Below are 115,343 nucleotides of genomic sequence, written 5' to 3' on the forward strand. Positions count from 1 at the left end.
GGCCGGGGGGCGGGCCGAGGAAGTCGGACGGGGGCCGCAGGATGACCGCGAGGGGGTCGTCGGGTTCGAACTCCGGGCCGTCGTCAAAGCGTGTGGTCAAGGCTTCTCCTCAAGTGGACGCGGAGCAGTTCTCGGGCCGCGTGGAGGTCGGCCTTGATGGTTCCTTCCTTGCGCCCGGTCAGCACGGACACCTCCCGGATCGGCATGTCAGCGTAGTAGTGCAGCAGGATCGGGACGCGCAGTCGCTCCGGCAGCGACTGCACGAGCAGGCGCACCGAGGGGTCGGTCTGTTCGTCGTGGGGGCGGACGGCGGCCTCCGAGGTGGCGCGGCGCATGGCCTTGCGCTCGCGCTCCAGCTTGCGCCAGTGGTCCCGGACGAGGTTCGCAGCGGTCACGTAGAGGAAGCCGCGCGGCTCCTCCACGGACGTCCAGCGGGCCCAGAGCCGGGTGAACGCCTCCGAGGCGACCTCATGGGCCGTCTCGTCGTCGTCGACGAGACGGCGGCACCAGCCGGCCAGGCGTGGGTAGAGGGCGGCGAACAGCTCGGACGCTGCCTTGTCGCGGGACCGTTTCAACGCTCTCCAGGGTCGTGTCGCATGCGTAGGAAATGATGCCGGGCCGCCGGCGTACGTCCCGTCGGCCCGGTGTCCGTCCGGGAGGGTCAGGGGTTCGCGGAGCTGAGCGTGGCGAAGACGATCACGTTGTCGAGGTATCCGTCGCCGGTACGGGGGCCACCGCAGGTGATGAGCCGCAGCTCAGGACGGTCGACGTCCCCGTACACCTCGTCCGCCGGGAAGCGCGACTTGGCGACCGTCCGTACGGCGCCGACGGTGAACTCCGCGGCCGTGCCGTTCTCCAGCCGCGTCACGATCCGGTCGCCGCGGCGCAGCCGCGCGAGGTGACGGAAGACCCCGTCCCCATAGGCGCCGACCGTGACATGACCGAGGATGACCGACGGGCCGACCTGCCCCGGCGTCGGCGAGTGCCGGTACCAGCCCGCCCGGTCGTGCGCCGTGACAGGAGGCACTTGCACTGTGCCGTCCGGCTCCAGCCCCAGCCGTATGACCGGGGTGTCGACCCCGACGGCCGGGATCCGGAGCCTGACCGGGGCCGAACGCCCCAGGGCGTGCACCGCGTTCGCGGAGGCCGGCGACGACGACGGCGGTGGCGTACCGGTGGAGCGTGAGGCCGCCGCCCGGGGGCTCCCGGGTCCGCCGCAGCCGACGAGCAGCGAGGCCGTCGCCGCGGTGGCGAATGCGCGCCTGGAGAGCGGGGTCATGCCCCGGTCGCCCGCCGGCGACGCACGACGAGGACCGCCCCGCCGCCCGCGACGAGCGCCGCGGCGGCGCCCCCGGCGATCAGGCCGCCCTCGGAGCCGGACCCCGAGGACGCGGCCGTCACGCCGGTGTCGGGCGCACCGCTCGGTACGACGGAGACCTGGCTCGGGGCGGGCGCCCGGGTGGGTTCGGCGCTGGGCGCCCGGGTGGGCTCGGCGCTGGCCACCACGCTCGGTTCGGCACTCGGCGCCTCGGTCGGGGCGGCACTCGGCACCTGGGTCGGGGCTGCGGAGGGGACCGGGGACGCCCCGCCGGCGAACGCGGGCACGGCGCCGGCCAGGACGGCGGTGCACGCAAGTGCCAGGACGCTGGGGACAGTTCGGCGCATGGAGTCGCTCTCTCTCGTCGGTCCGCCCGGTACCCGGGGGGACTGTGTTGCGGATCGAGCGGAGAGACGAGGCGGCGCACGGGCAGGTTGTAAAGAGATGGCAAAGCCGTCGGGCGGTTCAGCCGTCCGCGGTCGCCGTCCTGTTCACGGGATCTCCTGTTCGGCCCAGATGACCTTTCCCCCGGCCGTGTACCGGGCACCCCAGCGGTGGGTGAGCTGCGCCACCAGGAAGAGGCCGCGGCCGCCCTCGTCCGTGCTCCGGGCGTGCCTGAGCCGAGGGGCGGTGCTGCTGGCGTCGGCCACCTCGCAGGTCAGCCGGGAGTCGCGGAGCAGGCGCAGCCGTATCGGCGGTGCGGCATGGCGGATCGCGTTGGTGACCAGCTCGCTCACGATGAGCTCGGTCGTCATGGCCAGTTCCCCGAAACCCCAGGCTTCCACCTGGCGAGTCGCCCCGCCGCGGAGGTCACCGACGGCGGCCGGGTCCACGGGCACGTCCCACGAGACGACGTGGTCGGCGCCCAGCGCATGGGTGCGCGCCAGGAGGAGGGCGACGTCGTCGGGTTGCGGCCCGGCCACGAGTCGCTCCACCGCGGACGTGCACAGGGTGTCGAGGTCGGAGCCGGACCGGGACAGCGCCTGGCCGAGCCGGGCCATGCCGGACTCCATGTCGCGGTCCGCCCCCTCGATGAGGCCGTCGGTGTAGAGACCGAGCAGGCTGTTCTCGGCGAGCTCGATCTCGGTGGCCTCGAACCCCATCCCGCCCAGCCCGAGCGGTGGCCCGGCGGGGGGCTCCGGGAAGTGGACCCGCCCGTCGGGCTCGACGACCACGGGGGGCGGATGTCCGGCCCGGGCCATGGCGCAGCGCCTGGTGACCGGATCGTAGACGGCGTACAGACAGGTCGCCCCGAGGAAGGCGGTCGCGCTCCGCCCGGCCGCCTCGTCGCTCCCGTCCTCCTCGCTCAACCGGATTACGAGGTCGTCGAGATGGGCCAGCAGATCGTCGGGGGGCATCTCCATGTCCGCGAGGGTCTGCACCGCGGTGCGCAGCCGGCCCATGGTCGCTGCCGCGCCGATGCCGTGACCGACCACGTCGCCGACGACGAGGCCCACCCGGGCACCGGACAGCGGGATCACATCGAACCAGTCGCCACCGACCCCGCCGGAGGCGTCCGCCGGCAGGTAGGAGGAGGCCACCTCCAGCGCCGTTCCACCGGTCAGGGCCTGGGGCAGCAGACTGTGCTGCAGGGTGACCGCTGCCGTGTGTTCCCGGGTGTAGCGGCGGGCGTTGTCGACGCACAGCGCCGCTCGCGCCACCAGTTCCCGGGCCAGCAGGACGTCGTCGGGCTGGAACGAGACGGGGTTGAGCGACCGTGCGAACGTGGTGAGGCCCAGGGCGGTGTTGCGCGCCCGCATCGGCACGGAGATGAGTGAGTGCAGCCCGAACTCGCGCATGCTCTCGGTCCTGGCGGGCTGTTCGGCGACCCAGAGTTCGTCGGCCGGGTCGAGCACCGGGATGAGGATCGGCTCGCCGTCGACGAGCAGGTCCCCGCCGTACGGCGGGGGGAGGAAGTCCACCCGGTCCCCGACGCGCGCCACGGCTTCCGGGCAGCCCTCCCTCACCGAGCTCATTCCGGCGCGGCGCATCTCCGGCCTGGCGGGGGCCGGGCCCGCGTCGGTGAGCCACGTTCCGTGCCCCTCGGTGCTGAGGACGGATTCCAGGAGGTCGACGATGACGAAGTCCGCGAAGCGGGGCACGGCGAAGTCGGCGAGCTCCTGAGCCGTCCGCATCACGTCCAGGGTCCTGCCGATGCGGGTCCCGGCCTCGTTCACCATCGACACGAGCCGGCGCGCGTTCCACCGCTCGGTGACGTCCTGGACCATGCAGCAGATACCGAAGACGGAGTTGTCGGAGTCCAGCAGTGGGAAGAAGGAGGAGGAGTAGGCATGTTGGCGGCGTCGGTCGGCCCAACTCCATCCGAGGAACTCGTAGTCGGTCACCGGCTCTCCGGTCGCCAGCACCCCACGCATCAGTCCTTCGATGGTCTCCGCCTCCAGCCCCGGCAGCAGCTCGCTCAGCCGTCGCCCGAGCCGCTGCTCACGCGGCACACCGGCGAAGCGTTCCAGCGCGTCGTTCAGCCACATGTAGCGCAGCTGCGGATCCATCACCGCCATGCCGACCGGTGAGCGGGTCAGGAAGCCGTCGAGGACCGACTGGCCGACCGTCCACTGCAGCCTCCGCTCCCACGCCGAGAGCAGAAAGCACTCGTCCGCGCCGATCCGGAAGGACGCGGACACCCGCAGATCGATGTCGATGCCGCTGCCGTCGCGGTGCCGTACGGGGACACGGCCGCTCCACCCCATTCCGGCGCGGCACCGCTCCAGGACGCCCGCCACACGTGCCGGGTCTCCGGGCGCCGCCAGCAGACGTGCGGCGGAGCGGCCGACGACCTCCGGCGCCGGGTGTCCGAGCAGTGCTTCGGCGCCCCGGGTCCAGCCGGACACGACACCGTGTGCGTCGACCACCGCCGCCGCGTCGGTGGACGCATCGAAGAGATCGCGCGGTCCTGCGGACGTGGGCGTGTCGGAACCGTTTCGCGCAGATTCCATTGATCCCGTCCTCCACACGACCATGTTCCTGCTTGTCCGCCCGATCCGCACGGCCCGCCCGATCCGCACGGCCCGCACGATCCGCACGGCCCGCACGGTCCCGCGGCGGGCGGCCGGCGGCGGGCGGCCGGCGAGGGACACGCTCCGTACGCTGGGGCCGTATGAAGGATCTTGGTAGCCAGATCGCGTACTGGAACGGCGCCGGTGCCACGAAGACGTTCACCCACCCGGTGAACCCCAACTGGCTGGCGGGGGTGAGCCGGACCGCCAGGGTCCTCGACTACGGGTGCGGATACGGCCGTGTCATGGCTGAGTTGACGGGACACGGCTTCTCGGACGTGTCCGGGGTGGATCCGTCCTCCGCCCTGATCGCGCGAGGCCGTCGGCTCGGGCCCGACCTGCGCCTCGACGTGCTGACGTCCCCGCCGGCACTGGCCCACGAGGCAGCGGTCTTCGATCTCGTCCTGCTGTTCGCGGTGCTGACCTGCGTGCCCGACGACGACGCTCAGCGGGCACTCGTCACCGAACTGCGCCGCGTGCTGGCACCCGGAGGGCTGCTCTACGTCAGCGACATGGTCCTCCAGGACGACCGGCGCAACCGGGACCGCTACGCCGCCCACGCCGAGAGGTTCGGCACGCCCTACGGAGTGTTCGCCACCGGCGACGGAGCGGTGTGCCGGCACCACGACATCGCCGGCCTGCGCGCCCTCCTGTCGGATTTCGACCCCGTCCACGAGCGCCGGATCGACGTCACCACGATGCATGGTCACCGGTCGACGGCGGTACAGCTGCTGGCCCGCGCACGGTGAGGCTCCACTCCACCGATCTTCTGACCTGGACATGTCGGCACTGCGCCGGTGGGCAAGCGGCGCGGCCCGAGGCAGCATGGGAGTACCCGAGGCAGCATGGAAGTACCGGGAGCCAGAACCCTGGCATGCGGCACTGCCGGCACAGGTCGGCATGGACTGCCGACCGCTCGAGGAGGATCTGGGATGACAGCCGAATCCTTCGAGCCCAGCAGCGACGTGCCGGGCCCCCAGCCGGTGCGGCCCACCGGTCTGCTGGACCTGTTGAGTGTCGCCGCGGTGGTCCTCAACGCCGACGGACGCATCGTCTTCTGGACCCCGCAGGCCGAGGAGCTCTTCGGCTACACCGCGGAAGAGGCCCTGGGCAAGGAGGCGGCGCGCCTGCTGATCCGCCCCGAGCACCTGCAGTCCGTCGCGAGTCTGTTCGCGGAGGTGCTGACGACCGGCCGGAGCTGGGCCGGCACCTTCCCCATCCGGCACAAGGACGGCAGCACCCGCCTGATGGAGTTCCGCAACATGCGGCTGCTGGACGACCTCGGCGAGGTCTACGCCCTCGGCATCGCGGCCGACCATACCCTGCTGCAGCGCGTGGAGACCGACCTGGCCCTGTGCGAGCGGTTGATCAACCAGTCCCCCATCGGCCTGGCCCTCATGGACCCCGACCTGCGCTATCTCCTGGTCAACCCGGCGCTGGAGCGTATCGACGGCATACCCGCCGAGGACCACATCGGCCGCCACATGAGGGAGACCCTGCCCTTCGCCGACGTCGACACCATCGAGTCCGCCCTGCGCCAGGTGCTCACCACCGGCACCCCGCTGCTCGACCAGTACCACGTCGGCAGGCCCCCCTCCGACCCCGACCACGATCACGCCTGGTCACTCTCCTTCTACCGGTTGGAGGACCCCGGGGGACGGATCCTGGGCGCGGCCGCCTCGGTCGTCGACGTCACCGAACGGCACCGCGCGGCCATCGAGGCCGACCGGGCCCGGCGCCGCCTGGCCCTCATCGCCGACGCCTCGACCCGGGTGGGCACCAGCCTGGAGGTGGAGCAGACCGCCCACGAACTGGCCGAGATCGCGATTCCCGAGCTCGCCGACGTGGTCGCGGTCGACATCCTCGACTCCGCCCTGGCGTGCCGCAGCAGCCGTAAACCGGACGAAGGCCCGGAGCTCTTCCGCGCGCTGGCTCTGAAGGCGGCCCGCCCCACCGTGGCACTGCAGGCCGCCGACCGTCCCGGTGACCTCGCCGCCTACGACGGGGACCGTCTCGTCACGCTGTGCGTCCACTCCGGCCGACCGGTCCTGGTGCGTCACGTGGGCGGCGACGATCTACGGCGCATCGCCCGCAACGCCGAAGCCTCCGAGCTCCTGGCCCGAGCCGGCGTCCATTCCTATCTCGCGGTGCCGCTGATCGCCCACGGCGAGGTCCTCGGCGCGCTCGACCTCAAGCGCACCCTCAATCCGATCCCGTTCGACCAGGACGACGTGGTCCTGGCCAGTGAGCTGGCCAGCCGCGCCGCCATGTCCATCGACAACGCCCGCTGGTTCCAGAGCGTGCGCAACACCTCCCTCACCCTCCAGCGCAGCCTGCTGCCGGACCACCCGCCGCACCACACCGGCCTGGAACTGGCCTCCCGCTACCAGCCCGCCCAGTCGACCAGCGAGGTCGGCGGCGACTGGTACGACGTCCTCCCCCTGGCCAACGACAGGACCGCCCTGGTCGTCGGAGACGTCATGGGCAACGGCATCGACGCCGCCGCCACCATGGGCCGGCTGCGCACCGCCACCTGCGCCTACGCGGACCTCGACCTCGCGCCCAGCGAGGTGCTCCAGCACCTGGACAAGATCACCTGCGATCTGGAGCACTACATCGTCACCTGCCTCTACGCCGTGTACGACCCGCACACGAGGCAGTGCCACATCGCCAACGCCGGACACATGCCGCCCGCGCTGGCCGGCCCCGGCCACGCCCCCACACTGCTCGACCTGCCCGCCGGGGCCCCGCTCGGCGTCGGCGGTGTCCCCTTCGAGACCACGACGAGGGATCTCGGCTCCGGCGACCTTCTGGTCCTGTACACCGACGGCCTCGTCGAGACCCGGAACCACCCGATCGACGACCGCCTGAACGTCCTCCTGAGCTTCCTCGACGAGCCGCACCGGCCCCTGGAGGAGACCTGCGACCTTCTGCTGTACGGCCTGCGCAACCCCGAGGACCACGACGACGTCGCCCTCCTCGTCGCCCGGACCCTGTAGGCCCACGCACCCTCAGGAAACGTCGCCGGCCCGTGCGGCCGCCCACAGAGCGATCTGGGTCCGTGAACGCAGGCCCAGCTTGTCGCGGACCTTGTCCAGGTGGGTGGCGACGGTACGAGCCGAAAGACCGAGCCGCTCCGCGACCTGCCGGTTGGTCAGTCCTTCGGCGACGAGTTCGGCCACCATGAACTCCCTGCCCGTGAGCGGGGACCGGTCCGCGAGGAACGCCGTGGCGTCCGTCGCCGTACGGGGGCCGCCGCCTCCCGCGCGAAGGGCGTACGCGACGAGCCGGTCCCCGCGCAGCCCGCGACCGCCGCTGACGGCAGCGTCCCGCGCGGCCGCCGACAGCCGGGTCCGCGCACGAGCCGCCGTCTGCTCCATCCGCCGACGCCACGGGGCCTCCGGCTCGGTGTCCAGCCGACTGCGTGCCTGCACGCTCGCCTCGTACAGCCGCAGGGCCCGCCGCATGTCGCCGCTCTCGGCGGCCACGAGGGCCAGCCCCTCGACGGGGTACAGCGCGTGGAAACTTGCTCCGGGGACGATCCGCAGCACTTCGGCGAACAGCGCCTCGGCACTGTCCAGACGGCCCAGGGCCAGCCGCACGGCGCCGGCGGTGTGCAGGGCGGCCGCGGCCCGGCTCCAGTGCGCGTGTGCCGTCAGGGCCGGCAGACAGCGTTCCATGAGCGCGTCGGCCTCGGCCTCCCCGCCCGCCTGGAGCAGGGCCCAGGCCAGGTGATGGGTGCACCAGGCGGTGTCGTGCGGTCTGTCGAGCGCGGCGACGACGTCCAGGCACTCGCGCAGGTCCGCGACGGCCTCGGCGAATTCACCGCGGCACAGCCGTGCCGCCGCCCTCGCGTCCAGGGCGTTGGCGAGTCCGGCGGGGTGGTCGCGCACACGCTCCAGGCTCACCGCCCGCTCGCCGAGGCGCAGTGCTTGTACCGGGTCGGCCTGCTGACAGGCCACGCGCGCGGCGAGCGCCGACGCCGCGCCGCCGAGCGCAGACCCGTCGGCCTCCCGCAGGAGTCCGTCCAGCAGCGCACGGGCGGCGGACGGCTGCTCCTGCTGGTAGTGCACGCGAGCCAGTTCCAGCGTCAGCCGCATGTGCGCGGCACCGTCGGGACCGGTGGTGCCGGCCAGCGCCGCCGCGAGATTGTCCCGTTCCATGATGAACGGACCGCCGGCCTGGTCGGCGAACACCTCGTCACCGGCGCGGTCCGCGAGACCGCTCAGCCACTTCAGGGCCCGTCGCCGTACGGTGTGCTGCTCACCGGATGCGAGCAGTCGCTCCATGGCGTAGGCGCGGATCGCGCCCAGCTGCCTGAACCGGGCGGGCTGTGTGTCACCCGGCAGACGTACGATCAGTGACTTGGCCTCAAGAGCGCACAGGATGCGCAGGATGTGCCGCGGCGCGATGTCACCGTCGGCGCAGACCGCCTGCGCCGCCGCCGTGCCGAACCCGCCGACGAGCACCGCGAGCCGCCGGAAGACGGCCTGTTCCACCGGATCGAGCAGCCGATGACTCCAGTCGATCGCGGCGGCCAGCCCGTTGTGGCGACGGGGGCCGGTCCGGCTTCCGTCGGTGAGGAGCGACAGCTGGAGCAGCTGGTCGTCGAGTCCCGCGAGGATGTCGGCTGGCGGAAGGGTGCCGACGCGGCGCGCCGCGAGTTCGACGGCGAGCGTCAGACCGTCCAGTCGGCGGCATATCTCGGCGACGGTCGCTCCGTTGGCACGCCGGAGCGTGAATCCGGGCGCACGGCTCGAGGCGCGTTCGACGAACAGCCGGACGGCGTCGGAGCGCAGGAGGGCGGTCGGGTCGTCCCCGGCGTCGGGCGATGGCAGGGACAGCTCGCCGACCCGGAACACGGTCTCTCCGGGTACCCGCAGGGCCTCCCTGCTGGTGGCCAGGATCCGCAGCCGGGGGCAGCCGCTCAGCAGGGTCGCCGCGAGCCGGGCACACGGTTCGGCCAGATGCTCGCAGTTGTCCAGGATCAGCAGGCGGGCGGTGTCCCCGATCGCCCGGACCAGAACATCGGTACCGGATCGCCCCGCCCGTTCGCCCACGGCCAGCGCGGTGGCCACGGACTGCGCGAGCGGGGCGCCGTCGTGCAGCGAGTCGAGTTCGACCAGGTCCACCCACGCGTGGCGCGCGGGCAGACCCTTCGCGAACTCAAGCGCCAGCCGTGTCTTGCCGACGCCGCCGGCGCCGGTCAGCGTGAGCAGGCGCGAGGTCCTCAGCAGGGTGCGCAGGTGCGCGAGTTCCTGCCGCCGCCCCACGAAGGAGTCGAGCGCTCCTGGCAGGGCACGGCCCGGTTCCGGCGTGGCGGCGTCCGGCGCGCCGGGCCGCTGCCTTCCGGAGTCCCCGCGCGCCGAACGCTGTCTGAGCGCCCGCTGTCTGCACGCGTTGGAGCAGTACCGCGCCGGTCGGCCACCGTGCGGTCGCGTGGTCAGTGCGGAACCGCATAACTCACATGTTCGACGCCGGCTCATCCCCGATTCCTGGCCGCGGGTTCCCGCGGCGAAACCATCGGGGCCCACCGGGTCGGCCACCGCTCCTGAGCGCGCGTCAGGGAGTGGCGGCGGGATCGACACCGAGTACGACGGTGCCGGTCACTCCCTTGCCGAGGTCGCTGCCCACCTGAGTGATGGTCAGCAGGGTCGAGGACCCGCCGTTGCGGTAGATGCCGTCCCTCGCGTTGAGCGTGCGGGTGGCGGTGTTGTTCCGGTAGGGGGCCAGGGCGGCGACCTTGGTGTTGTACGTCTCCGGGAAGTAGAGCTGGCCCGTGTGGGAGACGTGGCCGCCGTGGTAGGTGCCATTGGACACGATGCCGCCGGCATGGGTCTTGACGTGGATGTGGAGGGCACGGCCGACGTACCAGCCGGGATAGACGGTGGTGAATTCCGCGACGCCGGCGGAGTCGGTCAGCTGCACGCCCCGCAGGAAGGTGGTGTCAGGGGTGGAGCCGCCGGCGACGTAGCCGGAGTAGACGCCGAGCGCGTCGCAGTGCCAGATGTCGACCGCCGTGTTGGGCAGCGGGAAGCAGGTCGCGATGTCGACGACGGTCACGCGAAGGGTGAGCGGCACGCCTGCCTTGCCCTCGGTGATGTTCTTGCGGACCGTCTCCAGGTTCAGGTAGTAGGGCCCCTCGGTCTGCTCGGGCGTCAGGACGCAGGCGGCGGCCGGGCCGGCGGCGGGCCGGACCGTGGCGTTCCGGTCCGCTGCCGCCGCGCGGACGGCAGGGATCCCGAGGGCGGCCGCACCGAGGGTGGCGCCGCCCAGGGTGGCGATGACGGATCTACGGGTGGCGCCGTTCGCGGCGTCGGCCGCCTCAGGGGCACGCTCCGGCTCCGCGGAGTCGTGGTGGGGGGTGTCAGTCATGTGGTGACGATGACGCGTGCGGCGGTCCATGGGATCGGTCGGACGACCGATGAATCGGCCGCGTTACGAAACCCACCGGGGGTACGGCCTGGTCCATTCGAGCGTTCGGCACGAGGACACGAGCAGTTGATAGGAATATTTACTGACATAGTGCGGCCATGGAGACCACGACCGCCGGCGGCCGAGACGGTGAGCGCCCCCGCCGCGGACTCCGCAGCCGCCGAGCGGCCCTCGCGCTCGCCCTCACCGGTGCCGGCGGGGTTGCCGCTGCCGTCGTCCTCGCCGGCACCCCGCCCCACGGGAACCACCGCTCCCCCGCCCCCGGGCCCTCCGCCGTCACTTCGGGCGAGGCCCCCTCCCCCGGCGCCCGGGGCATCGGCGATCCCCTCGAGCCGCTCGACGGCAACGGCGGATACACGGTGCGCAGCTACGCCCTCGACTTCGACTGGCGGGCGCCCAGGACGCCCTTCGAGGCGAGCGCCACCATCAGCGCCACCGCCACCCAGGCCCTGTCCCGCTTCGACCTCGACTTCGCGGGGAACACGCTGCACACGGTCACCGTGGACGGCACGCCGGCCACCGCCGTGCGCGACGGCGACGAACTCGTCGTCACTCCCGCGAAACCGATCCCCCACGGCGGCGCGTTCACCGTACGGGTCACCTACACCGCCGACCCGACGCAGCAACGGCACCGCGACGACGCGGTCCAGGACTACGGCTGGGTGCCCACGACCGACGGCACCATGCTGTATGCGCAGCCCGACGGCGCCAAGATGATCTTCCCGGCGAACGACCACCCGAGCCAGCGGGCCCGCATCACCTTCGGCATCACCACGCCACCGGGCCTCAGCGGGGTGGCCAACGGACAACTCGTCGAGCGCGTGAGGCAGCCCGACGGACGCACCCGGTGGACGTACGACTCCGAGGAGCCGGTCGCGGCGCAACTGGTCCAGATGGCGATCGGGAAGTTCACCTTCGTCCACAGCACCGGCCCGCACGGACTGGTCGTCCGGGACGTGGTCGCCGACGGCATGGTCGACGGCACCGAGGCGTACCGCTCACTCACCCCCGAGCACCTGGCCTGGCTGGAGCAGCGGCTGGGGCCGTACCCGTTCCGCCGCTACGGCGTGCTGGTCGGCGACACCGACCTGCCGGTGGCGCTGGAGACGCAGTCGCTGTCCGTCGTACCCGGGGAGAGGCTGCTGGGCGACCGGGTCGACGCCGAGCGGGACCTCGTGCACGAACTGACCCACCACTGGACCGGCGACAGCGTCGCCATCCGGCGGTGGTCCGACCTGTGGCTGAGCGAGGGACACGCCCGCTTCTACGAACGTCTCTACTCGGACACGCACGGCGGCCCCGACTTCGAGGACGCCATGCGGGCCGCCTACGAGCAGCACGACCAGTGGCGGCACGACGACGGCGCGCCCGCCGAACCCACCGAGCCGGCCCTGTTCAGGAGCATGCGGTACGACGGCTCGGCACTCGTGCTCTACGCCCTGCGGGAGAAGGTCGGCGAGGAGACCTTCGAGAGGATCGAGCGGGCCTGGGTGACGAGGTACCGGGGCCGGGCCGCCGGGACCCGGGACTTCGTCGCCCTCGCGTCCGAGGTCGCGGGCCGCGACCTGGCCCCGTTCCTGACCCCGTGGCTGTACGGGGCACACACCCCGCCCATGCCGGGGCACCCCGACTGGCAGGTGGACCCCGTCCAGGACTGACCGTCAGGCCGTCCGTGCGGGAGCGCACTTGGTGCCGCCGACCGGGTGGCCTCTGCCGGGTGGCTGGTCCAGGCCGGTGACGCTCGGCGCGACGGGGCGTGCGGGGCACGGAATCGTACAAGGGGTGGCGTCAGGGGCAACTCCCTTGTCCTGGCCGCGTCCTGATTGCGACGAGCCTGGTTGGAGACACCTGCAATGAAGAAACGCTTCGCCCGCCATGTCCCCGGCGTCGTTCGCAGACACCGCCGAATGATCTTCGTGACCGCCTCGGCGGCCCTCATGGCTCCGGTGGTGACTCCGCTGCTGACCGGCTCGCCGGGCGTCGTGACGGCCGACCGGCACCTGGAGAACGACTTCAGCGCCGCCGCGGACGAGTATCGCGTGCCGCGGAGTGTGCTCATGGGCGTGTCCTACATGCAGTCGCGGTGGGACTTCCACGGGGGCGCCCCGAGTGTCGGCGGCGGCTACGGGCCGATGCACCTGGTGGACGCCCGGTTGGCCCAGAGCCCGTTCCCGGAGGCGCCCGAGCGCGGGGGTGCCGTGGCGCTCGCCGGACCGTCCGCGTCGACCGCGCCGAAATCCTCGGGCGGCCGTTCCGAACAGCCGTCCGGCCTGCAGCGGGCCGCCAGTCTCACCGGGACTCCGGAGGGTCGGCTGCGGACGGACGCCGCCGCCAATGTGCGCGGCGGCGCGGCACTCCTCGCGGACACCCAGAAACGGCTCGGCAAACCGCTCAGCGACAACCCGGCGGACTGGTGGGACGCCGTGGCACGCTTCCCCGGGGTGGGCGACACCGCCTCGGCGGCAGCCTTCGCCAACGACGTCTTCGGGGTGATCCTGCGAGGCGCGCACCGCACCACCGACACCGGACAGTCCGTCAACCTCCCCGCCAGCCCGGATCTGCGCCCCCACCCCCTGCGCCAGAAGGACACGGCTCCGGCGAAGGACGTCGAGTGCCCGCCCGAGCTGTCCTGCTCCTGGCTCAGCGCGCCGTACACGGCGATCGACGACGACGCGTACGGCAATCACGACCTGGGCGACCGTCCCACGGACCAGAAGATCGAGTACATCGTCATCCACGACACCGAGGCCTCCCTGCGGTCCATGTTCCAGACCGTGCAGGACCCGACCGAGGCGTCGTGGCACTACTCGGTCCGCTCCAGCGACGGCCACATCACCCAGCACATCAAAACCAAGGACGCGGCCTGGCACTCGGGCAGCCAGTTCGTCAACGCGCGCTCCATCGGCATCGAGCATGAAGGTTTCCTCACTCAGCCCGACGCCTGGTACACGGAGCGGATGTACCAGTCCTCGGCCCGCCTGGTGCGCTATCTGGCCAAGAAGTACGACATCCCGCTCGACCGGCAGCACATCTTCGGCCATGACAACGTGCCGGCCCCGACCGCGGACAGCATCCCCGACATGCACGACGATCCGGGCCCCTTCTGGGACTGGCGGCACTACTTCGACCTCCTCGGCGCGCCCCTGCGTGCCACGGCCGGACCGGACAGCCCCATGGTGACCGTGCTGCCGGACTACCCCACCTACAAGCCGCGGTTCACGGGATGCGCCGGGCACGGTGTGCCGTGTGCGCCGCACGGCTCCAGCGCCGTCCGCCTCCACACCGAACCGGCCGACGACGCCCCGCTGATCCAGGACCCGGGCCGGCGCCCGGACGGTGACGACTCCACCGAGGACGTCAACGACCTGGGTTCGCGGGTCTCCGCCGGCCAGTCCTACGCGGTCGCCGAGCGCCGCGGCGACTGGACCGCGATCTGGTACCTGGGCAAGAAGGCCTGGTTCAAGAACCCGAAGAAGCACCCGACGGCCGTCGGTGCGGCCGGCCGGATGGTGACTCCGAAGGAAGGCCTGAGCGAGATTCCCGTGTTCGGGCGCGCCCTCCCGGAGGAGGGCGCGTACCCGGACGGGATCACGGAGCCGGCCGAGTCGCCGCTGCCGTACACCCTCGACGAGGGGCAGCGGTACGTGACGATGTCCCGCACCACCGGTTCCTACGTCGACAGGTCGACCTTCGAGTACACGCCGAGCCCGGTGGTGAAGGGCCGGGAGATGTACTACGAGATCCAGTTCGGCCACCGGCTCGCCTACGTCCGGGCGAACGACGTGGACGTGGTGGACACGCCGGGCCTGGCGGGCCCGCAAGGACACGCGGCGGACGGTCCTGGGACGTGACGGGCAGCGGACGCGAAGCCGCCCCCGCCCGATCAGAGTGTCGCACGCGGGTCCGACGCCGGGGACTTCGCTCCGGGCAGGGGCCGGACCCCCGCCTGTTTCGCATACTGAGCGGCATGGCCATCTACGACACGCTCGGCACGACGTATGCCCGGACCCGACGGCCTGATCCGAGGATCGCCGCCCAGATCCGCACCGCGCTCGGGAACACGACGGACGTGATCAACGTCGGAGCCGGCACCGGTTCGTACGAACCGCCGCGGACGGTCCTCGCGGTAGAACCCAGCCAGGTCATGATCACGCAGCGGCCGCCGGACTCCGCTCCCGCCGTACAGGCGGTCGCGGAACGGCTCCCGCTGCGCGACGACGCGGCCGACGCCGTCATGGCACTGCTGACCATCCATCACTGGACCGATCCGGCGGCCGGAATCGCCGAGCTGCGCAGGGTCGCCCGCCGCCGGATCGTCGTCCTGACCTGGGATCAGGACGTCTTCCGTGAACGGTTCTGGCTCGTACGGGAGTACCTGCCGGCGGCGGCCGCGCTCGACGACACCCGCGCCATCCCGATCGACCGCCTTGCCGAACTGCTCGGCGGGGCCCGTCAGGAGCCGGTCCCGGTCCCCCACGACTGCTCGGACGGGTTCGGCGCCGCGTACTGGCGCCGCCCCCACGCCTACCTCGACCCTCAGGTGCGGGCGGGAATCTCCATGTTCACCCAGGCCGGCGAGGAGCGGATCGCTCCCGGCCTGCGCCGGCTGGCGGACGACCTGGCGGCCGGCCGCTGGCACACCCGCCACTCCGGCCTCCTCGGCCTCGACACCATCGACGTCGGCTACCGGCTCCTGGTGGCCGACCTCTGACGCCTCGTACGGTCCCGGGAGGCCGGCCGACGCCGGCGGACGGACTCGTTGTCAGTGCCTTCCCCTATGTTTTCGATCAACGAAGGGCGCACCGCCGGGCGGTCGCGCCTGCGGGGTCGTACGCGGGAGGGAACGGTCGTGGCGGAGACGACATATCTGGAGCTGTCCGAGGACGGCGACGGGGCGCACAAGTTCTACGAGGTGACGGTCGACGGGACCACCGTCACCGTGCGCTACGGCCGCATCGGCGCATCGGGGCAGGTGCAGACGTCGTCGTTCGCGACACCGGCCAAGGCACAGGCGGCCGCGGCGAAGAAGATCGACCAGAAGGTCCGCAAGGGGTACGCGGCGGCCGTCCCCGGTCAGCGTGCGCCGCGTTCCGTGACGCGGCGCCAGGTCAGCTCCGCACCGTCGACGGCACGTGTCACGGCGCCGGTGCCGTGGCGCCTGCGCACCGGTTCGGCCGCGTTCGGCATCCATGTCGACGAGGACCGCGTCTGGGTGGGCAACCAGGCCGGCGACGTCCACACCCTGGACCACGACGGCGAGGTGCTGGCCCGTTACCGGCTCCCCGACGGTGTGAAGTGCCTGGTGGCGGACGACTTCTGGATCTACGCGGGGTGCGACGACGGCAGGGTGTACGACCTGTCCTCGAAGCTGCCCTTCGCGGCGTACGAGATCGCGGCGAACGTCGACATCTTCTGGCTGGACATCCATGAAGGAGTGCTCAACGTCTCGGACGAGTCGGGCGGCCTCACCGTGATCGACCACGAGGACGAGCACCAGTGGTCACGGCGGTCCTCCGGCCGCGCGGGCTGGATGGTGCGGGCCGACGAGCGGGCCGTCTACCACGGCCACAGCAGCGGGGTGACGGCCTACGCCCCGGACGGCGGCCGCGAGTTGTGGCACACCGACACGCGCGGCGGTGTGCTGTTCGGCTGGCAGGAGGCCCTTTCGGTGTACGCGGGGACGGGCCGTCACGTGGTGCAGCGCCTGTCGAAGGCGACCGGGCAGGTCGAGGGCGTCTACGCGTGCGACGCCGTGGTGTACTCGTGCGCCACCGCCCCGGGCGGCCGCTACGTCTTCGCCGGGGACAACGCCTCCTCCGTCTACTGCTTCGACGCCTCGGGCACCCGGCTGTGGAAGCTGCGCACGGGCAACGGCTCGGCCCTGTCCATGCAGTACTTCGACGAGCGGCTGTATCTGGTGACCACCGACGGGTCTCTGGTGTGCGTGGACACGTCGGAAGCGGCCATCGCGGCCGCCCGGCAGGGCTCGGTGCCCGTCGCCGTCGACGTGAAGTCGGCCGCCGCCCTGCCCACCTACAACCCGGCGACGTCGGTGTCCGCGCTGGCGACCGTCAGTGCCCCGCCGGCGGGCGGGGTCGTCGTCGAGTGCGTTCAGCAGGCCGGCCGGATGCGGGTCCACGTGGTGTCGGAGGGCTTCGAGCCCGGCTGGAACGTGCAGTTCCCGCGCGAGATACGAGAGCCGGGGGCGCGCTACGTGGTCGACGGCGTGCACGCGGCGGCCGGCGGTTTCTACCGGGTGCGCGGGGAGATACGCCGGGTGCGGTGAGCCGTACGGGTTTCTCCGGGGCCGAGTGGGCCACGGCGCCGACGGCGAACCGTCCGTGCCGATCACGCTGGGACGGTGTCCGCAGGACCGACACCCCGTGATGAAGGAGAAGAGGATGCCGATCGACACGGTTGAACGATTCCTGGCCGCCCTGAGCCCGCGCGCCCGGGACTACGTCCAGCAGCAGCCACACGAGGAGCAGGAAAGGCTCGCGGCGGCCTGGGAGTCGGAGCTCGTGCAGGACACGGACCTCGACACCCTGAGCGAACTGTCTCCCGCCGCCGCCGAGCACGAGGCGGCGGCCCGGGTCCTCAAAGGGCTCTTCGAGTAGGCGACGCCCGACGTCGTGACGGCCCGCGGCTGTACGTTCCAGCCGCGGGCCATCCATGTTCCGCCTGCCGTCACTGGGCGAGCTGCTGGTACATCGACGCCACGTCTCCCGACAGCGCGCCCTTGGCCCAGCGGGTGATGTCGTCGGCGAGCACCTCGTACGCTCCGGACTCGATGCCGTCGAGGGCGGCCGCGGCGATGTCGTGGGGGCTGGACTTCTGCGCGTCGAGGCCGGCCGTCATGTCGGTGTCGACGTACCCCATGTGCAGACCGGTGACGGCGATGCCGCGCGGCTGCAGATCCAGCCGCAGGCTGTTGGTCTGGGACCATATCGCGGCCTTGGAGGCGCTGTACGCGCCGCCGTCGGCGAGCCAGGACAGCACGGAGTGCACGTTGAGGATGTGGCCGCCGCCGTTGCGCTCGATGATCGGCACGAAGGCACGGGTCAGCAGAAGGGGACCGTAGAAGTTGGTCTCGAACTCCCGGCGGATGTCGTCGACGGACGAGGTCAGGAAGCGCGTGCCGGTGGCGACGCCCGCGTTGTTGATCAGGACCGTGACGTCCTGCGCCTGCGCGGCGACGGCGGCCACGGAATCGGGATCGGTGACCTCGAGCGCCAGCGGGGCGGCGTCCGGGTGGGTCACGGTGCGCGGGTCTCGCGCGGTGGCATAGACCTTTTCGGCACCCCGGGCGTACAGCTCGTCCACCAGCGCCCTTCCGACGCCGCGGCTACCGCCGGTGACGAGGACGACGGAGTTCTTGATTGCAGTCATGACACACTCCCAACGAGAAAACCGATCGGTTTCCACTAGGGTAAACCGATCGGTTTCCAGTTTCAACGCGATGCCGGAGACTGCGACCGGCACGACGGCACGAGGGGGCCGTCCACCCGGACGGGGGCCGTCCGCTAGGAAGGGACGAGCGGCAGGTCGTCCGTGTACGCGTTGACCGGCGGGGCGATGGGCTGCAGGTGACGCGCGTCAAGGGCCGCCTCCGCGGAACGCGTGCCGAGCGCGCCCTTGGCGTGCCATGTGCCGGTCACCGCCAGCCAGGTGTTGGCGGCCGGGACCTCCGCCCCGTACACGCGGACCTTGACCGTCTGCGAGTCGGCGGCGCAGCAGGTGAAGATGATCCGGGTCAGATACCAGCCGCCCCCCTGCCCGGCCGGGGTGGCGAAGCCGGTCAGCCGGACGCTGCGGCCCTTGAGAGCGAGCGTGCGGTCCTGCTGGACGCGGGTGGTGAAGTCCGTGAGCGTCATGGGCAGCGGCGAGACCGAGGGCAACGCGTCGAACCGCTTCCGCTGCTCGACCGCCTTGTTGTTGGAGTGCGCCGCGGTGTACGCGCCGAGGGCGGGCGGGGCGTAGAGCAGGAGGCTCAGGGCGGGAAGGAAGAGCAGCCAGGCGATGCGCGGTGCGGTGGAGTGGTCGTGGCCGTGGCCGTGCGCGTGACCGGCGTGTTCGTCGCGTCCCCTGTCCAGCGCCGCGCCCGCGAGGCCCAGCAGCGTGAGCAGCACGCCGGAGGCGATCAGTACCGGGCGCAGGCCTTCCTTGACGTAGCGCAGGTAGAGGTCGGTGAACAGAGCGGCGTGCAGCAGGCCGATGCCGGTGAGCACCAGCAGCAACACCTGGGCATGGCGCTTCACAGCAGCGCGCCTCCGATCAGGATGCCGGCGGCGACCGCCGTCACGGTGGTCGCCGCGGAGAAGCGCCAGGCGAAGGCGCGGCCGAAGGTGCCCGCCTGCAGGGCGATCAGCTTCAGGTCGACCATCGGGCCGACCACCATGAACACCAGCCGCGCGGTCGGTGAGAAGCCGGTGAGCGAGGCCGCGACGAAGGCGTCGGCCTCCGAGCACACCGCCAGGAGGACGGCGAGGGCCGCCAGGAAGAGCACCGAGAGCCAGGGCGAACCGGAGAAGGCGTCGAGGACCGAGCGTGGCACCATGACGTTGAAGGTCGCCGCGGCCATGGCACCGAGCACGAGGAAGCCGCCGGCGTGCAGGAAGTCGTACTGGAAACCGAGCCGGAACTCGGTCCAGCGGTGGTGGCCGTGCTGGTGGCCCGTGTGCCGGGCGGCGGGCCGCAGCCATTCCTCCTTGCCCAGCCAGAGCCACAGCCAGCCCATCACCGCGGCGGTGAGGAGCGAGGCGAGCAGTCGGGCGGCGACCATCGCGGGGTTGCCCGGGAAGGCCACGGCGGTGGCGGTCAGCACGACCGGGTTGATCGCGGGCGCGGAGAGCAGGAAGGCGAAGGCCGCGGCAGGGGTGACGCCCCGGCGGATCAGGCTGTTCGCGACGGGTACGGAGGCGCATTCACACCCCGGCAGGACCGCTCCGGCCACGCCGGCCACCGGAACGGCGAGGGCGGGGCGCCGGGGAAGCACCCTGGTGAACAGGTCGGCCGGCACGAAGGCGTTGATCGCGCCGGACAGCACCGTGCCCAGCAACAGGAACGGCAGCGCCTGGACGGTGATGGCCAGGCAGACGGTGCGCCATGCCTCCACGGCCGGATGGTTCAGCCAGTGGGTTCCGGCGAGCGCGAGCGCCACGGCTGCGGCGCCTGCCGCCGTGGAGATCACGGCGGCGAACGGCCGCGGGAGCAGCCGGCGCCTCGGCGGGCTGACGGGTACGACCGCCACCCCTCCTGCCGTATCAACCAGTTCATCCGCCTTTGGCATTTTTACTCCAAATATCGGATCCGTGGCCGAAGATAGGCGAAGAGGGCGGTCAACGCCGGGCGCACACGCCGCCTGATGCGAAGAGGGGATTCCCGGGGATTCCCACCAGCCGATGACGGAAGGTCAGCCGGTCGCCAGCGACCGCAGTTTGTCCGTGGAACCGTTGAATCTGTCGCGGTCCCCGACCACCTGACCGGTCGAGGTGTACTGCCACATCGTGTACGTCGACCAGCCGGCCGGCAGCGCCCCGACGCTCGACGCGTATCTGGCGACCCAGAGGGGGTTCTTCGCGCCGAAACCGCTGTAGTCGCCGGTGCACTCGTTCCACCAGCTGGTTGCGGTGTAGATCACGGCGTTGCGGCCGGTACGGGTCTTGTACCGGTTCAGGAAGTTCCGGATCCACGTGACCATCTCGCTCGGCGTCATGTCGTAGCAGGAATCGCCGTAGGGGTTCCATTCGATGTCGAGAACGCCCGGCAGCGTGACGCCGTCGCCGCTCCAGGCGCCGCCGTGGTCGACGAAGTAGTCGGCCTGGGAGGCGCCGCCGCTGGAGTCGGGGGTCGCGAAGTGGTACGCGCCGCGGATCATGCCGACGTCGCGCGACCCGCCGTACTGCCGGGAGAAGTAGGGGTTGGTGTAGTAGGTGCCTTCGGTCGCCTTGGTGTAGGCCCATTTGACCCCGTCGCCCCACAGCGTCGGCCAGTCGACGTCGCCCTGGTAGCTCGCGACGTCGACGCCTTCGGTCTGACCGGCGCGCGAGTCGGCGGGCGTTCCGGTTCCGCTATGGCCGTCATGGGTCAGGACTCCCATGCCCATGTAGGCGGAGCCGCGAACCGGCGTGCCGCCGGTCGGCGTGGGAACGGCCGCCGCCGACACGAGCAGGGTCAGAGCGGTGGCCGAGACACCGGCCGCGAGGAGGCGGACACGGCGGGCCCGCAGGGTGATTGCTCTGTGTATGGATCGTCGCACGCACACCATCTGACCCACAGTCGCCCGTTGTCGCACGCCAAGGACCGCCCGAAGAACGCCGATCGAGGACAGAAGGCTCCGTTCGAGTGAGCCGGGCGCCGCAAGAGGTTCCCGCGCTCTTCGCGCGTGGCGAGCCGGAGGGTCAACTCCTCGGGCGGTATGCCGACGCCCGTCGCCCCGACGAGCTCCGAGGGCGCACCCGGGACCCGGAGCAGGGCGTGGTGGCGATGCGTCGCCCTCGTCCGAGAGACGGTTCGGCCCGGACCGCCTCGCCCCAGAGACGGTTCACGGCCGGCCGGTCTTCGGCCGGCAGGCGTCGGAGCACGGTGCCTACGACGAAGCCGAGCCCGTGCGCGTGCCCGCGCGCGTGCGCGTCGAGGAGTTCCGCGGGGGACGGTTCCTGCCCCGGCCGGATCACCGGCCCGTCCCGTGGCCCCGGCGCTGAGCGACATTCCAGTCGGAGGGCAGGTCCGCGTCGCAGAAGACGCAGACGAAATCACCCTCGCGCACCACATTGACCTGCCGGCACGACACACAGCGCCGGAACACCACCTCGTGGGTGAAGCAGGCGGGACGAACGAGCCCGGCCCGGTCCAGGGCATCCGCGACGGCCGGCCACGAGTCGACGTCCGGGCAGTAGCCGGTCGACTGGTTGCTGACCTCGTCGACCGCCCACCGCCCGGCATCCTCCCTGAAGCTCATCTCGCCGGCGCTCAGCACCGCCCTTCCCCCGGCGCAGACGACATGCTCGCTGCGGCGCGGTGCCAGTCGCAGCACGCCCTCGGTGTCGACCACGAAGGTGAACGGTTCGGCCAGTTCACCCGGGCCGCGAGCCGACACCCAGCGAGCGAAGTCCGCCGCGGAGCGGATGCCCTCACCTGCTCCGTCCGGCCGGACCAGACCCTTCAGGTCGGCGGGTCCGACATAGCCGTATCTCCGTACAGGCGCTCCCATGACCGTGTGCAACCCCCGCCCTGCATCGAGGCGCGCGGTCGAATCGCGACCCGAAATACGAGATCCGCGCGGCTTGCCGATCGATCATGCACTGAGCGCGGCGTCGACGCGCACTACTCCGTGCGAGTGGTGCATCCGCCCGGACGGTCGTAGCGTCGATACAGAGCCGATCACCCACGAGCGGGAGCAATGATGGCAAGACCAGCGTTGTACACGGCGATCATGCTCGGGGCGGGCACCTTGTTCACGACGGCGATGACGACGGCCTCCGCCGTCCCGGCGGCGTCCTCGCAGGCCTCACCGTCGGTGACACGCCAGTCCGATCCTGTGCTCGTCAACTGCTTCATGCAGCCGGACGTGCACCCCAAGGACTTCATCCTCGCCTGCGGCGACGGCAACAGCCGCCTGGTGGAGATGCACTGGTCGGACTGGGGTCCCAGTTCCGCTACGGCCGTGGGGGTGAACGTGGTGAACGACTGCAAGCCGTACTGCGCGGCGGGCACGTTCCACGGATTCCCGGTGATCATCCGGCTCGACCGCCCGGAGCCCTGGAAGAAGGACCCGCAGGTGCGGCACTTCACCCGGATGAGCCTCACCTACACCGACACCCGGCCGGACGGATACACCCGGGTCATGACCTACCCCCTGTGGAGCTGACCCCGGATCGGGTGAAGAGCCGCCGATCGCACACGGCGCGGATCGGTCCGGCTTCCGACACCACCCAACGTCTCGCCCCCGGTTCCCGGACATATCAGCACAAAACGTGTGTTATTCAGTCATGCACACACCTTCGCGCCGTACCTTGCTTCGTGCCCCGATCGCGGCCGTCGGCTCGGGAATTCTCGCCGGCTGCTCCGACTCCGGCCCGGAATCGCAGTCCAGACCCGGCCTCGGGTCCGGGGCAATCACGGACAGCAGCGGTTTCGTGCCCAAAGGTCCCAAGGGATATGTGAACCCCTCGGGGCCGGAAGTCCGCGCCGTCGAGCGGAAGCGCGGGTCCGGCCCTGTGCGCACGTACAAGTTCACCGCCGCCCCGGTGACCGTCGACCTGGGCGGACGGAGGGTGAGCACCTGGGGCTACAGCGACACGCTGCCCGGGCCGCTGGTCCGGGTCACCGCCGGGGACGTCCTCAGCCTCACCCTGGCCAACCGCCTGCCGGCCACCACCACCCTCCACTCCCACGGCGTGCGCCTGCGCTGCGACATGGACGGCGTGCCCGACCTGACCCAGCCGGCCATCAAGCCCGGCACGGACTTCGCCTACCGCTTCACCGTCAGCCACCCGGGCACGTACCTGCTGCACTCCCACGTCGGGCTGCAGCCCGACCGCGGCCTTTACGCGCCGCTCATCGTCGACGACCCCAAGGAACCCCTCGCCTACGACAAGGAGTGGCTGATCGTCCTGGACGACTGGGTCGACGGCGTGAACGGATCCACCCCCGACCATGTCCTCTCACAGCTCCTCCCTCCGGGCAAGCACGTGACGATGGAGGGCATGGACATGGCCATGGGTGCCGAACTCGGCCATGCGGGCCCGAGCGGCTCCCCGAGCGGGCACTCCTCGGACAAGCGGTCCGGGCCCTCCCGTGTCCTCCACAACTCCTTCAGCCGCATGCTGAAGAGCGAGGGCGGCAGCGTCGCCTACCCCCACTACCTCGTCAACGGGCGGGTGTCCTCGGCCCCGTCGGTGTTCCAGGCCCGGCCCGGCGACCGCATCCGGCTGCGGATCATCAACGCGGGCTCCGAAACCGCCTTCCGCGTCGCGCTCGGTGGCCACACCATGACCGTCACCCACACCGACGGCTACCCGGTCGAGCACAAGCGCACCGACGCGCTCATCGTCGGCATGGCCGAGCGCTACGACGTCCTCGTCACCGCCAAGGACGGCGTCTTCCCCTTCGTCGCCGTGGCCGAGGGCAAGAACGGCCAGGGACTGGCCCTGCTGCGCACCGGCAAGGGAAGAGCCGTTCCGCCGGCCAATGCCCGACCGGACGAACTCGACGGTGAGTTGGTGCCTGCCCGACGCATGAGACCGCAGGAGTCCGTGGACCTCGGCACACGCGAACCCGACCGCCATCTGTACGTCAGACTCACCGGCGGTATGAAGCGGTACGACTGGGGTTTCGACCACAAGCCCTACTCCGTCACACAGCGCCACCCCGTCCGTCAGGGCGAACGCGTCCGGCTCACCCTCGTCAACGCCACCGACATGTGGCACCCCCTCCACCTGCACGGCCACACCTTCGCCCTCTCCGCCCTCTGGGACGCCGGAGCCCGCAAGGACACCTCGATCGTCCTCCCCCACCGCAAGCTCGTCGTCGACTTCATCGCCGACAACCCCGGCCTCTGGATGCTCCACTGCCACAACCAGTACCACTCGGAAAGCGGCATGATGACGGTCCTCGGCTACCTCACCTGACCGAGCCCGCCTGCCCGGACCGCTGCTCCCCGCCCGGGAGCAGCAGTTCCGCCCGAATCAGCACCCGCACAACTCACGTACACCTCGCAGATCATCACGATGCGGCAGCGACAACGCTTAACCGTGATTGCTCACTTGACTACCTGCGGTCACACACGATTGGCTCCGGCCAGGAGAGTCGCCCGGTCGGCACATATATGCGCCACGGGTTGCGATCCATCCCCCGCATGCTCGGCCGCACAGCGAGGTGCCGCACCCTCATGAACACTCCCCCTCCCCTTCGCACCCGCCGCAGACAGGCGCACGGCATGACGCCGGCCGCGGTGCTGGTCGTCACCTGTCTGCTCATATCCGGCTGTTCCGGCACCGACGGCGCTGGGTCGCAGGCGAGCACCGGCGGGGCGGGCACCGGCCGGATGACGATAGCCCTGGTCAGCCACGGCAATCGCGGTGACGCCTTCTGGGACCTGGTGCGCAAGGGCGCGGAGGCCGCGGCCGCCAAGGACAACGTCGAACTGACATTCGCGAGCGACTCCGACGCCTCCGGACAGGCCGAGCTGGTGCGGGACACGATCCGGGACAAGGTCGACGGCATCGCGGTGACACTGGCCAAGCCGGAGGCGATGAGGGGCCCGATCGCCCAGGCGAAGGCGGCGGGCATTCCCGTGGTCGCCCTCAACTCCGGCATCGACGACTGGAAGTCGGAGGGCGCACTGGAGTACTTCGGCCAGGACGAGAGCGTCGCGGGCCGGGCGGTCGGCGACAAACTGGACGACCTCAGGGCCGAACACACCCTGTGCGTCATCCATGAGCGCGGCAACATCGCCCTGGAGGCGCGCTGCGCGGGGGTGAAGAAGACGTTCGGCGGCCGGACGGACATGCTCTACGTGGACGGCAGCGACATGGACGCGGTGACCGAGTCCATCACGGCCCGGTTGCGGCAGGACCCGAGCATCGACGAAGTCGTCACGCTCGGTGCGCAGTCCGCGCTCGCCGCGGTGAAGTCGGTCGAGCAGGCCGGCAGCAAGGCGCACGTCGCGACCTTCGACCTCAGCAAGGACCTGGTCAAGGCGGTGCGCAGCGGGGACGTGCAGTTCGCCGTGGACCAGCAGCCCTATCTGCAGGGCTATCTCGCCGTGGACTCGTTGTGGCTGTACCGGACCAACGGCAACACCAGCGGCGGCGGCGTGGCTCCCGTGCTCACCGGTCCCGCGTTCGTGACCAGGACGAACGTGGCCGCGGTGGCGAGGTACGCCGCCGACGGCACCCGTTGACCGGGCACGCAGTCACCCCTCGCGCTCGTCGCACACTCCCCCGCCCCGCTGACCGCCCTCTAGGACGACGATGTCTCCACGGACAGGTGCCCGGCGCCGTCTCGGCTCCATACGTCTCTCCCTGATCCTGCTGGCGCTCGTGCCGAGCGTCACCCTCACCGCCATGTGGGGCGTGACGACGACACAGATGTTCTCGGAAGGACTACGGCTGCGGTCCCAGACGCAGTTGAGCAGGTCCACCGGGGCCATGGGCACCGAGGCCACGCTCGCCCTGCAGCAGGAGCGCAGTCTGTCGGCCGTGTGGGTGGCCTCGGAGCACGGCTCCCGGGCCACGCTCGACGCGCAGCGCAAGAAGCTCGACGCGCAGCGGAAGAAGACGGACGAGGCGGTCGCCAAGCTGGTCGACCGGGCGGACGCGATACAGAAGGCACCCTCCCGCGTCAAGGACAGGCTGTACTCGGTCGTCGCCTCGGTGAGCAGCCTGGAGTACTACCGCGGCCAGGTGGACAACCCCATCGACATCACCGCCGCGCAGGCGCTGGACCAGTACACCTCGATCATCGACGACCAGATCCACGGCTTCCAGGAGCTCTCCCAGGTCGACAACGGCGACCTCACCTCGCAGGCCGGTCCGCTCGTCGCTCTGGAACACGCGGCCGAGCTGGTCTCCGAGGAGGACACGCAGCTCACGCTGGCCGGTCCGGCGGGGTACATGGACGAGAAGGCGTGGGCCGAGTTCGCGCAGTTGGTGAACGCCCGCCGCTGGCTCGTGCAGGACCAGATCACCCCCTCGCTCTCCGGCGACGCGAAGCGGCAGACCGAGCGGATCCTGCAGAGCACGGAGTGGCGGACCCTGGAGTCCGTCGAGGACAAGGTGCTCGCGGCCCGCGCGACCATGCGCAAGGACCGCAGGATCGCCCTGCCGGACGTGCAGGAGCAGTGGCGCGCCGCGCTGGTCAAGGTATCCGGGGAATACTCGGCCCTCATCCGGCAGCAGACGACCGATCTGCTCCAGCACAGTGCCGACAACGCGCACGGGCTGCTGGTCACCGCCGCCTCCCTGAGCGTCGGCGGGCTCGTCGCCCTGTTGCTGTGCGTCGGCATGTCCTGGCGCATCACCCGTTCCCTGTCCCGGCGGCTGCGCGGCCTCAGGGTGGCCACCCTCGGCCTGGCCGAGGAGCGGCTGCCCGACGTGGTCGCCCGGCTGGACCGTGGCGAACGGGTCGACGCGGAGCTGGAGACCCCGCCGCTGGACTACGGCGAGGACGAACTCGGCCAGGTGGCCAAGGCGTTCAACACCGCGCAGCGCACGGCCGTGCACACCGCGGTCGAGCTCGCCGACATCCGGCGCGGCTTCCAGAAGGTGATCCTGGGCATCGCTCGGCAGAGCCAGAACCTGGTCAACCTGCAGCTCAGCAAGCTCGACGGGCTGGAACGGCAGCACACGGACCCGGACATCCTCAAAGGCCTGTACGAACTGGACTCGACGGCGAGCCAGTTGCGCCGCTACGAGGAGAACCTCGTCATCATCAGCGGCGAGCGGCCCGGACGCAGCTGGACCGAGCCGGTCGCGCTGATCGACATCCTGCGCAGCGCCGTCGGCGAGGTCGCCGAGTACCAGCGGGTCGACGTGCGCACCGACGAGGAGGTCAGCCTCGCCCCGCCCGCGGTCGCGGACGTGATCCACCTGTTGGCCGAACTCATCGACAACGCGACCGTGTACTCCCCCGCGCCCAGCCCGGTCGAGGTGCGCGCCGCGACGGTGGCCAAGGGTCTGGCCATCGAGGTGGAGGACCGTGGTCTTGGCATGTCCGAGGAGGACTACGCCTCGCTCAACGCCCAGTTGGCGGTGGAGCCGAAGTTCGACGTGGTGGCGCTCGCCGACGACCTGCGGCTCGGCATGTTCGTGATCGCCCGGCTCGCCACCCGGCACGGCATCGCGGTCACGCTGCGCCCGTCGCCGTACGGCGGCACCACCGCGATCGTCCTGGTGCCGCACGAGATCGTCGTACGCGAGGCCCCCGTCCCGCCCGCGCCGAAGGACCCGCACGAGAGGGCCGGCACCACGACGGACGAGAAGGAGACCGAGGCCGCCCCGCCCCTCGCCCAGCGGGCCCGCCCCGCCGAACCGGCCCGGACCGCCGGCGCCCGGCGGCAGCCGCCCCGTTCGGACCGGCCCGGGGGTGGCGGCGGACCCGCCCCGCTGCCGCGCCGTGTGCCGCAGACCAGCCTGGTGCCGGAACTGCGCGAGGAATCCGCGCCGTCCGAGGAGAGCGGTTTCCCCGACGACTTCACCGCGGAACGCGCCGCCTCCTCGCTGGCCGGCTTCCAGCGCGGAACCTTCCGGGCACGTGACGAGGACGCCGATCCGCAGTACGACCAGGCAGAGGCAACCGCACCAAGGGACCCGGAGGTACCCGTCCCCGCCGCAGCCGAGCTCTCGGCTCCGCCCGAGCAGCCGGACCCCCGCTCCTCGACTCCGCCCGCCGACCGTTCATGAAGGACGCCGACATGACCCGCCCCACCCCCGCCACGCACGCCCAGCTCGACCAGCTGCTCACCGGACTCGTCGACCGGGTCGCCGAGGTGAACCACGCCGTCGTCCTGTCCGAGGACGGACTCGTCGTCAGCAAGTCCACCGGGTTCCTGCGTGACGACGCCGAACGCCTGGCGGCGACCGCGTCCGGTCTGATGAGCCTCAGCAAGGGCGTCAGCATGGACTTCCGCGGCGGCCCGGTGCGCCAGGCCCTCATCGAGATGGCCAACAGCTATCTGATCCTGACCGCGGCCGGCCCCGGCGCCCACCTCGTCGTCCTCACCAGCCAGGGCGCGGACGTGGGTGTGGTGGCGTACCAGATGAACATGCTGGTGAAGAAGATCGGCGAGCACCTCAGCGCGGCACCGCGTGCGGGCGTGATCACCGCTGCCGAACGCGGCGACTGAGGTGAGCGGAGGCGACGCGGCGGGCCGTCTGGTACGGCCGTTCACGCTGACCGGCGGACGGACCCGGCCCAGCCGCGCCGACTTCACCCTGATCACGACGGTGACCGCGGTGGATCCGCAGCCCGAGTGGGCCGGCCGGCTGCAGCCCGAGCACGCCCGGATCCTCAGGCAATGCGCGCAGCCGATCGCCGTCGCCGAGCTCGCCGTCCACCTCGACCTGCCCATGAGCGTCGTCGTCATCCTGCTCTGCGACCTGCTGGACGCGGGCCGTATCACCGCCCGCCCGCCGCACCCCGTCTCCCGCGCCGAACCGGACCTGGAGCTGCTGCACAAGGTGCGGGACGGCCTCGGGCGCCTCTGAGACCGACCGAAGACGAAAGGGCACCGCCACGCATGGCCAGCCAGATCCGCCGCACGGGCCCCGGCTCCGCCGCCGGGGCGGTCGCCGCCCCCGACACCGTCAAGATCCTGATCGCGGGGGGATTCGGTGTCGGCAAGACCACGATGGTCGGGTCGGTCAGCGAGATCGTCCCCCTGCGTACCGAGGAACCGCTGACCGCCGCGGGCCTGGACGTCGACGACCTCGAAGGAATCGAGGAGAAACGGTCCACCACGGTGGCCCTGGACTTCGGCCGGATCACCATCGGCAGTGATCTGGTGCTGTACCTCTTCGGCACCCCCGGGCAGCAGCGGTTCTGGTTCATGTGGAACGACCTGGCGGTGGGGGCGCTGGGCGCCGTGGTCCTGGTCGACGTCCGCCGGCCGCGGGCCAGCTTCGCGGCCATCGACTTCTTCGAGCGGCGGGGCATCCCGTTCGTGGTCGGCGTCAACGGCTTCCACGGGCGCCACCCGTACGCGCCCGAGGAGATCCGCGACGCCCTGGCGCTGCCCGAGGACACCCCTGTGCTGCTGTGCGACGCGCGGGAGCGCGAGTCGTCCCGTGACGTGCTGATCGCCCTGATCGACCGGCTGATCGCCTCGGCGGTCCGGGCGGGCGAGCACGGCTGAGGGTCTGCGCCGGCGTGGTGCGGTGTCCGGCCGTACCCGGCCTTGGTCTCCTGCCGCCGGGGTCCGCCCTTACGGAGTGGTGACGTGCCGGGCGCGGTCGTGCCGTCCGGTCGTGTCGCGGGCCTAGCGTGTGGGGCATGCGCGTACTGGTCACCGGCAGTGCCGGATTCATCGGGTCCCAGGTCGTCGAGGCGCTCGCGGCGCGCGGGCACGAGCCCGTGGTGTTCGACGTGCGGACGGACCCGGGCGGCGACGTGCGCGACCCCACGGCGGTCGCCCGCGCCCTGTCCGGCGTCGACGCCGTGTGCCACCAGGCGGCCATGGTCGGCCTGGGCAAGGGGTTCGCCGACGCGGCGGAGTACGTCTCCCGCAACGACCTGGGCACCGCCGTGCTGCTCACCGCCATGGCGGACGCGGGTGTCCGACGCCTCGTCCTGGCCGGGTCGATGGTCGTCTACGGAGAAGGCCACTACGAGTGCGGGCGGCACGGGACCGTACGGCCGGGGCCGCGGGCCGTCGCCGACCTCGACGCGGGGCGCTTCGAGCCGATGTGCCCGGGGTGCGGGCAGGAGCTGACACCCGGGCTGGTCGGCGAGGACGCCCCGGTGGACCCGCGGAACGTGTACGCCACGACCAAGCTCGCGCAGGAGCATCTGGCGGCCGCCTGGGCGCGTTCGACCGGTGCGGCGGCGGTGTCGCTGCGCTACCACAACGTGTACGGGCCGGGGATGCCCCGGGACACCCCTTACGCGGGCGTCGCCTCCTTCTTCCGGTCCGCGCTGGCCCGGGGCGAGGCCCCGCGTGTCTTCGAGGACGGCCGCCAGCGGCGGGACTTCGTGCACGTACGGGACGTGGCGGCGGCCAATGTGGCCGCGCTGGAGGCGGATTCGGCCGCCGGTGCGCTGACCGCGTACAACACGGGCAGCGGGGAGCCGCACACCGTCGGCGAGATGGCACGGGCGCTGGCCGCCGCGCACGGCGGTCCCGAACTCGTCGTCACCGGGGAGTACCGGCTGGGCGACGTACGGCACATCACGGCGGACTCGTCGCGGCTGCGGGCCGAGCTGGGCTGGAAGCCCGAGGTCGGATTCGAGGCCGGGATGCGCGAGTTCGCGCGGGCGGAACTGCGCGGCGGGGAACCGGGCGGGCGGTGACCGTCGCCCCGGGCGTCACCGCTCGGCCGCGGGCAGCGTCACCTCGAACCGGCAGCCGCCGGGGATGTTGCGCACGGCGGCCCGGCCGTGGTGGGCCTCGACGATCCCGCGGACGATGGCGAGGCCCAGGCCCGCCCCGGCAGGCGGCGTGCGCGCGTGCGTTCCGCGCCAGCCGGTGTCGAAGACCCGCGGCAGGTCCTCGTCCGGAATGCCGCCGCAGCCGTCGGACACCGACACCACGACACCGTCGGCGCGGCGTTCGGCGGCCACCGCGACCGTCCCGTCGGCCGGTGTCCGCCGGATCGCGTTGACCAGCAGGTTGCCCAGCACCCGGCTCATCTCCTTGCCGTCCACCTCGACCGGAACGGGTTCGACGCGGTCGCCGACGAGCCGCACCCCGAGTTCGCGGGCGAGCGGGTCGGCTCCCGCGAGGGCGTCGCCCACGAGGTCGTACAGGGACATCCGGGACGGGGACAGGGCCAGGGTGCCGGCGTGGATGCGGGAGAGTTCGAACAGGTCGCCGACCATGTCGTTGAGGCGCTCCACCTCGGCGCGGATCTGCTTCAGGTAGCGGTCCGGGTCGGCGGCCACGCCGTCCTCCAGGGCCTCCGCCATGGCCCGCAGTCCGGCCAGGGGAGTGCGCAGGTCGTGCGAGATCCAGGCGACCAGGTCGCGGCGGGAGGACTCCAGAGCGCGCTCACGGTCGCGGGACTCGGCGAGCCGGGCGCTGGTGGCCGCCAGTTCCCGGCTCAGGGCGGCGAGTTCGGCGGTCGCCGGGGCGTCGGGGGCGGAGAAGTCACCGTCGTCGCCGAAGGAGCGGGCGGCGAGCTGGAGTTCGCGGCTGCGGGCGACGACCCAGCGGCCGAGCAGCAGCGCGGTGGCGAGGGAGACGACGGCCGCCATCGCGACGACCGTGGTCACCACGCTCAGGTCGTGCGCCGACAGGAACATCGCCTCCGCCACGGCCAGGGTGCCGGCGAGCATCGCGAGCACCGCCACGGCCGCCACCACGGTGAGCGACATGGTGAGCGACCGCTTCCGGGTCAGCCGCAGCACGAAGGCCCCGACGAGCCCGGACGCGGCGGCGCCGAGGAACGCGTACAGGACGATGAGGAGGTCGTCGCGCACGGTCAGCTCCCTTCCTGCCCGGTGGCGTCGAAGCGGTAGCCGACGCCCCACACCGTCCGGATGAGGCGGGGCCGGGCCGGATCGTCCTCGACCTTGCCGCGCAACCGGCGGACGTGAACCGTGACCGTGGACAGGTCGCCGAAGTCCCAGCCCCAGACCTCGCGCATGAGGTCCTCGCGGCTGAAGGCCCGGCCGGGGTGACTCAGGAAGAAGGCGAGCAGGTCGAACTCGCGCAGGGTGAGGGCGAGTTCGGCGCCGTTCTTGGTCGCACGGCGGGAGCCGGGGTCGACCCGGAGGCCGGCCGCGCCCGACGGGCTCAGGCCGGCGCCGGGCCGTGTGCGGCGCAGCACCGACTCCACCCTGAGGACCAGTTCCCGGGGGCTGAACGGTTTGGTGACGTAGTCGTCCGCGCCGACCTCCAGGCCCAGGATGCGGTCGTCCTCGTCGCCGCGCGCGGTGAGCATGATCACCGGCACCGGGCCGTGTCCGCGCATCCGGCGGCACACCTCGAGGCCGTCCATCCCGGGCAGCATCAGGTCCAGGACCACCAGGTCCGGCCAGTGTTCGCCGGCCCGGATCAGCGCCGACGGCCCGTCCGGGGCCCGGTCGACGACGTAGCCCGCGCGGTCCAGGTAGCCGGAGACCACCTCGGCGACGGTGGGGTCGTCCTCCACGACCAGGACGCGGGCATCCCCGCCGGGCCGCCGTCCGGCGGTCGTCGGCTCCTCGGATTCGTACGACTGCTGCATGCGTCCAGCCTCGCACCGCGCCCGTGCCCGTGTGGCCCTCGGGGGCAGTCCGGGCCCCGGACGTCCCTGTTTCGTAAGGAGCCGATGACCGATATATCCCGTTCGCGTTCGTAGGGTGAAAGCCGTGACGACCTCTCCCCCATCCCTGGACGTCGACGTTGTCCTGCCCTGCCTGGACGAGGCCGAGGCCCTCCCCTGGGTCCTCGCCCGCGTCCCGCGCGGCTGGCGCGCGCTCGTCGTGGACAACGGCTCCACCGACGGCTCGGCGGACATCGCCCGTGCAATGGGCGCGACCGTGGTGCACGAGCCGCGCCGCGGGTTCGGCGCCGCCTGCCACGCGGGCCTGGCCGCCGCCACCGCGGACATCGTCTGCTTCTGCGATTGCGACGCCTCGCTCGACCCCTCGCTGCTGGCCCCGTTCGTCGGCGAGGTACGCGCCGGCGAGGCCGACCTGGTGCTCGGCCGACGTCGGCCGCAGAACCGGGGCGCCTGGCCGCCGCACGCCCGCGTCGGCAACTTCGCGCTCGCCCGGATACTGCGCCGCCGCACCGGACTGCGGCTGCACGACCTCGGCCCGCTGCGCGCCGCCCGCCGCGAGGCACTGCTCGCCCTCGGCCTGACCGACCGGCGCAGCGGCTACCCGCTCCAGATGGTCGTGCGCGCCGCCGACGCGGGCTGGCGCATCGCGGAACACGACGTGCCGTATCTGCCGCGGGCCGGCGCCTCCAAGGTGACGGGCACCTGGCGCGGCACCTGGCAGACGGTACGGGACATGCGCCGCGTCCTGGCCGAAGCACCAGTCCCGGAGGGAATCCGCCGGTGACCACGCTGCTCGTCATCGCCAAGGAGCCGCGACCGGGCCGGGTCAAGACCCGGCTCACGCCCCCGTTCACCCCCCGGCAGGCGGCGTCGCTCGCCGAGGCGGCCCTCACCGACACCCTGCACACCGTGGCGGCGACCCCCGCCGCCCGGCGCGTCCTCGTCCTCGACGGCACGCCGGGGCCCTGGCTGCCGCCCGGCTTCGACGTCGTACCGCAGTGCGCGGGCGGGCTGGACGAACGACTGGCGGACGCCTTCGCCCGGTGCGCGGGCCCGGCCCTGCTCATCGGCATGGACACACCGCAGGTGACCCCGGATCTGCTCACCGTGGACTTCGCCGGCTGCGACGCGTACTTCGGTCCCGCCGAGGACGGCGGGTTCTGGGCCCTGGGGCTGGCCGAGCCCGACCCCGCACTGCTGCGGGGCGTGCCCATGTCGACGCCGGTGACCGGTGCCGTCCAGCGGGAGCGGCTCGTCGCCGCGGGGCTGCGGGTGTGCGACCTGCCCCGGCTGCGCGACGTCGACACCGCCGCCGACGCGGAGGCCGTCGCCGCCGCGGCTCCGCACGGCCGGTTCGCGGTCCGGCTCGCCCGGCTGAGGGCGGTCACGGGCCGATGAGCACAGCACACGAGATCGCCTCGCCCGACGTCACGGCGCCCGGCATCGCGCGCCCGTGGGCCGACGCCTACTCCGAAGCCGTACGCACCGGCCGGGGCCCCCTCTTCCTGCGACGCGCCGACGGCTGGCTGCTGCCGTTGGAGGTGGAGCGCTGGTGCGCCGAGGCCGACGCGGTCGACCTGGAGGTGCTGGCCCGGTGCGAGGGCCCGGTCCTCGACGTCGGATGCGGGCCCGGGCGGCTGGTGGCGGCACTCGCCGCACGGGGCCGGCGCGCCCTGGGCATCGACGTCAGCGAGGCCGCGGTCGCCCACACCGTGCGCCTCGGCGGCCGGGCGCTGTGCCGTTCCGTCTTCGACCCGCTGCCCGACGAGGGCCGCTGGGGCACGGCCCTGCTCATGGACGGCAACGTCGGCATCGGCGGAGAGCCCCGGACGTTGCTCGCCCGCCTCGGCCAACTCCTCGCGCCGGGCGGTCTGCTGATCGCCGAGACGGTTCCCGCGGACATAGACGAGCGGGTCAGTGTCCAGGTCGTCCGCCTCGGCGGCAGGGGCCCGGCCGACAGCCCGTTCCCCTGGGCGCGGCTCGGCACGCCCGCCCTCCTCCGGCAGGCAAAGGACGCGGGCTGGCGTGCCACCGCTCAGTGGACCTCGGGCGACCGGTCCTTCGTCGCCCTGCTCAGCCGCAGCACCAGCAGCAGGGCCGAACCGCCGAACAGTACGGCGGTGATCAGCAGCCAGCGGGCCAGGAAGCCGTCCGTCGACAGCCCGGCCGCCAACCGGTAGCGGCTGTCCATCCGACCGCTGATCAGCGGGAACCACACCAGGAGCAGCAGCAGGGACAGGGCCGCCGGGACCCGGACGTACATCGCCCGCTCCCGGCGGCCGGTCCCGGCCAGCCCGCGGACGACGGCCCGGTCGGCCGACGCGTACAGCGGCAGCAGCACCAGGTCGTGCAGCAGGGCCGCACCGGCGAACCACAGCACCACGCCGAGCCAGTCACCCGCCAGCAGCCGCACCCCGGCGTATCCGGCGAGCGCGAACGAACAGCCGAGCAGCAGCAGTTGCAGCGGGCTGCCGAGGGCGACAGCGATGGGGATCCGGCGTGTCATCACAGGTCTCCGAAGGTCATCCGGGCCACCCACTTGGTGTTGAGGACACCGGGCGCCGCGGGGACGATGACCCGCGCCGGGTAGCCGTGGTCGGGGGTCAGGTCCTCGCCGTTGGCGTACAGGGCGAGCAGCGAGCGCGGGTCCGCCACCTGGTTGGCGCGCAGGGCGGCCTTGCGGAAGGCGCCGTGGCGCTGGAGGGACTCGACGAACACGTCCGGTGGGTCGCCGTCGTATCCGACGAGGGCCGCGAGGTCTCGCAGCCGCACCCCGCGCCACCACTGGTCGGAGGTCGACCAGCCCTCCACGCAGGCGATGGGCAGCGCGGAGCTGTGCAGGGGCAGCCGGGCGAGCTCGGCGCGGCCCAGCCGCACGGTCCCCGTGCGCCCGGTGACCACCAGGCGCCAGGCGTCGTCGCTCGTGTCCGCCGCGGTGATCCCCGCGTACGCGGCCGTCTTGTTGATCTGGAAGCCGCCGGGACCGCTGCCGGGGTCGGCCCAGCCGTGGGGCGCGAGGAGGGCGGTCGCACGCAGGGGCTGGTCGAAGTTGCGGCCGGCGCTGGTCGCGAACACGATCAGGGATCCGCCGCCGACGAACCAGAGCGCCCCGCGCCGGGAGACGGTGGGCGGATCGGGCCGCGGTGCCACCAGTTCGCCCTCCTCGCGCATCCCGCGCAGGTTCCGTACGGCCGCGGGCAGCTTGAGCACGGTGTGCGCGACGAACGCGGCGAAGAACACCCAGGCGCCGTAGAAGTGCAGGGGGTAGAAGGAGCCGGGGAAGACGTAGTCCAGCTGGATGTTGAGGACGCCCGTGACGAACTCGAACAACGCGCCGCCGACCAGCAGCAGCAAGGAGATCCGCTCCAGGGCGTGGGCGAGGGAACGGGCCGGTGGCAGGGTGAACAGCTTCGGCACGACCGACCACAGCTTGGCCAGCAGGACGGGGATCAGGGTGAGCCCGAGGGTGACGTGGACGCCCTGGGTGAACCGGTAGAGCCAGTGCGGGTTCGTCGGCCAGGAGAACAGGTAGAAGCCGAGGATTCCCTTGTCCGGGGTCGTGTCGTTCACCGGCGACAGGTCCGGGTTGTAGGCGGCGTACGAGATCAGCCCGGTCACGAACAGCACGGTGATGCCGGCCAGCAGGACGACGCCGAGCACGGAGGTGAACCAGGGGCCGCGCACGGAGCTGCGCCAGAAGCCGGGCGAGGTGGGGAGCCGTTGGTCGCGCATGCCCCGACCGTAGGCCGGGACCACCCCCGAAATGGGTCCGCGACCCATGACGAAACGCTGACTTCCGGCCCACGCGCCACCGTCCCGGCCGCCTTTCGGCCTAGCGTTCCGCTGTGACCCGCTCCTTGCTCCGCGACCTCTGCGCCGTCGCGGCCGCCGCCCTGCTCGTCCTGACGGCCGTACTGGTGGGCCGCCACATCCAGGACGCCCATCGCACGCTGTTCGTCCACTGGCCGCCGCTGTTCGCCGACTGGGACCCCCACGTGGGGCCGGGCACCCCGGCCGCCCTGGTGGCGGCTGCGGCCGTGGTCGTGTACGGACCGGGACTCGCCCGGCGCCTGCCGTGGCGGGGGCTGCTCGCGGCGGCCTGGGGGGCGTCCCTCGCCTGGACGTGGTCGCTGGCGCTGGTCGACGGCTGGCACCGGGGCGTCGCGACCCGGCTCACCACGACGAACGAGTATCTCCGGGTCGTCGACCGCTTCCACGACATCCCGGGCACCCTGCGCGACTTCACCCACCACATCCTGGCGCAGTCCCCCGCCCCCTGGCCCGCCCACATCGCGGGCCACCCTCCGGGCGCGACGCTGACCTTCGTGTTCCTGGACCGCGCCGGTCTGCGCGGCGGTGGCTGGGCGGGTGCCTGGTGCATCACCGTCGGCAGCACGGCCTGTGCGGCCGTGCTGCTGACGGTGGGGCTGCTGGCGGGGCAGGGGCTCGCGCGGCGGGCCGCGCCGTTCCTGGTGCTGGCACCGGCCGCGGTGTGGGTCGGGGCGTCCGCCGACGGATACTTCGCGGCGGTGGCCGCGTGGTCCGTCGCGCTGCTCTCGATGGCGGTGGCGGGGCGGGCGGGGGCCGGACGGAGGGCCGCGGCCGCGTTCGGCGCGGGGCTGCTGTTCGGCCTGACCTGCTACCTGTCGTACGGCCTCACGCTCTTCGCGCTGATCGGCGCCGTGGTGGTGCTGCTGGGCCGGGTCCGGGCCCGTGACCTGCTGAGGGGACTGCCTTTCCTGTCGGCCGGTCTCGCCGTGGTCCCGCTCCTGTTCACCCTCGCCGGCTTCCACTGGTGGGAGGGCTACCGGCTGCTGGTCACGCGCTACTACCAAGGAGTCGGCGGCATCCGCCCCTACGGCTACTGGGTCTGGGCGAACCTGGCCTGCACCGTCGTGACCGTCGGATTCGCGACCGCGGCCGGCCTCGGCCGCGCCGGTGCCGCGCTCGTCCGCGACCGCGCCGTCCTCCTCCCCCCGCGGTCCCGGGAGACCGCCGACGGAGCCGCCGACGACGCCCGCCTCGCCCTGCTGGTGCTCAGCGCCCTGACGGCGCTGCTCGTCGCCGACCTGTCCGGCATGAGCAAGGCCGAGACGGAACGCATCTGGCTGCCGTTCGCCCTGTGGCTGCTGCCCGCCTGCGCGCTCCTCTCCCGGCCGCGGGCCTGGCTCGCCGCACAGGCCGTTCTCGCCCTGCTCGTCAACCACCTGTTGCTGACGGGCTGGTGAGGAGGCCGAGCCGTGGACCGACCAGGCGTCGGTCCACGGCGAGTGAACACTCCGGCCCCGCACGCCCTACGGAGTGGAGCAGGCGCCGCCCGCGCACGCCGTGAGCCAACGGTCGAAGTCGTCGTCGTAGCGGGTGCCGATGCCGGAGGCGTACACGTCGTATCCGCCCGCGTAGTCACCGGCCCGGAAGCGGGCGAGCATGCGCTGGATGTCCGCCGGGTGGTTCTCGAACATGTAGCGCGCCGCGAGATAGCCCCACGGATAGGTGCGGATCACGTCGCTGTTGGCGTAGGTGTTCTGGAACAGCGTGCTCAGCCGGTAGGTGTGCCGGCCCGCCTCGGCGACCGCCTGGTCGTCGGTGATGCCGCGGTAGCCGTAGGAGACGTACTCGGCCAGGCCCTCGATCCACCAGACGTCCGGCACCGACGTCTGCTGGGCGAAGTCGCCCTTCATGTCGTCACGGGCGTCGAGGAAGTGCGTGTACTCGTGATTGAGGTTCCATATCCGGGCCGGGAATCCGTCGTCGTAGTTCTTCTGGTACATGATCGAAAGCGGCTGGTTGGCGGGGTCGGCCGGGTCTCCTTCCAGGGTGATGCCGCCGTTGTCCGTGCTGACGCCGTAGATCGCCCCGGCGTAGGTCTGGTAGTCGGCGCGGCCGGCGAAGACGACGAGGTGGACGGTCGACACGTACTGGCCGGGTATGGGTCCGTCGCCCTTGACCAGGTCGTGGAAGTAGGCGTCCTGGCCGAGCACGCTGGCGCAGGCCGCATCGAGGTCGGCGGGGCTGAGCGCCTGGGCGCGGATGGTGTGCGTCGCGTCGCAGGTGTGGGTGATCGGCAGGGCGGCCCTGGTGAGTTGGCCGGGCAGGTCGCAGACGCCGTAGAACGAACAGTTGGGGCGGTCGTAGGAGTCCGCCTGCGTCGCCACCGCGACCCACAGTCCGGCCGTCGGTCCGGTGATCGCGGACGCGTCGAGCAGCTCTCTTGTCAGCGGCCTGGCCAGGGACTGGAGCGCCGGGTGCTCGACGTAACGGGCCACGTTCATACCGGCGTTGGAGTCCAGGTACGCGCGGTCGGTGCCGAGCAGGTCCAGGTGGTCGAGCGCGAACGAGTGGAGGGTGTCGACGATGCCCGGGTCGGCGGCGACCGCGTCGACGTAGGCCGGGTTCCAATTGCCGCGCCACAGCGGCGTGTAGACGTCATTGACGGCCGCGACCATGCTCGGGACGGGGTCGTAGGAGCTGTCGTAGTCGTCGAGCAGCCGCTGGTAGACGTCCAGATAGCGGGCCTGCTGGTCGGCGCTGTCGGTGAGGACGACGACCTCGGCCAGCACGTCGCCGTTGGCCGCGGTCACGTCCCCCGAGTGCCGGCGGGCGAAGAAGGCGTCCAGGCCGGACGTGGTCGCCGCGGTCAGGCGCGGGCCGTACGGGCCCACGTCGGACGGGTGGTTGAACTGCACGTAGTAGCCGGCGCGCAGGAAGAGGACGAGCTGCCACACACGGTCCGTGTTGTCGCCGCGATAGGTACGCGCGGCGCGGGTGAAGGCGTTGGCGACGGTGACCATCTGGGACTGGCGGAAGACAGCGTGCGCGGCTGGACCGGTCACCGCGAACAGGGTGTTGACGCAGTCCGTGGTCGAGGCCCTGACGAGGGCGACGAGCGCGGACCCGGTTCTGCTGCCGAAGTCGGCCGGCGTGCACGAGGCGGCCTTCGTCGTGGCGCGGGGCCGGACCGGGGCGGGCGTCGGTGACACGGGAGGCAGTTGGGCCGGGCTGAGTCGCCAGTCCTGTACGGCGGGACGGTCGGTGGCGCGGGTGGTCGAGCCGGTCGGTGGGGGCGGCGCCGGCGTCCGGGACGCGGTGACGGCGGTGGGGCCGGCCGGGGCCGGGGGTGCCGCGAGTGCCGGCGTCGACAGCAGGCCGGCGAGGGTGACGCAGACGGCGAGAGTGCCGGCCGTGCGTCCGGGCAGCGCGGAGCGGTAGCGCATCTGGGCTCCTCCACGGATGGATGCGCCTCTATGGGGGTGGCGAGGCGTGTGCAGCACTGTGCCAAGGACGCCCCGCCCCAACAATGGCGTGTGACATAGCACATGACACTGCCGGCCCATAACACCCGGCACCGGCTACGTTCCGGCGATGCTCCAGGTTCGCGCGGCCCATGTCCTCAAGTGCGGTGACTGCGCCACGAGTTCCTTGTGCGCGTCGACCGCCGACCGGAACAGCGTCTCCGCCAGCTCCTCGGCCACGGCGCCTCGCCGCCAGGCCAGCACGTAACGGCACCACAGCGGCGTACCGGCCAGCGGTTTGACCAGGACCTGCGGGATCGGCGTCAGGGTCGGCTGGACGAGGGACACGCCGAGCCCATCGGCGATCATGCTCTGCAACTGCAGCCGGTCACCGAGGAACTCGTGCACGGCCACGGGCGTGAAACCGGCGGCCTCGCAGGCCGCGTAGAAGACTCCCGGCCATCCCGCGCCGTCGTCCGGCGTCAGGAACCACGCGTCCTCGGCCAGGTCGGCGAGCGAGACCTGGGCCCGGTGGCGGAGCCGGTGGCCGGACGGAAGGGCGACGAACGTGGGCTCGGTGACGATCCCGCGGTGCGTCACCGCGGCGGAATGCGTCAGCTCCATTCCGGGGTAGTCGGCGGCGATGGCCGCGTCCACCGCGCCCTCCTCCAGGAGCTCGACGATCCGCGAGGAGGCGTACACGCTGTTCACCGAGAGGTCGACGTCCGGCAGCCGGGCCCGGAACCGGGACACCGCTCCCGGCAGGACCGGCGAATTGGTCGCCGCCACCCGCAGGGTCTGCCGTGCCCCCGCGGCACCGGCGGCAGGGCGGCGGCCGATCGCGTCGGCACGGGCGAGGACGTCGCGCGCCTGGGCGACCACCTCGACGCCGTACGGTGTCAGCCGCACCCCGGTCGTCCCGCGTACGAACAGCGGCTCGCCGAAGAAGCGCTCGATCCGCCGGAGCTGGGTGCTGACGGCCGGCTGCGAGTACCCCAGGTCCGCGGCGGCCCGGCCCACGGTCCCCGCGTCGGCTATCGCACACAGCACGCGCAGATGCCGAAGCTCCAGCTCCATCCGCCACTCCTCCGTCCACCGGCGGACAGGAAGCGTTCCATCGCGCCTTCGCCCCCACAAGATAACCGTCCGCCATCGTCTCCCGGCCGCCGGGGGCGACCCGTTTGAATGATGAAAACAGGGTGCCGCTAGCATATGAGCGCTGCCTAGCTCGAAAGAGATTCCTGTGACTGTCAACGACGACTCGTTCACCGACTGGAAGAACCGCGAAGAGATCGCGGAGTCCATGATCCCGATCATTGGAAAGCTGCACAGGGAGCGGGACGTCACGGTCCTGCTGCACAGCCGCTCCCTGGTGAACAAGTCGGTGGTCAGCCTCCTCAAGACCCACCGGTTCGCGCGGCAGATCGACGGCGAGGAGCTCACGGTCACCGAGACGCTGCCGTTCCTGCGGGCTCTCACCACGCTCGACCTCGGGCCGTCCCAGATAGACATCGGCATGCTCGCCGCGACGTACAAGGCCGACGACCGCGGCCTCACGGTGGAGGCGTTCACCGCCGAGGCCGTCGCCGGTGCCACGGGCGCCAACAAGATCGAGCGCGGCGACGGGCGTGACGTCGTCCTCTACGGCTTCGGCCGCATCGGCCGCCTCGTCGCCCGCCTGCTGATCGAGAAGTCCGGCTCCGGCAACGGTCTGCGGCTGCGCGCCATCGTCGTGCGCGGGGGTGGCGGGCGGGCCTCCGAGGACCTGGTGAAGCGCGCCTCGCTGCTGCGCCGCGACTCCATCCACGGCCAGTTCCAGGGCACGATCACCGTCGACGAGGCGAACAGCACGATCGTCGCCAACGGCAACGCGATCAAGGTGATCTACGCCAACGACCCGACCGAGGTCGACTACACGGCGTACGGCATCAAGAACGCCATCCTCATCGACAACACCGGCAAGTGGCGCGACCGCGAGGGCCTGTCGAACCACCTGCGCCCCGGGATCGACAAGGTCGTCCTGACGGCTCCCGGCAAGGGTGACGTGCCCAACATCGTGCACGGCGTCAACCACGACACGATCAAGCCGGACGAGCAGATCCTGTCCTGCGCCTCCTGCACCACCAACGCGATCGTCCCGCCGCTGAAGGCGATGGACGACGAGTTCGGCGTGCTGCGCGGCCACGTGGAGACCGTCCACTCGTTCACCAACGACCAGAACCTGCTGGACAACTACCACAAGGCCGACCGCCGCGGCCGCTCGGCGCCGCTCAACATGGTCATCACCGAGACCGGCGCCGCCTCCGCCGTGGCCAAGGCGCTGCCCGACCTCAAGGCGAAGATCACCGGCAGCTCGATCCGCGTCCCGGTGCCGGACGTCTCGATCGCCATCCTCAACCTGCAGCTCGCGGGCGAGACCACCCGCGAGGAGGTCCTCGACTACCTCCGCGAGGTGTCGCTGACCTCGCCGCTCAAGCGCCAGATCGACTTCACCACCGCCCCCGACGCGGTCTCCAGCGACTTCATCGGCTCGCGCCACGCCTCGATCATCGACGCCGGCGCGACGAAGGTGGAGGGCGACAACGCGATCCTCTACCTCTGGTACGACAACGAGTTCGGCTACTCCTGCCAGGTCGTCCGCGTCGTCCAGCACGTCTCCGGGGTGGAGTACCCGACGTACCCGTCGCCGGCGGTCTGAACAAGACCGGCCTTGAGGACCGGCTTCGCCCGCCGCGGCTCACCACGCGAGGAGAACGGCAGGCCGTGACGTAGTACGGCCCCGCACCGGTCGGGCGGGGCCGTCGTCATGCGATGGGCTCAGGCGCCCGGAAGGACTTCGGCGTCCGGCGCGAGTTGGAGCCCGGCGCGGCGGAGGAACTCGTCCAGCTCGATCGTGCCGCGCAGCGGATCGTCCGGGTCCCCGAATTCGGCGACGCACCCCTCTGTGCCGTCCCAGGTGTCCGGGTCGGGGCTGTCGTAGATCTTCGTGGACGACGGGCTCCGTCACGCCGACTCCTCGCCCGGGCGCGCCGGGTCCGCGCTCAGGTCCCGGCCGGTGCGGCCAATGGCGCCCCAGCTGCGGCGGACGCGCAGAGACCATAAATCAGGTGACCGCCCAGGGCGCCCGTACTACGGTGGTCGTCGTTCAGGTGCGCAGGTTGCGGCTACTTCTCCTGTCAAGAGGGTGACGCGGGTTCGAATCCCGCCGCCGGCCAAGGCCGGTGTCGTCCAGTGGCCGAGGATGCCAACGTTGCCGCCGCCGACTCCGATCTCTGAACACACAGGCACGAGCCGCCCGCCACGGGGGATCCAGGCGGGCGGCTTCGTCATGCTCACCCTCGAGCCTTCTTCCACACCCCCGCGGCCGCCCACCCCAGCAGTGCACTGATCACCAGATCGCCGACGACCGACGGGGTGTCCGCCCCCTTCGAGGCGCTCACCAGGCCTCCGAGGCAGAGGCACCACAGAAACAGGGAGAAGAATCTCCACACGACGTACATTGCGCCCCCCAAGGCGTTTCACAGTGAGGGCGACAGGCTAGATCGTTCGTTCTACCGGCAGTATCCCGGGGTGCGTCGGCCGCCGGCGGTTACGGCGTGCCGGCCGGAGTCCCGGCCGTCCGGTGGAGGTGGGCGTCGATCAGGGCGAAGGTGGCGTCCGGCTGTTCGAGGTGGGGGAGGTGGCCGGCCTTGGGGACGACTTCGAGCCGGCCGTCGGCGAAGGCCGCCGCGTAGGCGGCTCCGTAGGCGGGCGTGACGATGCGATCGCTCTCCCCCCACACCAGCAGGGCGGGCTGCCGGACGCGCTCCAGGCGGCGCAGCAGCTTGGGGTCGTGCATGTAGGGGTCCTCGGAGAGGATGCGCATGGTGGCCATGTTGCCCTGGCGGCGGGCGAGTTCATGGGCGGGGAGGTCGGCCGGGTCCTGGTAGTGGCGGTCCGGGTCGTGCCAGGAGTGCTCGGCGGCGCCTCGGGCGTCAAGGGCGAAGAAGTCGGTGATGGGCTCGGTCTCGACGTGCACGCCGACGGCGTTGACCAGGACGAGGCCGGTGATGATTCCCGCCGTGTCGCGCACGGCCATCTCGGCCGCGATCCAGCCGCCGAGCGAGGAGCCGACCACCAGGACGTCACGCAGTCGACGGTCCTGCAGATGGTGCAGGTAGGCGAAGGCGAGGTCGTCGACGCCGGTGCACCAGACGGGCCGGGGGGTGCCGTCCCAGCCGGGGTGGACGGGCGCGATGACGTGCGCGGTCCGCGAGAGGTGTGCGGCGAGGCCGGCGACGGTGGTCGGGCCTCCGCCGCCGTGCAGGACGAGGACCGGCCTGCCGGTGCCGTCTTCGGTGAAGGTCAGCGGGAAGTCGGCGTACACGTGTGACGTCTTGTTCATGGGCATGGCCCACACAGTAACTAAACTTCCTTATATAAGCTAGCTTAGTTTTCGGTTACACTTGGCTCATGCACGATGACCTGCAAGTTCTCGGCAGGGCCGTGAAACAGGCCCAGTACCGACAGCACCGGGCCCTCGACAGCGCCCTCACGGCCGCCGGAACCACCCTCGCCCAGTGGGACGCGCTGCGCGCGATCGGCCGCACACCCGGAGCATCTGCTCGGGAGCTGGCCGGCGCCACCTTCCAGAGCGAGCAGGCGTTCGGCACGCTCGTCGGCCGGCTGACCGCTCAGGGCCTCGTCGAGCGCCGGCCCGGCCACGGCAGGCGCATCCAGCACCACCTCACCCCCGCGGGCGAGCAGCTCCTGGCCGCCGGGCACGAGGTCGCCGACACCGTGCTCGCCGCCTGTTTCTCCCCCTTGTCCGGGGAGGACCGCGCGACCCTGCTCGGTCTGCTCCGGCGACTCGGCGGAGCAGGAGAAGCAGGAGAAGACGGAGCAGGAGAAGACGGACACGGGTAGCCGGGGAGACACCACGGTCGGCACAACACGTCGTCCCCGGCGCCGCACCACCGGCGCCGGGGACTCCCATGTGTCGCCGCCCTACGAACTGCGTCGCGCAGCAGACGCTAGACGGGCTCTGACGATCCGGTACGTGGGCTGACGCACAACGCCCAGATGACGAAGCCCGAAAAGGCGACCATCACGATCGACCAGACCGGGTAGTACGGCATGGAGAGGAAGTTGGAGATGATGAGGAGCGCGGCGATGGCCACGCCGGCGACGCGGGCCCACGTCGCGGTCGCGAACAGGCCGAGACTGACGATCACGGCGAGCGCGCCCAGTACCAGGTGGGCCCAGCCCCATCCGGTGAGGTCGAACCTGAAGACGTAGTTCCGCGTTGTGAGGAACACGTCGTCCTGGGCGATCCCCATGATGCCGCGGAAGACGTCGAGTACCCCGGCGATCATCAGCATGACGGCCGCGAACGCCGTCAGGCCGACGGCCCATTGCTGCTTGGTCGTACGCGCTTGCGTAGTGCTGCGTGGAGCGGTCATGCCCGTGCCTCGATTCCCTCTCGTTGATGTGCTCAGCGACCGGAGGCGGTGGTAGTGGCGCCACCCCGGCGCTCGGCCGGGCCGTAGTCGCTCAGGACCAGCGCCTTCGCCCTGGTGAATTCCTCGTCCGTGATGTCGCCGCGGGCGCGCATGTCGGACAGCCTGGCCAGCTCGTCGACACCGCTGGGCCGGCCCTCGCCGCCCCCGGCCGTCTCACGGATGTAGGAGTCGAAGGCCTGCTGCTGTGCGCGCGCCTGTGCCATTTCGCGGTCTCCCATGGACCTGCCGCGGGCGATCACGTAGACGAACACGCCCAGGAAGGGCACCAGGACGACGAGCAGAAGCCATCCGGTCTTGCCCCAGCCGCTCAGGGTGTCGTCACGGAAGACGTCGACGACGATCCGGAACAGCAGGATGAACCACAGGATCCACAGGAAGAACCACAGCATCGTCCAGAAGGCACTCAGCAGTGGGTAGTCGTACGCGAGGTACATCTGCGGGCTCATCTGACTCCTCCGTTCCGGGCGCTCGCCCGGCAGCGGTTTCTGCCGTTCTCAGCGTGCCCACGGCAAGGACCGGGGGCTTCACCCGAAGAGGGTGAACGTGTGCGCCGCGGTCTGCTCGCCGGCTCGGTGTGAGGTCCTCGCCCCGTGGAGGCCGCCCCGTCGGGAGTGTGTCCCGGTCCGGGACCCGGCTCCGGGCCGCGCGACTCGGTCATGGCTCCTCCTCACGCGATCGGGCGGGTCGCCCCCGGACCGCCGACGGGGCGGTGTGTGAGGGCCTCACCGGGCCAGAGTGCCGCCTGCCGTCGCCCGCCGGGTCACCCTCGGCGGGTGATCCCGCCGCACCGCTGCGACGATGAGGGAGGGTGAAGAGGCCGCCGGTTTCCGGCCGACCGGGACGAGGAGGTCCGTCGCGATGGAACACGGAGACCGGGGATGAGCGGCCTGGTGCCCGGCCGGAGGCGGGCGTCGCTGATGGCGGCGGTGCGTACCTGTCTGATCACGGTCGCACTCGTCACGGCCTACTACCTGCTTCCGCTGCGCGAACGCGGCACGACCGCCACCTCGGCGCTGCTGCTGGCCGGGGTACTGGCGGTGGCCGTGGTCTTCTCGTGGGAGGCCTGGGCCATCCTGAGCTCGCCCCACCCGCGGCTCAAGGCCGTCGAGGCCCTGGTCGTCACGCTGGCACTGTTTCTGGTGCTCTTCGCCGGCGCCTACTACGTACTGGACGGCACCAGTCCGGACTCCTTCACCGAGCCGCTGACCAAGACGGACGCCCTGTACTTCACGCTGTCCACGTTCACCACCGTCGGCTACGGCGACATCACCGCCGCCTCCCGGGTGGCGCGTGTGACGGTGATGCTCCAGATGACCTGCGGTCTCTTCCTCGCGGGAATCGCCGTGCGGATCCTGACGAGAGCGGTCGAAGTGGGGCTGCTGCGGCGGGACGCACCCCCGCCCGAGCCGGACACCGGGTCGGCGGACCGGGAGGAGCGGCCCTAGCCAGGGCCTGGGCGGATCATGCCGCGCGCACGGGGTCCGGCACGCCCTCCCCCAAGCGCCCGACCGCGCCCTACCGCACCCGAGCAGAGGTACCCCATGCCCCGCTCACCTGCGCCGATCGGATGCCGCTTCCGTCCTGCACCCCGATCCGCCGGACAGGCCCTGGCGGTCACGGCCGCCGGTCCAGCAGCCGGCGCATCTCCACCAGGCGCAGCCCCAGCGACCGACAGCGCGCCAGCAGCCCATAGATGTGGGCCTCGTCGACGACCGGGCCGAACAGGACCGTCTGACCGGCCATCGCCACATGGTCCAGCTCGGGGAAGGCCTTCATCAGCGTCTCCGACAGATGTCCTTCGACGCGGATCTCGTAGCGCATGAGCTGCTCTCCCGCAGGCTGTCCGGGGGGCAGGCGGACCGCGCCCCTGTCTGCGATCGTCCGCCTGGGGGCGGTCCGCTGCCTCACCCGGTTCAGGTGACCCGCCGCCGCCCGGGCCGGAACATGTCCGTCAGTGCTTCAGGGCGAGCTTGAACGAGATGATCAGCAGGCCGAGCAGCAGATTGACCGCCGCGGTGGCGGCCGACTCGGGCCAGGAGGCACCGGCCCGCCGGGCCGCGGCCACCGACCAGCCCACCTGCCCGGCCACGGCCACGGCGAGCGACAGCCAGATCGCGCCCGGCACGTCCAGGCCCAGCAGCCCGCTGACGGCCACGGCGGCGGCCGGCGGTACGGCGGCCTTGACGATGGGCCACTCGGCCCGGCACACGTGTAGGACGGTCCGGCGGTCCAGGGGTTTCCGTGCCAGGTGTTCCCCGAACAGCTCGGCCTGCACATGCGCGAGCCAGAACACCACACCGGTCAGCACGAGCAGCGCCACGAGTTCCACGCGCGGGAACGAGCCCAGGATGCCGGCGCCGGCCACCACGGAGGCCGCGAGCATGGATCCGTAGACGCCTCCGGTGTAGTCGGTGTGCGCCCGGGGCTGCGCGCCGGGCGTCCGCGCTGCGGTGTCTTCGGACGAGGCCATCATGGGTCTCCGGGGGTGGGATGCCGCCTCAGCGGGGCGAGACGAGCCGGACGGGCCGTCCCGTGCCATGCCGTACCGTGCCGCACGGTCACAGCAGTCGCAGTTCGCGCGCCCTGCGCACCGCGTCGCTGCGCCGGTTCACCGCGAGCTTTCGGTACACGCTCTTGAGGTGGGTCTTCACGGTGTTCACCGAGACGTACAGATCGGCCGCGATCTCCTCCGTGGACATCATCTGGGCCAGTCGTTGCAGCACGTCCCGCTCGCGCCCGCTCAGTTCCTCCACGACGAACGGGGCGGGTTCCGCCATGGCCTCGGCCGGCCCGTCGTGCCGTGGACCGTCGGGCGTGAGCCAGCCGCCGGCCAGGCCCTGGAGCGGCGCCGTGCACAGGAGCCGCCGTACGCGGGGTCCCGCTTCGAGGAACGGACGCCGCAGCCGCTCCCGCCGGGCCTCCATGAGTGCCTGCGCGACGAGCCTGCGGGCGGTGGCGGAGTCGCCGTCCTCGTCGGCGGCGTGGGCGCGTGCCAGCGCGGCCCGGACGGTCACCGCGGGACCGGCCCGGCCCTTGGTGCACAGGTGGTCGAGCATCTCGATCGCGGCCTCCCGGTGCCCCGTGGCGAGCTGGACACGGGCCACCTGCACGGCACAGGCCGGCTGGTCGTCGTAGGGCAGCTGATCCAGCACCTCCGCGGCACTGTCCGGCCGCCCCTCGGCCAGGCGGGCGGCGGACGTGATCAGGGCCGTGTGGCCCTCCGCCCACGGGGAGGGAACGTCGGCGAAGACGGCGGGGTCGGCCGCCGCCACGGCGGCCTGCGCGTCGCCCCGGGCCAGCAGCAGTCGTGCCGTCGCGATGGACCGGCCCGCCGCCGTCACGGGGTCCTGGACGTCGGGACTGGCGTCGGCCGCCTCGTCCAGGAAGGCCTGGGCCCGGACCAGTTCGTCACGGTCGACGGCCACGGCGGCCAGGACCAGCCGCCCGATGCCGCAGCCCGAGGGCTGGGGCAGGCCGACCCGGTCGGTCTCCGTCATCGCCGCCAGGGCCTTGCGCTCGGCCCGGCCGGGCCAGCCGTTGAGGTAGTCGATCAGCGCGAGGTGCCCCAGGGACTCCTCCCGCGGCAGCGCCGTGGCGGCTCCGGCGGGGCCGCCGACCACCGTGGTCAGGGCGGCGCGCGCGTCGTCGAAGCGGCCGGCCCACAGGCGTGCCGAGCCCAGGTGCGTCAGCAGCAGGGCGGTGAGCTCGGGGTGCTTTTCCAGGAGGTGCGCGGGAATCGCGTGCCGCAGTTCCTCCGCTGTCTCCACGGCCTTCTCGGCCTTGCGGGGAGAGCCCGTGAGCCGGGCCGCCAGGGCTTCCAGAAGCGCACAGCTCAGCCGGGCGGCCAGGTCGGACCCGTCCGTGGCGAGGTCTTCCTCGGCCCGGCGCAGATGGGCCAGGCCGCGGTCGAGGTCGTGCCGGGACAGGTCGCGAGCGGCACGGACCAGCTCCGCCGCGGGCCCGGTGGTCTCCGGTTCCATCCGTGAGAACAGTTCGGTCAGGTCGTCGCAGCGCAGGCCGGTGAAGAGCTGCCCGATCGCCAGGTCCTCGACGAGGGCGCCCGCGGTGAACTCCCAGTCGCCCGCGGCGGCGCCGTGGACCAGGGTCTCCGGGAGCGAGCCGGAGCCGCGCAGCCACTCGGCGGCCCGTCGGTGGAGTTCGGGTTCCAGACCGGGGGAACGCGCCCGCAGGTGGGCCCGGAGTATCTCGGCGAACAGCGGGTGGAGGCGGTACCAGGTGTGTCCGAGGTGCTCGACGAAGGCGTTCTGGCGGTGCAGTTCGGCCAGGTCGAGCGCCGCGCCCTGGCGGCCGGTGAGGGCCTCGGCCAAGTCCGGGCAGAAACGCTCCAGGACGCTGACGCGCAGCAGGAGGTCCTGGGTCCGGTCCGTCTGCTGTCTGAGCACCTCGGCGAGGAGAAAGTCGGCGACCGCGCTCCGGTCCGCCTCGAACTCCTTCAGGTACGCCTCGGGATCCGGGCTCTCCTGCGCGGCCAGGGCACACAGCCGCAGTCCGGCGGCCCATCCCCGGGTGCGGTCCACGAGGGCGCGCGCGGCCACCACGGGAAGGCTCAGACCGTGCCGCGCCAGCAGGGTGGCCGCCTCCTCGGGCGTGAAGGCCAGCTCGGCGTTGCGGATCTCGGTCATGGCGCCGGCCGCCCGGTAGCGGTGCAGCGGCAGCAGCGGTTCGGTGCGGGTGACGAGGACCAGGCGCATGCCCCGACCCGCGTGGTGCAGGACGAATTCCAGCTGGTCCGCGATCTCCGGGGCGGTCACGTGGTCGTACTCGTCGAGCACCACGATCACGGGCCGCTCCCGGCCGCTGAGCTCGGCGGCGAGCCGTGCCAGCAGCTTGTGGTCCACCAGGCTCGCGTCCGCCGGGCAGCCGACCTCGCCGGACACCGGGACGCCGGCGGCGCGCAGGGACTGCAGCAGGTACGCCCAGAACATCCCGGGGCCCTGGTCCCCGGCGTCGTTGGTGAGCCAGGCGACCGTCTGGTCGAGGCCCGCGGCCCAGTCGGCGACCAGCAGTGTCTTGCCCGCACCGGCCGCACCGTTGACCACCGTCAGCGGCGTCTGCAGTGCCTGGTCGAGATGGGTCGCCAGCCGCTCGCGCCGCAGGAAGGCGGCAGGCACCGTCGGAAGGGCGAACCGCGTCCGCAGAAACGGTTCTCCCAAGGGATCGACGGATGCGTCGTCCGTCGATCCCCCCTCGTTCTCATGGACCGGAGCCACCGCGCTCACCACCCCGTCCGCAGGTAATGGGCAGTGCTTCACCCCCTCATGATCCCAGCTTTCACCCGCATGCGCAGAACACACAGGCCGAGCGGTACGGCCGCCCGGCCCAATTGACCGGTGGCACTCGGGGGAGCAATGTGACGACAGGGGCGTACCAGCACTCGGGAGGCACCGTGACCACCTCAGCGCAGCCTCGCGTGTCGGGTCTGGAGATCCGGTCCATCGACTACGTCCCGCTGGACGAGCGGCACGGCAAGCTCTGGCACCTCGGGCCGCTGTGGTTCATGTCGAACGCGCAGATCGCCACGCTGGCCGTGGGGCTGATCGGCGTCACCGCGGGCGGCAATCTCGTCTGGTCGCTCATCGCGATCGTGGCGGGCACCGTCATCGGCACCTTCTTCATGGCCTTCCACTCGGCCCAGGGCCCGCAGCTGGGCCTGCCCCAGATGATCCAGTCGCGGCCCCAGTTCGGTTACGTCGGGGCGCTGCTGGTGTGGCTGTTCGCGTATGTGCAGTACGCGGGGTTCAACGTCTTCAACACCATCCTCGCCGGTGAGGCCATGCACGCCACGGTGCACGGAGGCGTCAAACCGTGGGTGGCCGTGGTCACGGCGGTCGCGCTGGTCGTCGCGCTGGTGGGCTACGACGTCATCCACCGCGCCGAGCGCGTCCTGACGTACATCTTCCTGGTCGTCTTCGGGATCTTCACCGTGGACGTCCTGGTCAACCTGCACTATCCGCCGGGCTCCTTCGACCTCGGCACCTTCCAGGCGACCCCGTTCCTGGCCCAGTTCGGTGTGGTCGCGGGCTACCAGATCAGCTGGGCCATCTATGTCTCGGACTACTCGCGTTACCTGCCGCCGGACGTGACGGTCCGCAAGACCTTCTACTGGACCTACTTCGGGTCGGCGCTCGGCGGCATCTGGCTGATGGTGCTCGGCGCGCTGCTCGCCGCGTGGGCGGGCAAGGGCTTCGACACGATCAGCTCGATCAACGCGGCGGGCGACAGGGTGTTCAGCGGATTCGGCGCGATCGTGCTGCTGTTCGCCGCCCTGGGACTCGTGTCGGTCACCGCGCTGAACATGTACGGCGGCTCGCTGACGCTCATCAGCGCCATCGACTCGTTCAAGCGGGTCCGGCCCACGCTGACCGTACGGCTGGTGACCCTCGGGCTGACCGCGGCGCTCTCCCTGGTCGGCGCGCTGGCCGCGACGTCCCACTTCCTTGAGAACTTCAACAACTTCCTGCTGCTGGTGCTCTATCTGTTCATCCCGTGGACCGCGGTGAACCTCATGGACTACTACGTAGTGCGCCGGGGCCACTATGCCGTCGCCGAGATCTTCAACCCGCACGGCATCTACGGGCGCTGGGGCTGGCACGGCATCATCGCGTACCTGGTGGGGTTCGCCGTGATGATCCCGTTCTTCTCCGTCGGCACCCTCTATGTCGGGCCCGCCGCCGAGGCGCTGGGCGGAGCCGACATCTCCCTGTTCATCGGGCTGCCGGTCTCCGCGGCGCTGTACTGGCTGCTGACCCGGTCGATCGACGTCGACGCCGAGCAGCGGCTGGCCGAGGCGGAGGCCACGGAGCTGGAACAGGCCGCGCACGAGCACCGCGAACCCTCGCCTTGACTTCGAGCGCACTCCAGGTCCTAACGTCCCGGACGGAACACCACGACGACCAACTGCGCAAGGAAGGGCCGGAACTGAGATGGAACAGCGCACCCTGCGAGACCTCCGGGTATCCGCCATCGGCCTCGGCTGCATGGGCATGTCCGCCTTCTACGGCTCGGCCGATCAGGACGAGGGCATCAAGACCATTCGACGCGCGCTCGAGCTGGGCATCGACTTCCTCGACACCGCGCAGATCTACGGGCCGCTCACCAACGAGACGCTCGTCGGCGAGGCGGTCAAGGGGCATCGCGACGAGTATGTGATCGCCACGAAGTTCAACTACCGGATGGACAACGCCGTTCCCGGCGACATGAGCACGATCGGACCGCAGGACGGCTCCGCCGAGCATGTACGCAGCTCGGTCCACGGCTCGCTCAAGCGGCTCGGAACCGACTACATCGACCTCTACTACCAGCACCGGGTCGACCCGAACGTGCCGATCGAGGAGACCGTCGGCGCGCTCGCGGAGCTGGTCGCGGAGGGCAAGATCCGCCACATCGGTCTGAGCGAGGCCGGGGCGGAGACCATCCGGCGCGCGAACGCCGTCCACCCGATCACCGCGGTACAGACCGAGTACTCGCTGTGGACGCGCGACCCGGAGGCCGAGGTCCTGCCGACGTGCCGGGAACTCGGGATCGGGTTCGTCCCCTACTCCCCGCTGGGCCGCGGTTTCCTCGCGGGCCGCTTCACCTCCCCCGACGAGCTCGACGAGTCGGACTTCCGCCGCACCGGCCCGCGCTTCACCGGCGACAACCTCGAAGCGAACCTCGCGCTCGCGGCCAAGGTGAAGGAGATCGCCGCGGAGAAGGACGTGACACCCGCGCAGCTGGCGATCGCCTGGGTGCTGGCACAGGGTGACGACCTGGTCCCGATCCCGGGCACCAAGCGGCGCACCTACCTGGAGCAGAACGCCGGCGCGGCCGACGTCGAACTGACCAAAGAGGACCTGGCCCGCATCGACGCCGAGCTGCCGCAGGCGGCCGGGGAGCGCTACAACGAGGCCGGGATGAAGACCCTGAACCTCTAGGCCCTGGCACGGCCGACCAGGGGCTGCGTGACATGGCCCGCATCGGCGACGAGCCGGTCGGCCGGTGCGCGCCCTGTCACGCAGCCCCTGGTTTCAGAACGCCGTGGCCTGCGACTCCAGATAGGCCTTCAGGAAGGCGAACTTGGCGTCGCTGTCCGCGGCGGGAACGGGCGCGAAGTGGTCGCCGAGCTCCATCGCCTGCGGTGTGTCCGTGGTGAGGGCGGGCCAGGCGCGCAGGGAGCCCCCGTTGGGGTCGCCGGTGGCCGCGAAGTTCGCCACGTAGGAGGCGGTGGTGTCGGCGAGGTCGTAGTCGTGTGCCGTCCACGGCCGGTCGGTGTTGTAGATGAAACCCAGGAGGTAATACACGTCGGAGCCGTGGAAGGCGCCCGTGGCGGCGGTGCCGATGACGGGGTTGGTGCCGTCGTGGCCGGGCGGGACGTGGGTCCAGTAGTACGTGTGGACCGGGCTGCTGTTGCCCGCCGTGTCCGTGAACTGGCTGCCCCACAGGAAGGTGGAGACGCGCTCCTCGTCGCGGGCGTAGGCGCTGTACTGTACGGCGGCCTCGGCGTCGGAGGTGGCCGGGTACAGGTCGAGGAAGGTGTCCGTCAGGCCGGTCGGGCCGAACTCGGCGGCGGCGTAGGCCCGGTACTCGTCCAGCGTCATGGTGAGGGTGGGCGACGCGCCGTTCTCGTCCTTGCAGTTGCCGGTGAGGACGGGCACGTCGGTCTCGGCGCGGGACTCCATGGCCGCGGTGTACGTGCTCGGCAGTACGTAACCGTCGAGGACGTTTCCGAAGTCGGTCGCGTCGGCGGGCGCGTCCGTGGCGTACGTCCTGGTGACGATCTCGTCCGCGGACAGCGCCCGCAGGTCGGCCAGGGAGGAGGCACCCAGGTAGGACGCGAAGCGGGTGCCGTTGGCCTCGGCCGCGGCCAGCTCGCGGTATCCGCCGGCCGCATGGCCGAGCGAGGGGTCCTTGGTGTACTGCACGCCCGACGACAGCAGCGCACGGTGATAGAGGCCCCGGGCGATCTGAGAGGTCATCAGGATGTTGACGACGGAGGCGCCGTGCGACCAGCCGGCCAGGGTCACCCGGTCCGGGTCGCCGCCGAACGCGGTGATGTTGCGCTGCACCCATTCCAGCGCGGCCACGGTGTCCAGGACACCCCAGTTGCCGGACGCGCCGTGACCGGACTCCGCGCTCAGTTCCGGGTGGGCGAGGTCACCGAGCGCGCCGACGCGGTAGTTGAAGCTCACGAAGACCACGCCCTTGTTGGCCAGCAGCGAGCCGTCGTAGATCTCCTGCCCGGACCACATCGCCGTGTCGTGGCCGCCGTAGACCCACACGAGGACCGGGCGGTGCTCCCGCGCGGAGGTGGCGGCGGTCCAGATGTTGAGGTTGAGGCAGTCCTCGCTCAGTTCGGGTACCTGGTCGTCCGCGATGCCCGTGACCGGCTGCGGGCAGGCGGGGCCCCAGCTGGTCGCCTTACGGGTGCCCTCCCAGGACGGCGCCGGCCGGGGCGGGCGCCAGCGGTTCTCGCCGGCGGTGGAGGCGGCGTACGGGATGCCCTTGTAGACGGTCACGCCTCTCAGCCCGCCGGTGGCGCCGGTCACCGAACCGGACTCCGTCGTCACCGGGTCGGCGGCGGCGCTCGCCGCGGCTCGGCTGTCGGCCGCCAGGGCGGGGGCGGAGTCCAGAGCGCCGAGCAACGCGGCGCCGGTGGCGACACCGGCGGCGCGGGCGAGGAAACCACGGCGGCCGAGTGCCGCGGCGCCGGGACGGTGGGGGACGTCTCGTAAGGTCAAGGGGGTTCCCTGTCGGTGGGGGGGACGGGCTGGCGAGTCGCCTCATGCTGGGCCGAACTCCTGTGCGCGGCAACCGAAACGGCCGGATTCACAGCTTCCGCGCGTGCCGCCGACGGCGGTGCGCAACGCGCCGTTCACAGGAGCATCACGCCCAGGTCCTTCCGCATGCGCGAGGCGGGGCTACCGTCGTCTGTTCGCCCGAACCGACACGAGTGAGGTTTCGATGTCCGCACGACACATCCTCGCCGGCCTGGCCCTGGTGCCGGTGTTCGCGTTCCCGGTGGCCGCCCGGGCGACGACGTCCGGCCCCGCCGGTCACCCTCCGGTGCCGGCCCACAAGGCCCGCTTCGATCTGCAGGCCCATCGGGGCGGCATCGGCATGACCACCGAGGAGTCCCCGGAGGGGTTCGGCAAGGCGATGCGCCTCGGGGTGTCCACGCTGGAACTGGACACCCAGATCACCAAGGACCTGAAAGTCGTCGTCAACCACGACCGGCAGGTCAGCGCGGTGAAGTGCCGTGACACGGCGCCGGTCACACCCGGCGACCCGATGTACCCGTACGTCGGGAAGTACATCAAGGACCTGACGCTGGCCCAGATCAGGACGATGGACTGCGGCTACCAGCAGTTGCCAGGATTCCCCGAGCAGGAGGTCGTCAAGGGGTTCCGGATGGCCGAGCTCAAGGACGTCCTGAACCTGGTGAAGAGCTATCACGCCCGGCAGGTCAAGCTGAACATCGAGACGAAGGTCGAGGCCGGCGCGCCCGAACAGACCGCGCCACGCGAGCTGTTCGTCCGTCGGGTGTACGAGGAGATCCACCGCTCGGGCATCGAGGACCAGGTGACCATCCAGTCCTTCGACTGGGGTGCGCTCAAGGTCATGCACCGGCTCGCGCCCGGATGGCCGCTGGTCGCGCTCACGAACTACGACTTCCTCCAGGTCGGCCGGCCCGGAGCCTCCCCCTGGCTCGGCGGGATCGACGCGGACGACTACGGCGGCGACTTCGTCAGGGCGGCCGCCACGATCCCCGGTGTCACGACCCTCTCCCCCAACTACGGCTTCCCGCAGAACGGCAAGGTCGGCGACCCGGGCTTCCGCTTCTACTCCGACGCCGCCATGGTCGCCGAGGCACACGCCCGGGGCCTCAAGGTCGTCCCCTGGACCTGTGACGACCCGGCCACCGTGGAGGCGCTGATGGACCTGGGCGTCGACGGCATCATCACCGACTACCCCGATCACGTACGGCAGATCATGGCCGACCGGGGCATGCGCCTGCCCAGGCCGTACTACCCGCACGCCCGACCGGGTCAGGGCATCCAGTAAAGCACTCCCTTTATTCGGGATTCCTTGATCCTTACTCGTCCCGCGCTTTTCCCGGTATAGAGTTTCCTCATGACAACGAGCATCCCGCCATCACGCGTCGCCCTGAAGAAAATTACCCCCACCGTATCCGGAGCAATGGGTGCCCTGCACGGTGCCGCCGTGACCGCGGCGCAGGAAGCCAAGGTGGAACCCGAACTGCTGGAGCTCGTGAGAATTCGGGCCTCGCAGATGAACGGGTGCGCGTTCTGCCTGGACATGCACACCAAGGACGCGCGCGCCGCGGGCGAGACCGAGCAGCGGATCTACGCGCTCAACGCCTGGCGTGAGACCCCCTTCTTCTCCGAACGCGAGCGTGCCGCACTGGCATTGACCGAGGCAGTGACCCTGGTGCACGACGGCCATGTGCCGGACGCGGTCTACGCGGAGGCCGCCGAGGTCTTCGACGAGGCACAGGTCGCCGCGCTCATCTGGGCGGCCACGGTCATCAACGCGTACAACCGGATCGCCATTGCGACCCGTATGGTTCCGGGCGCCTATCAGCCCGCCCAGAAGTAAAGAAGAAATCCGCGCACACTCAATCGCGCCGGGCCACGGAAATTCGGGCCCGGCGCGATGTCGTCGGCTCATTCACCGCTTATCGGGAAGCGGCTCCATCATTTCCTCCAGCCACCTTCTCCATTCCGGCGCGCGTGCCGCGGGCCCGGCTGTCATCGACTGTCCCGTCCAGGCGGTGACGGGCCGAATTCCGTGCAGCGCATTTACCACCCACACTTCACGGCCGTCCAGTTCCGCCAGGGTCCGTTCGCGGTGGGCGACGCGGATGCCCGACTGCCGGGCGCGCTCCTGGACGAGCCCGACGGTGACGCCGGGCAGGACGGGCAACTGCGGTGGCGGCAGACACAGAACGTCGTCCTCCCACCACACCAGACTCGCGGTCGCGGACTCCAGCACCAGCCCGGTGGGGGCGACCAGCACGGCCTCGTCCGCCCCGTGCGCGACGGCCCGGGTGCGCAGGCGGGCCAGGGCGGCGAGGTCCGGTCCCTTGCGCCGGGGGATCGTCCGGGGATCGATCTGACCGGTCGCCCAGACCCGCACCTCCGTGCCGAGCGGCGGGGCGTGCCGCAGGAGCAACCTCAACTCATGTGACTCCGAGGCGAGTTCGACCCGGGGAAACCATTCGCCGGAGCGGGGCAGCGCCGCGGTCACGTCCTGCCAGAACTCGATGAGCCGGCGCAGGGGCGGTCCGTCGCAGTCCCCGCAGGACCGCAGGAAGCGTTCGCGGTGGCGTGCGTACCCGCGCATGCGCCCGTCGCGCAGCAGCCAGGAGTCGGCGACCAGCAGTCGTCCGTCGGACGTCGGCGCGGGCGTGAGTCCGCTGCCCGGGTCCCAGGTCGACAAGGACTCGGCGAGGGTCGGTTGTGTCATCCGTGCGCCTTCCTCAGTACTTCCGGCCGGCGACGGCCGGTGCGCCGCCTCGGGGTCCGTAGGGAGCGTGCTCCAGCCATGAGCCGCACCATGGGAGTACGGGCGCGAGGGCCGCGGCGGCGCGCTGTTTCACCCGTACGATCCGGCGTGCGGGCCGCAGATGCTCCAGCGCGGTACCGGCGGCGGCGCTGTTGAACAGTCCGGCCGCCCGGCGGACCTCGGCGAACTCCTCGACGGCGGCGACGGTTCCGGCGGCAGCGGCCGCGGCGGCCGCCGCGGCGTCCGCGATGCCGCTGTTCATGCCCCGCGCCCCGAACGGCGGGAACAGATGCGCCGCCTCACCGACGAGCAGCACCCGTCGGTGCGGGTCGGTGAAGGAGGCCGCCACCTTGCGCAGGAACCGGTACGTGGACACCCACAGGATCCGGTCCTCGTACCCCTCCCCCACGACCGCGGGCAGCCACCGCCGTACGGCCTCCTCGGTGCCGTAGGCCTCGTGCGGGTCGTCGTCGTGGCACTGGAGGTCGAGCTGGAAGCCTCCGGTGAAGGGCACCCGCATGACGCTGCGGCCTCCGGTGCCGGGGTGCTCGTAGTGGAAGACCCGTTCCAGCGGGAGTTCGGCCCCCGGGATGTCGGCGATGTCCACGACGACGTGGAAGCCGTTCCCGTGGCTCCCCTCCAGCGGGATGCCCAGCTCGCGCCGGACGGTGGAGCGGGCCCCGTCGGCGGCGACCACGTGCGTCCCGGTCCAGGTGCGGCCGTCCTCGGCGGTCAGCACGACGCCGGTCGGCATGACCCGTACGCCCGCCACCCGGGCACCCCACTCGAACTCGACCCCCGCCTCCTTGCAGGCGTCGAGCAGGAACCGCTCAGTGTCCACCTGGCGCAGGCTGGTGAAGGGCGGGCGGCCGGTGGGGGCCGGGAAGGTGCGGGAGTACACCTCGCGGCCCCGGTACAGGGTGCGCCTGGTGTGCCAGGTCCGGCCGTAGGAGGTGATCTCGGCGGCCAGTCCCGGGCGCATGCCGTCCAGCAGTCCGAGGGTCTCCCGGTGGACGAACAGGGCGCGGCTGCCCGGCCGTTCACGGCCTTCCGGGTCCGCCTCCAGGAGGACGACCGGGAGGCCGTGGGCACGCAGGCCGAGGGCGGCCGAGAGCCCGACCGGGCCCGCGCCCACGACGACGACCGGGCTCATGCGCGGGCACTCTCGGCCAGCATGCGGGTGATCTCCACCCGCTTCACCTTCCAGGTCGCGGTCATCGGCAGTTCCTCGAACCGCCACTGGCGGGGCTCGGCCATCTCGGGCAGATCGGCGACCGCCTGCCGCCAGCGCTCCGGGTCCAGAGGCCGCTCGCCCCGGACGCTCACCACCGGCACCGGCTCCCGGTCCACTCCGGGCACGATGACGACCTCGCGCAGCTCCTCCAGCCGGGACATGAGCGTGTCCTCGACCTCCAGGTTGCTGTGCACGGCGTCGATCTGGTCGATCTCACGGTCGATCAGGTGCAGTGCGCCCCAGCGGTTCTGGTAGCCCATGTCGCCCATCTGCCACCAGCCGTCGCCGAGTTGGCGCTCGTACTGCTCGCGGGCGCCGAGGTAGGTGAGGATCCGGCCCCTGGTGCGGGCCTCGATCCGGCCCGGTGTGCCGGGCGGCACCCGCCGGCCCGACTCGTCCGCGACACGCACCCGGGTGAAGCCGGGGATGCCGATCCCGACGCGGCGGCCGTCGGCGCGGCCCGCGCCACTCCGGGTGAACCACTGGAAGGCGACCGGGCCCGTCTCGCTCTGTCCGTACAGCTGGATCAGGTACGGCGAGCGGCGCTTCGAGGCGTCGAGCAGCCGTCGTACGGTGCGGGGATGGATCGCGTCGAATGTCGATCCGTACGAGCGGACCCGGGCCAGCGGCGCACCCGGTGCGACCGCCAACTCCTCCCACAGGACGAAGGTGTTGGGGTGGGTCTCAACGATGCCGGGGCGGTGCCGGGCCAGCAGTGGGCCCACCTCCGCCGGGTCCGGGTCGGTGATCAGGACCATTGGGCTGCCGTAGTGCAGCAGGACGCCGAGGAGGTGGTAGAAACGCGAGTGCACGAACGACATGTGCAGCGCCGCGGTCTCGCCTCGCGTCGGCAGGCCCATCGCCTTCTGCGGCACGAGCCGGTTCCACATGGTGTTCGGACAGTGCACGGCGAGCTTGGGCACGCCGGTGGTGCCCGAGCTGTGGGTGATCAGGGAGGGTTCGCGGGGGTGGAGCCGTACGGGCGCGTGCGGCGGGGAGCCCGCGTACTTCTCCAGCGGTACGGCGCCGGGCGCGTCGTCGACGGAGAGGGTCTGCCGGACCAGTTCGGCGAGGGGGACGTCCCGCAACGGTCCCTCCAGCTTGGCCCGGTCGGTGATCAGCCAGGGCCGGTGGAGGCGTTCGAGGAGCCGGCCGACGACCGGTCCCGCGAGGGCGGGCGAGAGCAGCGCGGGGACGGCGCCGATCCGGGAGAGGGCACAGGTCAGCAGGACGATGTCGACGTTGTCCGTCTTGTGGACGACGACTTCCTCGGAGGGTCGTATCCCCGCCTCCCACAGGCGGGCGGACAGCTCGTCGAGGACGTCGGCGAGCACGCTGTAGGTGAGGTCGACGCCGAGTCCGGGGTTGACGTCGAGCGGGCGGTCGAGGGTGACGAAGACCCCGCCGTGCCGGTCTGCCGCCCGGCGGAACATGGGACCGAGGTAGAAGCCGCGGTCGGCGAGCAGGGGCAGCTGCCGGTTCATGTGGCCGTTCCTTTCTGCGGGGTGTTCGGTCCGGTCCGGGTGTGCGGCACCGGTCACCACGCCCCCTGGCGGACGAGGTGGCGGCGGAGCTTTCCGGTGGGGGTGCGGGGCAGTGAGGGGACGAAGCTGACGCTGCGGGGGACCTTGAAGGCGGCGAGCCGGTCGCGGGCCAGACAGATGAGTTCGGCCTCCAGGCCGACGGGGATCGGGGTGACCGGGACGACGAACGCGCGCAGCCTGCTCGCGCCGCGCAGATCGGTGACGGCGGCGACGGCGACCTCCCTGACGGCCGGGTGCGTGCGCAGCAGCGCCTCCACCTCCAGCGGGGAGACCGTGATGCCGCCGACCATCTCCATGTCGTCGGCGCGGCCCAGGTGCCGGTAGGTGCCGTCGGGTTCGCGGCGGGCCCGGTCGCGGGTGGCCAGCCAGCCGCCGACCAGGGTGCGTCCGGTCTCCTCGGGCCGGTTGAGGTAGCCGGGCGTCACCGACGGGCCGCGAACCCACAGTTCGCCCTCTTCGCCGTCCGGTACGGGGTGGCCCGAGCCGTCGCGGAGCTCGACCTCGAAGCCGGGGACCGGGCGGCCGACGGTGCCGGGGTGGTTGTGCAGGAAGCTGTTGGCGCAGTAGGCGTGTCCGGCCTCGGTCGAGCCGATCTGCTCCAGGACGGGCGCGCCGAGCAGTTCGGTGATCCGGCGGCCGAGATCGGCGGGCATGCCCTCGCCCGCGGAGATCGCGGCCCTGACGGACGCGAAGCACGCCTCGTGCCCGTCCGCCCGCTCCGCCAGCAGGGCCGCGTAGGCGGAGGGCACGGAGTAGAGCAGGGTCACCCGGTGCCGGACGACGAGGTCGTCGACGGCTGCGGGGGTCGGGCGGCGGTCGACCAGGACGGCGGAGGAGCCGGAGAAGAGCGGGAAGACGAAGGCGTTGCCGAAGCCGTAGGCGAAGAACAGCTTGGAGACCGAGAGGGTGACGTCGTCCGGGGTGATGCGCAGCAGCCGTCTGCCGATGAGGTCGTGGTACGTGCGGGGGTCGCCGTGGGTGTGCACGACTCCCTTGGGGCGGCCGGTCGTTCCGGACGTGTACTGGATGTACAGCGGGTCGTGGGCGTCGACCTGGTGGGCGGTGGTCATCGGCTCGGCGCCCTGGGTGAGCGCGACGAGCTGGTCGGCGCCGAGGCGCTCGCGGCGCCGGAAGCGGTCGTCCAGGCCCGGGCCGGTCAGGCACAGCGCGGCCTCGGTGTCGTCGGCCATGAACTCCAGTTCGGGCGGTGTGAGTTCGGGGTTGACCAGGACGGCCACGGCACCGAGCCGGGCGGTGGCGAGTAAGGCCGTCACCCAGGCCAGGGAGTCGGGCAGTGCGAGCAGCACCCGGTCACCGGGGCGGACTCCCTGCCCGGCGAGCACGGTGGCCGCGCGGGCCGCGAGGTCGTGCACCTCGCCGTGGGTCCAGGAGCCGTGGCCCTGGTGGAAGGCGGGCCGGCCGGTCCACCCGCGCCGCTCGGCGAGCTCGGCCAGGTGGGCGGCGAGGTTGCCGGGCGCGCCGGTGTCGGCGGGGCTGAGCGTCGGCTGCGGTGTCGTCATCGGGTCGGCTCCTGTTCGGTGGCCGGGACCGAGCTGTGTTCCCGGTGGGCGCGTATCGGCGCGGCGGCCTTCAGCAGCATCTCGTCGTACTCGGCGGCGGGGTCGGAGTCGAGGACGATCGCGCCGCCGGCCCCCAGGTGCATCCGGCCGCCGGTGAACACGGCGGTGCGGATGACGATGTTGAGGTCGGCGCCGCCGCCGCAGCCGAAGTAGCCGAGGGCGCCGGAGTACACGCCGCGGGCCTCGGTCTCCAGCTCGTCGATGATCTCCATGGTGCGCAGCTTGGGCGCGCCGGTCATGGAGCCGCCGGGGAAGCAGGCACGTACGCAGTCCACGGCGGCGGTGCCCTCGCGCAGCCGTCCCTCGACGGTGGAGACCAGCTGGTGCACGGTGGCGTACGTCTCGGTGGCCATGAGCCGCGGGACCCGGACCGATCCCGTCTCGCAGACGCGGCCGAGGTCGTTGCGGAGCAGGTCGACGATCATCAGGTTCTCGGCGCGGGTCTTCTCGTCCGTGGTCAGCTCGTCCCGCAGCCGGTCGTCCTCCTCCGGGGTGGCGCCGCGCGGTGCGGTGCCCTTGATCGGCTTGGTCTGGGCGGTGCCGTCGGGGGTGATCCGCAGGAAGCGCTCGGGCGAGGAGCTCGCCACATCGAGGTCACCGAAGCGCAGGAAGGCCGCGTACGGGGCCGGGTTGACTCGTCGCAGCACCCGGTAGAAGTCGTACGGGTCGTACGGTGCGGGCAGCCGGGCGGAGTTGGTGAGGCAGACCTCGTAGCTGGTGCCCGCCCGGAGTTCGCGTTGGCAGGCCTCGATGTCCGCGAGGTAGGTCGCGCGGTCGCGCACCAGCCACGGCTCCGCGGCCCGGGGGTAGGCCGCGGCCTGTACGGGTGCGGCCGGCCGGTCGGACGTCACGAAGGTGAGCTGGGCGAGGGTCTGGTCGAGCCAGTCCGCGGCCTCGCGCGCGGCCCGCGGGGTGTCCTCGGCGACGCAGACGGCGTAGGTGACCTCCTCCTCGTGGTCCACGACGACCAGGCGGTCGGCGAACAGCCAGCAGGCGTCGGGGGTTCGGGCCTTGTGCCGGTTGGGGGAACCGCAGTCGGCCTTCGTCTCGTAGCCGAAGTAGCCGACGTAGCCGCCGGTGAAGTCGAAGGGCAGTTCACCGGCGTCGACCCGGCGCGTCGCCAACTGCCGCTTCAGGTAGTCGAAGACGCTCGCCCGGACCTTGCGCGGCGGGCGGCCGGGCCGTACGACCTCGCAGACGCCGGAGTCGACGTCGTAGCGCACGAACTCGCTGAGCGGACCGGAGCCGTCTCCCAGGAAGGAGAAGCGGGAGCGGCCCTGCTCGACGAGGGAGCTGTCCAGCCAGAAGGCGCGCGGGGAGTCGGCGTGGAGCCGGGTGAAGGCCGCCTCCGTGTCGACGGCGGTGGCGATGCTGCGGTGGTGCAGCCGGTAGGTGGGGACGACGGACCGGCGGGGGCGGGGGATCGCCGCGGCGGACGGGGTGATCGTGGTGTTCTTCGTACGGGTCCTGCGGGTGCGCTCCGCGGTGAGGTTGCGGAAGTTCATCAGCAGGCGGTGGCCGTGTTCGGTCAGGACGGACTCGGGGTGGAACTGCACGCCCCACAGGGGCCGGGTGCGGTGGCGCAGGCCCATGAGCACCCCGTCCTCGGCCCAGGCGATGGCCTCCAGGGTGTCGGGCAGCGGCTCGGCGACGGCCAGCGAGTGGTAGCGGACGGCGGTGAAGTCCTGCGGGAGCCCGTGGAACAGGCCCTGACCGTCGTGCCGTACGGACGTGAGATACCCGTGCCGGGGCTCCGGCGCGGGCTCGACCCGTGCCCCCTGGCCCAGCGCGATGCCCTGGTGGCCCAGGCAGACGCCGAGCACGGGGACCTGCGCCTCGGCGATCAACCGGGCGGCGATGCCGAAGTCCCGCGGCTCGGCGGGGTGTCCCGGTCCCGGCGACACCACGACGTTGTCGAAGCCGCCCAGGTCGGGCAGTTCGTCGGCGGGGGTGTCGTTGAGGACGACCACCGGCTCCTCGCCGTTCACTTCGGCGATCAGCTGGAAGAGGTTGTACGTGTACGAGTCGTAATTGTCGATGAGCAGGGTCTTCACCCGCTCACCTCCCTTGCGTCGTTCTCGGGCCTAGGCGATCCGGCGTTTGTGCCGTCCACGCAATGCCTGCAGCGGCGGATACAGCCATTTCTTGAAGAAACGCTGAAGTCGCGGCATCAGAATCCAGGTGACGAGGGCCGTCACGCACAGACACAGCACCAGCGTGCGGATCAGCGGGTTGAGGCCGCCGAGATAGGGGAGCACTATCAGATTGAATAGGAGCACCGGCGGGAAAACCGCGCCCATATTGATGAACCACAGTTTCCATTTCGGTGGCAGGCCGGGCGCCGCCGGCGCCGGACTCCGGGCGGTCTGGGCGTCGAACCAGGTCTTGGACCCCTCCATGACCCGGCGCCCGGCCTCCCGCGCCAGTCCCTCGCAGCGGGTCGACCACTGGGCCCACGTGAGGGAGTTTTCCCAGGCCCGGGCCTCGTCCGAGCTGCGGAAGCGGTAGACCATATGCCACTCCGCGTCTCCGTCGACGAGCACGCCACCGCCGAGGAAGCCCGGCTGACCGGCACCCGCGCGCAGCACGGCCCACCCCCAGGAGTGGAAGTCGGCTTCACGGCCGGGCACAACGTGGTACGCGACGGTGACGGTAACGGGATTCCTGCTCACGTCATGGAATACGCACAGCCGTCACAGCACGTTCAAACATTCAACGAGTATTTTTGACTGTCCGGAACACGACCCTTTGACGGGATTATTGCGGCGCATGTCGGACACCGGGTTCGACCACCCGACAAAAGAGAACAGCCCGCCGTCGGAGGGAGCTCAGTCGAGATGCGCGAAGACCACCAGATTCTCGGTGTAATCCCCGGCCGTCCGGTCGTAGTCGCCCGCGCAGGTGATGAGACGTGCCTCGGCCCGGGGCGTGTCGGCGTACACCTGGTGGCTGGGGAAATCGGCCTTGTCGTACGTCGCGACGCTGTCGACCACGAAGGTCGCCGTCCTACCGTCGGTCCGCCGGACGGAGAAGTGGTCACCCGCCTTCAGCTCCTCGAGGCCGGCGAAAACGGCCGCGGACGTGGTCGTGTCGAGGTGCCCCGCGATGATGGCGGTGCCCGCCTCGCCGGGCGAGGCTCCCTGGGCGTACCAGCCGACGAGGTTCACGTCGTCGGCCGGCGGAGGCTGGAGTTGTCCCGACGGGCCCATGGAGAGGGAGGTGAAGGGGGCGTCCACGCCGATCTTCGGGATGAGCAGGCGCGTCGGCAGGGAGCGAGGCAGATGCTTCCCGGCCGGGTGCGCGACGGACGAGGCTCCTCCGGCGACGCCGGACGTCTTTCCATGGCCGCCGAACAGGCTGACGACCAGGATCAGGATCGCGACAACCCACAGGACCAGGCGCCCGCCGGAGCGTGCGCTCGCTTCGGCGGGCACGGGCCCGCCAGGGGGCGCGGACGACGGAGAAGCTGCCATCGGACTCCACCTCACTCGGGCACGGGAGCGCAGCGGTCGGAGGGGAGGCCGGCCGCCGACACAGTGCGTGCGGCGGCGGCCTCGGGCCCCCAGGGCCTGTTGCGAAAGTCCCGCCTGCTCAGGCGGTACTTTCGCGACAGACCCTGGTTCGTCAGACGCGGGTCACGACGCCTGCTCGGCGACGCTTTTGCGACGCAGCGCGTACAGGCCCGCGGCACCGACGGCCACCACGGCCAGCCCACCCGCGGTGACGCCCGGCGTGGCGAGCCCGCCGCCTCCGGTGTGCATGCCGCCGCTGGGCCCGTCGGAGTCGTCGTCCCACGAGTCCTTGTCGCGGCCGTTGCCCGAACCCTTGTCCTGGTCGTTGTCCGAACCCTGGTCGCGGCCACTGTCCGAACCCTTGTCGCGGTATGTCTCGGGGTCGAACTTGCTGTTGCCGCTGTCCGAACTCCCGTCGTCGCTGGTCAGCAGGCTGAGAGCACCGCCACCCGTGTGCATTCCGCCACGCGGCTCGCCGTGGCTGCTGTCGTCGTCCTTGTTCTTGCTGTGAGAATCGCCGTGTTCCTCGCTGGAGGAGGAGTCGTCTTCCTTGCTGTAGGAGGAATCGTCACGGCTTCCGTCGCCTCCCGAGGCATGGGCCCCGGGAGTGGCGATCGCCAGGGCGGCGGCCGCGGCCGCCGAAGCCAGGATCATGCGGGCAGAACGCATCTGGAGTCCTTCCGCCGTGGCCGGGCAGCCGATACTCCATCAGCTGGGATCACCCGGCCTCGACATGAACCACCGTCAGCCAGGGCTTCGGCACGCACCATCCGGACCGCCCAGCCGGGTTACCAACACTCCCCGGCCGGCCCTCTCCGGCCGGGCCCCGAAACACGGGTGGAGCAACGGACTCGGACAGCGGGAACCTTCCGGCCCAGCCACGCGTGGCGACCGGGCTCCCCACGCGGGACCTGGACCGGGCGCGGCGTTTCTACGCCGAGAAGCTCGGCCTGGAGCCCGTCGACGAACGGCCCGGTGGGCTGCCGTACCGGTGCGGAGGCGTGGACTTCGTGCTGTTCCGGTCGACGGGAGCCTCGTCCGGCACGTTCACCGGATGGCGTGGGAGGTCGACGACCTCGAAGCCGTCGTGCCGGAACTCGGGCGGCACGGCGTGGTCTTCGACGAGGTCGACGTGCCGGGCGTGTGGACCCGGAACGGGATCGCCGAGATCGAGGGGAACCACCCGGGCAAGGGCGCACGCGGAGAACGCACGCGGAGTACGCGGTGCCCGTTTCCGGGACAGCGAGGGGAACATGCCGGGCATCGGCCGGCCGGTGCGCCGAGCGGCGCACGCCGGAGTGCTCCATTCGAGTCGCCGTCACCGGTTGCCGGGCGCACGATGAAGACAGGGGCAGTCCGTGCCGCGGGCCGGACGCGAGCCCGCGCGGTCGGCACGAGGAGGCAAGCCATGACCGTCGCCCCTACGCGACGGAGGTCCCGGACACCGGGCGCGCTCCCACCGGGCGGTGTCGAATCGGAGAACCATCCGTGGAAGATACGTCTGGTCGAGCATCCCCAGCGCTTCGAGTCCTCCTTCTTCCGCGCGGCGAAGCGGACCGCACAGCAGATCCTGAGTGACGTGAGCGACGACGACCTGCCCTACGGCCCCCGGCCGACCGTCCCGGAACACTGGGAGATGCACCACGGAGGCAGCCTCTGGGTCAAGGGACAGGGCGGCTGGCGGATGTTCCGCGCCCGGGTCGGCATCGAGTGGAGCATGCAGTTCTGCGCGGAGCCGGTGAAGGTCGACCGGCTCCGGCGGGAGGCGGCCGAACTCGTCGACGCCTTCCCGCTCACCCTGCCCGCGCTGCGGGACCTGGGGTACGAGGAGGCGGAGGACCTGCTGCGCACCCTGGTCAAGGATGCCGACGGCGTCGAGGCGTGGACCGACTCCCTCTTCAACGCGTGCGTGCCGATGAGCCATGGCAACCATCAGGGGATCCTGCCCAAGGTGCCCGGCGAGCACCACTATCCCTGGCCGGTCAAGGGCGCGGACTTCGTCCGGTACGACGACTTCCAGCTGTGGGTGACCCTGCCCGACGGCACGCACGGTGCCGTCGCCCCGGTGGACCGGCGGGGTTCGGGCGACGGGCACGTGCGGCTGGCGTTCGTGCCCGAGGGCAGCGCGGCGGCCGGGTCGCTGGCCGAAGCCCAGGACCGCGGGCTGATGGCGGTCCTGCCGCCCAACAGCTCGGCCGCCCTGCAGGCGTTCTCCTCACAGATCACCCCCGGAAGCCGCACCGCGGCGGGCCCGCAGGCCGGCCCCGGGGCAGGGCGAGGCACCGCACGACGGCACGGGGACCGGCACTCCGCCTAGCACATGAGCCGCCCGGCGCATGAGGGCCCGACGCGTGGGTGTCCGGTGGTCTAGGGTCGCTTTCGTGAGACTACGCCCCCACCAGCGCGAAGCCGTGGACGCGGTGGTACGCGCACTCGAAGCGCCGGCAGGAACGACCCTGCCCCCGCGTGGGCTCAGGACCCAGGTGGTCATGGCGACCGGATCCGGGAAGACCCTCGTGGCGGTCCGCGGCGCCGAGGAGCTGCGGGCGGGCCGGGTGCTGGTGCTGGTGCCCTCGCTGGACCTGCTCGCCCAGACCGAGGCCGCGTGGCGCGCGGGCGGCCGCAGGGGGCCGATGATCGGGGTGTCCTCGCTCCGCGGCGACCAGGCGGTGTTCCCCAACACCACGGACGTGGGCGAGCTGGTCGCCTGGGTGCGCCCCTTCGACAAGGTCACGGTCTTCGCGACGTACGCCTCCCTCGGGCTCGGCACCCTGGAGCGGGCGCACGCGGCCGGCCTGCCGGGCTGGGACCTGATCGTGGTCGACGAGGCGCACCGGACCTCGGGGCGGCTCGGCAAACCGTGGGCGGTCGTGCACGACAACGCCAGGATTCCGTCACTGCGGCGGCTGTACATGACCGCCACGCCGCGACTGTGGCAGCCGGAGGAGGACCAGCCGGCGCAGGGGGTGCCCGGTGAGCTGGTCGCCTCCATGGACGACGATCCGGACGGCCCGTTCGGCGCCCGCTGCCACACCCTGACGCTGTCGGCGGCGATCGACCGGGGGATCTGCGCGCCGTATCAGGTCGTGTGCGTCGATGTCACCGACACACAGGTGCAGGCCGCCCAGCTGCTCGGCGTGGAGGGCCGTACGGACGAGGTGCGGGGGGCCCGGCTCGCCGCGCTGCAGGCCGCGCTGGTGAAGGCGGCCGGCGAGGAGGGGCTGCGGCGCACCCTGGTGTTCCACCACCTCGTACGGGAGGCCGAGGCCTTCGCGGCCGGACTGCCGGCGGTCGCGGCACAGCTGCACGCGGCCGAGCCCGGCCGGTATCCGCAGAGGGTGTGGGCCGACTGGCTGTGCGGCGACCACGCGCCCCAGCACCGGCGCCGCGTGCTCCAGGAGTTCGCACACGTCGGCGGCCCGGGAGCGAAGGCCTTCCTCAGCTCGGTGCGGGTCCTCGGCGAGGGTGTCGACACCAAGCACTGCGACTCGGTGTACTTCGCCGACGTCCGCGGCTCCATGCCCGATCTCGTGCAGGCCGTGGGGCGGGCCCTGCGCATCCGGCCGGGTGAGGGCAAGACGGCCTCGCTGGTGGTGCCGGTGCTGCTCGGACCGGGCGAGACACCCGACAGCATGCTCACCAGCCGCGCGTACGCGGGACTGGCCCGGCTCCTGGAGGCGCTGCGCGCCCATGACGCGCGGATCGTGGAGCGCCTGGCGGAGCCGCAGGCGCCCAGCCACTCCCCCAAGGGCCGCGACCTGGACGGCGCGGGCGAGGAGCACGGCGTCGAAGGGCACCCGGGCGTGAGCGCCTCCGCCAGGGCCCTGCTGAAGTTCTCCACACCGCGGGATCCGGCGCGGCTGGCGACGTTCATCGAGCTGCGGGTGATCAACCCGGAGCACGCGCACTGGCGGCGCGGTGTCGAGGCGGCCGCTCTCTACGCGCGCGTGCACGGCGATCTGCGGGTGCCGTTCACCTTCCGGGTGCCTGGCGGCGAGGACGCCGAGGCAGACGGGTGGCCGGCCTCGCTCGCCGGGTTCCCGCTCGGGCAGTGGATCGCCGACGCCCGCCGCTTCCGCACCCGCGGCACCCTCGACGACGACCGCGCCCGCACGCTCGAGGAACTCGGCATGGTCTGGTCCCACTTCGACCTCGCCTGGGAGGAGGGGCTCACCGCCGCCCGCGGGTGGGCGGCAAGGCACGGGCATCTGCTGGCACCCCACGACGCCACCCACGAGGGGTTCAGGCTCGGCATCTGGCTGAAGAACCAGCGCGCGGCCGCCCGCAGGGCCGCCGAGAGCCAGGAGCGGCCCGACGACGGCACGACGGCGGAACCGGCGGCCGGCGCGCTGTCCGAGGAGCGCCGCGAACAGCTCGACGAGATCGACCCGGCCTGGTGCCCGGCCTGGCCGGTGGAATGGCAACGCCGCTTCCATCTCACCCGGCTCCATCTGGCGGAAGGCGGACGCCTGCCGACCGCCGCGGGCGGGACCGTACGCCAGGGCGAGGACCTCGGCCGGTGGATACGCGCGCAGCGCCTGGGCTGGGACCGGCTGACCGTCGGTCAGCAGTGGCTGTGCGACCACGTCCTGGGGCTCGAACCCGCCGCCGGGGAGGAGCGGCCCGTCCCGCGCGTGTCGCACGCCGACAAATGGGCGGTCAACCTGGAGGCCGCCACGCAGTTCTTCGCGCGCGAGGGCCACCTGAGCGTCCCGCGCAAGCACGTGGAGACCGTCACCGTCACCGTCGGCGGCGGCGAGGGCCGGCAGGTCAGGCTCGGCGCCTGGATCAGCAACCAGCGCAGCCGCGCCGCCGCGCTCACCCCCGAAAGGGTGCGCCAGCTGTCCGACATCGGCATGAGGTGGGCGTAGCGCGGGACCGGCCGATGGGCGGAGGCCGCTCAGGCCATCAGCCCCGCGGCGACCGTCGCGCCCAGTTCCCAGCACGACTCGATGTCGGCCTTGCCGGGCTCGCCGGTGACGGTCACCGCGTCGGCCGTGCGGCGCCAGCCGAGGCCCGTGGTGATCGACTCGATCCCCCGCACCGCGCCCGTGACGTCGTTCCCGCCGTGCACGTAGTAGCCGAACGGCCGGCCCCGGGTCTCGTCCAGGCAGGGGTAGTAGACCTGGTCGAAGAAATGCTTGAGGGCACCCGACATGTAGCCGAGGTTCGCCGGGGTGCCGAGCAGGTAGCCGTCGGCGGCGAGCACGTCGGAGGCGGTCGCGGACAGGGCCGCCCGCCGCACGACCCGTACGCCCTCGATCTCGGGCGTCGTCGCACCGGACACGACGGCCTCCAGCATCGCCTGGCAGTTCGGTGAGGGCGTGTGATGGACGATCAGCAGAGTAGCCACGACCCGAACCTTGCCGTGGTCGCCCTTCCGGCCGCAAACGGCGGTGCCGTCGGAGGTGTCAGGGCTGTGCGGGCATGGTCCAGCAGTCGGAGACGGCGGGCATGCCGGACAGACGTGCGGTCAGCCAGGCGACGGCGGCGCCCTGGTCGGTGAGCAGTGGGCCGAAGTGGTTGAGCAGGGCGCGGCCGGCGTTCGGCAGGACGACTGGCACATAGGTGATGTCGGCGCCCGCCCGGCACCAGTCGACGGCGAGCCGGCGGGCCTGGGCGTGCGGGACGAGGTCGTCGTTGACGCCGGTCGCCACCCGGACCGGGCTCGCGGGCGTGGACGTACCGATCCGCTGTTCCTCCAGGTAGTCCCGGAGTGCGGGTTCGGACTGGATGATGTCGCCGAGCGACCGCCCGTCGTTCGTCCAGGCCGTGCTGTGCACGGAGCCGTACGCGAAGAGCGCGTCGCCGACGCACATGGTGGACAGGTCGGCGAGTGCGGCCATGCCCGCCGCGTTCAGGTGGGCCTCGGCGATCGGCTTGAGGGCCGGGTCGGACTGCAGGAACCCGTTGACCGCCCAGCCGAGCGCGCCGGCCAGGTCGCTTCCGTCGATGGCCCGCGTGACCTCGGTCAGGTCGGCGGGCGGTGCGCCGGAATAGGTGCCGGCGAGGGCGACATCGGGGGCGTAGGCAGGCTGGAGTTCGGCGGCCGCCGCGGTCGCGCCGCCGCCCTGGCTGTAGCCGAACAGGCCCACGCGCGAGGCGGACGTGACCGACGCACCGTCGAGGGCACGGGCGGCGCGAACGGCGTCCAGCACGGCGTGCGCCCCGTCGAGGCGGTTGACGTACGTGTGCAGCCGGTCGGTCGTGCCGAGGCCGACGTAGTCGGTGACCACGACCGCGACGCCCTCGGCCAGGAGCCGGTAGATCGCCAGGTCCTCGTATCCGACCGACACCGTCTCGCCGTTGAGCAGCAGTGGATGCTCCAGGCCCATCGAGGCGGCGCACTGGTCGCCCTGCCCCATCGTGCCGGGCGCCAGCGCGACCAGCGGGCGCGCTCCCCCGGCCGGCCACGCGGCCGCCGGTTCGATGTAGGCGCCGGTCACCGCCACCGGTCGGCCGCCGGAGTCGGTGGACTTGTACATCAGGCGGGTCGCCCGGCCGGGCAGCGGGCCGGGGATGCTCGGCAGGCTCAGTGCGAGCGGGAGGGGTTCGCTGCGGATCAGGGCACCGTCGGCCGTGGGCAGTGTGACGGGCGGGTTGTAGAAGGCCGGGATCGTGACACCCCGGGACACCACCGGGTCCGACCCGGTGTCCGCGGCGGCGGGCACGGTCCGAACGCCGAGGCAGGCGGCGGTCATGGCGACGGCTACGGGCAGCAGGCGAGCGAGGAGGGGCATGGCGGACCTCCTGGGCAGGGGAGGCTGTTGTCTCCGGAGCGGCTGCCAGGACGGTACCGGCGAGACTATTACCGGCGGTAGCACTCGATAGATTACGGTTCAGTAATATGACTGACCGTCAAGCACACGGCGCTGTCGGCACCCTCGGATACTGTGTCCCGTCTGGATCAAGGAGGGGGAGACGGCGTTGCGGATCACGACGGACACCGTGCGGGGCGGACTGGCCCCGGTGCTGTTGCTTGCGGGGATGCTGGCGGGTTGCGCGGAGTCGCCGGAGGACGACGCGAAGGCGCCGGCGACGGCTCAGGCCACAGGAGCGAAGGGCACGGCCGCCAGGAGCGGCGGCACCATCGGGGCCGCCGGCTCGGCCTGTGAACTGCCGGTCACCTTCGCCCTCGCCAAGCGCTGGAAGGCGAAGGCGGTCCACGCCGGCGCGGCCTCCAGCGCTTCGAGCGGCTCCGACGGCGAACTGGCCGGGGACCTCGCCGACGCCCTGCTCCACCAGGGCCCGGTCACGATGGCGTGCGAGATCGACGCCAAGCCCGCCGGGAACATCGGCTTCCTGCGCGTGTGGACGGGGTCCCCGGGTGACGGCGACGCCCGCTCGGTACTGCGGGCCTTCGTGGCCGCCGAGGGCAACACGAGCAAGGAGAAGTACCGCACGTTCAAGGCGGGCGGAGTCTCCGGCGTCGAAGTGGAGTACCTCTACACGAGCAAGCTCCTGGACGAGGTGAAGAAGGAGAGCGCCTTCGCCGTCGCCACCTCGGACGGCACGGTCGTGCTGCACCTCGGCGGAATGGACACGGAGGAGCACGAGGAGATGCTCCCGGCGTACGAACTCGCGAAGCGCACGCTGCGCGTGGCGTGAGCCGGAACAGCGCGGCCGCCGCCGTCCGGGTGCGTGATGGGACACCCGGACAGCGGCGGCCGGCGCTTCGCGGCGGACGTCACACGGAGCGGCGTCCCATACGGCGGAGTACCACGAAGCCCGCGATCACCAGGAGCGCGCCGATGCCCGCGGGCCACAGGTGCGCGCCCGTCTCCGCGAGTCCACCCTGGACCGCCTGCGGTTCGGTCTGCGCGGCGGCGGCCGTCGGATCGTTCGCTCCCGGGGCCGGCGACTGGGCCGCCTCGCCGATCTCGGCGGGCTGCGTCGACTGGCTGTCGGACGCCTGGGCCGAACCACCCTTGCCCGAACCGGCCTTGCCCGAGCCTCCGTTGCCGGAGTGGCCCTTGTCCGAGGTGACGTGGGTGGGTGACGAGGTGGCGTAGACCCTGGGCTTCTCGGTGGCGGGAGCGTCCGTCGAACCGGCGTCCGTCGGCTCGGCGGCCGGCTTGTCGGTGGTCGGTGTGTCGGTGGTCGGCGTGTCGGTGGTCGGTGTGTCGGCCGGGGGCTCCGAGGGCTGCTCGGTCGCCGTGTTGCCGGGCTCGGGCTCGTCACCGGTGCCGGGCTGGGCGGGGCTGGAGGCCGGCGGCTCGCTGGGCTCCTTGCTGGGCTCCTGACCGGGCGCGGGGGCCGCACCGGCGCCGCAGGTCCGGCCGGAGTTGATGCAGTCGACCATCTTGTTCATGAGGTCTTCGTCGAAGACGTTGATGAAGTCGCCGTGGTCCGTGACCGGCTTGTGCAACTGCTCCGGGAAGGAGTCCACGGCGAACAGCGGAACCGTCCGGCCGCCGTCCTGGAGGCTCGGCGCGTCGACGTCGTAGACAATGCGCTGCACCAGCTGCGGAATGGGCTCGAATCCGTTCGGGCAGTTGCCCTCCTTGTCGGCGAACGCCACATGGGTGCGGTGGTTGGCGCTGTCGATGTTCCGACCGTCCCAGCAGCTCTGGAACTTGAACGTGCGGACGACGTCAGTGCCGGACGGGCACAGCGGGTACTTGTCCTTCAGCTGCCGGTCCTCGAACCCGGTGCAGCTCCACGACGCGTTGGCGTTGCCGGGACCGTTGACGAACGCCTTGGCGTCACCGGTGATGATGCGCAGCAGCCGCGGCATGGCCGTGACCTTGCCGCGGGGGTTGCCCACGAACGTCAGCGTGACCTGCTTGGGCGTGACGATCTGACCGGCGTTGCCCTCGGTTCCGCCGCCGGGGGCACCGGCGTCCCGCTCCTGCTTGCCGTTCTGCAGGCGCAGCACGGGCCAGTAGTACGACGACTTGTCGCCCTGGTCCGCACAGCTCGTGTCGCCGTTCGCCAGGTCGTCGTCGCTGGCGAAGGCGTTGTTGGCCTGGTTGCCGACGTAGTCGTGGAAGTGGTGGGCACCGTTGGAGACGCCGGGGGCGACGATCACGTTGTCGGAGTTGAACACACCGTTGGCGTTGACGCCACAGCTGCTGGAGAAGGAGCCGCGGGAGGCGTCGGACTGCGCGGCCGGGGTCTGCGCGTTGGGCTGGACGGAGGTGATGTCCGCGTAGTCCGCGGCCACGGGGCCGTTGCCGGCCTGGCCGCCGTTGCCCTGCCCGGCACCGGACTGGCCCTGGCCGCCGTTGCCCGGGCTCTGGCTCGCGTCGCCGGGGTTCTGGCTCGCGGCGCCCTGGCTCTGGCCGCCGTCACCCTGGTTCTGGTTGCCGGAGGGCTGCAGCGTGCACGCCGCCATGTCGTCCAGCCCCTGCGGGCGGTCGCCCACGCGGTCGATGGCGTCCGCGATGCGATCGATCGTCTCGGACCGCTTGTCCTTCAGCGGGTTCATGATCGTGTCGTCCGAGGACCCGGAGTCCTGCTGCTGGGCCTGCGCCGACTGCTGCAGTTGCTGGTAGGCCGCCGCGATCTGCTGGTCGAGGAGGGCGAGTTGCCGGTCGACGTCGTCCCTGGCCTCGTCCGGCACCGCGGTCAGCCGGCTCCCGACGTCCGGGCAGTCGATCGTCGCCGCTCCCGAAAGGACCCAACCGTTCTGGGCCGGCTGGTCCGAGCCGCTCTCGGTCGCGGAGGCATAGACGTTCGCCGCTATGAGTCCCCCTCCGCCCAACATCAGTGCGACCGCTGCGAAGGTCGCGCGTCGTGCGCCTGTTGGGCGTCTGCGCGTGTTGCGTCCCACGGAAGTACCCCTGCGTCTCGTCGAATCCGGCTCGGCATGGAAATCCCCCATCCCATACGGATCCGGCGGCACAGGTGTTCAAACGCCTCGCGGATTCATCACAACCTCACAGGAAACGGGGGCACCGTGACGGTGCTTCCGCAGGCCACCGGGCCGACCACGCCCGCGACCGTGCGGCAAATGTCCCGGTGACAACACCTCGGCACCGAACCCACAGGCGAATATCACAAATACGTATCGGACATATCGCGCTTCAACCTTCACACGAGGGACACAAGTTGGCTAGGTTGACGACCAGGCTGCACGGCTTCCCCCGACGAACCCCGTCGAACCGCGTGGCCTCCGCCGAGTCCGGGCTCCTTCGAGGCAGCCGGAGCCGGGGACCCAACCGACATTGGGGTGAATCGGCCCGACTGCCCACCAGGGCACGGGCCGTAGGGCACGCCTTCCGGAAACGACCGCCCGAACCCGACAGCTAACTCGGTAGGCGGAGCACGGAAGGAGTACGTCTCCCATGGCGTCGGAGAGCCGCGACGAGGTTCGGCAGCGGATCAGCACCCTTTACGACCAGGCCGAAAACGCCACGGGTAACTACAACGGGACCCGTGCGATGTCGGCGGGGTCGCGAAACCGGGGTGTCCCGCTCCGCAAGAGGGCGGGCACCGATCCCGACCTCGACAACGTGACCCGTCAGTGGTTCGACGCGGCGCGAGCGAAGCTGGGTCCGACCGTTCCCGCCGCACTGCCGGCCGACCGGATGCCGCCGCAGCGCCCGGCCGGAGGTCGTCCCACGGCTCCGACGGGGGGCGGTTTCCCCGGTGGTGAGCGGGAGTCGGCCGATCGGGCCCTTCCGCCGGAACTGGCCGCCTGGGTGGCGGAGCGTGCGGCCGCGGAACTGACCGGCGGCAGGCCCGTCGCCGAGTTGCCCGGCCGCCCGGTGGCGGAGCTGACCGCCCGGCCCATCGCCGCGCTGCCCGCCGTGCCCGAGCCGCGGCGAGAGCTCGAGGCGGCCGCCGCGGCGCTGCTGCCCGCGCCATCGCCCGCGCCCGGCGCGGCGCCGCGCCGGCCCTCGCCCGCGACCTCCAAGGGGCAGAACCAGCGGAAGCTCACCGCGGCCCGCGACCTCCTGTCCCGGTCCGCCGCTCAGCGCGGCACGCCGGTCGCCGCGATCGAGTCCCGGCCGGCGGAGGAATCCTGGTTCCCCGCGCAGCCCCTCGGCTCGACGGGCTCTTTCGCCACCGGCGCCCTGACCGGACAACCGGGCATGGCAGCGGCCACGACCACCCCCGCCACCGCGAACCCGCTCACCGACACCGGAGCCTTCGCCGCACCCGCCCCCGCGGCAAGCCCCTACACCACCGGCACCTTCACCACCGGTGGTCTGACCGCACAACCGGGCATGGCAGCGGCCATGACCACCCCTGCCACGGCGAACCCGCTCACCGACACCGGAGCTTTCGCCGCACCCGCCCCCGCCGCCACAACAAGCCCCTACACCACCGGCACCTTCACCACCGTCGCCCCCGCCGCACAGGTCGGCATGCCCGCCGCCACGGCAAGCCCGTACGCGACCGGCACCTTCACCACCGGTGGTGTCACGGACACCGGCTCCTTCGCCGCCGTCGGTGTGGGCGGTGCGGCGGAGTCCGCGTACGCAGGCAAGGCCATGAAGGCGCTCGCCTTCGCCCGCGCGCAGATCGGCAAGCCCTGCGTCTGGGGCGCGATGGGGCCGGGCTCCTACGACTGCTCCAGTCTCACCCAGGCCGCCTGGCGGGCCGCCGGGGTCGAGCTGCCGCGTACCGCGGCGGAGCAGGCCGGTGCGGGCACCCCTGTCACCACCGCCGACATCCAGGTCGGTGACCTCATCGTCTTCTTCGACAACGCCAGCCACGTCGGCTTCTCCACCGGCAACGGCATGATGATCCACGCACCGGGCCCGGGGGCCTTCATCCGCGAGGAGTCGATCTACGGCGCCGGGGAGACGGCGATCCACCGGGTGATCCGGCCCGCGTGAGGCCCGTGGCCGGGCACCGACAGGCGCCCGGCTCACCCCCGTCGGCCGCGCCGGCTCTCATAGTGGTCCAGGAGGGTCTCCTCGATCGGGCGGTAGGTGAGGCCCAGTTCGCGCACGCTCCTGCTGTTGTCGACCCGGAAGCGGATGCCCAGGTGCTTGCGGATGTAGTCCTGGGTCAGGCCGAAGGCCGGGCCGAGGACGCGTACCGGCCAGTGCGGGAGCGCGGTACGCGGGAGGCGGAGGTCGCGGGGGTACCGGGTGCGGATGACGCGTGACATCTCGTGGAAGGACGTCATGGTCTCGGCCGCGACGATGTAACGCCCCTTCGCCGCCGGGTTCTCCGCGGCCGCTATGTGCGCGTCGGCCACGTCGCGCACGTCCGCCGTCGTGAAGCTGAAGTCCGGGGCGCCGTAGCAGAAGTAGCCCTTGAACAGCTCGTCGAGCAGGAACAGGCTGCCGGACTCGGAAGCCGGGGTGAGCGAAGGGCCCAGGATCAGGCCGGGGTTGACGGAGACCATGCGCCAGCGGTCCTGGGCGGCTTCGGCCTCCCACGCGGCGCGCTCCGCGACGGTCTTGGCGTAGTGGTAGGGGTTGTTCTCCACCGTGCTGGTGGTGTTGAAGTACCGCTCCGAGAGCACCTGGTCGTCCATGCCGAGGACGTCGGCATAGTCGCCGAAGATCGCGCCGACCGTGGACGTGAAGACCAGTGTGCCGACGGTCGGCGTCCGCTCCACGCTCGCCAGGACGCTGCGCGTGCCGAGCAGGGCCGGGTCCACCATGTCCCTTCGGCCGTCCCGGATCTTCTCGGGCATGAAGAACGGCGACGCGACGTGGAAGACGACGGAACATCCCCGCAGCGCCTCGTCGAAGGATCCCTCGGTCAGCAAGTCCGCCTGAAAGAGGGTGAGTTGGCCGGGGAAAGCCTCCTGCATGTCCCAGAGCGGCCGTACTTTCGCCGGGTTCGCCGTGTCGCGGACGGTGGTGTGCACCCGGTAACCCCGCTCCAACAGACGCCGTACGAGATGGCTGCCCACGAACCCGCTGCCGCCGGTCACCGCGACGGTTGTCGCCCCTGTCGCCCCTGTCGCCCCGCGTCCACCCACGCTGTCGCTCCTCGGTTCCGGCCGGAGGTTCGTCCCGGGGCGGAATGATCCCGGCCCCGGGCAAGCGTCGGGCATGTCCACGACCGGTGTCCACCGGCCGGCACCGACCGAGCACCGGCCGAGCACCGACCCCATAGGCATAAGATCGCCTTATGAGGCCATAGACCGGACCCGCGTACTTACTTAGGACTGCCTTAGCTTAGGCTTCCCGTTCGAGTCGCCTGTTTTCGCTCGAAGGGAACCTGATCATGCCGCGCCCCCTGCGGGTAGCCATCGTCGGAGCCGGCCCCGCCGGGATCTACGCCGCCGACGCCCTGCTCAAGTCCGAGGTGGCCGCCGAGCCCGGCGTGTCCATCGACCTCTTCGAGCGGATGCCCGCCCCCTTCGGCCTGATCCGTTACGGCGTGGCTCCCGACCACCCCCGCATCAAGGGCATCATCACGGCCCTGCACCAGGTGCTCGACAAGCCGCAGATCCGCCTGTTCGGCAACGTGGACTACCCCACGGACATCAACCTCGACGATCTGCGCGCCTTCTACGACGCCGTGATCTTCTCCACCGGCGCGACGGCCGACCGCGACCTGTCCATACCCGGCATCGGCCTCGACGGTTCGTACGGCGCCGCGGACTTCGTCTCCTGGTACGACGGTCACCCGGACGTGCCGCGCACCTGGCCGCTGGAGGCCGAGAAGGTCGCGGTGCTCGGCGTCGGCAACGTCGCGCTGGACGTGGCGCGCATCCTGGCCAAGACCGCGGACGAGCTGCTGCCGACCGAGATCCCGCCGAACGTCTACGACGGCCTCAAAGCCAACAAGGCGCTGGAGATCCACGTCTTCGGCCGCCGTGGCCCGGCGCAGGCGAAGTTCAGCCCGATGGAGCTGCGGGAGCTGGACCACTCCCCCAACATCGAGGTCATCGTCGACCCCGAGGACATCGACTACGACGAGGGCTCGATCGAGACGCGGCGCGGCAACAAGCAGGCCGACATGGTCGCCAAGACCCTGGAGAACTGGGCCATCCGCGACGTCGGCGACCGGCCGCACAAGCTGTTCCTGCACTTCTTCGAGTCGCCGGCCGAGGTCCTCGGCGAGGACGGCAAGGTCGTCGGCCTGCGCACCGAGCGCACCGCCCTCGACGGCACCGGCAACGTCAAGGGCACCGGCGAGTTCAAGAACTGGGACGTCACGGCTGTCTACCGCGCCGTCGGCTACCTGTCCGAGAAGCTGCCGAAGCTGCCGTGGGACCTCGACTCGGGCACGGTCCCGGACGAGGGCGGCCGCGTCATCGAGGAGAGCGGCACCCACCTGCAGTCCACGTATGTCACCGGCTGGATCCGGCGCGGCCCGGTCGGTCTGATCGGCCACACCAAGGGTGACGCCAACGAGACGGTGTCCAACCTCCTGGACGACTACACGAGCGGTCGCCTGCACACCCCCGGCTCGCCCGAGCCGGAGGCCGTGGACGCCTTCCTCGCCGAGCGGAACGTGCGCTTCACCACGTGGGAGGGCTGGCACCGCCTGGACGCCGCCGAGAAGGCGCTGGGCGAACCGCAGGGCCGCGAGCGCGTGAAGCTCGTCGAGCGTGAGGACATGCTCCGGGAGAGCGGGGCGTAAGTCCCACGGACCGGGTGTCCGGTGGGGGCCGGTGGCATCGCGCCGCCGGCCCCCGTTCGTTTGTCACTCGCGTACGGCCAGGGCGAACAGCTCGTGCAGCGGCACGGGTGACAGGAGCCGGGTGAACGGGCCTCGGGCGTCCCTGCCCGCCACCCACGCCTGGTGGGCGGCCAGCTTCCGGCCTTCGAGCGGCAGATGCGGCGCGGCCAGGGGCTGCCATTCACCGGGCGCGAACACCGTGCGCCCGGCTCTGGCGCGCCGCCCGGTCTCCACGGCGCCCGCCGCCACCAGCTCCGCCTCGGCGGCCTTGTGGCGGGAGGCCGTCCAGCCGTTCCAGCGACGGACGTTGCGGTCCGTGGGCCGGGCGAGCGCGAGGAGTTGCAGATGGAGCGTGGCGGCGTCGGTACCGACGCCGAGAGTGCGGACCGTCTCGGCCACCAGATCCGGGGCGCTGAGCGCGGGGTTGGACTCGTAGCCGCCCGCGGGCACCGGCGTCTCGACGGCGCGGGCCGCCGTCCGGGCCAGTCCGGTGAGCAGTGCCCGGGTCCGGTCGAAGCTCCACCTCAGCCGGGACAGGTCGAGCCGGTCGCAGAGGGCGAGCGCACGCTCCACCCGCTCCGGTGCGGCCAGTGCGGCCGGGCGCAGGAAGACGTCGCCCGCGGGGACCGCGACGACGAACAGGCCGTCGTCGACGGCCGTGGAGACGTCGGTGACACCGTCGAAGAGCGGCTGCGGGCACGGCAGCACGTCGCCTCCGTACGGCCGGAAGTGCGGGTCCTCGGCGGTGGCCCGGGCCAGGGGACGGTGCCCGCCCAGGTAGAGGAGGGTCCCCGGGTCGTCGAGCCGTGCCCGCAGCCGCTCGTACAGCTTGAGGGCGCCCGTGGCTGCCGGGTCGCCGACGGGCCTCTCGGTCAGCGCCCAGGCTATGACGGTCACTGCCTCGTGGTAGGCGGGCCGCGTGGGGGACACCCAGGCCCCGGCCGTGCCGTCCGGGCCAGCACGGTGCAGGGAGAGGCCACCCGTGCGGTCGCCGACCAGCACGAATCCCGTCTCCCCCGCGGGCTCCCGGCCGGCCGACAGGGCTTGTGCCCAGTCGGTGGGCAGGCCCAGCTCCGTCTCCAGAGCCTCGGCCAGTTCCTCGTCGACGTACGGTGTCGTGCCGAGCAGCCCGGCCCAGACGGCGGCCATGCGTTCCGCGGCCCTGTTCATGCCGTCCGGCGTCCACAGGTCGGCCGGGTCCTCCGGTATGCCCGCGGCGAGGACCGCGCGCCGCCCGGCCGCCCCGAGCCGGTACCAGAAGCTGTCGTACTCCGCTGCCGTGGTCCTGTTCGCCTTGTAGGGCGCTGAGCGCAGCATCTTCTGGTGGTCGTCATGACGCTCCCGGCGCGGGAGGCCGCCCAGGACGAGCGTGGCGATCGGGCGCCGTACTCCGGTGCGCCAGGAGAAGACGGAGACGGCCTCGGGCGTCGGCAGGAGCGGGCCGTGGCGGTCCGTGAGCTCCAGGAGGCGGGGCAGACGGGCGGCGTCGTCGCCGGTGACGGTCTCGCACTCCGCCGCCTCGGCGGGTGCCGGGCCGGCCGCCCGCTGGACGAAGCGGGCGAGGCCTCCGCGCTCGGGGCCGCTCGCCACGGTCCGCCCTTCGGCGCGGCAGGCGGCCAGTTCCGGCACGGGAGCGCGTCCGGTGCGCCAGGTGGTACCGGAGTCGGCGAACGGCTGTGCGCTCCAAGTGGTCAACAAGGCGGACAGCGCGGCGCGTTCGTCGTCCGGCGTGGTCGCGACCGCGGTCCGCCAGGCCACGGCGTCGATCCGGCCCAGAAGCACCTGCCACTCGGCCGGCCGCGAGGGCGGTGCCAGTCGCCGGGTCTCGTCGTCGATCTCGCCCCGCAGATGGCGGCCGTCGGCGGCGATCGCGGTCAGCGTGCCGGGATGCCGTTCGGGGCCGTAGGCCTCGTACGGGCGGAGGTCGGGCAGCAGGCCGGAGAGTGCGGGCGCGAGGACGGTGTCGGGCACGTCGGCGGGAAGGTCGACGACCGGTCCGGCGCGCATGATGGCCACCCGCCGGGACAGGTCCTCGCGTCGCCGCAGTACGCCGGCGGCCAGCCGCACGGCCCGCACCACCCCGTCCAGCACCTGCTGGTCGGTGACTTCGGGCAGGACCCGCGCCGCGTGCGCCCGTACGTCCTCGCCGCGCGGGGCGGCGACGGCCGCGCCCAGGAGCGTGCGCACGGTGTCGGAGCCCACCACGCGCAGGGCCCTGGAGGATGCCTCGTCGCGTGGGGCGAGGAAGTGCCAGAACGCGGGCGGCGGCACCGGGCCGCGGTTCTCGCCGAGGGTGGCGGGGCGGTCCCGGTCGCGCTGCGGGCCGGGGACGAAACCGTGGACCTGCCAGAGCAGCGAGTTGTCCTCGGCGGCGTGGCAGCGGATGGTCTCCTGTCCGACCAGCACCGCCTCCTCTCCGCCCTCAGGCAGCCGGATGACGGCCCAGGGATGCCGTCCCGGCCGTCGGCTGCGGTACCGGGCGGTGCGGCCGTCCACGGACTCCAGCAGGAAGTCGGTCGGCGAGGGGCCCGCATAGGGCGTGCGGTTGAGGACGCGGCATCCGACGAGCCGCCCGGCCCGGCCCAGAAGGGAGTCGGGGGCGCCCTCGGGAAGGGCGGCGAGGGTCTGTCCGTCCTCGAACTCCTCCATGCCGGGCGGGATGTCGCGGTCACGGTGGAAGTCCGGGAGGGTGCGGTCGTCGCCCATGGCTCCCGTCACGGGGTCGTGGCGCGTCCAGTTGCCCCGGGAGTGGAAGACCTCGGCGCTCCAGAGGTGGCGGCCGTCGCTCATCTGGAGTTCGTGGTGGCCGATGCCTTCCCTGCCGCCGGGACGCAGGAGCCGCGTCCCGTCATGGCGTCCGCCGCGGTCCGGGCTCTCGAACTGGAAGCCGAACGCGCCCTGGATGAGGCCGCCGTACGGCCGCAGGCCGATCCTGTCCTCGGGTTCGAACACGTCGTTGGGGCGGTCGCTCCAGAAGGCCAGGTCCCCGAACGACTGACGGTCGCTGGCCGTCCAGCTGACCAGGAACTGTCCGCCGGCGAAGTGGACGGCGTGCGAGGCCGCGTCGTCCGGTACCCGGAAGGTGCACGAGGCGCGGGTGCCCTCGTGGTCGACGGCGACGGCGCGGTGGGTGCCGTAGACGGTGAGGACCGGCCAGGTGCAGGTGACGCGGAGGGTGTCGGCCGCGTCGAACCCCGCCAGGGCCTCCTCCAGGGCGGGCCAGCCCAGTTCCTCCGGGAGCCCGGACCGCAGCGCGCGGGTGAGCGGGCCGGTCAGGTCCAGGGCGGCCAGTGCCTCGTCGATGCCGTCCAGGGCGGTGGCCGTGGGCCGGTCGAGGAGGGCGGCCAGTTCGTTCACGGCCTCGTCGGCCGCGGCGAGGCCGCCGCCGCGCAGTGCGGTGAGCAGGGTTTCGATGCGGGCGTGCACCTCGGCGGCGATGCCGGCGTTCTCCGGCAGCCGGGTGATCGCCGTGCCCGCGCCGCGCAGACCGGCGTGCACGGTGCCTTCGAGGCGCCGGCCTAACACCGGGTCGGCCGCCAGGGCCTTCAGATCGCGGCAGGCCCGGTCGTCCCAGAACTCCAGCCGCACGGAGTCGCCCGGGTCCTCGACGGCGATGCCCTCGGCGAGGCAGGCGTCCAGGAGGTCGGCGTCGAGGCCCGGGTAGCGGTACTGGTCCTCGTGCAGCCGCGCCGGGATGCCCGCTGCCCGGATGCGCGGGGCGAACCGGGTCACGATCTCGAAGAGTTCGGGCGGCATGGGCTGGCGCACCACACCGCCGTACGGCACCTTGCGGTGGGAGTACGCGCGCGTGTACCTGCCGAGCCAGGCGGCGAGCCCGCCCTCCGGAGTGAGGTGACCGGCCTCGGCCGCGTCGACGGCGCCGCAGCGCAGCAGGAGCCGGAGCCAGGCCGCGGCGTCGTTCCTGGTGTCGGGGAACAGGTCCAGCAGCGCGCTGAGCACGTCGGGGTCCCGCGGGTGCGCGGCCAGTGGTGCGGTGGCCGCCTCCAGCAGGGCGTCGGGCACCGCCTTGCCACGGGCGGCGCCCAGCAGGTGCCCCAGGACCCGGGCGTCCTCGTCCGTGTCCAGACCGGCGGCGCGCGCGGACGCCCGCACGCGGCGAGCCAGGTCGGCGGGGAGTTCGCCCGGAGAGGCCGCCCAGGCGGTGAGGACCCGTACGAACTCCTCGTGTGCGTCGGCGGGGGCCAGCCGTCCCGCCAGCCAGCGCTGATGCTCGCTCAGCTCCTTGACGGGCAGGGCTCCGGCGGCCGCGAACAGCATCACATTGGCCCGGCGCCAGTCGCTGTCGACGGGCAGCGCGCGGTCGCGCTCCGCCTTGCGGGCCAGGGTGTACGCCTTCGCGGCCGTGCGGCCCGGGTAGCCGCACAGCCGGTGGGCCACCGTGTCCCAGAACCACGGCAGATGGGCCGGGGGCAGCTCACGGGACCGCCGCTCCAGCCGGTCCAGACAGCGCCCCATCTTCGGATACGCGGACAGCACGGCCGAACGCACCTCGTCGAGCAGCGCGAGCGCGGCTCTCTCCGCGGCCGGGTCGTAGGTCTTGACCCAGTCGGCGTACGTCGTGGACCTGTGGGGCTCCGCGGGCAGAAGGGCGTGAGTGGGCATGCGACCGATCTTGGCACGCACCACTGACAGCCCGTTCCGGCCTGTGGAAAACTCCAACGGGCCTGTCCCGCGGCTCTGTTAACGTCCTGCGGTGTTCTCCCTCAGTGACCCCCCCTTCTTCACCCGCCTGCGCGATGCGCGGCGGGTGCTTGTCGCCGGCGCGGGCGGCGGCTTCGACATCTACGCCGGGCTTCCGCTGGCCCTCGCCCTGCAGGCAGCGGGGAAGGAGGTGCATCTGGCGAATCTGTCCTTCGCCGACCTGTACGGCCTGGACCTGGGCGTGTGGGTGGAGGCGGACGTCGCGGCCGTCCGTCCGGACACCACGCCCCGCGGCGACTACTTCCCCGAGCGGGTGCTCGCCCAGTGGCTGGCGGCGCAGGACCTGCCCTCCACCGTGTACGCGTTTCCCCGCACGGGTGTGGGCCCGCTGCGCGCCGCCTACCGGGCGCTCCTCGCCCACCTGGGCGGCGTCGACGCGGTCGTGCTGGTGGACGGCGGGACCGACATCCTGATGCGCGGCGACGAGCACGGTCTGGGCACGCCGGAGGAGGACATGGCGAGTCTGGCCGCCGTGGGCGGGCTCGACGAGGTCCCGCACCGCCTGGTGGCGTGCCTCGGCTTCGGGGTGGACGCGTATCACGGCGTCAACCACTCGCTGGTCCTGGAGAACCTTGCCGCCCTGGACCGGGACGGCTCCTACCTGGGCGCGTTCTCGCTGCCCAGGGCCAGTCGTGAGGGTGCCCTCTATCTCGACGCGGTGGCCCACGCCCAGCGGTGCACCGCGAGCCACCCCAGCATCGTCAACGGGTCCGTCGCCGCCGCCGTGCGCGGCGACTTCGGCGACGTCCGGTTCACGGAGCGGACCAGGAACAGCGAGCTGTTCGTCAACCCGTTGATGGCCCTGTACTTCTGCGTGGACCTGCCCGGACTGGCCCGCCGCAACCTCTACCTCGACCGCCTGGAGGAGACGGCCCTGATGCGGCAGATCAGTTCGGCCATCGAGGAGTTCCGCGACGAACTGCCCACCCAGCGCCAGCCCCGGGCCTTCCCGCACTGAACCCCCCGGGGCGGCGACGGCCACCCCCGCGAGCGAACAGGGCCCTCCCCTGAGCGGATGGCGGGCGGGCCCCGTTCGCCGGCTCTATTGTCGTGGTCCGGACAGAGCGCCGGGACGAGTGAACGGCGGCCACGTGCGGTGCGGCGCGCGCACCCCGTGTGCGCCGCACGTCTCCCGTGCGCGCCGTGGGCAACCCCGGCGGACGTGCCACGATCGCCGACAGTGATACTGGAGGGCGCACGCCGTCCCCATCCGCAGATTGGCCCATGTCGAACTCCGCCAGCGACCGCCCCATGATCCCCAGCACAGTGTGGCCCGCCCGCGGCCGCCACGTCGGCCCGGCGGCCGAGGAGGTGCTCCGGCGGAACCTGCGCCGGCTCAAGGAGAGCGAGGTCATCGACGACTTCGCCGAACCGCCGGTGACCGAGGACGCTCCCGAGCGGGTCTTCGAGGCGCGCTGGCGGGTGTCCGGCGACGTGACGGTGCGGGCCCGCCTGACGCTCGTCACCCCGCAGGACCGTGCGGAAGGGCAGGAATGGGTGCTCCTGGCCGAGGCCGAGTCCCCCTGGGACGAACGGTGGCCCTCCCCCGCCACGATGTTCTGGCCCGACGAGCCCCGCCAGCCCAGCGAGCCCGACCGGCCTGACCTGCCCGACCGGCCTGACGACGCGGACACCGCCTGGGACCACCATCACGCCGTGACGGGACTGCGCCTGCGGGAGGTCAACCCGCTCCCGTCCGAGGACAAGGACATGCGGCGCGTCATCAGGAGCGCCGCACGCGAGGCCTGGTCCGTCAACGTCGTCGTGCACGAAGCCATGACCCCGGACGAACGCGGCCGGCAGCCGCTGGCGCGCCTGCTGCCGCCGGGCCTGCGACACCGCGTGGTGGAGCTCCGTGCCGCGCCGCAGCAGCTGCGCGCCGTCAACTGGGCGCTGCGTGACCTCGGCGTGTGGGTGCCGCGCGGCGGAGCCGTGATCGTGCCGCCGGATCCGGCCCCGCCCGGCTACGACGGCCCGGAGTACTCCGTGCGCAGCGTCTTCCTGGACGGTTCCGAGCCCACCGAACTCATCGACGTGCTGCGGCGCTTCGCGGCCCTGCCGAAGCCGATGCCGCAGGGCCTCGACGAGGCGCTGCCCGGGCTGCGCGAGAAGTGGACCCTGCTGACCCTCGAGGAGGAGCTGGCCCGCGAACGCAAGCTGGTGGCCATGTACGCCGAGGCCCTCGAGGCGATGACCAAGTCCCGGGACCTGTACCGGGAAGCCGCCGAGAAGGCCCATGAGGCGCTCGCCGCCTACCGCGACACGCCGGCCCCGCCCGCCGGGCGCACCGGCGCGCCGGCGGCCTCCGCGTTCCAGCAGCTGACGCGGGCCTTCGGACGGCTGAAGGGCACCGCCAAGGCGGAGCGCCCGACGACGGCCGCCGCGGACACCTCGCGGGACGGGGACCACGCCGGCGAGGCCGACGAGGCCGAGGCGTCGTAGCCCTCCGGGAGGCGATACCGCGGCCGGGTCCGCGAATCCGGGAAGACGGAGGGGATCCGGGAAGACGGAGTGGATCCGGGAAGACGAGGGGAATCCGGGAAGACGAAGAGAAGGACGCGGGCCCGGCCCGGCGCCCCGGAGGTCAGGAGGCCTCATGGATTCCACCACGACCGTGCTCCTGGTCGCCGCCTTGGTCGCGGCGGCCCTCCTCGCCGCGGCCGTCGGTCTGCTGGTGCGGCTGGTCCGCACCCGGCGGACGCTGCGGCGGGCCGGGCTGCCGACGGGGCCGCGCTGGGTCTTCTGGGGTGCCGTCGTCTATCTGGTGCTGCCCACCGACCTGCTGCCCGACCCGGTGTACCTGGACGACGTCGGCGTCCTGCTGCTCGCCCTGCGCTCCCTGCGCGCGGCGCGGACGCTGCCGACGGACGGCACCGAGTCCTGAAACGGCTCCCCGCGGAGTCCGGGCGTGTCTCACCATGGGGTGATGCGATCAACGTTCACCGGTGTCCCAGGTCTCTCCGCGACGCCCGACGTCGCCGTGGTCGTCGATGTGATGCGGGCGTTCACCGTGGCCGCCTGGGTCTTCCGGCGCGGCGCGGAGAAGATAGTTTTCGCCGGCACGGTCGATGAGGCCCTGGAGTTGAAGGCCCGTCATCCGGGCTGGCTGGCCTTTCAGGACGGTGCGCCGCTGCCGGGGTTCGACCTGGCCAACTCGCCCGCCCGGCTGCGGGCGCTCGACGTCGCGGGCCGCACGGTGGTGCAGAAGACCACCGCCGGGACGGTGGCAGCCCTGGCGGTGGCCGACGCCCGGCTCCTTCTGTGCGCGAGTTTCGTGGTGGCGGAGGCGACGGCGGAACAGCTGCGGCGCGCGCGGCCGGACGCGGTCACCTTCGTCGTCACAGGGGACGGGGGACGGGCGGAGGAGGACCTGGCCTGTGCGCAGTACATCGCCGCACGAGCCGTCTCCGGCCCCACCGACCCGGCGCCGTTCGTCGGCCGGGCCAGGCGCTCGGACGCCGCCGCACGCCTCGCCGACGGGGTGCGGCGCGGCTGGGGCGGTGTCCATCCCGAGGACGTGGACCTGTGCCTCGAAGTGGACACGTTCCCCTTCGCCATGGCGGCCGCGCGCGAGGACGGCCGCCTGGTCCTGCGCCCGGTGGAGAACGGGTCGTACACCGGTTGATTGCCGATAGCCACGTCTTGTCGGCCGGCAACCCGTCTTGACGGCCGGCAGACGCGTCGCGGGTCATGCCGCGGCCGACACGGCACGGTCGGGGGACGGGCCGCCGACGGCCCCCGATGTCAGCGCGGCCGCAGCGTCTGTGAGGGGAGTTCGCCGTAACGGGCGCGGTACTTCTCGGCGAACCGGCCCAGATGGCCGAAGCCCCAGCCGTAGGCCACGTCGCTCACGGTCGTGGCGTCGGGGTCGGCGGCGGCGAGTTCGGCGTGGACCCGGTCCATGCGCACGTCCCGCAGATAGGTCATGGGCGAGGTCCCGACCTCACGGCGGAACACCTCCTGCAGCCAGCGCGCGCTCACACCGGCGAGGTCCGCGAGTTCCGTGGTGGTGTAGGGGTGTTCCGGGCGGGCCTGGATGGCGTCCACGACGCGTTTGACCGAGCGGGCGAAGCCGTGCGGGACCGGCCGGTCCAGTACCTCCCGGTAGGGGTGGTCGGTGGCCAGCAGCAGGCCGGTGAGCAGGGAGTCCCGCATCCGGGCGGCCAGCAGCGGCTGCCGCAGCAGTCCGCGCTCGTCGACGCTCTCGTCGACCACGAGCCGCAGCAGCCGTGCCCAGGTGCGGCCCGGCCCGGTGGTGACGTCCATGGTGGGCGCCAGGCGCAGCGAGGGGCGGACGGCATCACCGGTAAGAGCCTCCAGGTGCCGCAGAAGTGCCCGGCGCTCGATCTTCACGGCGAGCAGGCGGCAGTGGCGGTCCCACCTCTCCAGCGTCGGCTTCCCCTCGGGCTGGAAGACGCCCGCCCGTGCGGGGGTGGCCAGCGCCGTGTCCTGTGTGCCCTGCCGCCAGGCCAGGTGGCCCGTCAGCGGGAGGTCGACGTGATAGGCGCCGAGGTCGTCGAAGCGCATCCGGATGTCGGCGCCGCAGCGCAGTTCCCCGAGGGTCAGCGGACCGAGGCGGGCCATCTCGAAGTCCACGTCGAGGCCCTGGCCCGGGTCCAGCAGGTCCATGTGGTTGGCGTAGTACATGGCACCGATCGCGGCACGGGCCTCGTCGAGGTCCGCGGTCCGCAGGGAGAGGCGCACCCTCTCCGGGTCCGTGTGCTCCGGGGAGTCATCGGTTTCCGCCACGGGACGCGGCCTCCTCTCGACGACTGGGTCCACCGGGGTCCACGCGTCCGTCAGCCTAGGTGCCGGATCCCGAACGGCCCACAGCACGGTCATGACCGTGACGACCTCCGCACAAGACCGCACAAGACCTCCGCACAAGGCCCCCGCCTGCCGACCAATGCCGACGGGACGCGTCGCATCCGGTCCGCCCAGGTGCGTTCCACGGGCGACGTGACGCATTCTTGCTGTGTCGCCCCACCCGGGCGGCGCACGGACGAGGCAGGACCGATGGCTGGCAGCGGGGAGCACGCAGGCCGGAGGCGCGGAAGGCTGGCCGCGCTGCTGGTCGACGCCTCGACCCGGGCGCTCACCGCGGCGGACGGCCGCGTCGGGGGCGTGTACCTGCGCTCCGGCACCCCCGGGATGCTGCGCCTCGCGGTGCTCGCGGGGCTGCCGGGCCCGCTGTTCCGGCCCTGGTGGCGGCTGCACGTGAACCGTCCGTTCCCCGTCGCCGACGCCTACCGGCTGGGCGTTCCGGTGGTCCTTCCGAACGCGACGGAGACGGTGCGCCGCTATCCCCAGTTCGCGGCCGGTCTGCCGTTCCAGTTCGGGTCGGTCTACCTGCCCGTGCCGGGCGCGCAGACCCCTTTCGGCGTGCTCACGGTCCTGCGCCCGTCGACCCCGGAGTCCGTGGACGAGGTGCCCGGCTGGGACCTCCTCGTCCAGTTGGCCGAGGATCTCGGCGCCGGGATGCGCGGCCTCGCCGAGGGGGACGAGGGGTCGGTCGTGTGGGACGACGAGCCGCTGTGCGTGCGGCCGCCCGCGGCCCGCCCGGCCGGCGGGCGCGTCGGACGGTTCACCTGGGATCCGGCCAGTTCGGCGGTGACCGCGGACGACCGGCTGCACGATCTGCTGGGGGTACGGCCGTGCGACTTCGCCGGTACGGCGCAGGCCTTCGCGGACGCCGTCGCGCCCGCCGACGCCGACCAGCTGCTGAGCGCGCTGAGCGACACGGCCGCCGGGAAACCTCCGTCCGCGCCCCTCCACGTGCGGGCCGGGGACGGCACCCCGCGCCTGCTGGAACTGTGGCCCGCGCCGATGGCGACCGACGCGTCCCTGGTGAGCGGCATCGTCCTCGACCCGGGTCCGGCGCCGTCCGCCGACGGGGCGGCCGACCTGCTCCCGCACGGCGTGTTCTGCCTGGACCGGATGGGCCTGATCGTGTACGCCAACCCGGCCGCGCAACGGCTGCTGGGCCCGGGGCACACGGAACTCGTCGGCCGCCCCGTGTGGGAGGCGCTGCCCTGGCTGATCCAGCCCCCGTACGAGGACCACTTCCGCAGCGCCCTGCTGTCCCCGGATCCCGTGCACTTCCACGCCCGGTGCCCGGCCGACGGCGACGAGGCCGACTGGGTCGCCGTGTCCGTCCATCCCGGCCCGGACATCCTCACCTGCACGGTCGTACCCGCGAACCGCATGGACACCTCGGTCGGTCTGGCGCCCGACGACCCCGTGACGGCCGCGGTGCCCGAAGCGGGCCACACCGCGCCCGTCGGCCCCTCGATGGCCCCGCTGTACCGGCCCATCGCCCTGGCCATCGCGCTGACCGACGCCGTCACCGCCCGCCAGGTGTCGGCGGTCGTCACCCAGGAGCTGCTCCCCGCCTTCGACGGCCGCCGCCTGGCCATCTACCTGCTCCAGGAGCGGCATTTCTACCTGGCCTGGGAGACCGGCTTCCCGCAAGGGTTCCTCGCGCCCTTCGACGGCGTCGGCCTCGACGCCCGTCTGCCCGGTGTGGAGACGCTCACCCACGGCCGCCCGCTGTTCTTCGAATCCATGCAGCAGCTGGCCGCCGCCTACCCGGGCATTCCCATCGACGCCACCGAGGGCGCCCGCGCCTTCCTGCCGCTGATCGCCTCGGGACGGCCGGTCGGCTCCTGCATCCTCGGCTTCGACCGGCCCCGCACCTTCAGCACGGAGGAACGTACGCTCCTCACCGCTCTCGCCGGGCTGATCGCGCACGCGATGGAGAAGGCGCAGCGCTACGACACCGAGGCCGCCCTCGCCCGCGGCCTCCAGCAGGCCCTCCTGCCCCGGCGGCTGTCCGCACATCCGCTGGTGGAGACCGCCGGACGCTATCTGCCCGGCACACAGGGCATGGACGTGGGCGGGGACTGGTACGACGTCGTCGAGGCCGGCGACGGTCTGGCCCTGGTCATCGGCGACGTCCAGGGACACGGCGTCCAGGCGGCGGCCACCATGGGCCAGCTGCGCAGCGCCGTCAGGGCCTTCGCCCTCGGTGACCATCCGCCCGGCGAGGTCATGAGCGGCACCAACCGGCTGCTCATCGACCTCGATCCCGGTCAGTTCGCCAGCTGCTGCTACATCCGGCTCGACCCCGCCACCGGGCTGGCCCGCGTCGCCCGCGCCGGGCACCCGCCGCCGCTGCTGCGGGCCCCGGACGGCCGCACCCACATCCTGCACATTCCCGGCGGTGTCGTCCTCGGTGTGGACCCGCAGGCGCAGTATCCGGTGGCGCAACTGCGCCTGGAGCCCGAGGCGATCCTCGCCCTGTACACGGACGGACTCGTCGAGAAGCCGGGCACCGACATCGACGAGGGCATCGCCGTGCTGCGCGTGGCCCTGGAGAAGGCCGGACCGGCCGCCGGGCGGTGGCACGGCCGCTCTCTGTCGGGTGTCGCCGACCGGCTCACCGCCACGGCCCGGCACACCCCCGACCGGCCCGACGACGTGGCACTGCTGCTCGCCACCCGGCACGCGACACCCCAGGAGCGCCGCTGACCCGCCCCGGCGTCGATCGGATCACCGCCGGGCGCCTCGTGTGACGCCTCTCGCCTCCTGGGGCCGGGCAGTGTAGACATGGGCACATGGTCCGACTGCCCGGCCGGTCCGAGACTCGGCCGCCCCGTCGTCCCGGGGATCCGCATGCACCGCTCGACCTGCGGCAGCAGGAGGAGACCGGGCCGCGCCGCACCGGGGCCGGGAGGCTGCGGTCGGCGATGAGCAGACGCAGCGTCGCCGGACAGGTGTTCATGCTGCAAGCGGTGATCGTGCTGCTGCTGGTCGTGTCGGCCGTGGTGGCGCAGGTCCTGCAGGTGCGGCACGACAGCAATCTGGAAGCCCGCAACCGCTCCCTCGCCGTCGCCCAGACCTTCGCCAACGCACCGGGCACGGCGGCGGCACTGCGCAGCCCGGATCCCACGGCGATCCTCCAGCCGAAGGCGGAGGCCGCCCGCAAGGCCACCGGGGTGGACTTCATCGTCGTGATGAACACCGACGGCATCCGCTACACCCACCCCAAGACGGACCGTATCGGCAAGAAGTTCGTCGGGACCATCGCGCCCGCGGTGCGCGGGGGGACCGTCGTCGAGGAGGTCAACGGGACCATCGGGCCGCTGGTGCAGGTCGTGGTCCCCGTCAAGGCGGCCGACGGCACGGTCGTCGGCCTGGTCTCGTCCGGCATCACGACCGCGCACGTGGGCGGGGCCGCCGACCAGCAACTGCCGCTCCTGCTGGCCGCCGCCGTGGCGGCGATGGCCCTCGCCACGGCGGGAACGGCGCTGGTGAGCAGACGGCTGCTACGGCAGACGCACGGCCTGGGCCCGTACGAGATGACCCGCATGTACGAGCACCACGACGCGGTGCTGCACGCCGTCCGGGAAGGCGTGCTCATCATCGGCGGCGACGGCCGTCTGGTGCTCGCCAACGACGAGGCGCACCGTCTGCTGGGACTGCCCGAGGACGCCGAGCGGCGTCATGTACGGGAGCTGGGCCTGGACGCCGACACCGCCGAACTGCTGTCCTCGGGGCGTGCGGCCACCGACGAGGTGCACCTCGTCAAGGACCGGCTGCTGGCCGTCAACCAGCGGCCCACGGACCTGCGCGGCGGCCCGCCCGGCAGCGTCGCCACGCTCCGCGACTCCACGGAGCTGCGCGCTCTGTCGGGCCGCGCGGAGGTGGCGCGGGAACGCCTCGACATGCTGTACGACGCCGGTGTCGGCATCGGCACCAGCCTGGACGTGACCCGTACCGCCGAGGAGCTGGCGGAGCTGACCGTGCCCCGGTTCGCAGACTTCGCGACCGTGGACCTGTTCGACCCGGTGCTGCACGGGGAGGAACCGCGGCCCGGGAGCGCGATGCACCGCACGGCCGTCGTCGGCATCCGCAAGGACGCCCCGCTCTACCCGGTGGGCGAGCGCATCCGGTTCGTGGACTCCTCGCCGCAGGCCCGCAGCGTGGCGACCGGCAGGTCCGTGGTCGAGCCACGGCTGCGCGAGGCGCCGGGCTGGCTCGCGCAGGACCTCGAACGTACCGAGCAGGTGGTGGAGTACGGCATCCACTCGCTGATCACCGTGCCGCTGCGCGCGGGCAGCCTGGTCCTGGGCGTGGCCAACTTCTGGCGCTCGGAGAAGCCCGAGCCGTTCGACACCGAGGAGCTGGCCCTCGCCGAGGAGCTGGCCGCCCGCGCCGCGGTGTCGATCGACAACGCCCGCCGCTACACCCGCGAGCACAGCACGGCGGTCGCGCTGCAGCGCAGTCTGCTGCCCCGCACCCTGCCCGAGCAGAGCGCGCTGGAGATCGCCTACCGCTATCTGCCCGCCCAGGCCGGGGTGGGCGGTGACTGGTTCGACGTACTGCCGCTGTCCGGTACCCGGGTGGCCCTCGTGGTGGGGGACGTCGTGGGGCACGGGCTGCACGCCGCGGCCACCATGGGGCGGCTGCGCACGGCGGTGCACAACTTCTCCGCCCTCGATCTGCCGCCCGACGAACTCCTGAGTCTCCTGGACGAGTTGGTGGGCCGCATCGACCAGGACGAGACACCCACGGACGGGGCCGCTCCGGTCACCGGCGCGACCTGCCTGTACGCGATCTACGATCCGGTCTCCCGGCGCTGCACCGTCGCCCGGGCCGGGCATCCGCCACCGGTGCTGATCCGGCCCGACGGCGGCGTCGAGTTCCCCGACGTGCCCGCGGGACCTCCGCTCGGCCTGGGCGGCCTGCCGTTCGAGACGGCCGACCTGGAACTGCCGGAGGGCAGTCGTCTCGTGCTGTACACCGACGGACTCGTCGAGGACCGGGAACGGGACATCGACGAAGGGCTGGAACTGCTGCGCACCGCCCTGGAACAGGCCGGCGACTCCCCCGAGGACACCTGCCGGGCGGTACTGGAACAGCTCCCGGCGCGGCCCAGCGACGACGTCGCCGTGATCGTCGCCCGCACCCGCGCGCTCGGCGCCGACCGGGTCGCCGAATGGCAGGTGCCGTCCGATCCGGCGGCGGTCTCCGACATACGGGCCTCCGTGACACGGCAGTTGGCGGAGTGGGGGCTGGAGGAGCTCATGTTCACCACGGAGCTGATCCTCAGCGAACTGGTCACCAACGCCATCCGCTACGGCCGCTCGCCCATCGGGGTGCGGCTGCTGCGCGACCGCTCGCTCATCTGCGAGGTCTCCGACTGCAGCACGACCTCGCCGCATCTGCGGTACGCCGCGAGCACGGACGAGGGCGGACGGGGGCTGTTCCTGGTCGCACAGCTCACCGAGCGCTGGGGTACCCGTTACACATCCGACGGCAAGATCATCTGGGCCGAGCAGGCGCTGCCCTAGGGCAACCGCGATGTCCGTGCCCGCCGTCCGGCGGGCACGGGCACACGGGCCACGGCCTCGTCACTCGTCGATCACGGCACCGAAGCGGGCCGCGTGGGCGTTGCCGGCCAGGGCGGTCGCGTCGTACGACCACGAGCCGTCGGCGAGGAGGCCGTTCCGGCCGGCCGGCAGCAGCCACATCGCGCCGTCGCCGGCGTTCTCGCCGGGGGCCGAGGCGAGCAGTTCGGCGCGGCCGTCGCCGTTCGTGTCCGCCAGCCGCACCTGCGCGCCCCAGGCGTCGTCGGCCTCGGCGGTGCCGGGGACGTGCGGGCTGTTCTGGTCGAAGGACTGGGCGCCGGTCGCGGTCAGGCCCGCGCGGGAGCCGCGCAGCAGCCAGACGGCGCCCGCGTCGGCGACGGTGCCGACGTCCTCGCCCGGCGCGCCGACAGCCACGTCGGCGTAGCCGTCGCCGTTCACGTCGGCCACGGACAGGTCGGCGCCCCAGGCGTCACCGGTCTCGGCCGCGCCCGGTACGCCCGGGGAGTTCTGCGACCACCACTGCGGGGCGGTCCCGGGACCGCCCTGGCCGCCGTAGTAGACGCCGATCAGACCGCCCGCCGCGCCCTCCGCCTCGTCGTCGGCGCTGCTGGGCCGGCCGACGACGAGGTCGTCGTAGCCGTCCCGGTTGATGTCGCCCGAAGCGGTGCCCAGGCCGCCGCGCAGGTCCCGTCGGTACTTCAGGCCGTCGACGCCGCCCGTGTAGAGGGCCGACCAGCTCTGGGTCGGGTCGTCGGGGCTGAAGCCTGAGACCACCAGGTCGGCGAAGCCGTTGCGGTCGTAGTCGCCGGTGGTCAGGTAGGCGGGCTGGAATGTGTGGCCCGTGGAGTGCCGGGTACCGACGAGCCGCAGGACGCCCGCGTGGTACGTGAAGACGTGCAGGCCCACCTTCTGGTCGGCCACGACGAGCTGGTCGGCGTCGGTGTCCCCGGTGAACCGGGCGGCGGCCACCCCGAGGCCGAACCGGGCGCCCGCGGCGGGCGTGGCGGCGGTGACGGATGCGGTGCGCTCCGCGCCCAGGCCGGCCTTGGAGCCGTACAGGACGGTCACCCGGCCCGCGTCCGCGACGCTGCCCTCGTCCTCGCCGGGAGCACCGACGACCGCGTCGTCGTACCCGTCCCCGTCCAGGTCGCCGGTGGCGACGGACTGCCCGAAGTCGTCCCATGCCTCGGAGGTGCCGGGCACGCCCTTGGTGGACTGGCTGATGACCGCCGTACGGCCCTTGGGCACGGTCGCGTCGGTGCCGATGCCGCGTGGGGCACCGTACTGGACGGTGACGTAGCCGGCGCCCTCCTTGCCGTCGACGGTGCCCTCCGGGACGCCGGTGAGGAGGTCGTCGTAGCCGTCGCCGTTGAAGTCGCTGTTGCGGTCGGCGGCGGAGGTGCCGCCCGGGACGCCCGCGAACGCGGACGGAGCGGCCAGGATGCCGGCGCCGGCCAGCAGCAGGAACGAGGCCGCGGTGACGGCCGCGGTGACTCCGGGGCGGCGGGCCGGACGTGCGGTTCTGCTCATCTTCGTTTCCCCCAGGGGTAGTTGAGGAGTCGTCAGGTCGGTCGGTCGTGCCGATACCTGGTTCGACCCGGGCACCCCGGAGGAAGTTGTGGCGCCGCGGAGGGCTGTGACGATTTGGTGACATCTACGGCGGCATGGGGATTTGAGGGGGTGTCAGCCGAGGGCGCGGTCCAGGTTGAACGCGGCGCTGATGAGCGACAGATGCGTGAACGCCTGTGGGAAGTTGCCCTGTTGCTCGCCGGTCCGGCCGATCTCCTCGGCGAACAGGCCGAGATGGTTGGCGTAGGTGAGCATCTTCTCGAAGGCCAGCCGAGCCTCGTCCAGCCGTCCGGCGCGCGCCAGCGTCTCGACGTACCAGAAGGAGCAGATCGAGAACGTGCCCTCGTCGCCGCGGAGTCCGTCGGGGCTGGCCTGCGGGTCGTAGCGGTAGACGAGGGAGTCGGAGACCAGGTCGTCGGTGAGGGCGTCCAGGGTGGACAGCCACTTGGGGTCGGTGGGCGCGATGAACTTCGCCAGCGGCATCATCAGCACGGACGCGTCGAGGACCTCGCCGTCCTCGTGCTGGACGAAGGCGTGGCGCACCGGCGACCAGCCGCGGTCCATGATCCGGCGGTAGATGGCGTCACGGGATGTCCGCCAGCGACGGTGGTCGGCCGGCAGGCCGCGCCGGTTGGCGAGGCGGATGGCCCGCTCGATCGCCACCCAGCACATCAGGCGCGAGTACAGGAAGTTCTTGCGGCCGCCGCGGGTCTCCCACACGCCCTCGTCGGGCTGGTCCCAGTGGTCGCAGACCCACTCGACCAGCTGGCAGACGTCGTCCCACTGGTCGCTGGAGATGGGCTCGGCCCACTTGTCGTAGAGGTAGATCGAGTCGATCAGGGCGCCGTAGATGTCGAGCTGGAGCTGGTCGGCGGCAGCGTTGCCGACCCGGACCGGGGCGGATCCCTGGTGCCCCTCGAGGTGGCCGAGCTCCCGTTCGGGCAGGTCGGTGCGGCCGTCGATGCCGTACATGATCTGCAAGGGGCCGGAGGCCGAGCCGTCGCCCGGGCTGATGTGGGTGGTCAGGAAGTTCATGAACGCCTTGGCCTCGCCGCTGAAGCCCAGTCGCAGCAGCGCGTAGACGCAGAACGCGGCGTCCCGCATCCACACATAGCGGTAGTCCCAGTTACGCTCCCCGCCGAGCTGTTCGGGGAGGCTGGTGGTCGGTGCGGCCACGATGGCACCGGTCGGCGCGTAGGTGAGGAGTTTCAGGGTGAGGGCGGAACGGTGCACCATCTCCCGCCAGCGGCCGCGATAGCGGGACTGGTGGAGCCAGCGCCGCCAGTAGCAGACCGTGGCCTCGAACTCGCTCTCGGCCTCGGTGCGGGCGCAGCCGCGGGGTGCTACGGCGTCGCCGACCCGGTCGAGGGCGAACACCGCGGCCTCGCCCTCGGAGAGCTTGAAGTCGGCGCGCGCGTCCAGGCCGTCGCTTTCCAGGGCCACGGTGGAGGTGAGGGAGAGGGCCAGCTCCGGGGACGCGAAAATGGCCGTGTCGCCGAGCATGCTCAGCGTGTGCGGGGCGGCGCCGTAGTCGAAGCGCGGGGCCACCCGGACACGGAAGGGGACGGTGCCGCGCACGCACAGGACACGGCGGATCAGGCGGTGCCGGTCGGCTTCCGCGCACTGCTCGGTGACGGGCATGAAGTCCTGCACCTCGCCGACGCCGTCCTCGACGAAGAACCGGGTGATCAGCACGTTGGTGTCGGGGAAGTAGAACTGCTTGGTCCGGGCCGGTACGGTGGCGGCGAGCTCGAAGCACCCGCCGCGCTCGGCGTCCAGGATCGACGCGAAGACGCTCGGGGAGTCGAAGGACGGGCAGCAGTACCAGTCGATCGTGCCGTTGCTGCCCACCAGGGCCACGGTGCGCAGGTCGCCGATCAGTCCGTGTTCGGCGATCGGCAGGTAGCGCGGGCTCCCGGGTGCGTCCTGGTACGGCGGCGTCTCGGTCATCGCGGCAGCCTCCCGGATACGGGTGTGCGGGCTGCTTCCAGCTTAGGAGCGAAGGGGGCCGTCGGCCCTTCCGGATGCAGGGCGGGCTCCGGCGGTGAATGGTGAGAGTGGGCCCGGAATCGCGGCACCGGCGGCGGTGCGGCGGCCGGACCGGAGGAGGAGGCATCATGTCGACGTCAGAACCCGAAGCGTCCCGGTCGGCCGACGACCGCACGACCCCGGACGCCCTGCTCCACACCAGCCCGGTCACCGGCGTGGCGCCGGAGGACCTGGTGCTCGCCACGGGCCGGGACATCACTCCGGCCACTCTCGAATGGGCGCGGCGCAAGCTGGAGGCCGAGGGCCCGGCCGCCATCGAGAAGCTGTTGCCCTGAGGGCCGTCCGGGGCTGTCTCACGCACGGGGGAACAGACCGGTCCGGCGCGGCCGACCGGGGACGCACGGCGCCCGGCCCACGACTCCCCCGAGCCGCGGACCGGGCGCTTGTCGCCGCCGGGGCGCGAACGAGTGCGGCGCCTCCCGACGCCCGGGAAGCCACGCGGAGCCCGCCGGACGCGTCGACCCGGGACACAGGCTGCCGCGCACGCGAACGGCTGCGGCGCCTCCCGACGCCCAGGAAGCCACGCGGAACCCGCCAGACGCGTCGACCCGGGACACAGGCTGCCACGCACGCGAACGAGTGCGGCGCCTCCCGACGCCCAGGAAGCCACGCGGAACCCGCCAGACCTGCCGGCCCAGGACACAAGCCGACGCGCACGCGAACGAACGGCTGCGGCGCCTCCCGACGCCCAGGAAGCCACGCGGGGCCCGCCGGACGCGCCGGCCCAGGACACAAGCCGCCACGCCCCCGAACGGCTGCAGCGCCCCCCGACACCCGGGAAGCCACGCGGGGCCCGCCGGGCGCGTCGGCCCGGGGCGCAGGCCGGCGCGCACTCCGCGCGGGGCCGGTCGGCTCCGGCCGGATCCGGTGAGTGCCGGTGGTGTCCGGCAAGTGGTCGTCGCGGGAGGCGCAGGTCGGGGGTCAGCCGGTGTCGTGCGAGGACACGCACACCACCGGAACGCGTTGGATCGCGTTGTTGGCGAAGCCTCCGCGGTTCCAGTTCTGGTCAGGTGGCTGGGTGTGGCCCTCGGCGTCGGTGGCGCGGGCGGCGAGGACGTGGTCCCCCGGGGTGGCCGTCCAGGTCCGGTGCCACCGGCGCCAGGCCCACCGGTGTCCGTCCGCCGGGTCCAGGTCGGCCGGGTGCCAGCTCGCGCCCCCGTCGGTGGTGACCTCGACCGCCGTCACCGGGGCCCGCCCGGACCAGGCCCGCCCCTCCAGCGGCACCGGCCCCGGCCGTACCACCCGGGTCCGGGACATGAAGTCCGGGAAGCCGGGCGGCACCAGCAGGGCGCGTGGCGCGATACGAGTGACCGGCTCCCCCTCGTCGCCGGGGTGCTGCCGGAGCCGGTAGGCCACGGCCTGCTGGAATCCGGTGAACGGCTGCGCACTCACCGTGATGTCCCGTAGCCACTTCACGTGCGCCATGCCGTACCACCCGGGCACCACCAGCCGGAGCGGGTGGCCGTGCTGCGGGGGCAGCGGGGCGCCGTTCATGGCGTACGCCACCAGCACCTCGGGGTCGTCGCCGGTGGCCACGGCGACCGGCAGGGCGCGCTGGTAGTCCTGCTCGACCCCGCGCTCCACTCCGTGGTCGGCCCCCGTGCAGACCACGTCGACCGCCCCGGGGCCGACGCCCGCCTCGGCGAGCAGCAGTCGCAGGGGCACACCGGTCCAGTCGGCCGTGCCGACGGCCTCCACCAGCCAGGGCTGGCTCACCGGGCGGGGCGCCAGCAGTGCGCGGCCGTTGCCCGCACACTCCAGCGTCACGCGCGTGGTGACCCGGGGAAGCGCCCGCAGGCCGGCCAGGTCGAAGTGCAGGGCGCGGCGGACCAGGCCGCCCACCGTCAGGCGCCAGGCGGTGTCGTCGGGGACGTACGGGATGTCGTAGTGGACGAGGACGTAGTGCAGGCCGGGCGGGGTGACGTCGTGCCGCAGGGCCTCCAGCGGGAGTCCGTGGTTACGGGCGGCGAGCGCGAGTTCGTCCGGGCCGATGCCCTCGTCGGGACCGGCCAGCCGGGCGGGTGCGCTCACGTCACCGAGTCGACGGCCCATACCCGTATTGTCCCCCGGGCGGGCGGGTGCGGCGAGGAGGGGTGCCGGGGTCCGGCAACTCCCGCGAGACGGGTGGAAGTTCCGTGCGGCGCGATGGTTTCCCGTTCACCCTTTCGAAGAGAGCCCACGGCCTGCCACACTCGCGAGGTGCCCGACTTCGACTTCGACATGCTCGTCATCGGATCCGGCCCCGGCGGGCAGAAGGCGGCCATCGCCGCCGCCAAGCTCGGCCGCCGGGTCGCCGTCGTCGACCGCCCCGACATGGTCGGCGGCGTGTCCATCCACACCGGCACCATCCCCTCCAAGACACTGCGCGAGGCGGTGCTGTACCTCACCGGTCTCACCCAGCGCGATCTGTACGGGCAGAGCTACCGCCTGAAGGAGGAGATCACCGTCTCGGACCTGACCTCGCGCACCCAGCACGTGGTCGGCCGGGAGGTCGACGTCATCCGCAGCCAACTGTCCCGCAACCATGTCTCCCTCCAGGCCGGCACGGGCCGCTTCGTCGACCCGCACACCGTCGCCCTGCGCGAAGTGACCGGACGCGAACGGCTGTTGAGCGCGGAGCACATCGTCATCGCCACCGGCACCCGGCCCGCCCGGCCCGACACCGTCGAGTTCGACGGCCGGACGATCATGGACTCGGACAACGTGCTCACCCTGGAAGGGGTGCCGCGGTCCATGGTGATCGTCGGCGCCGGGGTGATCGGCATGGAGTACGCCTCCATGTTCGCCGCGCTGGGCAGCAAGGTGACGGTCGTCGAGAAGCGTCCGGGGATGCTGGACATGTGCGACGTCGAGGTCGTCGAGTCGCTCAAGTACCACCTGCGGGACCTCGCGGTCACCTTCCGCTTCGGGGAGACCGTCGCCGCCGTCGAGCGCCATCCGCGCGGCACCCTGACCGTCCTGGAGAGCGGCAAGAAGATCCCGGCCGACGCGGTGATGTACTCCGCGGGCCGCCAGGGCCTCACCGACGAACTCGACCTGGGCAAGGCCGGCCTGTCCGCGGACCCGCGCGGCCGGATCCGGGTGGACGAGCACTACCGCACCGAGGTGCCGCACATCTACGCCGTCGGCGACGTCATCGGCTTCCCCGCGCTCGCCGCGACCTCGATGGAGCAGGGCCGGGCGGCCGCGTACCACGCCTGCGGGGAGCCCGTCGGACGCATGCACAACCTGCAGCCGATCGGCATCTACACCATCCCGGAGATCAGCTTCGTCGGCCGGACCGAGGACCAACTCACCGAGGAAAGCGTGCCGTTCGAGGTCGGCATCGCCCGCTACCGGGAACTGGCCCGGGGGCAGATCATCGGCGACTCGCACGGCATGCTGAAGCTGCTGGTGTCCCCGCAGGACCGCACGCTGCTCGGTGTGCACTGCTTCGGCACGGGCGCGACCGAACTCATCCACATCGGGCAGTCGGTGATGGGCTGCGGCGGTACGGTCGACTACCTGGTCGATGCCGTGTTCAACTACCCGACGCTGGCGGAGTCGTACAAGGTCGCCGCCCTGGATGCCACCAACAAGCTGCGGCAGATCGACCGGCTGGAGGACTGACCGGCGCGCGAAGAGGCTTCGACGGGGAGGGAGTTGGGCGCCCGGCGCGAGGGGTGAGATTACCGGCTGGTCAATCTTGAAAGGTAAATGCGTACCGCTATCATCACACCCACACGCGGTGTGACCGACTGTCGACGCAGGGCTGATCGGATCCGCCCATTTCCTTTCCTGGCCGGCCCCTGACCCGAGGCCATCCCTCTACGGGTTCGAGGCGGGTCGCGCACCCCCCACTCCGTACGCCGTCGGGCCAGGCCGCCCGCGCGCGTGCACAGACCGAAAGCAGCACAACCATGAGCAACAACAGGGGCAGAGGGCTACAGGCCAACGCCCTCGGCATGTTCGACACCGTGGTCATGGCCGTCGCGGGCAGCGCACCGGCGTACTCGCTGGCCGCGACCACGGCGGTGCTGGTCGGCTCGGTGGGACTGGCCAGTCCGGCGGCTCTGCTGTACTGCGCGATACCCATGCTGGGCATCGCGCTGGCCTTCAGCTACCTCGGCCGGATCGACGTGAACGCGGGCGCCAGTTACTCATGGGTCGGACGCACCCTGCACCCGTTCCTGGGCTTCGTCAGCGGCTGGGCGCTCGTGGTGTCCGCGACCATCTTCATGGTGGCCGGTTCGCTGCCCGCCGGTTCGATGACGCTCGCGCTGTTCGACTCGGACCTCGCCGACAACACGGCCCTGTCCACGGTGGTCGGCGCCGCGTGGTTCGTCGTGATGCTCGCCGTGGTCCTCGGCGGCGCCCGGCTCACCGTCCGCGCGCAGCTGCTGATGTCCGGCGTGGAACTGGCCGTCCTGGGGCTGTTCGCGGTGCTGGCGCTCTTCCACACCGGCGACGCCCGTGCCTTCGACTGGTCCTGGCTGGGCTTCTCCCACTTCGACGGGATGGCCGGGTTCGCCTCGGGCGCGCTGATCGCCGCGTTCTACTACTGGGGCTGGGACGTCACGAGCAACCTCAGCGAGGAGACCCGCAACAGCCGTCGTACGACAGGCCTCGCGGGCCTGATCGGCGTGGGTGTCGTCTTTCTGCTCTTCGAGGTGTTCACGATCGCGGTGAACGTCATCCTGTCCTCGAAGCAGATCGAGGAGAACGACGCCAACGTGCTGGCCGTGCTCGGCGAGGAGGTCTGGCCCGGCTGGGGCGGCAAGCTGCTGATCGTGGCCGTGATGCTGTCCACCATCGCGACTCTGGAGACCACGCTCATCCAGGTCACGCGCTCGCTCTTCGCGATGGGCCGCGACCGTACGATGCCGTCCGCGCTGGGCCGGGTGCACCGCACCTGGAACACGCCCTGGGTCGCGATCGTCGTCGTCGGCGGGGTGGCGCTGGTGATGTTCATCGCCTCCAACGCGCTGGGCACGGTGGGCGACATCCTCTCCGACGCCATCTCCGCGATCGGTCTGCAGATCGCCGTCTACTACGGGCTGGCGGGCCTCGCGGTGGTCGTCGCCTACCGCAAGATGCTGTTCAAGTCCGCGGGCAACTTCATCCTCGGCGGACTGTGGCCGCTGTTCGGCGCCCTGTTCATGTTCTGGATCTTCGTCGAGTCCCTGGGTGAGCTGAGCGCCGCCGCGATCGCGATCGGCATCGGCGGACTGGCCGTCGGACTGGTCCCCATGTTCTGGTACTGGAAGCAGGGCAGCGACTACTACCGGCCCGCCAAGCTCGACGCCAGCCGGACGGTCGAGGCCGACTACGTCCCCGAGGACCACACGGCAGCGCGGGCCGGTGCTCACGAGGGTCTCCCCACCGACTTCTGAGGGAGGGCCCGATGGCGCGAGACCGCTTCACGCCCGACTTCGATCCCGACTGCGGGGACGCTCCCCTCACCGCCGCCCGCCACGACATCGTGATCGGCCGCTGGCAGGGCCTGCGGGAACTGCTGCGGGCGACCAGCACCGACTGGCTCTCCCGGGGCCACCGGATACGGCAGCTCGCCCAGGCGTGCGCCGGCAGTTCGACGGTGGAGTCCTGGCTGGCCGCCGAACCCCGCAGCGCCGACGCGCTGGTGCTGCGTGCGGCGACCGAGACGGCACGGGCATTCACACTGGCCATCGCCGCGGGCCGGGGGGTCCCTATCGACCGGGACCGTATCGACACCGCGGTGCTGGCCTGTCTCCAGGCCACCGAGGCATGGCCGGAGGACCCCACGCCCTGGATCTCCCTGATCTCGGTCGCACGCCTGTACCCGACGGGGGTGCGCCGGCAGGAGCTGGCGCGCTGGTGGGACGAGTTGCACCGGCGCGACCCCTACAGCGTGGAGGGCCACCTCCAGGTGCTGCACTACTACTCCTCCCGCTGGCACGGCACCCACGGCCTGATGTACGACTTCGCCCGTGACGCGGCCGGTGTCGCCCCGCCCGGCTGCGCGCTGCCGGTCCTGGTGCAGTACGCCCGGGTCGAGGAGTACCGGTACGCCCTCGACGGCGCGCAGGGACAGCACGCCGCGGTGGGCATGGGACAGCACTGGGACCACGACGGCGCCGTCAGCGACGTACGCCGCACCTGGCAGCGCTGGATCACGGGCCGCGGAGAGGCGCCCGTCGCCCCGGGTGAGCTGCGCGACCTCAACCACCTCACCCATGCGGCCTGTCTGGCCGGCGCGGCCGACATCGCCGTGGCACTGCTGCGCCTGCAGGGCCGCCGGGCGACGCGCACTCCCTGGTCGTACACCGGGGATCCGGAGAAGCAGCTGCTGAAGTGGCACAGGGACCTCGGCGTGCGGGAGTGAAGCCGGTACGACCGCCTTGGCCGCTCCTCCGCCACTGACGGTGACGGTCCTGGTCGGAGTGACGATTACGTCGGCCACCTCGCCGTGACGATGACTCGCTTTGTCCGACGGCGTACCCGGTGTCGTCCGGGAACGATCCGCACACGCCGGTCGTCTACAGTTCGGTAGACCGTCTACAAATTTGTAGTCGAACCCGTAGTCGAATCTGCACTCGTGCGAGACGAAAGGCGCCATGAACCGCAAGCACGTCGCGGAACTCGCGGGCAGCGTCGGGCTCGGTGCCTGGGCGGCGTTCGGGGTGCTGGCCATGGTCGTGGTCGGCGGCCACGGCGCTCCGCTCTTCCCGGACGACAGCCTGCTGTCCTGGTCCCTCGGCCACCGGCCGGACATCGCGGTGGCCGTGGCCCGCGGCCTGACCGCCACCGGGACCGGGGTGGTCCCGTACGCACTGGTCGTACTGGCCGGCCTGCTCGCGGGGCGCACGGCACGGCAGCGGCTGGTCGCGGTGCTGCTGGGCTGCTGCTGTCTCGGGGCCGGCCAGGCCGTGCGCTACGGCGTGGTGGAGCTGATCGCCAGGGCCCGCCCGCCGCAGAGCGACTGGCAGACCCACGCCTCCGGCTGGTCGTTCCCGTCCGGGCATACCACCACGGCAGCCCTCACGGCCGGCCTGGTGATCCTCGCGATATGCGTGCGCGCCCCGCGGGGCCGGGCACCGCTGTGCCTTGCCGTGGGCTGCTGGGGCGCGCTGGTCGGGCTGACCCGTGTCTTTCTCGGCGTGCACTGGTTCACCGATGTACTGGGCGGCTGGCTGTTCGCCGTCGGCTGGCTCGGGGTCTGCCTGTGCGCGGCGGCCTGGTGGCTGCCCGCCCCGCTGCTCGAGGACACGACCGGCAGCACGGACTCGGCCGATGCGCCGGTGGGTTCTTGAGTGCGCCGTGGGCGCACGGGGAGCCCCCGCTCGCCGCGTAGAAGCTGTGGAGTGTGACACCGCGGCATGCCACCGCGCTGTACGGAATGGCCCGAGGGGGGCCAGTCCGGGCCGACGGGCGTACCCCCGCCGTCCGCCTGCCCGGCGCGAACCCAGAGCCCGGATCGGGGCAGCCCGACGGCCCCGGTAACCTGGGCGCGCCGCACCCAAACGATCTTCGATGGCGAGAGTTCGGGTTGCGCGGCGTTCAGGTGTTGTCGTGACCCAGGGGGGTGCACACGTGCTGCTGGCGGGCCGCTATGAGCTGGACGAGCTGCTGGGACGCGGCGCGATGGGTGAGGTGTGGCGGGCTGCCGACCATGTCCTCGGACGCTCCGTCGCGGTCAAGCTCCTGCGGGCGGAAGAGGCGACGGACACGGAGCGGTTCCGACGGGAGGCACAGATCGCGGGTCGGCTCAACCACCCCAACGTGGTGGGCGTGCACGACTTCGGCTCCCACGACGGTCAGCTGTACCTGGTCATGGAACTCGTCGACGGCTGGAGCCTGGCCGAGGAGCGCTCGCTGCGCGGCACCCTGGATCCTCATGAGGCGGCTGGCATCGCTGCGCAGGTGGCCGCAGGCCTGGCCGTGGCGCACCGCGAGGGAGTGATCCACCGGGACATCAAACCCGCCAACGTCATGCTGACCACCGATCGCATCGCCAAGATCACGGACTTCGGGATCGCCCGCTTCGCCGGCGACGCCGGCAGCACGCTCACCGCGACGGGCAAGATCGTCGGCACCGCCGATTACCTGGCCCCCGAGCGCGCCCTGGGACGCCCGGCCCAGCCCGGCTCAGACGTCTACTCGCTCGGCTGTGTGCTGTACGAACTGCTCACCGGCCGGCCCCCGTTCCAGGGCACGACCTCGCTGGCCGTGGTGCAGCAGCAGGTCGACGTCCCGCCCCTGCCGCCGGCCCAGCTGCGCCCGGAGATACCGCCACTGCTCTCCGAGTATCTGCTGCACCTGCTCAGCAAGAATCCGGAGCACCGGCCCTCGGCGGCGCAAGCGGCCAGTTGGCTCGCCGGGCAGGAGTGGACGCCGTCCGGGACGGAGTCGGCCGGCACCGCTCTCCTGCCCGCTCCGGTCGTCCCGTCGTCCGGTCCGCCGCGGACTGCTGCCGGTGCTCCACGCTCCCCGCGCCGGGGCTCCCGGAAACCCGCCTCGAAGGCCGTTCTGGGCGGTGCGGCCCTCGCCCTGTTCGGAGTGGCCGCGGCCATCGGCGCATCGCTCGTTTCCGGCGACGACAGCCCTTCGTCACCCACTTCGCCCGCCCCCACGACCATCACGTCCGTACCTGCCGACGGGACCCCAGGCGCCACGGCACCCTCAGCCGCCCCGACCACAGCGGCGCCGCGGGCGGAGGATCACGAGGACGACCAGGGGAACGGCAAGCACGGCAAGCACGGCAAGGACAAGGGCAAGGGCTCCGACGACTGAGCCGACGGCTCACAGCGCCTTGCGGCGGATCAGCATCCCGAGCACCAGCAGGCCCGGGAGCAGGGGCAGCCACACGGTCAGGAGGCGGTAGCCGAGCACCGCGGACGCGGCCGCGGCGGAGGGCGCTCCGGAGGAGGTGAGCGCGAGGGCGAGTGCCGCGTCGAGGGAGCCGAGGCCGCCCGGGGTGGGCAGCAGGGCGGCGGCGCTGCTGGCGGCGAGGTACAGCAGCGCCACCCGGACCGGGGGCAGGGGCAGCTCGACGGCCTGGGTGACGGCGATCAGCACCAGGGAGTGCAGACCGGCGAAGGCCAGCGAGCCGCCCCACAGGGCGACCGCGCGCCGCGGATGCGCGTGTACGGCGCGGATGCCGGCGAGTACGGCCGCGAGGGCGCGCCGGCACCGGGGCCACAGCGGGCTGTTGAGCAGGACGACGACGAGCGCGGCCGCGACGAGTGCGGCGACGAGGACGGGCCGCGAGACGTGCGGGATCCGCAGCAGCCCCGGGCACGCCGGGGCGAGCGCCGCGAGCAGCAGCCCGCGGGCCGCCGCTCCCGCCGTCGCCTTGACCGCGAGGGCACTGGCCGAGCGGCCCGCCGGAAGGCCGCAGCGCATCAGGAACCGCAGGTTCACCGCGCCCGCGCCGAGCCCCGCCGGCAGGACGTGGTTGGCGGCGGAGGCGGCGAACTGCGCGGCCACCAGGCGTCCGCCGGGCAGCCGCGAGGTGACCGCACCCTGCTGGGCGAGCGCCGAGGACGCCCAGGTCGCGACCGCCGCCGTCGCGGCGACCAGCAGCCAGCCCTGGTCGGCGACGGCCAGCCGCACGGCTCCGGTGTGGAGCGCCGGCCAGTGCCGAAGGGCCAGGTAGGCCGCGCACATCAGGACGGCGACGCAGACGGCGGCGTGCCAGTAGGCCCGACGGCGGCCGAGGGCGGTCGCGAGGTCCGTCGGGGTGCTCATGAACCCGCGGCCGGCGTGGCGTAGTAGAGGCGCAGCCCGCCGAAGGGTTCGGACGGCCAGTCACGGGCGTATGCGGGCGGGCGGGTGCCCGTGGTGACGAGTGTGGCGACGGGTGTGCGGCGCGCGGTCCGTGCGATGACCGACGCCGTGCTGTTGGCGTTGTGGCCCGCGGTCGCGGCGGAGGAGCAGCCCGCGTAGAACGCGATGGGGATCGCGTTGTCGCCGGTGAGGAGGCAGGGCGGGCGGACACCCAGATGGTGCAGTTCGGCGGCGGTACGGGCCCAGTCCCGGTGCGCGGCCGTGGTCCGGCCGACGGTGGCCTGCAGGACGGCGTACTGCACCGCCAGGTGCCCGGCGAGGCCGAGCGCGACCAGGGTCACGGCCACCGGCCGCCAGGCCCGGCCGGGTGTGGTCACGAGGTGCACGAGGGCGTCGGCCACCGGGAGGGCTAGCAGGGCGTAGGCGGGCAGCAGGAAGCGGGGAGCCGCGTATCCGATCATGAACAGGTAGGGGAAGGCGGCCGTCACCCCGCAGGCCAGCGGCACCAGGGTGACGGCGGTGCGCCGGGCCCGGATCGCCACGGCCAGGCCGAGCACGGCGAGCAGGGGCAGGACGAACCACCAGACGGTGACGACCGGGGCGGGCATCGCTCCGGTGCACGGGCGGCACAGGGCCCGGCCACCCAGGCTGCGCAGCTGGTCGGCGACGGCTACGTGCCAGCCGAGGCCGCCCTGGATCGCGGAGCCGTCGGACAGCCGGCGCCCCAGGCCGCCGTAGGCGACGTACGCCTCGATCACCCACTCCGCGGCCCCGGCCGCCAGTCCGGCCAGCAGCGCGGCGAGCGGGCGCCAGTGGCGGCGGTACGGCGCGAGGGCGAGCAGGGGCAGGGTCGCCCAGACCGCGTCGGTGGGCCGCATCAGGGCCATCAGCGTCCCGCTCGCCGCCAGCCCCCACAGCGCCGCCTTGTCGGAGCGGTCCGCTCGGGCGCGCAGAAAGCACGCCGGGGCGGCGAGCGCGCCGACGGCGACCCAGTAGTTGGGCATGGCCTGCGGACCGTAGAAGAGTGTCACCCAGAGCGAGGCGAACAGGGCGCCGGCCAGGGCCAGGACACGGACCGGGAAGAGGCCCCGCCAGGCGCGCAGCGCCAGGAGGAGAGCGAGGCCGGAGAGGACGGCGAGGTAGATCCGCAGCAGGGGCGTGGACGACGACCAGGCGGTGACGGGTGCCACGAGCAGCGGGACACCGCGGGCGCGCGGTGCGCTGAAGTAGGCCGCCGGGGCGTGCGCGCTGATCTGGCTGACGTACACCGTCTCGTCCCAGCCGAGGCCCATCCCGGGGTGGACGAGGAGGATCTGGGCCAGGGTGAACGCGCCCGCCACGGCAGCCAAGGGGCCGTCGGCGAGGGCACGTCGGGCGCCGCCGGTCCCGTACCGAGCTCCGCCGCGGCGGGCCCCGGCGAGTGTGGCGTTCGCACTGCCGGCCATCGTCCACCCCTCCGCCCCTACAACTTGTAGGGGCATGCGTCACCCTACAGTCTGTAGTGCCGAGGGCGGGAACCATGGAAAAAACACGGCCAAACTAACCCGTATCGGAGGCCTGTACCGCATGGGTACGGCCATGCGAATGACGGCCCTACGCGCTGTAAGGTTGGGGCATGGCTGGCACAGGGTCCCGCGACAGGGTGGAGCGGCGCAGCGCCGGGGAGTTGGAGAGCGAGGTCCTGGCCACCCTCTGGGCCACCGAGCGGCCGCTGACGCCGGCCGAGATCCAGGCGGAGATCGACGGCGGGCTCGCCTACAACACGGTGCACACCATCCTCAAACGGCTGTACGACAAGGGGCTCGTCCTGCGTGACGCGGACGGGCGGCGCGGCGCGTACCGGCCCGCGAAGAACGCGGCCGAACTGACCGCGGAGGCGATGCACGAGGCCCTCGACCGCGGTCCCGACCCGATCGCCGCACTGCAGCAGTTCGTGTCCGGGCTGAGTCCCGAGGAGGAGCGGGCCCTGCGTGACCTGCTCGGCGGCGGAGGCGGGGCATGAGGTTCGACGTCTACATCCCCCTGCTGCTGTCCCTGCTGCTCCCCCTGGTCAGCCCGGTGATCGGCAGACGGATCGCCCCGGCACTCGCCGCGCGTGTCCTCACCTCCGCCGCCGTCCTCACCGCGGCGGCCACCACCTGGTCCCTGCTCCTGCTGACCACCGCGCTGGTCGGGGACGCGCCGCCGGTGGTCCGGGAGGCCCGCGAGGACGGGCGCCGGCTGGCCGATCCGGTGCCCGAGGTGATCGGGATCGCCGCGTGTCTGGCCCTGGCCGTCGTCGCCTGGCGTGTCCACCAGGCCCTGCGCGCGGAGCGCCGTACGCGACGGGCGCTGCGCCGGCTGTGCGAGGGGCATCCGGCGGACACCGAGCTGATCGTCGCCGCCTCTCCCCTGCCGCAGGCCTTCGCCATCCCCGGCCGTCCGGGCCGGATCCTGGTCACCTCCGCCATGCTGGGCGCGCTCGAACCGGCGGAGCGCCGGGTCCTGCTCGCCCACGAACGCGCCCATCTGGCGCACCGGCACGGCCTTCTGGTCACCGCGGCCACGCTCGCCGCCAGGGCGAATCCACTGCTCTCGCCGGTCCGTTCCACCGTGACCTTCCTCGTGGAACGCTGGGCGGACGAACAGGCGGCGGACGCCGTCGGGGACCGCGCGGCCACCGCCCGCGCCCTGGCCCGCGCCGCACTCACCGCGGGCCGGGCCCGGCCCGCGTGCGCGCTGAACTTCACGGACCGTGCCGTCACCCGCCGCATCGCGGCCCTCCAGACGGCCCCGCCCCCACGCCTGTGGCCCGCCGCCGCTGCCGTCCTCGCCCTGGGTGTCCTCCCGGCACTGCTGGCCGCCGACGCCACGGACGATCTGTACCGCCTGCTGACGAGCGTCCTCACCTGAGCCGCTCCGTCACCGGCCGGCACTCAGCCGCTGTTCGGGGCACGATGCGGCGGTTGCTCGGGAGCCGGGCGGCAGATCACCGGGGGCACCGCCCGCACCGCGGGGCCGTCGGGGTCCAGCGTGACCGGCTCGCCGTGGTGGTGAATCGTCAGCGGCTCGCCGTCCAGCAGTGTGTACACGGCCTTGTCGGCCTCGATCTCCACCCGCAGACGACGGCCCAGGACCTGCAGGCGGAAGGCCAGCCGCCGGAGCCTCTCCGGCAGCCGCGGGGCGAACCGCAGCCCGTCACCGGACCGGCGCATCCCCCCGAAGCCCGCCACCAGCACCGTCCAGGTGCCGGCCAGGGACGCGATGTGCAGTCCGTCCCGGGTGTTGTGCTCCAGGTCCTCGAGGTCCATCAGAGCGGCCTCGGCCGCGTAGTCGTAGGCGAGCCGCAGATGGCCCGCCTGTGCGGCGACCACCCCCTGGCAGCACGCGGACAGGGAGGAGTCGCGCACGGTCAGCGGCTCGTAATAGGCGAAATTGCGGGCCACGTGGTCGTCGTCGAAGAACGTGTCGCAGGTGTACATCGCCAGCACCAGGTCGGCCTGTTTGACGACCTGCTTGCGGTAGAGGTCGAAGTACGGGAAGTGCAGCAGCAGCGGGTACTGGTCGGGGCGGGTGCCGGCGAAGTCCCAGCGCTGGTAGCGGGTGAACCCGGCGTGCTGTTCGTGGACGCCGAGTTCGTGGTTGTAGGGGATGTGCACGGCCTCGGCGGCGTCCCGCCAGGCCGCGCTCTCCTCCTCGTCCACCCCGAGCCGGTCGGCTTGTTGCGGGTGCCGTGCGACGGCGTCGGCCGCCGCGAGCAGGTTCGCGCGCGCCATCAGGTTGGTGTACGTGTTGTCGTCGGCGATCGCGCTGTACTCGTCGGGGCCGGTGACGCCGTCGATGTGGAAGACCCCGTGGTGGTCGTGGTGGCCCAGCGACCGCCACAGCCGGGCCGTCTCGACCAGCAGCTCCACGCCGGCCTCCCGCTCGAAGGCCGTGTCCCCCGTGGCGGCGACGTAGCGGATGACGGCGTCGGCTATGTCGGCGTTCACATGGAAGGCCGCGGTACCTGCCGGCCAGTACGCCGACCCCTCCGAGCCCGCGATGGTCCGCCAGGGGAACGCGGCGCCGTCCAGGCCGAGTTGGGCCGCGCGCTCGCGGGCCGCGGGCAGGGTGCTGTGCCGCCAGCGCAGCGCCTCGGCGACGGTCGCGGGGGCGGTGTACGTGAGGAGCGGGAGCACGAACATCTCGGTGTCCCAGAAGGCGTGTCCGTCGTACCCGGAGCCGGTCAGCCCCTTGGCGGGGATCGCCCGCTGCTCGGCGCGGGCCCCGGCCTGCAGGACGTGGAACAGGGCGAAGCGTACGGCCTGCTGGATCTCCTCGTCGCCGTCCACCTCGATGTCCGCGCGGGCCCAGAAGTCGTCCAGGTAGGCGCGCTGCCCGTCGAGGAGTCCCCGCCAGCCGTCGTGTCGGGCGGCGGCCAGCGCCGCGTCCACCTGGTCGGCCATCGCGGGCAGGGAGCGGGTGCCGGACCAGCCGTGGGCGACGAGCTTCTCCACGCGCAGCCGCTGTCCCGGCTCCAGTACGGAGGTGACGGTCAGCCTGGCCACGTCCGTGCCGCTCTCGCTGCTGGTCGAGGTCCGCTCGGGACCGGTCACGACGTGATCGGCGGCCACCGCCACACGCAGACCACTGCGCCGGGTCCGGTGCACCAGCCGCAGCCGGTGGCCGGAGGCGAAGTCGTCCTCCTGCTCCAGCGGCGAGTGCAGCGCGACCGCCGCGCGCGGGTCGCCGTTCGCCCCGGGCAGTTGCTCGTTGGCGACCAGCTCCGACTGGATCACCACGCGGGAGCGGCTGCCGACGGCCTCCACCTCGTACGCCACGGCCGCCACCGCCCGCAGGGCGAACGACACGAGCCGAGTCGAGCGCACCCTGATCGTCGTACCCGCCGGTGAGGTCCACTCGCAGGTCCGCTCCAGCACGCCCCGGCGCAGGTCCAGCACGCGTTCGTGGGAGACGAGCCTGCCGTAGCGCAGGTCGAAGGGTTCGTCGTCGACCAGCAGCCGGAGGATCTTGCCGTTGGTGACGTTGATGACCGTCTGGCCCGACTCCGGATAGCCGTAGCCCGCCTCGGCGTAGGGCAGGGGATGCAGTTCGTGCACGCCGTTGAGGTAGGTGCCGGGCAGGCCGTGCGGTTCGCCCTCGTCGAGGTTTCCGCGCCAGCCGACATGGCCGTTGGACAGGGCGAACACGGACTCGCTCTGCGCCAGGACGTCCAGGTTGAGGTCCGTCTCGCGCACGGCCCACGGCTCGACCGTGTACGACCGGTGGGTGATCACTCCTTGCCTCCCAGCTCGGACAGGTCGTTCACGACGACGTCGGCGCCGTGCGCGTACAGCGCGTCGGCCTGTCCGACGCGGTCGACGCCGACGACGTATCCGAAGCGGCCCGCGCGGCCCGCGTCCATGCCGGCCAGCGCGTCCTCGAAGACGGCGGCGGACTCCGCCTGGACGCCGAGGTCGCGGGCGGCGGCCAGGAAGGTGTCCGGGTGCGGTTTGCCGGGCAGCTTGCGCTCGATGGCGACGATCCCGTCGATCCGTACGTCGAAGAAGTGCTCGGCGCCGACCGAGCGCAGCACGTCGCGGCAGTTGGCGCTGGAGGAGACGATCGCGGTGCGCAACCCCTGCGCGCGGACGGCCTCGAGGTAGCGCAGGGTGCCGTCGTAGGCCTCGACGCCGTCGGTGCGGATCTTCTCCAGGAGCAGGTCGTTCTTGCGGTTGCCGAGGCCGTGGACGGTGCGGGCGTCCGGTGGGTCGTCCGGGGCGCCCTCGGGCAGGTCGATGGCGCGGGAGGCGAGGAAGGCGCGGACCCCGTCGGCGCGTGGGCGTCCGTCGACGTACTCGTCGTACTCCGCGTCGGCGTCGAACGGCCGGCCCTGCTCGCCCTCGTAGTCGCGCAGGAACTCGTCGAACGCCTCCTTCCAGGCGGCCGCGTGGACGACGGCCGTCTTGGTGACGACCCCGTCGAGGTCGAAGAGACAGGCCAGGATGGTGTCGGGCAGACCGAGCTCAGTCATACCCAGCACCCTTCCCCGACGGGCGGGTTCCAGTGGGTGGCGAAGGCCACACGGCGGGAACCCGGAACGAACGCGGTGCGAGACTCTCCTCCGTGCCCCTGACTTTCGACGACCTGCTCGCCCGCGCCCGGTCCCTCGCCGACCGCCGACCGCGCGCGCTCCTCGGCATCGCCGGCAGCCCCGGCGCGGGCAAGACGACCCTCGCCGAGCACCTGGTGCGCGAGCTGAACGGTACCGGTGCCCCCTGGGTCGCCCATGTCCCCATGGACGGCTTCCATCTCGCGGACGTCGAGCTGGACCGGCTGGGTCTGCGGGACCGCAAGGGGGCGCCCGGCACCTTCGACGCGGCGGGATACGCGGCGCTGCTGCGGCGGCTGCGCGAGGAGACCGACGAGGTGGTGTACGCCCCGGGATTCGAGCGGGTGCTGGAACAGCCGGTCGCGGGCGCGATCCCGGTGCCGCCGACGGCCCGGCTGGTGGTGACGGAGGGCAACTACCTGCTGCTGGACGGGGGTTCGTGGGC

Annotated in this window: 91 protein-coding genes, 1 tRNA gene, 2 pseudogenes and 1 riboswitch (2 of these 95 cut by a window edge); of the genes and pseudogenes, 48 read left to right on the plus strand and 46 right to left on the minus strand. The window is 72.2% G+C overall.

Translation table 11 applies throughout. The annotated features are described in order from the left end of the window. The 5 genes from ACIPSA_RS25935 to ACIPSA_RS25955 form a co-directional block, all read right to left on the minus strand. Positions 1-100: the start of a hypothetical protein gene (locus ACIPSA_RS25935; RefSeq protein WP_402638396.1), read on the minus strand. It extends 395 nt beyond the left edge of the window; the window shows 100 of its 495 coding nt (coding positions 1-100); the start codon lies at positions 98-100; its stop codon lies off the left edge, out of view. Beyond that, positions 84-575 carry an RNA polymerase sigma factor gene (locus tag ACIPSA_RS25940; RefSeq protein WP_402638397.1) on the minus strand — a complete coding sequence of 164 codons (492 nt, stop codon included), beginning with the start codon at positions 573-575 and terminating at the stop codon, positions 84-86. The genes ACIPSA_RS25935 and ACIPSA_RS25940 overlap by 17 nt, the downstream gene beginning before the upstream one ends. A gap of 86 nt (positions 576-661) precedes the next feature. Further along, a complete protein-coding gene (locus ACIPSA_RS25945) occupies positions 662-1,279 on the minus strand; it encodes a class F sortase (protein WP_402638398.1) in 618 nt (205 codons plus the stop codon). Beyond that, entirely contained in the window at positions 1,276-1,665 is a 390-nt protein-coding gene (locus tag ACIPSA_RS25950; RefSeq protein WP_402638399.1) for a sortase-dependent protein, read from the minus strand. The genes ACIPSA_RS25945 and ACIPSA_RS25950 overlap by 4 nt, the downstream gene beginning before the upstream one ends. A gap of 144 nt (positions 1,666-1,809) precedes the next feature. Beyond that, on the minus strand, positions 1,810-4,272 hold the full coding sequence (locus ACIPSA_RS25955) for a SpoIIE family protein phosphatase (protein WP_402638400.1): 2,463 nt from the start codon (positions 4,270-4,272) through the stop codon (positions 1,810-1,812). Between the two features lie 161 nt (positions 4,273-4,433). On the opposite strand from ACIPSA_RS25955, the gene ACIPSA_RS25960 reads away from it, so the two are divergent. Then, a complete protein-coding gene (locus ACIPSA_RS25960) occupies positions 4,434-5,081 on the plus strand; it encodes a class I SAM-dependent methyltransferase (protein WP_402638401.1) in 648 nt (215 codons plus the stop codon). Between the two features lie 183 nt (positions 5,082-5,264). Continuing rightward, positions 5,265-7,331, plus strand: coding sequence for a SpoIIE family protein phosphatase (locus tag ACIPSA_RS25965; protein WP_402638402.1), 2,067 nt, complete (start codon positions 5,265-5,267; stop codon positions 7,329-7,331). A 12-nt stretch (positions 7,332-7,343) separates the two neighbouring features. On the opposite strand, the gene ACIPSA_RS25970 is transcribed toward ACIPSA_RS25965, so the two are convergent. Beyond that, on the minus strand, positions 7,344-9,605 hold the full coding sequence (locus ACIPSA_RS25970) for an ATP-binding protein (RefSeq protein WP_402638403.1): 2,262 nt from the start codon (positions 9,603-9,605) through the stop codon (positions 7,344-7,346). A gap of 289 nt (positions 9,606-9,894) precedes the next feature. After that, positions 9,895-10,707 (minus strand): intradiol ring-cleavage dioxygenase, encoded by an 813-nt coding sequence (locus ACIPSA_RS25975; protein ID WP_402638404.1) that lies wholly within the window; start codon positions 10,705-10,707, stop codon positions 9,895-9,897. A gap of 158 nt (positions 10,708-10,865) precedes the next feature. Here ACIPSA_RS25975 and ACIPSA_RS25980 point away from each other — a divergent pair, with 158 nt between their 5' ends. From ACIPSA_RS25980 to ACIPSA_RS26000, 5 genes are all read left to right on the plus strand, one after another. Beyond that, positions 10,866-12,425 (plus strand): M1 family metallopeptidase, encoded by a 1,560-nt coding sequence (locus ACIPSA_RS25980; RefSeq protein WP_402638405.1) that lies wholly within the window; start codon positions 10,866-10,868, stop codon positions 12,423-12,425. A gap of 249 nt (positions 12,426-12,674) precedes the next feature. Then, the gene (locus ACIPSA_RS25985; protein WP_402638406.1) at positions 12,675-14,618 is read left to right on the plus strand and encodes an N-acetylmuramoyl-L-alanine amidase; all 1,944 of its coding nucleotides are present in this window, start codon (positions 12,675-12,677) and stop codon (positions 14,616-14,618) included. A 116-nt stretch (positions 14,619-14,734) separates the two neighbouring features. Next, positions 14,735-15,478 carry a methyltransferase domain-containing protein gene (locus ACIPSA_RS25990; RefSeq protein ID WP_402638407.1) on the plus strand — a complete coding sequence of 248 codons (744 nt, stop codon included), beginning with the start codon at positions 14,735-14,737 and terminating at the stop codon, positions 15,476-15,478. 138 nt (positions 15,479-15,616) lie between these two features. Further along, entirely contained in the window at positions 15,617-17,053 is a 1,437-nt protein-coding gene (locus tag ACIPSA_RS25995; protein ID WP_402638409.1) for a WGR domain-containing protein, read from the plus strand. Positions 17,054-17,168: 115 nt separating this feature from the next. Then, positions 17,169-17,384 (plus strand): hypothetical protein, encoded by a 216-nt coding sequence (locus tag ACIPSA_RS26000; RefSeq protein ID WP_402638410.1) that lies wholly within the window; start codon positions 17,169-17,171, stop codon positions 17,382-17,384. Positions 17,385-17,454: 70 nt separating this feature from the next. Here ACIPSA_RS26000 and ACIPSA_RS26005 read toward each other — a convergent pair whose 3' ends face one another. The 5 genes from ACIPSA_RS26005 to ACIPSA_RS26025 form a co-directional block, all read right to left on the minus strand. Continuing rightward, positions 17,455-18,156, minus strand: a complete 702-nt coding sequence (locus ACIPSA_RS26005) for an SDR family oxidoreductase (protein WP_402638411.1) — start codon at positions 18,154-18,156, stop codon at positions 17,455-17,457. A gap of 134 nt (positions 18,157-18,290) precedes the next feature. Then, on the minus strand, positions 18,291-19,025 hold the full coding sequence (locus tag ACIPSA_RS26010; RefSeq protein WP_402638412.1) for a TIGR03943 family putative permease subunit: 735 nt from the start codon (positions 19,023-19,025) through the stop codon (positions 18,291-18,293). After that, a complete protein-coding gene (locus ACIPSA_RS26015; protein WP_402638414.1) occupies positions 19,022-20,056 on the minus strand; it encodes a permease in 1,035 nt (344 codons plus the stop codon). Before ACIPSA_RS26015 ends, ACIPSA_RS26010 begins: the two co-directional genes overlap by 4 nt. A 123-nt stretch (positions 20,057-20,179) precedes the next feature. After that, complete coding sequence (locus ACIPSA_RS26020; RefSeq protein ID WP_402638416.1) at positions 20,180-21,034, minus strand: lysozyme; 855 nt, start codon at positions 21,032-21,034, stop codon at positions 20,180-20,182. Between the two features lie 405 nt (positions 21,035-21,439). Beyond that, positions 21,440-21,979: a hypothetical protein gene (locus tag ACIPSA_RS26025; RefSeq protein ID WP_402638418.1), complete on the minus strand. Its 540-nt coding sequence runs from the start codon at positions 21,977-21,979 to the stop codon at positions 21,440-21,442. A gap of 192 nt (positions 21,980-22,171) precedes the next feature. Here ACIPSA_RS26025 and ACIPSA_RS26030 point away from each other — a divergent pair, with 192 nt between their 5' ends. The 8 genes from ACIPSA_RS26030 (at position 22,172) to ACIPSA_RS26065 (ending at position 30,777) form a co-directional block, all read left to right on the plus strand. Next, entirely contained in the window at positions 22,172-22,636 is a 465-nt protein-coding gene (locus ACIPSA_RS26030; protein ID WP_402638420.1) for a hypothetical protein, read from the plus strand. A gap of 121 nt (positions 22,637-22,757) precedes the next feature. After that, positions 22,758-24,398 (plus strand): multicopper oxidase family protein, encoded by a 1,641-nt coding sequence (locus tag ACIPSA_RS26035; protein WP_402638422.1) that lies wholly within the window; start codon positions 22,758-22,760, stop codon positions 24,396-24,398. Between the two features lie 260 nt (positions 24,399-24,658). Further along, positions 24,659-25,672, plus strand: coding sequence for a sugar ABC transporter substrate-binding protein (locus ACIPSA_RS26040; RefSeq protein ID WP_402638424.1), 1,014 nt, complete (start codon positions 24,659-24,661; stop codon positions 25,670-25,672). A 70-nt stretch (positions 25,673-25,742) separates the two neighbouring features. Continuing rightward, positions 25,743-28,172 (plus strand): nitrate- and nitrite sensing domain-containing protein, encoded by a 2,430-nt coding sequence (locus tag ACIPSA_RS26045; RefSeq protein WP_402638426.1) that lies wholly within the window; start codon positions 25,743-25,745, stop codon positions 28,170-28,172. Between the two features lie 11 nt (positions 28,173-28,183). Continuing rightward, positions 28,184-28,615 (plus strand): roadblock/LC7 domain-containing protein, encoded by a 432-nt coding sequence (locus ACIPSA_RS26050; protein ID WP_402638428.1) that lies wholly within the window; start codon positions 28,184-28,186, stop codon positions 28,613-28,615. A 1-nt stretch (position 28,616) separates the two neighbouring features. Next, entirely contained in the window at positions 28,617-28,976 is a 360-nt protein-coding gene (locus ACIPSA_RS26055; protein WP_402638430.1) for a DUF742 domain-containing protein, read from the plus strand. 32 nt (positions 28,977-29,008) lie between these two features. Then, positions 29,009-29,623, plus strand: coding sequence for a GTP-binding protein (locus ACIPSA_RS26060; protein ID WP_402638432.1), 615 nt, complete (start codon positions 29,009-29,011; stop codon positions 29,621-29,623). Between the two features lie 137 nt (positions 29,624-29,760). Then, a complete protein-coding gene (locus ACIPSA_RS26065) occupies positions 29,761-30,777 on the plus strand; it encodes an NAD-dependent epimerase/dehydratase family protein (protein ID WP_402638434.1) in 1,017 nt (338 codons plus the stop codon). Between the two features lie 15 nt (positions 30,778-30,792). Here the strand turns inward: ACIPSA_RS26065 and ACIPSA_RS26070 are convergent, their stop codons facing one another. Both ACIPSA_RS26070 and ACIPSA_RS26075 read right to left on the minus strand, forming a co-directional pair. After that, positions 30,793-31,905: a sensor histidine kinase gene (locus ACIPSA_RS26070; protein WP_402638436.1), complete on the minus strand. Its 1,113-nt coding sequence runs from the start codon at positions 31,903-31,905 to the stop codon at positions 30,793-30,795. 2 nt (positions 31,906-31,907) lie between these two features. Next, positions 31,908-32,654 (minus strand): response regulator transcription factor, encoded by a 747-nt coding sequence (locus tag ACIPSA_RS26075; protein ID WP_402638438.1) that lies wholly within the window; start codon positions 32,652-32,654, stop codon positions 31,908-31,910. A gap of 115 nt (positions 32,655-32,769) precedes the next feature. Between ACIPSA_RS26075 and ACIPSA_RS26080 the strand changes: the two genes are divergently transcribed. From ACIPSA_RS26080 to ACIPSA_RS26090, 3 genes and pseudogenes are all read left to right on the plus strand, one after another. Then, on the plus strand, positions 32,770-33,477 hold the full coding sequence (locus ACIPSA_RS26080) for a glycosyltransferase family 2 protein (RefSeq protein WP_402638439.1): 708 nt from the start codon (positions 32,770-32,772) through the stop codon (positions 33,475-33,477). After that, entirely contained in the window at positions 33,474-34,091 is a 618-nt protein-coding gene (locus ACIPSA_RS26085; protein ID WP_402638441.1) for a DUF2064 domain-containing protein, read from the plus strand. Before ACIPSA_RS26080 ends, ACIPSA_RS26085 begins: the two co-directional genes overlap by 4 nt. Further along, positions 34,088-34,600, plus strand: a pseudogene (locus ACIPSA_RS26090) (methyltransferase domain-containing protein); the annotation flags it as partial. The gene ACIPSA_RS26085 and the pseudogene ACIPSA_RS26090, both read left to right, overlap by 4 nt. Before the next feature lie 128 nt (positions 34,601-34,728). Here ACIPSA_RS26090 and ACIPSA_RS26095 read toward each other — a convergent pair. Both ACIPSA_RS26095 and ACIPSA_RS26100 read right to left on the minus strand, forming a co-directional pair. Further along, the gene (locus ACIPSA_RS26095) at positions 34,729-35,199 is read right to left on the minus strand and encodes a hypothetical protein (RefSeq protein ID WP_402638442.1); all 471 of its coding nucleotides are present in this window, start codon (positions 35,197-35,199) and stop codon (positions 34,729-34,731) included. Continuing rightward, positions 35,199-36,425 (minus strand): molybdopterin-dependent oxidoreductase, encoded by a 1,227-nt coding sequence (locus ACIPSA_RS26100; protein WP_402638443.1) that lies wholly within the window; start codon positions 36,423-36,425, stop codon positions 35,199-35,201. Before ACIPSA_RS26100 ends, ACIPSA_RS26095 begins: the two co-directional genes overlap by 1 nt. 113 nt (positions 36,426-36,538) lie before the next feature. Here ACIPSA_RS26100 and ACIPSA_RS26105 point away from each other — a divergent pair, with 113 nt between their 5' ends. Then, on the plus strand, positions 36,539-37,921 hold the full coding sequence (locus ACIPSA_RS26105) for a hypothetical protein (protein WP_402638445.1): 1,383 nt from the start codon (positions 36,539-36,541) through the stop codon (positions 37,919-37,921). A 66-nt stretch (positions 37,922-37,987) separates the two neighbouring features. Here ACIPSA_RS26105 and ACIPSA_RS26110 read toward each other — a convergent pair whose 3' ends face one another. Further along, positions 37,988-39,907 carry a collagenase gene (locus ACIPSA_RS26110; protein WP_402638447.1) on the minus strand — a complete coding sequence of 640 codons (1,920 nt, stop codon included), beginning with the start codon at positions 39,905-39,907 and terminating at the stop codon, positions 37,988-37,990. 135 nt (positions 39,908-40,042) lie between these two features. Continuing rightward, the gene (locus ACIPSA_RS26115) at positions 40,043-41,002 is read right to left on the minus strand and encodes a LysR family transcriptional regulator (protein WP_402638448.1); all 960 of its coding nucleotides are present in this window, start codon (positions 41,000-41,002) and stop codon (positions 40,043-40,045) included. Between the two features lie 166 nt (positions 41,003-41,168). On the opposite strand from ACIPSA_RS26115, the gene ACIPSA_RS26120 reads away from it, so the two are divergent. Then, positions 41,169-42,623, plus strand: coding sequence for a glyceraldehyde-3-phosphate dehydrogenase (locus ACIPSA_RS26120; RefSeq protein WP_402638450.1), 1,455 nt, complete (start codon positions 41,169-41,171; stop codon positions 42,621-42,623). A gap of 438 nt (positions 42,624-43,061) precedes the next feature. Further along, positions 43,062-43,140, plus strand: a tRNA-Asp gene (locus ACIPSA_RS26125). A gap of 374 nt (positions 43,141-43,514) precedes the next feature. Here the strand turns inward: ACIPSA_RS26125 and ACIPSA_RS26130 are convergent. Next, positions 43,515-44,309: an alpha/beta fold hydrolase gene (locus tag ACIPSA_RS26130; RefSeq protein ID WP_402638590.1), complete on the minus strand. Its 795-nt coding sequence runs from the start codon at positions 44,307-44,309 to the stop codon at positions 43,515-43,517. A 68-nt stretch (positions 44,310-44,377) separates the two neighbouring features. Between ACIPSA_RS26130 and ACIPSA_RS26135 the strand changes: the two genes are divergently transcribed. Further along, positions 44,378-44,830 carry a MarR family winged helix-turn-helix transcriptional regulator gene (locus ACIPSA_RS26135; protein WP_402638451.1) on the plus strand — a complete coding sequence of 151 codons (453 nt, stop codon included), beginning with the start codon at positions 44,378-44,380 and terminating at the stop codon, positions 44,828-44,830. A gap of 107 nt (positions 44,831-44,937) precedes the next feature. Here ACIPSA_RS26135 and ACIPSA_RS26140 read toward each other — a convergent pair whose 3' ends face one another. After that, the gene (locus ACIPSA_RS26140) at positions 44,938-45,366 is read right to left on the minus strand and encodes a hypothetical protein (RefSeq protein WP_402638453.1); all 429 of its coding nucleotides are present in this window, start codon (positions 45,364-45,366) and stop codon (positions 44,938-44,940) included. A gap of 32 nt (positions 45,367-45,398) precedes the next feature. Next, positions 45,399-45,872: an SHOCT domain-containing protein gene (locus ACIPSA_RS26145; protein ID WP_402638455.1), complete on the minus strand. Its 474-nt coding sequence runs from the start codon at positions 45,870-45,872 to the stop codon at positions 45,399-45,401. A gap of 432 nt (positions 45,873-46,304) precedes the next feature. Between ACIPSA_RS26145 and ACIPSA_RS26150 the strand changes: the two genes are divergently transcribed. After that, positions 46,305-46,871: a potassium channel family protein gene (locus tag ACIPSA_RS26150; protein WP_402638456.1), complete on the plus strand. Its 567-nt coding sequence runs from the start codon at positions 46,305-46,307 to the stop codon at positions 46,869-46,871. A gap of 169 nt (positions 46,872-47,040) precedes the next feature. Here ACIPSA_RS26150 and ACIPSA_RS26155 read toward each other — a convergent pair whose 3' ends face one another. From ACIPSA_RS26155 to ACIPSA_RS26165, 3 genes are all read right to left on the minus strand, one after another. Next, positions 47,041-47,247, minus strand: coding sequence for a hypothetical protein (locus ACIPSA_RS26155; RefSeq protein WP_402638457.1), 207 nt, complete (start codon positions 47,245-47,247; stop codon positions 47,041-47,043). Between the two features lie 130 nt (positions 47,248-47,377). After that, positions 47,378-47,896 carry a hypothetical protein gene (locus ACIPSA_RS26160; RefSeq protein ID WP_402638458.1) on the minus strand — a complete coding sequence of 173 codons (519 nt, stop codon included), beginning with the start codon at positions 47,894-47,896 and terminating at the stop codon, positions 47,378-47,380. Positions 47,897-47,984: 88 nt separating this feature from the next. Next, the gene (locus tag ACIPSA_RS26165) at positions 47,985-50,666 is read right to left on the minus strand and encodes a LuxR C-terminal-related transcriptional regulator (RefSeq protein ID WP_402638459.1); all 2,682 of its coding nucleotides are present in this window, start codon (positions 50,664-50,666) and stop codon (positions 47,985-47,987) included. A 167-nt stretch (positions 50,667-50,833) separates the two neighbouring features. On the opposite strand from ACIPSA_RS26165, the gene ACIPSA_RS26170 reads away from it, so the two are divergent. Continuing rightward, on the plus strand, positions 50,834-52,291 hold the full coding sequence (locus ACIPSA_RS26170; protein ID WP_402638460.1) for a purine-cytosine permease family protein: 1,458 nt from the start codon (positions 50,834-50,836) through the stop codon (positions 52,289-52,291). Positions 52,292-52,370: 79 nt separating this feature from the next. Beyond that, entirely contained in the window at positions 52,371-53,360 is a 990-nt protein-coding gene (locus tag ACIPSA_RS26175; protein WP_402638461.1) for an aldo/keto reductase, read from the plus strand. Between the two features lie 93 nt (positions 53,361-53,453). On the opposite strand, the gene ACIPSA_RS26180 is transcribed toward ACIPSA_RS26175, so the two are convergent. Further along, on the minus strand, positions 53,454-55,163 hold the full coding sequence (locus ACIPSA_RS26180; RefSeq protein ID WP_402638462.1) for a carboxylesterase/lipase family protein: 1,710 nt from the start codon (positions 55,161-55,163) through the stop codon (positions 53,454-53,456). A gap of 223 nt (positions 55,164-55,386) precedes the next feature. Between ACIPSA_RS26180 and ACIPSA_RS26185 the strand changes: the two genes are divergently transcribed. Further along, positions 55,387-56,487, plus strand: a complete 1,101-nt coding sequence (locus tag ACIPSA_RS26185) for a glycerophosphodiester phosphodiesterase family protein (protein WP_402638463.1) — start codon at positions 55,387-55,389, stop codon at positions 56,485-56,487. A 69-nt stretch (positions 56,488-56,556) separates the two neighbouring features. Beyond that, entirely contained in the window at positions 56,557-57,042 is a 486-nt protein-coding gene (locus ACIPSA_RS26190; RefSeq protein ID WP_402638464.1) for a carboxymuconolactone decarboxylase family protein, read from the plus strand. Between the two features lie 72 nt (positions 57,043-57,114). Here the strand turns inward: ACIPSA_RS26190 and ACIPSA_RS26195 are convergent, their stop codons facing one another. The 8 genes from ACIPSA_RS26195 to ACIPSA_RS26230 all read right to left on the minus strand — a co-directional run bounded on the left by ACIPSA_RS26195 (position 57,115) and on the right by ACIPSA_RS26230 (position 66,490). Further along, positions 57,115-57,912, minus strand: a complete 798-nt coding sequence (locus ACIPSA_RS26195; protein ID WP_402638465.1) for an aminotransferase class IV — start codon at positions 57,910-57,912, stop codon at positions 57,115-57,117. Positions 57,913-57,925: 13 nt separating this feature from the next. Next, entirely contained in the window at positions 57,926-59,104 is a 1,179-nt protein-coding gene (locus ACIPSA_RS26200) for an FAD-dependent monooxygenase (protein ID WP_402638466.1), read from the minus strand. Then, complete coding sequence (locus tag ACIPSA_RS26205) at positions 59,101-60,669, minus strand: class I adenylate-forming enzyme family protein (protein ID WP_402638467.1); 1,569 nt, start codon at positions 60,667-60,669, stop codon at positions 59,101-59,103. The genes ACIPSA_RS26200 and ACIPSA_RS26205 overlap by 4 nt, the downstream gene beginning before the upstream one ends. 53 nt (positions 60,670-60,722) lie before the next feature. Continuing rightward, entirely contained in the window at positions 60,723-62,249 is a 1,527-nt protein-coding gene (locus ACIPSA_RS26210) for an AMP-binding protein (protein WP_402638468.1), read from the minus strand. Next, positions 62,246-64,363: an aminodeoxychorismate synthase gene (gene pabB, locus ACIPSA_RS26215; protein WP_402638469.1), complete on the minus strand. Its 2,118-nt coding sequence runs from the start codon at positions 64,361-64,363 to the stop codon at positions 62,246-62,248. The genes ACIPSA_RS26210 and pabB overlap by 4 nt, the downstream gene beginning before the upstream one ends. Positions 64,364-64,393: 30 nt before the next feature. Continuing rightward, positions 64,394-64,981, minus strand: coding sequence for a hypothetical protein (locus tag ACIPSA_RS26220; protein WP_402638471.1), 588 nt, complete (start codon positions 64,979-64,981; stop codon positions 64,394-64,396). 156 nt (positions 64,982-65,137) lie between these two features. Then, positions 65,138-65,782, minus strand: coding sequence for a class F sortase (locus ACIPSA_RS26225; protein ID WP_402638473.1), 645 nt, complete (start codon positions 65,780-65,782; stop codon positions 65,138-65,140). A 162-nt stretch (positions 65,783-65,944) separates the two neighbouring features. Further along, a complete protein-coding gene (locus ACIPSA_RS26230; protein WP_402638476.1) occupies positions 65,945-66,490 on the minus strand; it encodes a hypothetical protein in 546 nt (181 codons plus the stop codon). A 215-nt stretch (positions 66,491-66,705) separates the two neighbouring features. On the opposite strand from ACIPSA_RS26230, the pseudogene ACIPSA_RS26235 reads away from it, so the two are divergent. The 3 genes and pseudogenes from ACIPSA_RS26235 to ACIPSA_RS26245 form a co-directional block, all read left to right on the plus strand. After that, positions 66,706-67,098: pseudogene (locus ACIPSA_RS26235) on the plus strand (VOC family protein); the annotation flags it as partial. Between the two features lie 131 nt (positions 67,099-67,229). After that, positions 67,230-68,138, plus strand: coding sequence for a DUF6424 family protein (locus ACIPSA_RS26240; RefSeq protein WP_402638479.1), 909 nt, complete (start codon positions 67,230-67,232; stop codon positions 68,136-68,138). A gap of 19 nt (positions 68,139-68,157) precedes the next feature. Further along, positions 68,158-70,692, plus strand: a complete 2,535-nt coding sequence (locus ACIPSA_RS26245) for a Helicase associated domain protein (protein ID WP_402638481.1) — start codon at positions 68,158-68,160, stop codon at positions 70,690-70,692. Between the two features lie 29 nt (positions 70,693-70,721). On the opposite strand, the gene ACIPSA_RS26250 is transcribed toward ACIPSA_RS26245, so the two are convergent. Further along, positions 70,722-71,174, minus strand: a complete 453-nt coding sequence (locus tag ACIPSA_RS26250; RefSeq protein WP_402638484.1) for a flavodoxin family protein — start codon at positions 71,172-71,174, stop codon at positions 70,722-70,724. A gap of 58 nt (positions 71,175-71,232) precedes the next feature. Continuing rightward, a complete protein-coding gene (locus tag ACIPSA_RS26255) occupies positions 71,233-72,561 on the minus strand; it encodes a lipase family protein (protein WP_402638487.1) in 1,329 nt (442 codons plus the stop codon). A gap of 187 nt (positions 72,562-72,748) precedes the next feature. Here ACIPSA_RS26255 and ACIPSA_RS26260 point away from each other — a divergent pair, with 187 nt between their 5' ends. Next, entirely contained in the window at positions 72,749-73,429 is a 681-nt protein-coding gene (locus tag ACIPSA_RS26260; protein WP_402638490.1) for a lipoprotein, read from the plus strand. Positions 73,430-73,508: 79 nt separating this feature from the next. Here the strand turns inward: ACIPSA_RS26260 and ACIPSA_RS26265 are convergent, their stop codons facing one another. Continuing rightward, positions 73,509-75,530, minus strand: a complete 2,022-nt coding sequence (locus ACIPSA_RS26265; protein ID WP_402638492.1) for a DUF1996 domain-containing protein — start codon at positions 75,528-75,530, stop codon at positions 73,509-73,511. 399 nt (positions 75,531-75,929) lie between these two features. Further along, positions 75,930-76,102: riboswitch (cyclic di-AMP (ydaO/yuaA leader) on the plus strand. A gap of 8 nt (positions 76,103-76,110) precedes the next feature. Here ACIPSA_RS26265 and ACIPSA_RS26270 point away from each other — a divergent pair. Next, complete coding sequence (locus ACIPSA_RS26270; protein ID WP_402638494.1) at positions 76,111-77,610, plus strand: C40 family peptidase; 1,500 nt, start codon at positions 76,111-76,113, stop codon at positions 77,608-77,610. Positions 77,611-77,642: 32 nt separating this feature from the next. On the opposite strand, the gene ACIPSA_RS26275 is transcribed toward ACIPSA_RS26270, so the two are convergent. After that, positions 77,643-78,713: an NAD-dependent epimerase/dehydratase family protein gene (locus ACIPSA_RS26275; protein WP_402638496.1), complete on the minus strand. Its 1,071-nt coding sequence runs from the start codon at positions 78,711-78,713 to the stop codon at positions 77,643-77,645. 248 nt (positions 78,714-78,961) lie between these two features. Here ACIPSA_RS26275 and ACIPSA_RS26280 point away from each other — a divergent pair, with 248 nt between their 5' ends. Next, positions 78,962-80,326, plus strand: a complete 1,365-nt coding sequence (locus ACIPSA_RS26280) for an FAD-dependent oxidoreductase (RefSeq protein WP_402638498.1) — start codon at positions 78,962-78,964, stop codon at positions 80,324-80,326. 63 nt (positions 80,327-80,389) lie between these two features. On the opposite strand, the gene ACIPSA_RS26285 is transcribed toward ACIPSA_RS26280, so the two are convergent. Continuing rightward, complete coding sequence (locus ACIPSA_RS26285) at positions 80,390-84,988, minus strand: hypothetical protein (protein WP_402638500.1); 4,599 nt, start codon at positions 84,986-84,988, stop codon at positions 80,390-80,392. 91 nt (positions 84,989-85,079) lie between these two features. Between ACIPSA_RS26285 and ACIPSA_RS26290 the strand changes: the two genes are divergently transcribed. The 4 genes from ACIPSA_RS26290 (at position 85,080) to ACIPSA_RS26305 (ending at position 88,712) form a co-directional block, all read left to right on the plus strand. Next, positions 85,080-86,045 (plus strand): DUF1152 domain-containing protein, encoded by a 966-nt coding sequence (locus ACIPSA_RS26290; protein ID WP_402638502.1) that lies wholly within the window; start codon positions 85,080-85,082, stop codon positions 86,043-86,045. A 266-nt stretch (positions 86,046-86,311) separates the two neighbouring features. Then, positions 86,312-87,529: a hypothetical protein gene (locus ACIPSA_RS26295; protein ID WP_402638504.1), complete on the plus strand. Its 1,218-nt coding sequence runs from the start codon at positions 86,312-86,314 to the stop codon at positions 87,527-87,529. A gap of 154 nt (positions 87,530-87,683) precedes the next feature. Then, complete coding sequence (locus ACIPSA_RS26300; RefSeq protein ID WP_402638507.1) at positions 87,684-87,971, plus strand: DUF1232 domain-containing protein; 288 nt, start codon at positions 87,684-87,686, stop codon at positions 87,969-87,971. Positions 87,972-88,013: 42 nt separating this feature from the next. Next, complete coding sequence (locus ACIPSA_RS26305; protein ID WP_402638509.1) at positions 88,014-88,712, plus strand: 2-phosphosulfolactate phosphatase; 699 nt, start codon at positions 88,014-88,016, stop codon at positions 88,710-88,712. A gap of 119 nt (positions 88,713-88,831) precedes the next feature. On the opposite strand, the gene ACIPSA_RS26310 is transcribed toward ACIPSA_RS26305, so the two are convergent. Then, positions 88,832-89,836 (minus strand): AraC family transcriptional regulator, encoded by a 1,005-nt coding sequence (locus ACIPSA_RS26310; RefSeq protein ID WP_402638511.1) that lies wholly within the window; start codon positions 89,834-89,836, stop codon positions 88,832-88,834. Positions 89,837-90,103: 267 nt separating this feature from the next. On the opposite strand from ACIPSA_RS26310, the gene ACIPSA_RS26315 reads away from it, so the two are divergent. Together ACIPSA_RS26315 and ACIPSA_RS26320 are read left to right on the plus strand one after the other, a co-directional pair. Beyond that, entirely contained in the window at positions 90,104-92,617 is a 2,514-nt protein-coding gene (locus ACIPSA_RS26315) for a SpoIIE family protein phosphatase (RefSeq protein ID WP_402638513.1), read from the plus strand. Between the two features lie 218 nt (positions 92,618-92,835). Then, positions 92,836-95,442 (plus strand): SpoIIE family protein phosphatase, encoded by a 2,607-nt coding sequence (locus tag ACIPSA_RS26320; RefSeq protein ID WP_402638515.1) that lies wholly within the window; start codon positions 92,836-92,838, stop codon positions 95,440-95,442. 60 nt (positions 95,443-95,502) lie between these two features. Here ACIPSA_RS26320 and ACIPSA_RS26325 read toward each other — a convergent pair whose 3' ends face one another. Together ACIPSA_RS26325 and ACIPSA_RS26330 are read right to left on the minus strand one after the other, a co-directional pair. Further along, the gene (locus ACIPSA_RS26325) at positions 95,503-96,990 is read right to left on the minus strand and encodes an FG-GAP repeat protein (RefSeq protein WP_402638517.1); all 1,488 of its coding nucleotides are present in this window, start codon (positions 96,988-96,990) and stop codon (positions 95,503-95,505) included. A 153-nt stretch (positions 96,991-97,143) separates the two neighbouring features. Beyond that, entirely contained in the window at positions 97,144-98,979 is a 1,836-nt protein-coding gene (locus ACIPSA_RS26330; RefSeq protein WP_402638518.1) for a glycoside hydrolase family 15 protein, read from the minus strand. 167 nt (positions 98,980-99,146) lie between these two features. Between ACIPSA_RS26330 and ACIPSA_RS26335 the strand changes: the two genes are divergently transcribed. Further along, positions 99,147-99,353 carry a hypothetical protein gene (locus ACIPSA_RS26335; protein ID WP_402638521.1) on the plus strand — a complete coding sequence of 69 codons (207 nt, stop codon included), beginning with the start codon at positions 99,147-99,149 and terminating at the stop codon, positions 99,351-99,353. A gap of 646 nt (positions 99,354-99,999) precedes the next feature. Here the strand turns inward: ACIPSA_RS26335 and ACIPSA_RS26340 are convergent. Then, positions 100,000-101,130 carry a sulfite oxidase gene (locus ACIPSA_RS26340; RefSeq protein WP_402638523.1) on the minus strand — a complete coding sequence of 377 codons (1,131 nt, stop codon included), beginning with the start codon at positions 101,128-101,130 and terminating at the stop codon, positions 100,000-100,002. 147 nt (positions 101,131-101,277) lie between these two features. Here ACIPSA_RS26340 and sthA point away from each other — a divergent pair, with 147 nt between their 5' ends. The 5 genes from sthA to ACIPSA_RS26365 all read left to right on the plus strand — a co-directional run bounded on the left by sthA (position 101,278) and on the right by ACIPSA_RS26365 (position 107,829). Beyond that, positions 101,278-102,687, plus strand: coding sequence for a Si-specific NAD(P)(+) transhydrogenase (gene sthA / locus ACIPSA_RS26345; protein ID WP_402638525.1), 1,410 nt, complete (start codon positions 101,278-101,280; stop codon positions 102,685-102,687). A gap of 290 nt (positions 102,688-102,977) precedes the next feature. Further along, positions 102,978-104,450, plus strand: a complete 1,473-nt coding sequence (locus tag ACIPSA_RS26350; RefSeq protein WP_402638527.1) for an APC family permease — start codon at positions 102,978-102,980, stop codon at positions 104,448-104,450. 11 nt (positions 104,451-104,461) lie between these two features. Then, positions 104,462-105,421: a hypothetical protein gene (locus tag ACIPSA_RS26355; RefSeq protein WP_402638530.1), complete on the plus strand. Its 960-nt coding sequence runs from the start codon at positions 104,462-104,464 to the stop codon at positions 105,419-105,421. A gap of 232 nt (positions 105,422-105,653) precedes the next feature. Beyond that, entirely contained in the window at positions 105,654-106,349 is a 696-nt protein-coding gene (locus ACIPSA_RS26360) for a phosphatase PAP2 family protein (RefSeq protein ID WP_402638533.1), read from the plus strand. Positions 106,350-106,608: 259 nt separating this feature from the next. After that, entirely contained in the window at positions 106,609-107,829 is a 1,221-nt protein-coding gene (locus ACIPSA_RS26365) for a protein kinase (protein WP_402638535.1), read from the plus strand. Positions 107,830-107,838: 9 nt separating this feature from the next. Here the strand turns inward: ACIPSA_RS26365 and ACIPSA_RS26370 are convergent, their stop codons facing one another. Both ACIPSA_RS26370 and ACIPSA_RS26375 read right to left on the minus strand, forming a co-directional pair. Further along, positions 107,839-108,786: a lysylphosphatidylglycerol synthase domain-containing protein gene (locus ACIPSA_RS26370; RefSeq protein ID WP_402638537.1), complete on the minus strand. Its 948-nt coding sequence runs from the start codon at positions 108,784-108,786 to the stop codon at positions 107,839-107,841. Next, positions 108,783-110,270: a hypothetical protein gene (locus ACIPSA_RS26375; protein WP_402638539.1), complete on the minus strand. Its 1,488-nt coding sequence runs from the start codon at positions 110,268-110,270 to the stop codon at positions 108,783-108,785. Before ACIPSA_RS26375 ends, ACIPSA_RS26370 begins: the two co-directional genes overlap by 4 nt. A 170-nt stretch (positions 110,271-110,440) precedes the next feature. Between ACIPSA_RS26375 and ACIPSA_RS26380 the strand changes: the two genes are divergently transcribed. Both ACIPSA_RS26380 and ACIPSA_RS26385 read left to right on the plus strand, forming a co-directional pair. Further along, positions 110,441-110,827, plus strand: coding sequence for a BlaI/MecI/CopY family transcriptional regulator (locus ACIPSA_RS26380; RefSeq protein WP_402638542.1), 387 nt, complete (start codon positions 110,441-110,443; stop codon positions 110,825-110,827). After that, complete coding sequence (locus tag ACIPSA_RS26385) at positions 110,824-111,717, plus strand: M56 family metallopeptidase (RefSeq protein WP_402638545.1); 894 nt, start codon at positions 110,824-110,826, stop codon at positions 111,715-111,717. Before ACIPSA_RS26380 ends, ACIPSA_RS26385 begins: the two co-directional genes overlap by 4 nt. Before the next feature lie 23 nt (positions 111,718-111,740). Here the strand turns inward: ACIPSA_RS26385 and ACIPSA_RS26390 are convergent, their stop codons facing one another. Continuing rightward, entirely contained in the window at positions 111,741-114,083 is a 2,343-nt protein-coding gene (locus ACIPSA_RS26390; protein ID WP_402638547.1) for a glycoside hydrolase family 65 protein, read from the minus strand. After that, positions 114,080-114,820 carry an HAD family hydrolase gene (locus ACIPSA_RS26395; protein ID WP_402638549.1) on the minus strand — a complete coding sequence of 247 codons (741 nt, stop codon included), beginning with the start codon at positions 114,818-114,820 and terminating at the stop codon, positions 114,080-114,082. The genes ACIPSA_RS26390 and ACIPSA_RS26395 overlap by 4 nt, the downstream gene beginning before the upstream one ends. 92 nt (positions 114,821-114,912) lie before the next feature. Between ACIPSA_RS26395 and ACIPSA_RS26400 the strand changes: the two genes are divergently transcribed. Beyond that, a protein-coding gene (locus ACIPSA_RS26400; protein WP_402638551.1) for a nucleoside/nucleotide kinase family protein crosses the window boundary here: on the plus strand, positions 114,913-115,343 show its 5' portion. Its footprint extends 259 nt past the window's final position; 431 of the gene's 690 nt are visible here — the first part of the coding sequence; the start codon lies at positions 114,913-114,915; the stop codon falls past the right edge of the window.

It is taken from the genome of Streptomyces sp. NPDC086549 (assembly GCF_044746205.1).
In the GTDB taxonomy this organism is placed as follows: Bacteria; Actinomycetota; Actinomycetes; order Streptomycetales; family Streptomycetaceae; genus Streptomyces.

Bases quoted from the DNA above. Each gene is read 5' to 3' on its own strand.
- ACIPSA_RS25945 (WP_402638398.1), bottom strand. From the start codon at position 1,279: ATGACCCCGCTCTCCAGGCGCGCATTCGCCACCGCGGCGACGGCCTCG.
- ACIPSA_RS25950 (WP_402638399.1), bottom strand. From the start codon at position 1,665: ATGCGCCGAACTGTCCCCAGCGTCCTGGCACTTGCGTGCACCGCCGTC.
- ACIPSA_RS25955 (WP_402638400.1), bottom strand. From the start codon at position 4,272: ATGGAATCTGCGCGAAACGGTTCCGACACGCCCACGTCCGCAGGACCG.
- ACIPSA_RS25960 (WP_402638401.1), top strand. From the start codon at position 4,434: ATGAAGGATCTTGGTAGCCAGATCGCGTACTGGAACGGCGCCGGTGCC.
- ACIPSA_RS25965 (WP_402638402.1), top strand. From the start codon at position 5,265: ATGACAGCCGAATCCTTCGAGCCCAGCAGCGACGTGCCGGGCCCCCAG.
- ACIPSA_RS25975 (WP_402638404.1), bottom strand. From the start codon at position 10,707: ATGACTGACACCCCCCACCACGACTCCGCGGAGCCGGAGCGTGCCCCT.
- ACIPSA_RS25980 (WP_402638405.1), top strand. From the start codon at position 10,866: ATGGAGACCACGACCGCCGGCGGCCGAGACGGTGAGCGCCCCCGCCGC.
- ACIPSA_RS25985 (WP_402638406.1), top strand. From the start codon at position 12,675: ATGATCTTCGTGACCGCCTCGGCGGCCCTCATGGCTCCGGTGGTGACT.
- ACIPSA_RS25990 (WP_402638407.1), top strand. From the start codon at position 14,735: ATGGCCATCTACGACACGCTCGGCACGACGTATGCCCGGACCCGACGG.
- ACIPSA_RS26000 (WP_402638410.1), top strand. From the start codon at position 17,169: ATGCCGATCGACACGGTTGAACGATTCCTGGCCGCCCTGAGCCCGCGC.
- ACIPSA_RS26005 (WP_402638411.1), bottom strand. From the start codon at position 18,156: ATGACTGCAATCAAGAACTCCGTCGTCCTCGTCACCGGCGGTAGCCGC.
- ACIPSA_RS26015 (WP_402638414.1), bottom strand. From the start codon at position 20,056: ATGCCAAAGGCGGATGAACTGGTTGATACGGCAGGAGGGGTGGCGGTC.
- ACIPSA_RS26020 (WP_402638416.1), bottom strand. From the start codon at position 21,034: ATGGTGTGCGTGCGACGATCCATACACAGAGCAATCACCCTGCGGGCC.
- ACIPSA_RS26025 (WP_402638418.1), bottom strand. From the start codon at position 21,979: ATGGGAGCGCCTGTACGGAGATACGGCTATGTCGGACCCGCCGACCTG.
- ACIPSA_RS26030 (WP_402638420.1), top strand. From the start codon at position 22,172: ATGGCAAGACCAGCGTTGTACACGGCGATCATGCTCGGGGCGGGCACC.
- ACIPSA_RS26035 (WP_402638422.1), top strand. From the start codon at position 22,758: ATGCACACACCTTCGCGCCGTACCTTGCTTCGTGCCCCGATCGCGGCC.
- ACIPSA_RS26040 (WP_402638424.1), top strand. From the start codon at position 24,659: ATGAACACTCCCCCTCCCCTTCGCACCCGCCGCAGACAGGCGCACGGC.
- ACIPSA_RS26045 (WP_402638426.1), top strand. From the start codon at position 25,743: ATGTCTCCACGGACAGGTGCCCGGCGCCGTCTCGGCTCCATACGTCTC.
- ACIPSA_RS26050 (WP_402638428.1), top strand. From the start codon at position 28,184: ATGACCCGCCCCACCCCCGCCACGCACGCCCAGCTCGACCAGCTGCTC.
- ACIPSA_RS26060 (WP_402638432.1), top strand. From the start codon at position 29,009: ATGGCCAGCCAGATCCGCCGCACGGGCCCCGGCTCCGCCGCCGGGGCG.
- ACIPSA_RS26065 (WP_402638434.1), top strand. From the start codon at position 29,761: ATGCGCGTACTGGTCACCGGCAGTGCCGGATTCATCGGGTCCCAGGTC.
- ACIPSA_RS26075 (WP_402638438.1), bottom strand. From the start codon at position 32,654: ATGCAGCAGTCGTACGAATCCGAGGAGCCGACGACCGCCGGACGGCGG.
- ACIPSA_RS26095 (WP_402638442.1), bottom strand. From the start codon at position 35,199: ATGACACGCCGGATCCCCATCGCTGTCGCCCTCGGCAGCCCGCTGCAA.
- ACIPSA_RS26100 (WP_402638443.1), bottom strand. From the start codon at position 36,425: ATGCGCGACCAACGGCTCCCCACCTCGCCCGGCTTCTGGCGCAGCTCC.
- ACIPSA_RS26110 (WP_402638447.1), bottom strand. From the start codon at position 39,907: ATGCGCTACCGCTCCGCGCTGCCCGGACGCACGGCCGGCACTCTCGCC.
- ACIPSA_RS26115 (WP_402638448.1), bottom strand. From the start codon at position 41,002: ATGGAGCTGGAGCTTCGGCATCTGCGCGTGCTGTGTGCGATAGCCGAC.
- ACIPSA_RS26130 (WP_402638590.1), bottom strand. From the start codon at position 44,309: ATGAACAAGACGTCACACGTGTACGCCGACTTCCCGCTGACCTTCACC.
- ACIPSA_RS26135 (WP_402638451.1), top strand. From the start codon at position 44,378: ATGCACGATGACCTGCAAGTTCTCGGCAGGGCCGTGAAACAGGCCCAG.
- ACIPSA_RS26140 (WP_402638453.1), bottom strand. From the start codon at position 45,366: ATGACCGCTCCACGCAGCACTACGCAAGCGCGTACGACCAAGCAGCAA.
- ACIPSA_RS26145 (WP_402638455.1), bottom strand. From the start codon at position 45,872: ATGAGCCCGCAGATGTACCTCGCGTACGACTACCCACTGCTGAGTGCC.
- ACIPSA_RS26150 (WP_402638456.1), top strand. From the start codon at position 46,305: ATGAGCGGCCTGGTGCCCGGCCGGAGGCGGGCGTCGCTGATGGCGGCG.
- ACIPSA_RS26155 (WP_402638457.1), bottom strand. From the start codon at position 47,247: ATGCGCTACGAGATCCGCGTCGAAGGACATCTGTCGGAGACGCTGATG.
- ACIPSA_RS26160 (WP_402638458.1), bottom strand. From the start codon at position 47,896: ATGGCCTCGTCCGAAGACACCGCAGCGCGGACGCCCGGCGCGCAGCCC.
- ACIPSA_RS26175 (WP_402638461.1), top strand. From the start codon at position 52,371: ATGGAACAGCGCACCCTGCGAGACCTCCGGGTATCCGCCATCGGCCTC.
- ACIPSA_RS26185 (WP_402638463.1), top strand. From the start codon at position 55,387: ATGTCCGCACGACACATCCTCGCCGGCCTGGCCCTGGTGCCGGTGTTC.
- ACIPSA_RS26190 (WP_402638464.1), top strand. From the start codon at position 56,557: ATGACAACGAGCATCCCGCCATCACGCGTCGCCCTGAAGAAAATTACC.
- ACIPSA_RS26195 (WP_402638465.1), bottom strand. From the start codon at position 57,912: ATGACACAACCGACCCTCGCCGAGTCCTTGTCGACCTGGGACCCGGGC.
- ACIPSA_RS26200 (WP_402638466.1), bottom strand. From the start codon at position 59,104: ATGAGCCCGGTCGTCGTCGTGGGCGCGGGCCCGGTCGGGCTCTCGGCC.
- ACIPSA_RS26205 (WP_402638467.1), bottom strand. From the start codon at position 60,669: ATGAACCGGCAGCTGCCCCTGCTCGCCGACCGCGGCTTCTACCTCGGT.
- ACIPSA_RS26210 (WP_402638468.1), bottom strand. From the start codon at position 62,249: ATGACGACACCGCAGCCGACGCTCAGCCCCGCCGACACCGGCGCGCCC.
- ACIPSA_RS26225 (WP_402638473.1), bottom strand. From the start codon at position 65,782: ATGGCAGCTTCTCCGTCGTCCGCGCCCCCTGGCGGGCCCGTGCCCGCC.
- ACIPSA_RS26230 (WP_402638476.1), bottom strand. From the start codon at position 66,490: ATGCGTTCTGCCCGCATGATCCTGGCTTCGGCGGCCGCGGCCGCCGCC.
- ACIPSA_RS26240 (WP_402638479.1), top strand. From the start codon at position 67,230: ATGACCGTCGCCCCTACGCGACGGAGGTCCCGGACACCGGGCGCGCTC.
- ACIPSA_RS26245 (WP_402638481.1), top strand. From the start codon at position 68,158: ATGAGGGCCCGACGCGTGGGTGTCCGGTGGTCTAGGGTCGCTTTCGTG.
- ACIPSA_RS26255 (WP_402638487.1), bottom strand. From the start codon at position 72,561: ATGCCCCTCCTCGCTCGCCTGCTGCCCGTAGCCGTCGCCATGACCGCC.
- ACIPSA_RS26265 (WP_402638492.1), bottom strand. From the start codon at position 75,530: ATGTTGGGCGGAGGGGGACTCATAGCGGCGAACGTCTATGCCTCCGCG.
- ACIPSA_RS26270 (WP_402638494.1), top strand. From the start codon at position 76,111: ATGGCGTCGGAGAGCCGCGACGAGGTTCGGCAGCGGATCAGCACCCTT.
- ACIPSA_RS26280 (WP_402638498.1), top strand. From the start codon at position 78,962: ATGCCGCGCCCCCTGCGGGTAGCCATCGTCGGAGCCGGCCCCGCCGGG.
- ACIPSA_RS26285 (WP_402638500.1), bottom strand. From the start codon at position 84,988: ATGCCCACTCACGCCCTTCTGCCCGCGGAGCCCCACAGGTCCACGACG.
- ACIPSA_RS26295 (WP_402638504.1), top strand. From the start codon at position 86,312: ATGTCGAACTCCGCCAGCGACCGCCCCATGATCCCCAGCACAGTGTGG.
- ACIPSA_RS26300 (WP_402638507.1), top strand. From the start codon at position 87,684: ATGGATTCCACCACGACCGTGCTCCTGGTCGCCGCCTTGGTCGCGGCG.
- ACIPSA_RS26305 (WP_402638509.1), top strand. From the start codon at position 88,014: ATGCGATCAACGTTCACCGGTGTCCCAGGTCTCTCCGCGACGCCCGAC.
- ACIPSA_RS26315 (WP_402638513.1), top strand. From the start codon at position 90,104: ATGGCTGGCAGCGGGGAGCACGCAGGCCGGAGGCGCGGAAGGCTGGCC.
- ACIPSA_RS26320 (WP_402638515.1), top strand. From the start codon at position 92,836: ATGAGCAGACGCAGCGTCGCCGGACAGGTGTTCATGCTGCAAGCGGTG.
- ACIPSA_RS26325 (WP_402638517.1), bottom strand. From the start codon at position 96,990: ATGAGCAGAACCGCACGTCCGGCCCGCCGCCCCGGAGTCACCGCGGCC.
- ACIPSA_RS26330 (WP_402638518.1), bottom strand. From the start codon at position 98,979: ATGACCGAGACGCCGCCGTACCAGGACGCACCCGGGAGCCCGCGCTAC.
- ACIPSA_RS26335 (WP_402638521.1), top strand. From the start codon at position 99,147: ATGTCGACGTCAGAACCCGAAGCGTCCCGGTCGGCCGACGACCGCACG.
- ACIPSA_RS26340 (WP_402638523.1), bottom strand. From the start codon at position 101,130: ATGGGCCGTCGACTCGGTGACGTGAGCGCACCCGCCCGGCTGGCCGGT.
- ACIPSA_RS26350 (WP_402638527.1), top strand. From the start codon at position 102,978: ATGAGCAACAACAGGGGCAGAGGGCTACAGGCCAACGCCCTCGGCATG.
- ACIPSA_RS26355 (WP_402638530.1), top strand. From the start codon at position 104,462: ATGGCGCGAGACCGCTTCACGCCCGACTTCGATCCCGACTGCGGGGAC.
- ACIPSA_RS26360 (WP_402638533.1), top strand. From the start codon at position 105,654: ATGAACCGCAAGCACGTCGCGGAACTCGCGGGCAGCGTCGGGCTCGGT.
- ACIPSA_RS26370 (WP_402638537.1), bottom strand. From the start codon at position 108,786: ATGAGCACCCCGACGGACCTCGCGACCGCCCTCGGCCGCCGTCGGGCC.
- ACIPSA_RS26375 (WP_402638539.1), bottom strand. From the start codon at position 110,270: ATGGCCGGCAGTGCGAACGCCACACTCGCCGGGGCCCGCCGCGGCGGA.
- ACIPSA_RS26380 (WP_402638542.1), top strand. From the start codon at position 110,441: ATGGCTGGCACAGGGTCCCGCGACAGGGTGGAGCGGCGCAGCGCCGGG.
- ACIPSA_RS26385 (WP_402638545.1), top strand. From the start codon at position 110,824: ATGAGGTTCGACGTCTACATCCCCCTGCTGCTGTCCCTGCTGCTCCCC.
- ACIPSA_RS26395 (WP_402638549.1), bottom strand. From the start codon at position 114,820: ATGACTGAGCTCGGTCTGCCCGACACCATCCTGGCCTGTCTCTTCGAC.